This window comes from Hymenobacter citatus (assembly GCF_014333615.1).
GTDB lineage: Bacteria > Bacteroidota > Bacteroidia > Cytophagales > Hymenobacteraceae > Hymenobacter > Hymenobacter citatus.
In genome coordinates this window covers 1-89,926 of record NZ_JACSCY010000019.1, presented here as the reverse complement: position 1 = coordinate 89,926, position 89,926 = coordinate 1, and the positions used below count along the sequence as shown (strand labels likewise).

At 56.9% G+C, this 89,926-nt stretch carries 77 protein-coding genes, 1 tRNA gene and 2 pseudogenes; 57 read left to right on the top strand and 23 right to left on the bottom strand.

Annotation, left to right across the window (positions count from 1 at the left end):
• Positions 1–79 precede the first annotated feature (79 nt).
• Complete coding sequence (locus tag H8B15_RS18600) at positions 80–1,681, bottom strand: hypothetical protein (RefSeq protein WP_187321151.1); 1,602 nt, start codon at positions 1,679–1,681, stop codon at positions 80–82.
• A 154-nt stretch (positions 1,682–1,835) separates the two neighbouring features.
• Between H8B15_RS18600 and H8B15_RS18595 the strand changes: the two genes are divergently transcribed.
• Positions 1,836–3,446, top strand: coding sequence for a hypothetical protein (locus tag H8B15_RS18595; RefSeq protein WP_187321150.1), 1,611 nt, complete (start codon positions 1,836–1,838; stop codon positions 3,444–3,446).
• A gap of 218 nt (positions 3,447–3,664) precedes the next feature.
• On the opposite strand, the gene H8B15_RS18590 is transcribed toward H8B15_RS18595, so the two are convergent.
• From H8B15_RS18590 to H8B15_RS18580, 3 genes are all read right to left on the bottom strand, one after another.
• Entirely contained in the window at positions 3,665–5,134 is a 1,470-nt protein-coding gene (locus tag H8B15_RS18590) for an exonuclease domain-containing protein (RefSeq protein ID WP_187321149.1), read from the bottom strand.
• A 165-nt stretch (positions 5,135–5,299) separates the two neighbouring features.
• On the bottom strand, positions 5,300–5,764 hold the full coding sequence (locus tag H8B15_RS18585) for a PA2169 family four-helix-bundle protein (protein WP_187321148.1): 465 nt from the start codon (positions 5,762–5,764) through the stop codon (positions 5,300–5,302).
• Positions 5,765–5,844: 80 nt separating this feature from the next.
• A complete protein-coding gene (locus H8B15_RS18580; protein WP_246455695.1) occupies positions 5,845–7,023 on the bottom strand; it encodes an AI-2E family transporter in 1,179 nt (392 codons plus the stop codon).
• Between the two features lie 225 nt (positions 7,024–7,248).
• On the opposite strand from H8B15_RS18580, the gene H8B15_RS18575 reads away from it, so the two are divergent.
• The 8 genes and pseudogenes from H8B15_RS18575 to rplT all read left to right on the top strand — a co-directional run bounded on the left by H8B15_RS18575 (position 7,249) and on the right by rplT (position 18,028).
• Complete coding sequence (locus tag H8B15_RS18575; protein WP_187321147.1) at positions 7,249–9,186, top strand: DNA topoisomerase IV subunit B; 1,938 nt, start codon at positions 7,249–7,251, stop codon at positions 9,184–9,186.
• Positions 9,187–9,548: 362 nt separating this feature from the next.
• Positions 9,549–12,287, top strand: a complete 2,739-nt coding sequence (locus H8B15_RS18570; protein WP_425489807.1) for a DNA gyrase/topoisomerase IV subunit A — start codon at positions 9,549–9,551, stop codon at positions 12,285–12,287.
• A 92-nt stretch (positions 12,288–12,379) separates the two neighbouring features.
• Positions 12,380–13,204 carry a tetratricopeptide repeat protein gene (locus H8B15_RS18565; protein WP_187321146.1) on the top strand — a complete coding sequence of 275 codons (825 nt, stop codon included), beginning with the start codon at positions 12,380–12,382 and terminating at the stop codon, positions 13,202–13,204.
• 43 nt (positions 13,205–13,247) lie between these two features.
• Complete coding sequence (locus tag H8B15_RS18560) at positions 13,248–14,396, top strand: tetratricopeptide repeat protein (RefSeq protein ID WP_187321145.1); 1,149 nt, start codon at positions 13,248–13,250, stop codon at positions 14,394–14,396.
• A 128-nt stretch (positions 14,397–14,524) separates the two neighbouring features.
• Positions 14,525–16,462 (top strand): threonine--tRNA ligase, encoded by a 1,938-nt coding sequence (gene thrS, locus H8B15_RS18555; protein WP_187321144.1) that lies wholly within the window; start codon positions 14,525–14,527, stop codon positions 16,460–16,462.
• A 158-nt stretch (positions 16,463–16,620) separates the two neighbouring features.
• Positions 16,621–17,178: pseudogene (gene infC, locus H8B15_RS18550) on the top strand (translation initiation factor IF-3); the annotation flags it as partial.
• A gap of 147 nt (positions 17,179–17,325) precedes the next feature.
• The gene (gene rpmI, locus H8B15_RS18545) at positions 17,326–17,520 is read left to right on the top strand and encodes a 50S ribosomal protein L35 (protein ID WP_187321143.1); all 195 of its coding nucleotides are present in this window, start codon (positions 17,326–17,328) and stop codon (positions 17,518–17,520) included.
• A 163-nt stretch (positions 17,521–17,683) separates the two neighbouring features.
• Complete coding sequence (gene rplT, locus H8B15_RS18540; RefSeq protein ID WP_185283617.1) at positions 17,684–18,028, top strand: 50S ribosomal protein L20; 345 nt, start codon at positions 17,684–17,686, stop codon at positions 18,026–18,028.
• A 159-nt stretch (positions 18,029–18,187) separates the two neighbouring features.
• Here rplT and H8B15_RS18535 read toward each other — a convergent pair.
• Positions 18,188–18,261 (bottom strand) — tRNA-Met (locus H8B15_RS18535).
• A gap of 130 nt (positions 18,262–18,391) precedes the next feature.
• On the opposite strand from H8B15_RS18535, the gene H8B15_RS18530 reads away from it, so the two are divergent.
• From H8B15_RS18530 to H8B15_RS18485, 10 genes are all read left to right on the top strand, one after another.
• Positions 18,392–18,805: an START-like domain-containing protein gene (locus H8B15_RS18530; RefSeq protein ID WP_187321142.1), complete on the top strand. Its 414-nt coding sequence runs from the start codon at positions 18,392–18,394 to the stop codon at positions 18,803–18,805.
• Positions 18,806–18,896: 91 nt separating this feature from the next.
• Positions 18,897–20,360, top strand: coding sequence for an LptF/LptG family permease (locus tag H8B15_RS18525; RefSeq protein WP_187321141.1), 1,464 nt, complete (start codon positions 18,897–18,899; stop codon positions 20,358–20,360).
• A 151-nt stretch (positions 20,361–20,511) separates the two neighbouring features.
• Positions 20,512–20,787, top strand: a complete 276-nt coding sequence (rpsO, locus tag H8B15_RS18520) for a 30S ribosomal protein S15 (protein WP_187321140.1) — start codon at positions 20,512–20,514, stop codon at positions 20,785–20,787.
• A gap of 176 nt (positions 20,788–20,963) precedes the next feature.
• Positions 20,964–23,114, top strand: a complete 2,151-nt coding sequence (gene pnp, locus H8B15_RS18515) for a polyribonucleotide nucleotidyltransferase (protein WP_187321139.1) — start codon at positions 20,964–20,966, stop codon at positions 23,112–23,114.
• Between the two features lie 117 nt (positions 23,115–23,231).
• Positions 23,232–24,095: a sigma-70 family RNA polymerase sigma factor gene (locus H8B15_RS18510; RefSeq protein ID WP_022823752.1), complete on the top strand. Its 864-nt coding sequence runs from the start codon at positions 23,232–23,234 to the stop codon at positions 24,093–24,095.
• Positions 24,096–24,286: 191 nt separating this feature from the next.
• Positions 24,287–25,231 carry a thioredoxin-disulfide reductase gene (gene trxB / locus H8B15_RS18505; protein WP_187321138.1) on the top strand — a complete coding sequence of 315 codons (945 nt, stop codon included), beginning with the start codon at positions 24,287–24,289 and terminating at the stop codon, positions 25,229–25,231.
• 130 nt (positions 25,232–25,361) lie between these two features.
• On the top strand, positions 25,362–26,468 hold the full coding sequence (locus tag H8B15_RS21205; RefSeq protein WP_281383960.1) for a peptidoglycan DD-metalloendopeptidase family protein: 1,107 nt from the start codon (positions 25,362–25,364) through the stop codon (positions 26,466–26,468).
• A gap of 113 nt (positions 26,469–26,581) precedes the next feature.
• Positions 26,582–27,301, top strand: coding sequence for a bacillithiol biosynthesis deacetylase BshB1 (gene bshB1, locus H8B15_RS18495; protein WP_187321137.1), 720 nt, complete (start codon positions 26,582–26,584; stop codon positions 27,299–27,301).
• 74 nt (positions 27,302–27,375) lie between these two features.
• Positions 27,376–27,918, top strand: coding sequence for a BLUF domain-containing protein (locus tag H8B15_RS18490; RefSeq protein WP_187321136.1), 543 nt, complete (start codon positions 27,376–27,378; stop codon positions 27,916–27,918).
• A gap of 548 nt (positions 27,919–28,466) precedes the next feature.
• Positions 28,467–29,168 (top strand): phosphatase PAP2 family protein, encoded by a 702-nt coding sequence (locus tag H8B15_RS18485; RefSeq protein ID WP_187321135.1) that lies wholly within the window; start codon positions 28,467–28,469, stop codon positions 29,166–29,168.
• A gap of 160 nt (positions 29,169–29,328) precedes the next feature.
• Here the strand turns inward: H8B15_RS18485 and H8B15_RS18480 are convergent, their stop codons facing one another.
• Positions 29,329–29,670 (bottom strand): Dabb family protein, encoded by a 342-nt coding sequence (locus H8B15_RS18480; protein ID WP_246455692.1) that lies wholly within the window; start codon positions 29,668–29,670, stop codon positions 29,329–29,331.
• 99 nt (positions 29,671–29,769) lie between these two features.
• A complete protein-coding gene (gene accC, locus H8B15_RS18475; RefSeq protein ID WP_187321133.1) occupies positions 29,770–31,278 on the bottom strand; it encodes an acetyl-CoA carboxylase biotin carboxylase subunit in 1,509 nt (502 codons plus the stop codon).
• A gap of 282 nt (positions 31,279–31,560) precedes the next feature.
• On the opposite strand from accC, the gene H8B15_RS18470 reads away from it, so the two are divergent.
• Both H8B15_RS18470 and H8B15_RS18465 read left to right on the top strand, forming a co-directional pair.
• A complete protein-coding gene (locus H8B15_RS18470; protein WP_187321132.1) occupies positions 31,561–32,802 on the top strand; it encodes an aminotransferase class I/II-fold pyridoxal phosphate-dependent enzyme in 1,242 nt (413 codons plus the stop codon).
• Between the two features lie 249 nt (positions 32,803–33,051).
• A pseudogene (locus H8B15_RS18465) lies at positions 33,052–33,225 on the top strand (histone H1); the annotation flags it as partial.
• A 218-nt stretch (positions 33,226–33,443) separates the two neighbouring features.
• Here H8B15_RS18465 and tyrS read toward each other — a convergent pair.
• The gene (gene tyrS, locus H8B15_RS18460; RefSeq protein WP_246455691.1) at positions 33,444–34,700 is read right to left on the bottom strand and encodes a tyrosine--tRNA ligase; all 1,257 of its coding nucleotides are present in this window, start codon (positions 34,698–34,700) and stop codon (positions 33,444–33,446) included.
• Positions 34,701–34,971: 271 nt separating this feature from the next.
• Here tyrS and holA point away from each other — a divergent pair, with 271 nt between their 5' ends.
• Positions 34,972–36,030, top strand: coding sequence for a DNA polymerase III subunit delta (gene holA, locus H8B15_RS18455; RefSeq protein ID WP_187321129.1), 1,059 nt, complete (start codon positions 34,972–34,974; stop codon positions 36,028–36,030).
• 180 nt (positions 36,031–36,210) lie between these two features.
• On the opposite strand, the gene H8B15_RS18450 is transcribed toward holA, so the two are convergent.
• Complete coding sequence (locus H8B15_RS18450) at positions 36,211–36,768, bottom strand: 2,3-bisphosphoglycerate-dependent phosphoglycerate mutase (protein WP_216859204.1); 558 nt, start codon at positions 36,766–36,768, stop codon at positions 36,211–36,213.
• Between the two features lie 215 nt (positions 36,769–36,983).
• Here H8B15_RS18450 and parS point away from each other — a divergent pair, with 215 nt between their 5' ends.
• Both parS and H8B15_RS18440 read left to right on the top strand, forming a co-directional pair.
• On the top strand, positions 36,984–37,433 hold the full coding sequence (gene parS, locus H8B15_RS18445) for a type II RES/Xre toxin-antitoxin system antitoxin (protein WP_187321128.1): 450 nt from the start codon (positions 36,984–36,986) through the stop codon (positions 37,431–37,433).
• Positions 37,434–37,436: 3 nt separating this feature from the next.
• On the top strand, positions 37,437–37,898 hold the full coding sequence (locus tag H8B15_RS18440) for a type II RES/Xre toxin-antitoxin system toxin (RefSeq protein ID WP_187321127.1): 462 nt from the start codon (positions 37,437–37,439) through the stop codon (positions 37,896–37,898).
• A gap of 18 nt (positions 37,899–37,916) precedes the next feature.
• Here the strand turns inward: H8B15_RS18440 and H8B15_RS18435 are convergent, their stop codons facing one another.
• The 5 genes from H8B15_RS18435 to H8B15_RS18415 all read right to left on the bottom strand — a co-directional run bounded on the left by H8B15_RS18435 (position 37,917) and on the right by H8B15_RS18415 (position 43,678).
• Positions 37,917–38,777: a BLUF domain-containing protein gene (locus H8B15_RS18435; RefSeq protein WP_187321126.1), complete on the bottom strand. Its 861-nt coding sequence runs from the start codon at positions 38,775–38,777 to the stop codon at positions 37,917–37,919.
• Positions 38,778–38,942: 165 nt separating this feature from the next.
• On the bottom strand, positions 38,943–40,421 hold the full coding sequence (locus H8B15_RS18430) for a carotenoid oxygenase family protein (RefSeq protein ID WP_187321125.1): 1,479 nt from the start codon (positions 40,419–40,421) through the stop codon (positions 38,943–38,945).
• Positions 40,422–40,491: 70 nt separating this feature from the next.
• Entirely contained in the window at positions 40,492–40,899 is a 408-nt protein-coding gene (locus tag H8B15_RS18425) for a response regulator (RefSeq protein ID WP_187321124.1), read from the bottom strand.
• Positions 40,886–42,361: a sensor histidine kinase gene (locus tag H8B15_RS18420; RefSeq protein ID WP_187321123.1), complete on the bottom strand. Its 1,476-nt coding sequence runs from the start codon at positions 42,359–42,361 to the stop codon at positions 40,886–40,888. The genes H8B15_RS18425 and H8B15_RS18420 overlap by 14 nt, the downstream gene beginning before the upstream one ends.
• Before the next feature lie 486 nt (positions 42,362–42,847).
• Complete coding sequence (locus tag H8B15_RS18415; protein WP_187321122.1) at positions 42,848–43,678, bottom strand: hypothetical protein; 831 nt, start codon at positions 43,676–43,678, stop codon at positions 42,848–42,850.
• Between the two features lie 176 nt (positions 43,679–43,854).
• Between H8B15_RS18415 and H8B15_RS18410 the strand changes: the two genes are divergently transcribed.
• The 9 genes from H8B15_RS18410 to H8B15_RS18370 all read left to right on the top strand — a co-directional run bounded on the left by H8B15_RS18410 (position 43,855) and on the right by H8B15_RS18370 (position 55,728).
• On the top strand, positions 43,855–47,022 hold the full coding sequence (locus H8B15_RS18410; RefSeq protein WP_187321121.1) for a tetratricopeptide repeat protein: 3,168 nt from the start codon (positions 43,855–43,857) through the stop codon (positions 47,020–47,022).
• A gap of 247 nt (positions 47,023–47,269) precedes the next feature.
• Positions 47,270–48,970, top strand: coding sequence for a TonB-dependent receptor (locus H8B15_RS18405; protein WP_187321120.1), 1,701 nt, complete (start codon positions 47,270–47,272; stop codon positions 48,968–48,970).
• A 172-nt stretch (positions 48,971–49,142) separates the two neighbouring features.
• A complete protein-coding gene (locus H8B15_RS18400) occupies positions 49,143–50,354 on the top strand; it encodes an HU domain-containing protein (RefSeq protein ID WP_187321119.1) in 1,212 nt (403 codons plus the stop codon).
• A gap of 6 nt (positions 50,355–50,360) precedes the next feature.
• Positions 50,361–51,065, top strand: a complete 705-nt coding sequence (locus H8B15_RS18395; RefSeq protein WP_187321118.1) for a MotA/TolQ/ExbB proton channel family protein — start codon at positions 50,361–50,363, stop codon at positions 51,063–51,065.
• Between the two features lie 123 nt (positions 51,066–51,188).
• Entirely contained in the window at positions 51,189–51,587 is a 399-nt protein-coding gene (locus H8B15_RS18390) for an ExbD/TolR family protein (protein ID WP_187321117.1), read from the top strand.
• Positions 51,588–51,708: 121 nt separating this feature from the next.
• Positions 51,709–52,623 carry a hypothetical protein gene (locus H8B15_RS18385; protein WP_187321116.1) on the top strand — a complete coding sequence of 305 codons (915 nt, stop codon included), beginning with the start codon at positions 51,709–51,711 and terminating at the stop codon, positions 52,621–52,623.
• A gap of 115 nt (positions 52,624–52,738) precedes the next feature.
• Positions 52,739–54,043: a bifunctional folylpolyglutamate synthase/dihydrofolate synthase gene (locus tag H8B15_RS18380; protein ID WP_187321115.1), complete on the top strand. Its 1,305-nt coding sequence runs from the start codon at positions 52,739–52,741 to the stop codon at positions 54,041–54,043.
• 170 nt (positions 54,044–54,213) lie between these two features.
• On the top strand, positions 54,214–54,876 hold the full coding sequence (gene trmB / locus H8B15_RS18375; RefSeq protein WP_187321114.1) for a tRNA (guanosine(46)-N7)-methyltransferase TrmB: 663 nt from the start codon (positions 54,214–54,216) through the stop codon (positions 54,874–54,876).
• 12 nt (positions 54,877–54,888) lie between these two features.
• A complete protein-coding gene (locus H8B15_RS18370; RefSeq protein ID WP_187321113.1) occupies positions 54,889–55,728 on the top strand; it encodes a maleylpyruvate isomerase N-terminal domain-containing protein in 840 nt (279 codons plus the stop codon).
• A gap of 3 nt (positions 55,729–55,731) precedes the next feature.
• Here H8B15_RS18370 and trpF read toward each other — a convergent pair whose 3' ends face one another.
• Complete coding sequence (trpF, locus tag H8B15_RS18365; RefSeq protein ID WP_187321112.1) at positions 55,732–56,343, bottom strand: phosphoribosylanthranilate isomerase; 612 nt, start codon at positions 56,341–56,343, stop codon at positions 55,732–55,734.
• A 278-nt stretch (positions 56,344–56,621) separates the two neighbouring features.
• On the opposite strand from trpF, the gene mnmA reads away from it, so the two are divergent.
• The 6 genes from mnmA to H8B15_RS18335 all read left to right on the top strand — a co-directional run bounded on the left by mnmA (position 56,622) and on the right by H8B15_RS18335 (position 64,413).
• Entirely contained in the window at positions 56,622–57,764 is a 1,143-nt protein-coding gene (mnmA, locus tag H8B15_RS18360) for a tRNA 2-thiouridine(34) synthase MnmA (protein ID WP_187321111.1), read from the top strand.
• Between the two features lie 180 nt (positions 57,765–57,944).
• Positions 57,945–58,688 (top strand): hypothetical protein, encoded by a 744-nt coding sequence (locus tag H8B15_RS18355; protein ID WP_187321110.1) that lies wholly within the window; start codon positions 57,945–57,947, stop codon positions 58,686–58,688.
• Between the two features lie 252 nt (positions 58,689–58,940).
• On the top strand, positions 58,941–60,536 hold the full coding sequence (locus H8B15_RS18350; RefSeq protein ID WP_187321109.1) for a S8 family serine peptidase: 1,596 nt from the start codon (positions 58,941–58,943) through the stop codon (positions 60,534–60,536).
• 64 nt (positions 60,537–60,600) lie between these two features.
• Positions 60,601–60,915: a hypothetical protein gene (locus H8B15_RS18345; protein WP_185283651.1), complete on the top strand. Its 315-nt coding sequence runs from the start codon at positions 60,601–60,603 to the stop codon at positions 60,913–60,915.
• Between the two features lie 137 nt (positions 60,916–61,052).
• A complete protein-coding gene (rpe, locus tag H8B15_RS18340; RefSeq protein ID WP_187321108.1) occupies positions 61,053–61,736 on the top strand; it encodes a ribulose-phosphate 3-epimerase in 684 nt (227 codons plus the stop codon).
• Between the two features lie 142 nt (positions 61,737–61,878).
• Positions 61,879–64,413 (top strand): TonB-dependent receptor, encoded by a 2,535-nt coding sequence (locus tag H8B15_RS18335; protein WP_187321107.1) that lies wholly within the window; start codon positions 61,879–61,881, stop codon positions 64,411–64,413.
• Positions 64,414–64,533: 120 nt separating this feature from the next.
• Here H8B15_RS18335 and H8B15_RS18330 read toward each other — a convergent pair whose 3' ends face one another.
• A complete protein-coding gene (locus H8B15_RS18330) occupies positions 64,534–65,496 on the bottom strand; it encodes a DUF2911 domain-containing protein (RefSeq protein ID WP_187321106.1) in 963 nt (320 codons plus the stop codon).
• A gap of 488 nt (positions 65,497–65,984) precedes the next feature.
• Between H8B15_RS18330 and hisG the strand changes: the two genes are divergently transcribed.
• The 12 genes from hisG to H8B15_RS18270 all read left to right on the top strand — a co-directional run bounded on the left by hisG (position 65,985) and on the right by H8B15_RS18270 (position 77,006).
• On the top strand, positions 65,985–66,836 hold the full coding sequence (gene hisG / locus H8B15_RS18325) for an ATP phosphoribosyltransferase (protein WP_216859203.1): 852 nt from the start codon (positions 65,985–65,987) through the stop codon (positions 66,834–66,836).
• 102 nt (positions 66,837–66,938) lie between these two features.
• A complete protein-coding gene (gene hisD, locus H8B15_RS18320; protein WP_187321105.1) occupies positions 66,939–68,228 on the top strand; it encodes a histidinol dehydrogenase in 1,290 nt (429 codons plus the stop codon).
• 144 nt (positions 68,229–68,372) lie between these two features.
• Complete coding sequence (hisC, locus tag H8B15_RS18315; RefSeq protein ID WP_187321104.1) at positions 68,373–69,425, top strand: histidinol-phosphate transaminase; 1,053 nt, start codon at positions 68,373–68,375, stop codon at positions 69,423–69,425.
• A 79-nt stretch (positions 69,426–69,504) separates the two neighbouring features.
• Positions 69,505–69,909: an Imm50 family immunity protein gene (locus tag H8B15_RS18310; protein WP_187321103.1), complete on the top strand. Its 405-nt coding sequence runs from the start codon at positions 69,505–69,507 to the stop codon at positions 69,907–69,909.
• 48 nt (positions 69,910–69,957) lie between these two features.
• The gene (hisB, locus tag H8B15_RS18305) at positions 69,958–71,064 is read left to right on the top strand and encodes a bifunctional histidinol-phosphatase/imidazoleglycerol-phosphate dehydratase HisB (RefSeq protein ID WP_187321102.1); all 1,107 of its coding nucleotides are present in this window, start codon (positions 69,958–69,960) and stop codon (positions 71,062–71,064) included.
• Between the two features lie 212 nt (positions 71,065–71,276).
• Complete coding sequence (gene hisH, locus H8B15_RS18300; RefSeq protein WP_187321101.1) at positions 71,277–71,864, top strand: imidazole glycerol phosphate synthase subunit HisH; 588 nt, start codon at positions 71,277–71,279, stop codon at positions 71,862–71,864.
• Between the two features lie 159 nt (positions 71,865–72,023).
• A complete protein-coding gene (hisA, locus tag H8B15_RS18295) occupies positions 72,024–72,740 on the top strand; it encodes a 1-(5-phosphoribosyl)-5-[(5-phosphoribosylamino)methylideneamino]imidazole-4-carboxamide isomerase (protein ID WP_187321100.1) in 717 nt (238 codons plus the stop codon).
• A gap of 30 nt (positions 72,741–72,770) precedes the next feature.
• Positions 72,771–74,027 carry a M1 family aminopeptidase gene (locus tag H8B15_RS18290; protein WP_187321099.1) on the top strand — a complete coding sequence of 419 codons (1,257 nt, stop codon included), beginning with the start codon at positions 72,771–72,773 and terminating at the stop codon, positions 74,025–74,027.
• Positions 74,028–74,060: 33 nt separating this feature from the next.
• Positions 74,061–74,819: an imidazole glycerol phosphate synthase subunit HisF gene (gene hisF / locus H8B15_RS18285; RefSeq protein WP_187321098.1), complete on the top strand. Its 759-nt coding sequence runs from the start codon at positions 74,061–74,063 to the stop codon at positions 74,817–74,819.
• A gap of 86 nt (positions 74,820–74,905) precedes the next feature.
• On the top strand, positions 74,906–75,778 hold the full coding sequence (locus tag H8B15_RS18280; RefSeq protein ID WP_246455690.1) for a DUF5694 domain-containing protein: 873 nt from the start codon (positions 74,906–74,908) through the stop codon (positions 75,776–75,778).
• A gap of 53 nt (positions 75,779–75,831) precedes the next feature.
• Positions 75,832–76,473, top strand: coding sequence for a bifunctional phosphoribosyl-AMP cyclohydrolase/phosphoribosyl-ATP diphosphatase HisIE (gene hisIE / locus H8B15_RS18275; protein ID WP_187321097.1), 642 nt, complete (start codon positions 75,832–75,834; stop codon positions 76,471–76,473).
• Positions 76,474–76,727: 254 nt separating this feature from the next.
• Positions 76,728–77,006, top strand: a complete 279-nt coding sequence (locus H8B15_RS18270; protein ID WP_187321096.1) for a hypothetical protein — start codon at positions 76,728–76,730, stop codon at positions 77,004–77,006.
• Between the two features lie 93 nt (positions 77,007–77,099).
• Here H8B15_RS18270 and H8B15_RS18265 read toward each other — a convergent pair whose 3' ends face one another.
• Positions 77,100–77,726: a TetR/AcrR family transcriptional regulator gene (locus tag H8B15_RS18265; protein WP_187321095.1), complete on the bottom strand. Its 627-nt coding sequence runs from the start codon at positions 77,724–77,726 to the stop codon at positions 77,100–77,102.
• Between the two features lie 118 nt (positions 77,727–77,844).
• Between H8B15_RS18265 and H8B15_RS18260 the strand changes: the two genes are divergently transcribed.
• Positions 77,845–78,870 carry an SDR family oxidoreductase gene (locus H8B15_RS18260; protein WP_187321094.1) on the top strand — a complete coding sequence of 342 codons (1,026 nt, stop codon included), beginning with the start codon at positions 77,845–77,847 and terminating at the stop codon, positions 78,868–78,870.
• A gap of 81 nt (positions 78,871–78,951) precedes the next feature.
• On the opposite strand, the gene H8B15_RS18255 is transcribed toward H8B15_RS18260, so the two are convergent.
• A complete protein-coding gene (locus H8B15_RS18255) occupies positions 78,952–79,548 on the bottom strand; it encodes a cupin domain-containing protein (protein WP_187321093.1) in 597 nt (198 codons plus the stop codon).
• A 14-nt stretch (positions 79,549–79,562) separates the two neighbouring features.
• A complete protein-coding gene (locus tag H8B15_RS18250) occupies positions 79,563–80,624 on the bottom strand; it encodes a Gfo/Idh/MocA family protein (protein ID WP_187321092.1) in 1,062 nt (353 codons plus the stop codon).
• A gap of 130 nt (positions 80,625–80,754) precedes the next feature.
• Here H8B15_RS18250 and H8B15_RS18245 point away from each other — a divergent pair, with 130 nt between their 5' ends.
• From H8B15_RS18245 to H8B15_RS18235, 3 genes are all read left to right on the top strand, one after another.
• Positions 80,755–81,699, top strand: coding sequence for a sugar phosphate isomerase/epimerase family protein (locus H8B15_RS18245; RefSeq protein WP_187321091.1), 945 nt, complete (start codon positions 80,755–80,757; stop codon positions 81,697–81,699).
• Between the two features lie 85 nt (positions 81,700–81,784).
• Entirely contained in the window at positions 81,785–82,540 is a 756-nt protein-coding gene (locus tag H8B15_RS18240) for a glycosyltransferase (RefSeq protein ID WP_187321090.1), read from the top strand.
• An 18-nt stretch (positions 82,541–82,558) separates the two neighbouring features.
• Entirely contained in the window at positions 82,559–83,260 is a 702-nt protein-coding gene (locus H8B15_RS18235) for a lipid-A-disaccharide synthase N-terminal domain-containing protein (protein ID WP_187321089.1), read from the top strand.
• A 63-nt stretch (positions 83,261–83,323) separates the two neighbouring features.
• Here the strand turns inward: H8B15_RS18235 and H8B15_RS18230 are convergent, their stop codons facing one another.
• Both H8B15_RS18230 and H8B15_RS18225 read right to left on the bottom strand, forming a co-directional pair.
• Positions 83,324–83,953, bottom strand: a complete 630-nt coding sequence (locus tag H8B15_RS18230; protein WP_187321088.1) for a peptidase associated/transthyretin-like domain-containing protein — start codon at positions 83,951–83,953, stop codon at positions 83,324–83,326.
• Positions 83,954–84,139: 186 nt separating this feature from the next.
• The gene (locus H8B15_RS18225; RefSeq protein WP_187321087.1) at positions 84,140–85,111 is read right to left on the bottom strand and encodes a GDP-mannose 4,6-dehydratase; all 972 of its coding nucleotides are present in this window, start codon (positions 85,109–85,111) and stop codon (positions 84,140–84,142) included.
• 150 nt (positions 85,112–85,261) lie between these two features.
• Between H8B15_RS18225 and H8B15_RS18220 the strand changes: the two genes are divergently transcribed.
• Positions 85,262–86,164: a glycerophosphodiester phosphodiesterase gene (locus H8B15_RS18220; RefSeq protein WP_187321086.1), complete on the top strand. Its 903-nt coding sequence runs from the start codon at positions 85,262–85,264 to the stop codon at positions 86,162–86,164.
• A 56-nt stretch (positions 86,165–86,220) separates the two neighbouring features.
• Positions 86,221–87,960 carry an ArnT family glycosyltransferase gene (locus H8B15_RS18215; RefSeq protein WP_187321085.1) on the top strand — a complete coding sequence of 580 codons (1,740 nt, stop codon included), beginning with the start codon at positions 86,221–86,223 and terminating at the stop codon, positions 87,958–87,960.
• Positions 87,961–87,981: 21 nt separating this feature from the next.
• On the opposite strand, the gene H8B15_RS18210 is transcribed toward H8B15_RS18215, so the two are convergent.
• Together H8B15_RS18210 and H8B15_RS20895 are read right to left on the bottom strand one after the other, a co-directional pair.
• A complete protein-coding gene (locus H8B15_RS18210; protein ID WP_187321084.1) occupies positions 87,982–88,977 on the bottom strand; it encodes a hypothetical protein in 996 nt (331 codons plus the stop codon).
• Between the two features lie 362 nt (positions 88,978–89,339).
• A partial coding sequence (locus tag H8B15_RS20895) for a hypothetical protein (RefSeq protein WP_216859202.1) occupies positions 89,340–89,926 on the bottom strand: 587 nt, incomplete at its 5' end.

Sequence of the window (89,926 nt, the reverse complement as noted above, 5' to 3'; positions counted from 1 at the left end):
ACTTGCATAAGGTCCTTCGCAAGCTCAGGATGACACAGCCTTTTGCATTCACAACTTCACAAACTCACAACTTCACCCTTTAATACCCCTCTCGATCATAGGCGTGGGACGCAACGCCTCGACGGCGGCGGTCGACGGTGCTGGGGCCAGGGGTGAGGTTGTTGCCGGTTTTGGTGTCGTAGTAGAACATTCTTCTTTTTCCGCCCGCTACCTGCGACGAATCTACTACGGTATCTTCGTTGGGGCCGCCGTGGATGTTGAGCCGGATTCCGGTGCGTACGTTTCCACGCACCACAAATTCGTCCTCGCCGCGCAGGCCGAAGTAGGTAATGGTCTTGGTGTCCTGGTTGCGGAAGGTGCGTTGATAGTACGGTTTGGGGTCTACGACTTGCTGCTTTTTCCGGGGTAGGCGATATACACTTACGCGAGTAGTAGAGTCGGAGAAGCGCTCTGTTACGAAGCGGTCAGGTTCGTCGGTACCCACTACCTCCACGTGCTCGGCCAGCACGTGGTAGAACTGCCGGGCTGCTTCGGGCAAGGCTGCCCGCCGCTCGCGCAGTGCCCGCGCAATATATTCGCCCTCCAGCTCGTAGATGGGCGGCGGCAGCTGATGCACGGCCACGGCAATAACCGAGTCGGTGAGGCGGCGCTGCAAGTCGGTGGCTAGCTGCTGAAACTGCGCTGCCGTAATTTCGGGTAGAGCGCGGGTATCCAGGAAGTGCGCGTTGTGTACGGTGCCGGAAACGTCTTCGTAGCGCGGCCGAAACGTGCGAAACTTGCGCACTGCCCACTTCCGCGACATCAGCCAGGGAATCAGGCCATCATCAAACCGAAAGTATACCTGGTCGCGGTCTTTGGGTACGGGGCGGTAGATAGTGTGGTCATTCTGCTGATATTCAGCCCACTGCCACTGGCCCTCGTGCCGGTCCCAGTCGCCAATCAGGATATCCAACAGACGGGCGCGGGCAAAGGCTAGCTGATCGATTTGATGGGTAGGAGAGGCGTAGCGCCCGGCCAGTACGTCGTCGGTATCCACTAAGTCCACGGCATTGCCGAAGGCAGGTGTGAGGTTTTCGGCGCCGTCAAACTTCTCTTCCAGCATCACCAGCTTCCCCTGCATGTCGTCCGTGGCCGTACCGAGGTTGGTTTCGCTGGGGGGAACATAGAAAATGCGCGGGTGAGTATGCGGAATGCCCGCAGCCTGCGCCAGTGGCGGCACCGTGAGGGCAGCATAAGGATTAGCAGCTGAGGTAGCATCACGCACTAGCGTTAGCACAAACGTATGCCGTAGCACTTTGGGGAGGGTTTTATACGGGTCCTTATCGAGCGTGCGTAGGGCATACTCGCGCCCCGTAGAGCTTTCCAGGGTAGCACTAACGGTTTGAAAGCCACCACCGCGCTTCTCAAACTTCAGTCCGCCCATCTCCGTGGCAGGGTCAAACACAAGCACCCACACGGGCGTGGCCCACACGTCCCGGTAGTGCTTTCCGAAGAAAAGCGTGTAGAAACCGCTGCGCCGGTAGTGGCGCCCGGCAGTAGCCAGCACCGAGTCGGTGCCGGGGGGTAGGGGGGCGGCAGTAGTGGGCCGCACGCGGGCATCCGGCTGAAAAAAGGTAGTATGATGGGCGCAGCCTGCTATACCTGTCAGCAATGCGCCGCCCAACAAGTAGCGGTAGAACATAGAAAAGAGCAGAAAGAAGAGAATAGGTAGCCCCTTAAACGCAACCAGAACAGAAAAGTCAACCCAAATCGTACAACCGCTGCCGCCCGGTTGGGGTATACGGACGAGTAGCGCTACGCAGGCTACTTTTCATTTGACTATTTCCTTCAGATTTGTGTCTGTTTTTTGTTCCTCACAGCGCTTTCAGGTTCTGACGACGGGGGTGCTGTGTGCTTTTCTGAATAGCTCGTGTGCTTCGCCCGCGCCCAAGACGGCTGTGGTGCCCCCCAACATTGGCCCCGATTCTGTGGTGCAAGTGGCCGCAGGACCGGGCTACGCCCGTAGCCGAACCTACAAGTTTTTCTGGGGCCGTCACTACCGGAAGGAGTGGGCCACACCGGTGCCGGTGCGCGTATTCAACTTAAGTACGGTGGTGCCTGGCGGCCTCACGCCGGTACAGGCCGGCGGGAGCTTTCAAACCAAAAACCTGCGGTTGGTAGACCGCAACGGCGTGGAGTACGTGCTGCGCTCCGTAGACAAAGACGCCACTAAGGCTTTACCCGTACGGTTGCAGGATGGGGTTATTGGTCGATTGATGAAGGACCAAACCAGTGTCATTCATCCCTACGGCGCCTTTATTGTGCCGGTGCTGGCCAATGCGGCGGGCGTGTACCACACCAACCCTATTCTGGGCTACCTGGGCGATGATCCGGTGCTTGGTAAGTTTCGGCAAGACTACGCCAACGCGCTCTACCTACTAGAAGAGCGCCCCGACGGCGACCAGAGCACCGTGCGCAGCTTCGGGCAATCGGCCAAGGTACAAAGCTCGCGCAAGGTGTTTACCAACCTGGTGGCCAGTGCGCGCTACCACGTCGATGCGCGGCAATACCTTCGCTCGCGCTTGTTTGATATGTGGCTAGGCGACTGGAGCCGCCGTGAGGACCAGTGGCGCTGGGCCAGCTTTCCTACCCCCGACAGCAGTACGCGCTACCAGGCCATCCCGCGCGACCGGGACCACGCGTTTTTCAAGTTTGATGATGGGCTGCTGACGCACATCATCGGCTGGGTGAAAACCAATTATCAGAGCTTCCACAAAAATATCCGGCTGGCTGATGTGGAGGGTCTCAACCGCGCTGCCCGCCCCATGGACAAATCCTTGCTGGTGTACCTATCAGCCGAGGATTTCCAACAAGTGGCCGATTCCATGCGCCAGAGCCTCACCAACGACGTGATTCGCCGCTCCCTGCAAGTGTGGCCGCCGGAAGTGTATGCGCTGTCGGGCGAAGAATTTACGGAGAAACTACGCAGCCGCCGCGACCAGCTGCCGGCCGTAGCAGCCAAGTTCTACGAACTGCTCGCCCGCGACGTGGAAATACCCGGCACCGAGGAGCCGGAGCGGTTTGTGATAGAACCGGCCGGGGTAGGGCAAGTGCGTATCAGCGTCTATCGGGCGGTTCAGAAACAGGCGCCTACCCTGATTGGGCAACGCGTATTCAACGCCCACGACACACGCTCCATCAAGCTGTTCGGGCTGGGTGGCAACGACGTATTTGAAATCAACGGCCTACCCGACGCTCGCATTGCCATCGGCCTCTACGATGGTGCCGGGCAGGATACTATTCGTCAGCAAACACCGCCGGCCACAACCTCCAACCGCATCACCCTCTACAACAGCAACGATGGCAATACCGTGGAGGTAGGCAAAGCCATCCAAGTGAAAGACTACCAACCCGCCGCCAACGAGTTTGACGGCACCGGCTGGCTCCTGCGCCACCGGTTGTATTAGGTGAGATGGTGAGATGGTGAGATGGTGAAGTGGTGAGTAGGAAGCAGCAAACCGTCTGTCATCCTGAACGCAGCGAAGCGAAGTGAAGGACCTTATGCCCACGGAACGAGTCGTTGGTACGCTTGTCGTTTTTGCGTGATAAGGTCCTTCACTTCGCTTCGCTGCGTTCAGAATGACAGACGGTTTTTAACTCACCACTTCACCATCTCACCACCTCACTATTTAAACACCTTCACCTTCTCTCCGCGGCGTTTGGTGCGCACGTACTGGCGGATGATCTGCTGCACGTCTTTGTTGTCGTTGTAGCGTGTAATGACCTCCTTGAAATCGTCCAGCCGGCGCGCCGAGAACGTGTCGTCTACGTAGCCGAAGCCTAGGTAGCGGCCGTTTTCCACCACTACAATGGTCTGCTCGAAGGGCGTGCGGCCGGGTCCAATCACCACAAACGAGCCGTGCTCGTACGTAAACGACTCAATGGCCTGCTCCACCCGGAGGTTGTATTCTTCAGGTGGCTCCAGGCCCACGCAGGCGCCCTTGCAGCGGTGCACCTGGTAATCGAAGCAAGACCCTGTAGTTTTGTATAGGTCGCAGAGCTTCTGGCACAAGTTGAACTTGGCTACTTTATGAAATAAGAAGCCCTTCGCCTTGAACTGGTTGCCCAGCGCAATGAGCGGGTGCGACTCGCTATGGTCGTCGGCGCGGCCGTAGTAGAGGTGCTTGTAGCCGTTTTCGTCGGTGCGCAGAAAGATGCCCGCCGGAAACACCGAGCGCCGCTGGGCGCGGTTATACAGCGGTTTCAGGCGCTTAATCTCATGCGACTCGTAGAGCAGCGCTACTAACTCCGAGCCCGTCAGCTCCCACGTGATGTCGGCAATAGAGTTCTTGAACTCCAGGCTCTTGCGCGACTTGTAATCCACCGCAAAGTGCTGCTGAATGCGCTTGTAGATATTGATGCTCTTGCCCACATAAATCACCTCGCCCGCCTCGTTGTGGAAGTAGTAGACCCCGGCTTCCTGGGGTAGGGACGCTACCTTCTCGGGCGTGATGAGCGGCGGCAGTAACGCCGTTTTGATGGCCTCCTGCACGGCCTTCACCTTGCGGGCGCTGGGTTTCTTGCCGGCGGGCGCCACTGCATCTACCGCCGCCAGCGTATCGGCCGCCGACGTGCCGGGCGTTTGCAGGGCCTCATCCTGCTGACTGATTTTCAGGAGCCGATCAAACAGAATAGCCGTGGCGTGGGCGTCGCCGGCGGCGCGGTGCCTACCCTCCAGCGGAATCCCGATGTTCTGGCACAGCTTGCCCAGGCTGTAGCTGGGTTGCCCCGGAATCAGGGAGCGACTCAGGCGCACCGTGCACAGCGTTTTGCGCGAGTAGTTGTAGCCTAAGTCGGCAAACTCTTTTTTCAGAAACGAGTAGTCGAAGCGCACATTGTGGGCTACAAATACGCAGCCTTCCGTCATCTCCACCACCTTGCGCGCCACCTCATGAAAGCGCGGCGCATCCCGCACCATCTCATCGTTGATACCCGTGAGCTGGGTGATAAAAAATGGAATCTGCCGTCCCGGATTCAGCAAGGTGCTGTACTGGTCCACGATTTTCTCGCCGTCGTGGATGAAGATGGCTATTTCCGTGATGCGGTCCTGGGTGGGCTGCCCGCCGGTGGTTTCAAGGTCGATGATGGCGTACAAAAGCGGCTACTGATAAGGTCGGTACAATGCTAACCGGATTGGTAACAAAGATACGACCCCGGAAGGTTGCACGCGAAGAGCAGATGAAAGAGGGTAGGGGCACAAAAAAAGCGACCCGCATCATGCGGGTCGCTTTCACTATAAGCAGTGCTATTGAAGCATTACTTATTTTTTCATTGCCGTGATTTTGTTTTTGGCGGCCAGAATCTGGCTGTGCTGCTGCTGAATCAGGCTTTTGGCGTCCTGGGGTAGGCCTTCGGCGCTCAGAGCGGTTTCGTAGGCTTTCAGGGCCGTAGCATCACCGGTTTCAGCTTCGCCGAGAATGGCGTTGTCGTCTTGGCCGGTAATGGCCGATTTCAGGTTGATCCAGCCGCGGTGTACGGCAGCAGCGGCGTCAGCTACTGCACCTTCAATGGTACCTTCGTTTTGCGTCTGAATGCCATATTGGCTAGCATGCTGCTTCAGGTCGCTGGCGAACTGGGCGCGCTGCTGGCTCAGTTGGCTGAATTCTGATTTCAATTGTGGGTTCGATACACCTTCAGCGGCTTCCTGGTAGCCTTTGGCACCAGTTTCGTTGATTTCTACGAGGTCGTTGTAAGCGCGAGCGGTTTTTTCGGTAATAGCAGCCATGGCTGTAGATGTTTTAGTGGAAGAGTGTAAGGTTCTGCTAATGCAGTTGTGCTCTTTATACTAAACCAGTTTCGGCCGGGTTACGATTTGCCCGAAAGTTGTTGCCACAGGCGGCCAAAGAAGCCGGGTTGATTCTTTGGCTTATCGGGGTCGTCTTCCCCGTCAGCCACGTCGCCCAGCAAAAAGCCCCACGGTTCCGTCGACTTCGAGGCGTCAAAAATCACTTTTAGCACGGCCGTTAGCGGAATGCTCAGAATCATGCCCGGCGTGCCCCACAACTCGCCGCCTAGAATCAGGGCAATGATGGCCGCCATGGGGTTGATGCTCACTTTAGAGCCCGTGATGGTAGGCGTGATGAAGTTGCCCTCTAGGAACTGCACAAACGCAAACACCCCCACAACGCCCAGTGCTTTCAGCGGTGAGCCGGTTTCTACCAGTGTAATCAGGGTAGGCAAGGCTGCCCCAATGAAGATACCGATGAAGGGAATAACGGCCAGTACCGAAGCAAAAATGGCGAAGAAAATGGCGAATTTCACCCCCAGAATCAATAGGCCAATAGCGTTCAAAACAGCCACAATCACAATAACTGTGAGCAGACCAGAAATATAGGCCTGCACTACCGTTTGGATGTTATCCATGGTATTGAGCACCGACGTGCGCTTGTCGGGCGTCACGAAGCGGAACAAAAACTGCCGCATGTGGTCGCGGTAGTACAGCAGGCAGAAAATGTAAATGGGAATTAGTGTAACCACGCTCAACACACTGGTCGTGGTATCCAGGGTGGTGCCCAGCCAGCCGCCCGCTCGGTTCTTCAACGTTTCCAGCGACTGATCAATCACCTGATCTTTGCTAATCGGTTGGAATCCAAAGCGCGAGCTAAGCATCTGCTGGATCTGATCGAAGTACTGCGCTAGCTTCTGTTGGAACAGTGGTATCTCGTTGCGGAATTGCATGAGCTGCGTTCCGAACACATAAAAAAGTCCTACGAGCAGAGTTATTACCAACAGTAGACATACCACAATAGCTAGTATCCGCGAGAGCCCCCATACTTCTAGCCGACGACAGATTGGCAACAACAGAACTGCCAGTAAAGAAGAGAAGGCAATTGGTAAAATAATGCCATCCAGTTTGTGTAATACGTACACCAGCAGCGACATACCGATGAGCACAAAGGTGTAGTGCACCACCGCCGACTGCTTAATTTCCGTTGGTGGCGCTGCATGGCGTGGGCCATTAAAATTATTGGGGTTGGGTAGCATTGGCTAATAAAATTGGGAGAGTTGGAGTGGGAAAAGAGGCCTGAAATGGCTACATTTGGGAGTTCAGTATGAACTATGGCTGACGGAGTAAGGTTTTGCTAACGTCATTCGCTTTTTGTCGACAAAACACGACGTTGCCAACCTGTGCCGGCCTTTACGAACCCTTGCGAAAAAAGGCCGATTTTCTGTGTTATTTTACCTCAAATTTGCTTTTAACTGTTTTCTATGGCCGACGAACAACTCCCCCTCGCACCGCCCGCCCATGCCTACAACGAGGATAGCATCCGCTCCCTCGACTGGCGCGAGCACATCCGCCTGCGGCCGGGTATGTACATTGGCAAGCTCGGCGACGGCTCGGCCGCCGACGATGGCATCTACGTGTTGGTGAAGGAAGTCATCGATAACTGCATCGACGAGCACGTGATGGGCTACGGCCGCACCATCGAAGTGAAGATTACCGACACCCGCGTGCAGGTGCGCGACTACGGCCGCGGCATTCCGCTGGGCAAGGTGGTCGACGTGGTCAGCAAGATCAACACCGGCGGTAAGTACGACAGCAAAGTGTTCCAGAAGTCGGTGGGCCTGAACGGGGTAGGTACCAAAGCCGTGAATGCGCTCAGCAACTACTTCCTGGTGCAAAGCACCCGCGACGGCGAGCAGAAAAGCGCTGAGTTTTCCCGCGGGGAATTGCAGAAAAACCCCAAGCCCACCAAAACTAGTCAGCGCAACGGCACGCTGATGGTCTTCGAGCCCGACGATACTATCTTCAAAAACTACCGCTTCATCCCGGAGTACCTGGAAAGCCAGATCCGGAACTATTGCTACCTGAACGCGGGCCTAGCCATCCATTTCAACGGCCAGAAGTATCTCTCCGAGAATGGCTTGCTGGACCTGTTGCGCCACAAAACCGATGAGGAAAGCCTGCGCTACCCCATCATTCACCTGAAAGGGGAGGATATCGAGCTGGCTCTCACCCACGGCAACGACTACGGCGAGGAGCACTATTCCTTTGTGAACGGGCAGTACACCACCCAGGGCGGCACGCACTTGGCGGCCTTCCGCGAAGCACTGGTGAAAACCGTGCGCGAGCACTATGGTAAAGACTACGATGCGGCCGATATTCGGGCATCTGTGATTGGGGCCATTTCGGTGCGGGTGCAGGAACCTGTATTTGAGAGCCAGACCAAAACCAAGCTGGGTAGCCTCAACATGGGTCCCGATGGCCCCACGGTGCGCGGCTTCATCCTGGATTTCGTGAAGGAGCACCTCGACAACTACCTCCACAAAAACCCCGATACCAAAGAAGCGCTCAAAAAGCGCATCGAGCAAAGCGAGCGGGAGCGTAAAGACATGGCGGGCGTGAAAAAGCTGGCCAACCAACGCGCCAAAAAAGCCAACCTGCACAACCGCAAGCTCCGCGACTGCCGCCTGCACTTCGGCGAAAACAAGCACGACAATGAGCAGCTTACTACCCTGTTCATCACGGAGGGCGACTCGGCCTCGGGCTCCATCACCATGAGCCGCAATGTGGAAACCGAAGCCGTATTCAGTCTGCGCGGTAAGCCGCTGAACTGCTTTGGGTTGAAGAAAAAAGTGGTGTACGAAAACGAGGAGTTCAACCTGTTGCAGCACGCCCTCAACATTGAGGAAGGCATCGAAAACCTGCGTTATAATCGTGTGGTAATTGCCACTGACGCCGACGTAGACGGTATGCACATCCGCCTGCTGCTGCTCACGTTCTTCCTGCAATTCTTTCCCGACTTGGTGCGCAACGGCCACGTGTACATTCTGGAAACGCCGCTGTTCCGCGTACGCAACAAAAAGCAGACGATTTATTGTTACAACGAATCGGAAAAGCAGCAGGCCATCCGGCAACTGGGCCGCAACCCCGAAATCACCCGCTTCAAAGGGCTGGGCGAAATCTCGCCCGACGAGTTCGGTAAGTTCATTGGCGACAATATCCGTCTGGAACCCGTGATTTTGCAGGCCGAGCGCTCAGTGCAGCAAATCCTGACCTACTACATGGGTAAGAATACGCCTGCCCGCCAGGAGTTCATTATTGACAATCTGCGTTTAGAGAAGGATCTGATTACCAGCGATGTGCTGCCCGTGGAGGAAGCACCAGTCGAGCAGCTGGAAGCAGCGGAAATTGAGGTAGTATAGTAATTGTATAGATAGCCTTCTATTAGGACGCCACATGCCGTCTTGCCTTATTTGTACAAATACAAGCAAGGTAAGTCGGCGAAAGGCGAGGTAGGAGAGAGGTACAAGAACAAAAATCGTGGCTCCGGCCACACACAACCGTGTCAGAAGAAAACAACCCCCACGACCTGAATCCGACCGACCCGCAGCCCGACTCCTTCGGCGCGGGCGATACGCTCGACTTTGGCGCCGCTACCCCAGCGGCCCATTTGTACGCCACGGGCGAAGCTGAAGATCTGGCTGCTGCCCACGATGAAACGACCACCGAAACTGATCTGGAAGTCGCAACCGACGCGGCAGAAAGTGAGGAGCTAGACGAACCAGTGGAGCCGGAGGAGGAAGAAGTGGAAGCCAAGTTTGCGCCCGGCGAAACCATCCACGACATCTCGTCGGTGCGCGGCATGTACCAGAACTGGTTTCTGGACTACGCCAGCTACGTGATTCTGGAGCGCGCCGTGCCTGCCCTCGAAGATGGCCTGAAGCCCGTGCAGCGCCGTATCCTGCACGCTATGAAGGAGATGGATGATGGGCGCCTGAACAAGGTAGCCAACATCATTGGCCAGACCATGCAGTACCACCCCCACGGCGACGCCTCCATCGGCGACGCCATCGTGAACCTGGGGCAGAAGGACCTGCTGATCGACCACCAGGGCAACTGGGGCAACATCCGCACCGGTGACTCGGCCGCGGCGCCGCGCTACATTGAAGCCCGCCTGAGCAAGTTTGCGCTGGATGTAGTGTTCAACCCCGATACCACGGAGTGGCAGCTAAGCTACGACGGCCGTAAGCGCGAGCCAGTGACCCTACCCGTGAAGTTTCCCTTGCTGCTGGCGCAGGGGGTAGAGGGCATTGCCGTGGGCCTGAGCACGAAGATCATGCCCCACAACTTCCGCGAGTTGTGTAAGGCCAGCATCGACGTACTGCGGGGCAAGGCCGTAGAACTGTACCCCGATTTCCCGACGGGTGGCCTCTGCGACGTGAGCAACTACCAAAATGGGCAGCGCGGCGGCAAAATCCGGCTGCGCGCTACCATCGAAAAGGTAGACAAAACCACGCTCGTGATTCGTGATATTCCCTACGGCACCACCACTACGGCGCTGATGGAAAGTATCGTGAAAGCTACGGAGGCCAACAAGATTAAAATCAAGAAAATCGTGGATAGCACCACGGCGGAGGTCGAAATTCAGGTGCAATTGCCGCCCGGCGTGTCGCCCGACCTCACCATTGATGCGCTCTACGCTTTCACGGATTGCGAAATCAGCATTTCGCCCAACACCTGCGTCATCATCGACGAGAAACCGCGCTTTATGGCGGTAGAAGACGTGCTGCACATGAGCACGGCCAAAACCCTGCGGCTGCTGGAGCGGGAGCTGGAAATCCGTCAGGATGAGTTGCGGGAGAAGTGGCACTCAGCGTCGTTGGAGAAAATCTTCATCGAAAACCGCATCTACCGCAAAATAGAAGAGGCCGAAACCTGGGAGCAAATCCTGGAAATTATGGATGCCGGCCTGAAGAAGTTTGTGCGTGTGGACGGCGAGAAAGCCCGCGCCAACGACACGCGCATTGTGCTGCGCCGCGCTATCACCGAAGACGACCTCACGCGTCTCACCGAAATCCGCATCAAGCGTATTTCCAAGTACGACGGGTTCAAGGCTGACGAGTATATCCAACGTCTGGAGGCAGAAATGGCCGAGGTGGCTGACCACTTGCTGCACCTCACGCGTTACGCCATCAACTACTTCGAGAACTTGCTGAAGAAGTACGGCGCGGGTAGGGAGCGCAAAACCCAGCTGCGCACGTTCGATGTGGTGACGGCCCAAAAAGTAGCTATTGCCAACCAAAAGCTCTACGTGAACCGCCAGGATGGCTTTGTGGGCTACGGCCTGAAAAAAGACGACAAAGCCGAATTTGTAGTAGACTGCTCTGACCTCGACGACATCATCGCCATCCGCCGCGACGGCTCGTTTATGGTGACCAAAGTGGCCGAAAAAACCTTCGTAGGGAAGGATATTCTGCACGTGGGCATCTACAATAAGAACGACGACCGGCTGGTATACAACATGATGTACCTCGACGGTGCCTCGGGCATCACGTACGCCAAGCGTTTCTTGGTTACAGGCATCACGCGCGACAAAACCTACGACCTCACCAAGGGCTCGAAGGGCTCCAAAGTGCTCTACCTCACGGCCAACCCCAACTCCGAATCGGAGGTGGTAGGCGTGCAGTTGTCCGACAAGGCTCCGGCTCGCGTGAAGCAGTTCGATTTCGATTTTGCTGAGCTGGCCATCAAGGGCAAAGGCTCTATGGGCAACATCGTGACCAAGCAGCCTATCAAGAAAATCACCCAGAAAAGCCTGGGCGACTCTACCCTGGGTGGGCGCGAAATGTTCTTTGATGCAGTGGTAGGCCGCCTGAATACCGCCGGCCACGGCCGCTACCTGGGCACCTTTGATACCGACAACACCATCCTGGTGCTTTACAAAGACGGTAGCTACGAGCTGAAGTCGCCCGATCCGGCCCACCATTTCGACGTGCCCAACATGGTGCTACTGCGCAAGCTGGAACCTGAAACGGTATTGAGCACCGTCTATATGGAAGGCGAAACGAAAACGCACTACGTCAAGCGCTTCCGCATCGAAACCAGCACTCTGGACAAGCGCTTTATTTTCATTTCGGAAAGTAAAGGCTCCAAATTGCTAGCGGCCACTGCCAACCCTGAACCAGCAGTAGAGGTGAAGATGCAACGGGAAAAGAAAGCCGACCGCGAAACCGAGCAACTCCTGCTGCACGAGTTCATTGATGTGAAGGGCTGGAAAGCTCAAGGCAATAAGTTAGCCTACTACAAGATCCACACCCTGACACTGCTCACCGACGAAGGCCCCGAGCCGGAACGTCGCGAAGCCCGCAAAAAGCGCGGCCCGGCTACTATTCCACGTCCGGCCGCCGCATCGGCCACAGACGACTTGCCCGAATTGCAGGAGCCGGTAGACGTGACGGCCGAAGAGGTGGAGCGCGCGCAGGCACTGTTGCGTCGGCCTAAGTCGCAGCTAAAACTTTTTTAAGATGTACGTAGGGTAGGGCCAGCAACTGTTAGCCCTACCCTATATTCATTGGGCACCAAAAGTGCCGCCGTAGCCGTTAGAAGCGCGTGCGTATGAAACGGTATATTCTGGTATTATGGCTGCTGGGGTGCCTCTTGGGGCGTAGTGCCACAGCAGCCACAACGGCGGCTGCCAACGACTCTGTGGTAGTGCAGAAGTTGCTGAAACAGGCACATACCCTACAAGCCGCCTATCAAGAATCGGAGGCCTTAGGTAAATACGAAGAGGTGCTGCACGAAGACCCGAGTTGTTACGAGGCATTGTGGCAAGCCGCCTTGCTGAGCGTCCGTATCGGCGCCCGCTACACCGACGAAACCCGCCGCGGCGCCTACTTCATATCGGCCCGCCAGTTTGCCGACCGGGCGATGGTGGTGCAGCCGTTGGGTGGCGAGGCCAACTATGTGGTAGCCTTAACGTTGGTGAACCGGGCTACGCTGCTCACGGCTCGTGGCCGGCTGCACGCCTACAAAACCATGAAGCCCTACGTTTTTATGGCGGTAGCTCGTTGCCCCGAGTGGGCCGATGCTTGGCAGTTGTTGGGTCGTTGGCACTATCGCGTCGACCATTACAACATCCTGGAGCGCATCTTTACGAAGCTCTTCCTCGGTGGAATGCCCAGCGGGGCCGGTTCGCGTAAAGCGATTGATGCGTTACGGCGTGCGCATCAACTTGATTCTACCCGCATTCAGTTTTGCTACGATTTGGCGCGGGTCTACCGCAACCAAGGCCAGCGGCGCAATGCCCGCCTGATTCTGGAAGAAGCAGTACAATTAGCACCTACCACCAGCGATGAGCTAGAGGTAAGCCGCCGCTGTCGGGCAATGCTGTTGCAAGCTCGCCGTCGGCAGGCGCGCCGTCCGGCCAGCTTCCAGCACTAACCGTGGTGCTAGGATTGTATCTTTGTCAAAATAAGTAAGAAGAGTGATAGCACGTGATAGGCTGCGGAACCAAAGCAAACAACGCCACCGGCTGGTCTGGGTAGCGGCCGCGCTGCTGACCACGAGTTGCAGCGGCCCCACCGAGCGGCCCGACCGGATGGTGCCGTTGGCTACCGTGCAAAGCGGTCCTCATATCCAGGCGCAGGAGTTGGACGGTGCTATTGCCCGGCAGCCTGGTAATGCCTCGCTCTACGCCCGGCGCGCTGCCTTCCGGCTCGATGCGGGACAGGTAGAACCGGCGTTGCAGGACATCAACCAAGCACTGGATCTAGACGACGGCCCCGGCGAGTTTTACTTCACCAAAGCCCGTGCCCTACGCGCTAAGTATCAGCTGACAGCGGCCCTGGCCGCGGCCGACGAGGCCGCCCGCCACGGCTTTGCCTCACCCGAGCTAAACCTGCTGGTAGGAGAGGCTAATCTAGCAACTCGCCATTACCAAGCGGCGCTTGATCAGCTCGACCGGGTGCTACAGCAGGAGCCCGATCATGTGGCCGCCTTATTCTACAAAGGATTAGCATTTGCTGCTACCGGCGATACCACACAAGCCATTGATTATCTGAGAGCTAGTTTGATCCGAGACCCACGCCAGGCCGAAACCCTGCATCAACTGGCTTTCCTACTCAACGCCTACCGTCAACCAGATCAGGGAGCTCGATACGCTGCTCGTGGGCTTAAACTAGACCCCACCTACGCCCCGTTGCTGTACGATTATGCCCGCCAATTTGAGTTGCAGTCCGCGCCCGATAGTGCGCTGCGTTACTACACCCAGGCGTTGCAGCAGGACTCTACCCTCTATCGCGCCGACTATCATTTGGGGCAACTGGCCTACGAGCAGCGACGCTACACTGTGGCTATTCCGGCGCTACAACGAGCACTGCGCCGGGCACCCCGCTTGCCGGAAGCCCGGCAACAGCTAGCCGAAAGTCTGGAAAACACAGGTCGCTATACTGAGGCACAGGCCCAATATCGGCAATTGGTGGCCGAAAACCCCGGCAACCGCCACTGGACCTACAAAGTCTGGAAGACGGGGGAGCGGGCCCGCGGGTTTTCGGGAGATACCACCCGCAGCCGCGTATCGGCGGTAGCACCACTCGCCCCACGTCCGGCCACAGCGAATCATGAAGAAGAGTAGGGGTAGGAGCCGAAATGAAATCCGGTTTAAATCCACCTCAAGCTGCTAACTTGCGCTTTCTACACAGTGGGTAGTAGTACGTATCCTGTCCCAGCTACCCCACAACTAACCCTGACAACGAATTACCGATGATTGACATCACGCTCCCCGATGGCTCCGTCCGCCAGTTTGAGGCCGGCGCCACGGGCTACGATGTAGCCGCCAGCATCAGCGAAGGACTGGCCCGCAATGCATTGGCCGTGCGCGTTGATGGCGAAGTGCGCGACCTGCACCGCCCAATCGACCAGAGCAGCAACCTGGAAATCCTAACCTGGAATGACGCTGGCGGCAAGATGGCCTTCTGGCATTCCTCGGCCCACTTGCTGGCCGAAGCGCTGGAAGACCTCTACCCTGGCGTGAAGCTGGGTATCGGACCTGCCATCGAAAACGGCTTCTATTACGATATCGACCTGGGTGAAGGCCGGACGATTTCAACCGATGACTTTCCGGTCATCGAAAAGAAGATGCTGGAGCTGGCTAAGCAGAAAAGCCGTTTCGAGTGCCGTCCCGTGCCCAAGGCTGAGGCAGTGGCATATTTCACCGAAAAAGATGATCCGTATAAGCTGGATCTGATTGACCGCCTGGAAGACGGCAGCATCACGTTCTACCAGCAAGGCAACTTTGTGGACCTCTGCCGCGGCCCCCACCTGCCCGATACATCGCCCATTAAGGCAGTGAAACTGCTGAACGTAGCCGGTGCATACTGGCGCGGCGATGAGAAGAACAAGCAGCTCACGCGCATCTACGGCATCACTTTTCCTAAAGCCAAGGAACTGACCGAATACCTGGAGAAGCTGGAAGAAGCCAAGCGCCGCGACCACCGCAAGTTGGGCAAAGAGCTGGAGCTATTTGCTTTTTCGGAGAAGGTAGGCGCTGGTCTACCCCTGTGGCTGCCTAAAGGGACGGCCCTGCGCGAACGGCTGGAGCAGTTCATGCGCAAGGCCCAAATTAAGTCGGGCTACCTGCCTGTTGTCACGCCACACATTGGTTCCAAGGAGCTATACGTTACGTCGGGTCACTACGAGAAATACGGAGCCGACTCCTTCCAGCCGATCAAGACGCCTAACCCGGGGGAGGAATTTTTCCTCAAGCCCATGAACTGCCCGCACCACTGCGAGATTTACAAGACCAAGCCACGTTCTTATCGTGACTTGCCTTTACGTCTGGCTGAATTTGGTACTGTATATCGTTACGAGCAGTCGGGAGAGTTGCACGGTCTTACGCGCGTGCGCGGCTTCACGCAGGATGATGCGCATATCTTCTGCCGTCCCGATCAAGTAAAGGATGAGTTCAAGAAGGTTATCGACCTTGTACTCTATGTATTCCGTGCGCTGGGTTTCGAGGATTACACTGCGCAAATCTCTCTGCGTGACCCCGAAAATAAAACTAAATACATCGGCTCCGACGAGAACTGGGCACTAGCGGAAAACGCTATTCAGGAGGCCGCTACTGAGAAAGGCCTACCCACCGTGACGGAGTACGGTGAGGCTGCCTTCTATGGTCCCAAGCTCGACTTCATGGTGCGCGATGCACTGGGCCGCAAGTGGCAGCTGGGGACTATTCAGGTTGACTATAACCTGCCTGAGCGCTTCGAATTGGAATACGTAGCACCCGACAACTCTCGCCAACGTCCTGTGATGCTGCACCGGGCACCATTCGGCTCACTGGAGCGTTTCATAGCTGTACTAATCGAGCATTGCGCCGGTAATTTCCCGCTGTGGCTGGCTCCCGAGCAGTTCGCTATTCTACCTATTTCGGAGAAATACCAGGAGTACGCTCAGCAGGTGTACGACCGTCTCCAAGGAGAAGAACTGCGGGGCTCGATCGATAATCGGGACGAAAAAATCGGCCGTAAAATCCGTGATGCGGAGATTTCTAAAGTGCCCTACATGCTGATTGTGGGCGAGAAAGAACAGGAGAATGGTCAGGTTTCTGTGCGCCGCCACGGCGAGGGAGACTTAGGCTCTTTACCTGTTGATGAATTTATTACGAAGTTTCAATCTGAGGTAGCTGCGCTTATGAAATAAGGATAAGGGAATAGCCCTAATCCCGCAATTTTATATAGCAAAACTTTCAGATTTCAAAAAAAAGACGGATATTTGCCCTCTGAATAGGCCCTAGCGACTTTTCGCCGGGGCCTTTCACTATCCAATTAGACCACCACTTTTAGAAGGAGGACCTACCCATAGCTACCCCAAATCGCCGTTACATCCCCCGCGCTCAAGTGGAGGAGCCGTTCAAGATTAACAATAAAATCACGGCCCGTGAGGTGCGTCTGGTCGGCGACAACGTCGAGCAGGGCATTTATCCTGTTGAGCAAGCCCGCCGTATGGCGCAGGAACAAAACCTCGACCTAGTTGAGATTTCGCCTACTGCTGTACCGCCTGTTTGTCGCGTTATCGACTACTCGAAATTTAAGTACGAGCAGAAGAAGCGCACCCGCGAAATGAAGGCCAAGCAGACGAAAGTCGTGCAGAAGGAAATTCGTTTCGGTCCCAATACGGATGATCACGACTTTGCCTTCAAGCTCAAGCACGCGCAGGAGTTCCTGAAGGAAGGCGCCAAAATAAAAGCTTACGTACACTTCGTGGGCCGCTCTATTGTATTCAAAGAGCGTGGCGAAATTTTGCTGCTCAAGTTTGCGCAAGCGCTTGAAGATCTGGCTAAGGTAGAGCAACTACCCAAGCTAGAAGGTAAGCGAATGTTCTTGTATTTGGCACCTAAAGTAGCTCCCAAGCCAAAGCCTGCTGTGAAAGAGTCAGCTCCTGCGGCGGCCAAACCTGCTAAGGAAGGTGCGCCGAAACCTGCTAAAGAGGCTGCTCCCGGTCAAGAGTAGGTTCATGGTAGGGGCGTACATAATCTGCATTTCCCTTTTTTCAATACATACACAATGCCGAAAGTAAAGACGAAATCCGGTGCTAAGAAGCGTTTTACGCTCACCGGAACGGGCAAGGTGAAGCGGAAGCACGCCTTCAAATCGCACATTCTCACCAAAAAAACCACTAAGCAGAAGCGCGGTCTTACCCACGTAACGCTGGTTAGCTCGGCCGATATGCCGCGCGTGAAGGATATGCTGAATATCTAATTAACAATGAATAATTAAGAATGAATAATAGCGAAGCAAAACCGTTAAAATCAATTCTTAATTAGTCGTTTTTAATTATTTAATTAATTCAAAACCAGGCGTCCGGTAGAAACGCAAGCTGCGGCAGATCGTCCGCCGCCGGCCGCCAAAAACAAAGCAGGTTATGCCCAGAAGTGTCAACCACGTGGCCTCGCGCCTTCGTCGGAAAAAAGTAATGCGCTTGGCCAAAGGTTACTATGGTCGTCGTAAAAATGTATGGACTGTTGCGAAAAATGCCGTTGAGAAAGGTCTTCTCTACGCGTACCGCGACCGGAAAACCAAGAAGCGTGAGTTCCGCGCCCTCTGGATTCAGCGTATCAACGCAGGTGCCCGCGAGCATGGCTTGTCTTACTCGCAGCTAATGGGTGGCTTGAAGAAAGCCGGTATCGAGCTAAACCGTAAGGTGCTGGCTGACCTAGCCCTGAACCACCCCGCTGCCTTCAAAGGCATTGTGGATAAGGTGAAGTAGTCGCCTGCTGACATTATAACGCAAAGAGCGCCTGATCTTGATGGTCAGGCGCTCTTTGCGTTATAGCTTATTCGTCTCTAACGGTAAAATAGTAGGGAGACAGAAAGAGCAGACCATAATAAAAAAGGCCTTCCTATTACAGGAAGGCCTTTTTTATTGTAGCGGGGACGAGAGTTGAACTCGTGACCTCAGGGTTATGAATCCTGTGCTCTAACCAACTGAGCTACCCCGCCCTGTTTGGTGGTGCAAATGTAGAAATGAAATTTGAATTAGCACAACATATGAGGTAAAAAATTATGTGTATATTGGCTGTTTCTGCTAACAGTTGTAGTTAGCAGGGGCTTATTTGTTTTCATTACGTTTATGCCGCTTTCCGCTACACGTTCCAAGCACCGGTTTACATTGGAGTACCCCATTAACGCGTCGCCGAAGATTTTGTACCCTTATCTGGCTTCTGCTTCCGGCTTGGCCCGCTGGTTTTGCCAGGATGTAAAAATCGACCCCGACCACCGGCTTAACTTTATCTGGGATAACCAGAGTCATTACGCCGAAATCAGCTCGCACCGCACGAATAAGTCGGTGCGCTTTGTGTTTCTGAATGATCAGAAACGTTCTGTGCCAGACGCCAGCTACTTGGATTTTTGTATTGAATCGTCGGAGCTAACACAGGAAGTTTTTCTGCGAGTAGTAGACTACTCCGAAGAGACGGATGAAGTGGAGTTACAGGAAATGTGGGATAATCTGATCCTGACATTGCGGGAACAAGTAGGGGGGTAGGCACCGTTGCCACAATAGCGCGCTGTATCTTCGCGTTCCTTTTTGCCTCCTTTGTTGTAGTGCTGCCTCATGACAACAGCACCGGCCGCGTATGAAAAAACTAGATAAGCTCATTCTGAAAGCCTTTGCCGGGCCGTTCTTTCTCACCTTTGCGGTAGTCGAGTTTATCTTTCTAACGCAGTATATGCTGAAGTATCTCGATGATATCATCGGGAAAGATTTGGGCGCAGGAGTTATAGCCCAACTCCTATTCTTCTTCAGCGTGCTGATGGTGCCGATTTCGCTGCCTCTGGCTGTGCTACTTTCCTCATTGATGACGTTTGGAACGTTAGGAGAGCACCATGAGCTAACAGCCATTAAAACTTCAGGAATATCTCTCACCCGCATCCTCCGGCCTGTTTTTATCCTGAGCTTCTTATTAAGCATTGGAGCTTTTTGGTATAACGAGACCATCATTCCTAAGGCCAACTTGAAAGCTTACAGCTTGCTCTGGGATGTGCGTCAGCAGAAGTTGGCACTTGATATCCGGGAAAATATCTTTTACAATGGTATTCCAGGTTACACCATCAAGGTGAATGAAAAGCAGGGCGAGAACGGAGATATTCTGAAAGGCGTAATGATTTACGACCACAGTGGCCGGGCAGGCAATTCAGTCATGATTCTTGCTGACTCGGGCAGAATGACCACACGCTTCGACGGGCAATACTTAAGTCTGGAACTGTTTAGGGGTACTTCGTATATAGAAAAGCCTGACCAGCATAACCGCGCTGGAGCCAGCTTCACCCGGCAGAGCTTTGACCGTAACCAATTGCTGTTCTCCCTATCCTCATTCGGTCTCGACCGCACTAACGAGGAGTACTTTGCGGAAAACAAGATGATGAAGAACATTCCGCAGCTGATTGCGCATAGCGATTCTCTCCACCAACGCTTAAATGTGGAGCGGCGCCTGATGGTCACGCAGCTGAATCCCTACTACTCTTATGCCCGTTTTGACACGACAGGCCAGGCTGCCAACCGGCGGTTAGCAGATTGGAAGGTATCCGATGAGCGCCTGCCTGCCCTGAGCGTAGGCATGGTGGAGCAAGCCAGCAACCGTGCGCGTAATGTGCGCGCCTTTATCAGCAGCAACGCCGACCGCTTGAACAACTTGGCCCGCGACACCAGTATGTTTCGGATCGAGATTTACCGCAAATACACACAGTCGGCGGCTATATTGCTGATGTTTTTGATCGGTGCGCCATTGGGAGCTATTATTAAAAAGGGTGGTTTGGGCGTTCCGTTGCTCATTGCTATTCTGTTTTTTATTATCTACTACGTCGTATCTATTATGGGTGAGAAATATGCCCGTGAGATGATTCTGACAGTACCATTGGGTATGTGGCTGGCCGATTTGGTGCTCTTACCAGTAGGGTTGTTTTTCTTGTATCAGGCTCGTAATGACTCTGGACTACTGGAAGGTGATTTCTGGCGGCGTATTACACGCTGGGTGCCTACAGAACAGTTTCGCAATCTGCTACGCAACCGGGCCTTTCTAGCCCGCCGCGCACAAGCTTAGCCTGCCCCGTATACTCATATTTTGCCTTACTCCGGCAATTTATGTTTTCAGCATCCAGAATAAAGCCGTACCTTTGCGGCCACTCCGAAATGCGGAGTGATTGAAAATTCTTTTTACCTTTTAAATCAAAGACGGGGAGACCTATCTGCCGATGAAACTTACTACCGAAGCTAAACAGGCTATTTTTGAGAAAAATAGCCTACAAAAAAATGCCGCTGATACTGGTTCTGCTGAATCGCAAATCGCGCTATTCACCCACCGCATTACGCACCTGACGGAGCACCTGAAGGTGAACAAGAAGGATTACTCGACCCGTTTGGGCCTGCTGAAGCTGGTGGGTAAGCGTCGCCGCCTGTTGGATTACCTGCAGCACCGCGAAATCAACCGCTACCGTGCTATCATCAAGGAGCTGGGTATCCGTAAGTAAGCCCCGCTGCCGAGAGTAGGGAGCCCTGTCACAAGGGTTCCCTACTCTTTTTTTTGCCTGGCGGGAGATAGTAGCCGGGCACACTAAAAGGTGGGACAAAACCCCGCAGTTTGGTGTTCTACTCCAAATAGAAGGCTTCTATCTCACTTCTACCATCTCATCTCCAACCACACAAGATGCCCAATTACAACGCGGTTACAAAATATATTACCCTGCCGGATGGTCGGCAAATTTCAATTGAAACTGGCAAACTGGCCAAGTTTGCTGACGGGGCAGTTGTTGTTCGCCTCGGGGATGCCATGTTGCTGGCGACGGTGGTGTCGCAACCCTCGCAGCGCGATGGGGTAGACTTCCTCCCTCTGTCGGTTGATTATCAGGAAAAATTCGGTGGTGCCGGTAAAATTCCCGGTTCGTTTCAGCGCCGCGAAGGGCGTTTGTCTGATTACGAAGTATTGGTTTCGCGCCTCGTAGACCGCATTCTGCGGCCGATGTTCCCCAAGGATTATCACTACGAAGTACAGGTGATGATTTCGCTGATTTCAGCTGATAAAGATGTGCAGCCGGATGCGCTGGCGGCTTTGGCGGCTTCGGCGGCTCTGTCGATTTCAGATATTCCGTTTGCTGGTCCGATTTCGGAAGTACGCGTGGCTCGTATCGATGGTAAGCTTCAGATCAACCCGCTGACGGCTGACATTGCCCGTGCCGACATCGACCTTATTGTGGGCGCAACGGCCGACTCGGTGGCGATGGTAGAGGGTGAGATGGATGAAGTGAGCGAGGAAGAAATGGTGGAAGCCATTGCCTATGCCCACGAGGCCATCAAAGAGCAGGTTCGCGTGCAGCAGGAACTGGCTACCGCTGTGGAGAAATCGCACACGAAGCGCGAGTACCCCAAGTACGAAGAAAACGAGGATCTGCGCACCCGCATTACGCAGGGTATATACGACTTGGCTTACAACGTAGCAAAGCTGGGTGACGCCAGCAAATCAGGCCGTAAGAAGGGTTTCGGTGGCGTGCGCGACCAATTCCTGGAGCAACTGGTGGCGGAGCAGCCCGAGCTGGACATGAAGCAATTTGGTCGTTACTACTCTTCCGCGGAGAAGAAGGCCATTCGCGATATGATGATCAAGGAAGGCACGCGTCTGGACGGGCGTAAGCTGACCGAAATCCGTCCAATCTGGTCGGAGGTGAACTACCTGCCCGGTGCACACGGCTCTTCGCTGTTCACGCGTGGCGAAACCCAATCGTTGACGACGGTAGCTCTCGGTACCAAGCTCGACGAGCAGATTATTGACTCGGCGATGCAGTCGGGCTACAGCAAGTTTATGCTGCACTATAACTTCCCGGCTTTCTCGACCGGCGAGGTAAAGCCTAACCGTGGCCCCGGCCGTCGGGAGGTAGGGCACGGCAACTTGGCTATGCGCTCCATCAAGAAAGTGTTGCCACCCGAAGAGGAGAATCCTTACACCATCCGCATTGTGTCGGATATTCTGGAGTCAAATGGCTCGTCGTCGATGGCGACGGTGTGCGCGGCCTCGCTTGCACTTATGGATGCCGGTATCAAGATCCGCTCTGCTGTGTCGGGTATTGCCATGGGTCTTGTACAAGATAAAGAAACCGGCGAATACGCTGTGCTTTCGGATATTTTGGGCGATGAAGACCACCTTGGCGATATGGACTTCAAAGTGACGGGTACGGAGAAGGGCATTGTAGCTTGCCAAATGGATATCAAAATCCAGGGCCTAAGCAATGAAATCCTGACCAAGGCACTGCACCAAGCGCGCGAGGGACGTTTGCACATCCTGCGCGAAATGGCGAAGACTATTTCGGCGCCAGCTTCTGAATTGAAGCCTCACACGCCCCGCTCGCACAAAATGCTCATCGACAAGGAGTTCATTGGTGCGGTTATCGGGCCTGGCGGTAAGGTTATTCAGCAAATTCAGAAGGACACCAACGCCACGGTTATCATCGAGGAAAAAGACGAAAAAGGCCACGTAAGCATTTTCGCCTCTAACCAAGAGGATATGGAAGCGGCTATTTCGCGCATCCGGGCCATTGCGGCCCAGCCCGAGGTAGGCGAGACATACAAAGGCAAAGTGCGCAGCATCCAGCCCTATGGCGCTTTCGTGGAGATTATGCCAGGCAAAGACGGCCTACTGCACATCTCGGAAGTAGCCCACGAGCGTCTGGCGTCGCTGGAAGGCGTGCTGGAGGTAGGGCAGGAGATTGACGTAAAGCTGCTGGACATTGACAAAAAGACCGGTAAGTACCGGTTGTCGCGCAAAGTTTTGCTGCCGAAACCGGAGCAGGCTACCTCGGCCAACTAAGCGCAGCAGACGACGTACGAACTTTCGTGGGGGTTGGACTGTTGCTAACCAATGTCCGGCTCCCACAGAAGGAAGCTGCTATTCAACTTTTAGAAATACAATTCTTTAGCGCCTGCAATGAGACAGCTAAAAATCAGCAAGCAGATTACCAACCGCGAAAGCCAGTCGCTGGATAAATACCTCCAGGAGATTGGCAAGGTAGATCTGCTCACTCCCGACGAGGAGGTGACGCTGGCGCAACGCATCAAGGAAGGCGACCAGCAAGCGCTGGAAAAGCTGACCAAAGCTAACCTGCGCTTCGTGGTGTCGGTGGCCAAGCAATACCAAAACCAAGGGCTTTCGCTGGGCGATTTGATCAATGAGGGCAACCTCGGCCTGATCAAAGCCGCCAAGCGCTTTGATGAAACGCGCGGCTTCAAATTTATTTCCTACGCCGTATGGTGGATTCGCCAGTCCATTCTACAAGCCCTGGCTGAGCAGTCGCGCATCGTGCGTTTGCCTCTGAACCGGGTAGGCTCGTTGAACAAGATCAGCAAGTCGTTCTCGGAGCTGGAGCAGAAGTTCGAGCGGGAGCCTTCGCCGGAGGAAATTGCCGAAGTGTTGGAGCTCACGACTTCTGAGGTAGTGGATACCCTAAAAATTTCGGGTCGCCACGTGTCGGTAGATGCGCCGTTTGTGCAAGGCGAGGAAAACCGTCTGCTAGACGTACTCGAAAACGAAGATGAGGAGTCGCCTGATACGGGTTTGATGAACGACTCACTGCGCAAAGAAGTGCAGCGTGCCCTCTCTACCCTCACCAAGCGCGAAGCTGATGTGATTACACTTTACTTTGGTCTGAACGGTGAGCACTCGCTCACGCTGGAAGAAATTGGCGAGAAATTCAACCTCACCCGTGAGCGGGTACGCCAGATCAAGGAGAAGGCCATTCGCCGTTTGCGTCACACATCTCGCTCTAAAGCGCTGAAGCCCTACCTGGGGTAAGCGTTTTTTATTTCTACCCGAAAAACCCCAGCCCAGTTGTTGGGGTTTTTTATTGCCGTTCTACCTCGGGGCAAAGAACTGAATAAACTTCAGTGCCGGTTTTATCGGTTTTCTCTTGTCAGGTAGACCAGTCGCGGCCGAAATTTTTGGCTACGCTTACCTTTGTCTTTCACACTGCTTTCACCAGCACAATGACTACTACTGCTGAACACATAAAGTGTCTGATTATCGGCTCGGGGCCGGCGGGCTATACAGCCGCTATTTATGCTGCCCGCGCCAACATGCAACCTGTTATGTACCAGGGCTTGCAACCCGGAGGCCAACTCACGATTACCAATGATGTGGAGAATTTTCCCGGATACCCCGATGGGGTGATGGGGCCGTCGATGATGGAGGATTTGAAGAAGCAGGCGGAACGCTTCGGTACAGATATCCGCTATGGCTTGGCAACGGCGGTGGACTTTTCAAGCCATCCGCACAAAATCACCATCGATGAAAATAAAGAACTCACGGCCGATGCGGTGATTATTGCCACGGGTGCCTCGGCTAAGTGGTTGGGGCTGGAGTCGGAGGCTCGTTTGAACGGCTCGGGCGTGTCGGCCTGCGCCGTGTGCGACGGTTTCTTTTACCGCAACATGGACGTAGCTATTGTGGGCGCCGGCGATACGGCGGCCGAAGAAGCTACTTATCTTGCCAACTTGGCCAGCAAGGTATATATGATTGTGCGGAAGAGTGAGATGCGTGCTTCCAAAATTATGCAGCAGCGTGTGCTCGATAATCCCAAGATTGAGGTGCTGTTTGACACCGTAACGGACGAGGTGCTAGGCGAGCATGCCGTGGAAGGCGTACGCGTGAAAAACGTGCTTTCTCACGAGTGCCGGGATATTACAGTGCAGGGCTTTTTCGTTGCAATTGGGCACGAGCCAAACTCCAAGATTTTCCAACCCTACTTGCACCACGACGAGCAGGGCTACTTGAAAACTATTCCGGGCACCAGCAAAACCAACGTAGACGGCGTGTTTGCCTGTGGCGACGTGCAGGACTTCACCTACCGTCAGGCCGTGACAGCCGCTGGTACGGGCTGCATGGCTGCCCTGGATGCAGAGCGCTACTTGGCCGCGCTGGGGCTGCACTAAGTGGTGAGATGGTGAAATGGTGAGATGGTGCGATTGACGTTCTATTTGCTTAGAATCTAGCTGTAAGCTGTCATACGCACCATCTCACTATCTCACCATCTCACTTTTTTCACCATTTTATTGATTTCTCTTGCTTCATCTGATAAAAACCTGGTTATGGCCGGTGCTGTTGGCGGTCTTTCTGCTTGCCTTACCTGAACAGGGGCTGGCACAACGCCGCCGGACAGCCAAACCCAAAACGAGCACAAAGCGTCGTGATTTCTTTCAGATCAAATCGCCAACCATTAAGAAGGTTACCCCAAAGACTAAAGTAACCGTTGAAACGGAAGACCTACCCGACGAAAATTCGGAGGCTGCCAAATCCATTCTCTTCAACCCCGCCAAGAAGCTCTCCATCGTCAACGAGGATACTACCTCCCTGAACGAAGGAGAGCAGCAGATTGTGGAAACGTCGGAGGAAGTGTTGATTGACAGCACCTGGATTAAAGTAGCAGGTTACTACGCCATCTGGGACACGCGTAACATCAACCCCTACCGGGTAGATGGCCGCCGCATCAAGGATACGCTCAACCTGCAACTCACCGACGTGCCTCGGCAACGCTTTGCCCGCATGCCACTGGAAACGACTCCCATTACTTCCGCCTTCAAGTTTCGGAACGGCCGCTGGCACTATGGGGTAGACCTGGACCTAGAAACCGGCGACTCCGTGCGGGCCGCTTTCGACGGAGTAATTCGCATCTCGAAGTGGGACGGCTCGGGCTATGGTAACTACCTACTAGTACGGCACTATAATGGGGTAGAAACCCTGTACGGTCACCTGAGTAAGTCGCTGCTACCCGTAGGCACCTTTGTAAAGGCTGGGGAAGTAATTGGCCTGGGTGGTAGCACCGGGCGGAGCACCGGCTCGCATCTGCACTTTGAGGTGCGCTATGAGGGCAACCCCATCGACCCATCCCGGATGTATGACTTCCCGGAATATAAGCTGTGGAGTGATAATTTTCAGATCACCTCGGCCCTGTTCAACTACTATAGCCGGGCGCTGAGTAGCCGTTCGTCGTCGGGCAGAAGCGGGAGCCGAGGCGCATCCTCGGCGCGGCGCACGGTCACGCACCGTATCCGGTCGGGTGACACAGTTTCGGGAATTGCGCAGAAATATGGCGTATCGCAGGCGCAGATACGTCGCTTGAATGGCAACATAGGTATCCTGCGTCCGGGCCGTACGCTACGGATAAAATAGAGTTTTGGTGACTGCATGTCTTGGTTGATGTTCTGCAAGCCATGAGGGACTGCAATGCATCGTAACTAAAATCAAAGACCCTCAGTCTCCAAAACTCCAAGACCCCATACAAAATGAAGCTCGATATTCTGGCTATTGCGGCCCACCCGGACGATGTGGAAATGTCTTGTGCCGGCACGTTACTGGCGGCTACGGCTCTAGGAAAAAAGATTGGAATCGTGGACCTCACACGCGGGGAGCTAGGTACGCGCGGCACGCCCGAAACACGGGCTGCCGAGGCCGCCGAGGCCAGCCAGCTCCTGGGCGTGTCGGTGCGCGAAAACTTGAGCCTACCCGACGGCTTTTTCCGCAACGACCGGGAACATCAGCTCCCTATCATCGCCGCTCTGCGCCGCCACCAACCCGATGTGGTACTGTGTAACGCTGTAACCGACCGCCACCCCGACCACGGCCGCGCCGCCCAGCTTATTACCGATGCCTGTTTTCTGGCGGGCCTGCGCATGATTGAAACGCTGGACGAGGCTGGTCAGCCCCAAGCGGCATGGCGGCCTAAGCACGTCTACCATTTCATTCAGGACCGCCCTATTATGCCCGACTTTGTGGTGGACATCACCCCACACTGGGAAAAGAAGTGGGCGTCTATACTTGCCTATAAAACGCAATTCTTTAACCCCGACCTAGATGCGCCTAGCACGTACCTCTCGTCGTTGGAGTTTAGCAAGTTTATGGAAGCCCGTGCCCGCGAGTTTGGCCACATGATAGGGGTAGAGTTTGGCGAAGGCTTCACGAAAGAGCGAATTCTGGGGGTGCGGGAGCTAGGAGATTTAATCTAAATAAGCCCTGATACGTACATGGGCAGGTGGAGTCATCGTTAACTACTTCGCAGCGTCACCATGCACTTTTGCGTTTGGCTGCTGCTACAGCTACACTGCCGCTTCCTGAGTTGCCCGACTATCTGGTTGCAACGGCATTATCAACTATCAGCCAGCAACACAAACTGCCTGAAGTACCTATTTTACGACTAGTATATGAGAGCCGGGCACGGCAATCATTTTCAGAGGCAGAGCTAGTTGATTTATTGGAAGAAGCGCGGACCTATAATCAGCAGCACGGTATTACAGGTCTACTTTTCTACCATAATGGTCACTTCATTCAGTTTCTGGAAGGAGGCGAAGACGTTTTAGAGCCTCTTTACGCGCGCATCCAGAAGGACAGACGGCACCAGCAGATTACGATGTTGTACCGCGCTGTGCAGTCACAACGGGTGTTTACCGGGTGGGCCATGGCGTTTGCTGATCCTGAGCCCGAAGAATTTTACTGGCTGTTGGACTATTGGCAAGCGCAACGGTACCGTTTGCTGCTACCCAAAATTCCTATTACCGACCCGACACTGTTGGTTCTGCTGGCAGAGTGGAGACGTGATTATCCAACTACTTACTTGCACACGTAGTCGATACTGTGCAGTGTTAGCCTGCATTGCATGGAAAGATGATTGCTGCCCAAATGTCCATGATCTAGCTATGTACCTTGCCTTGAAAAAGAGTCAGGCAGCAAAGCAAAATTATCGCAGCAGATATTTCTTGCTGGCTTGACCTATACAAGCTCTTGCAGCTACGGCGCAAAAGCAACCTACACACTATTACCCAAACATGGAATAAACAAAGTGTAAGATAACGACGCAAAAACGCCCCGCTAGTAAGGGGCTTTTTTGTGCGTATACATGAGGATTTTCTAGAGAAATTTATATCTAATTCAAGTGCTTGGCAGAGTATCCTGGGGTCGTGTGAATAAGTTAACCTGACACGGAGCAATAAGTATTTGCATCCTTCTCTAAATAATAAAAATAGGAGAAAAAAGGAATCATATAATACTTCGAAAACTTTCTCTAAACCGCAAAAGTTTTTAAGGGGTCAGCAATAATTTAGTTATTTAATTATTATTATTTTGTTATTTTTTTGTCATTTATTGCGTCTTGTAATTCACATATATCCTAATCTTATGCTGCTGAACATAGACACACAGATTTTGGTAGGTTTAAATAAACTTGCTGTTGATTCCCCTTCGTGGAGCTCATTTAGCTTGTTTGTAAGTGGCAACAACTTGGTTAAATGCGGGCTATTTATGATAGCTATTTGGTGGCTTTGGTTCAAAGACGATACCGCAGCGGCGAGCAAGCGGACTCGGCTGATCATCATAGGTATATTGGTTGGAAGCCTGGTAGGTATGTTCACTACCCGTATGCTCACGCACGTGCTACCCTTTCGCAATCGTCCACTCTATACTGCTGAGCTGAATTTGATTGCGCCTATTGAGCAACTGGCAAATTTGGATACCAGAACCTCTTTTCCGAGCGACCATGCAACCATGTTTTTTGCTCTATCTATAGGCTTTTTCTTTCTTTCCCGCTGGCTGGGTACTCTGGCAGTGCTTTATACGCTATCAATGATTTGTTTCCCACGGGTCTTTCTGGGCTATCATTATCCCAGTGATATAGTGGTGGGAGCATTAGTAGGTATTGTTGCTGCGTGTCTAGCTAATCTACCAACTATACGGCGCATTTTCTATACGCCTATTCTTACGTGGCAGCAGCAGCATCCAGGTTTGTTTTATATAGGGCTGTTTCTGATGACCTACCAGATGAATAGTATGTTCAATGATGTCCGCTCCCTACTATCTTATGTCTTAGGCAGCGCCATATAAAACACGGGTAAAGCTTTTGCTAGCGTATCAGTTTTATGAAATTTCTGCCTTTTTAACAAGTCTACTACCTGAAGAGCCGTGCCGTGTGCCAACAGAGTGGCCACGAGCACGGCTCTTGCTATATAGTGCTGCAACTAGCCAGCAGAAAAAATGAATACACTTATGATTTACGCTGCGTTGTTCCTACCGAATCGTAAATCACTACCTTTTCCCAGTAACGGGCATATTGTTCCCGAAACTCATCGTGTAGTGGGTGCTGCTGGTAGTCTGCTTCAGCCTCTGCATTCTCAAAGAAACACAGCCAGGAATAGGTGTAGCTGCGCTCGATAACGGCGCGATTGGTGGCTGCCGGGGTGCCAATGTGCGCTAGTTTGACGGACGAAATTTGCTGGAGCAGGTGGAGGCCTTCCAGTAGTTTCGCCTTGTCAGCGTCGGTAGCGGTTTCAGGCATGTAAAACAGCACGTGGTGCACAAACAGATTGTGCGAAAGTGAGGTCGTCATAAGGGTAGGGTAGAGAATTGTATTGATTTGCTTGTCTGCTGAGTATGGCATGTGCCTCCGCAATGCAACGTGTTGATACAACAACCGGTGCGCCGTAGGCTACCGGCCACCTAATCGGTTTTGCCGCCACGCCGAAGTGCCCGTGCTGCTCGCTTCCGTTGCCGGAGCTACTTGCGGTTTCTTGGTTTCTAGCAGCATAGCGGCCAGCACGGCCGCTACCTTGGCGGTGTCCTCATCGGGGGTAGGGGGCGTGAGAGCGTCGGCAGGGAAATGGTCGCGGATGAAGTTGGTGTCGAAATGCCCCGAAACGAAAGCAGGGTGTTGCAGCACGTAGGTGCCAAACTTTAGGGTGGTTGCGATGCCGGTAATCTGGTATTCGGCAATGGCGCGCAGCATCCGCTCGATGGCCTCCTGGCGGTTGTGGCCATAGGTGATGAGCTTGGCAATCATAGGGTCGTAGTAAATCGGAATGTCCATGCCCTGCTCAAAGCCATCGTCGACGCGCACGCCGGGGCCTTGTGGGCGCACGTAGGTAGTGAGCGTGCCGATGTCGGGTAGGAAGTTGTTCTGCGGATCTTCGGCGTACACGCGCAGCTCCAGCGCGTGGCCGGTAATACGCAGGTCGTCCTGTCCGAAACTCAGCTTCTCACCCCGGGCTACCTTAATTTGCTCTTTCACCAGGTCGAGGCCTGTAATCAGCTCCGTGACGGGATGCTCTACTTGCAAGCGGGTGTTCATTTCCAGGAAGTAGAAGTTGTGCTGCTCGTCGAGCAGAAACTCCACTGTGCCGGCGCCCGTGTACTGGCAGGCGCGGGCTACCTCCACGGCCGTCCTACCCATAGCCGCGCGTAGCTCGGGCGTAAGCACCGAGGAGGGTGCTTCTTCAATCACCTTCTGGTGACGGCGCTGAATGGAGCATTCGCGCTCAAACAGGTGCACAATGTTGCCGTGCTCATCGCCCAGCACCTGAATCTCGATGTGGCGGGGCGCGCCAATGTATTTCTCAATAAAAACTGCCCCATCACCGAAAGCCGAGGTGGCTTCCGATACGGCCAGCTGCATCTGCTCGGCAAACTCAGCGTCGGCGCTGACCACGCGCATACCCTTGCCCCCGCCCCCGGCTGAAGCCTTGATGAGAATAGGGTAGCCTACCTCCGTGGCAATCTGCCGGGCGGCGGCCACGTCCGTAATGGCTTCTTCGGTGCCCGGCACCAGCGGAATGTTATAGGCTTTGGCCGCCTGCTTAGCCGAAAGCTTGTCGCCCATCATCTCCATGGCCTCCGGCGACGGCCCCACGAAAATCAGTCCTGCCTCGCGCACTATGCGGGCGAAACCGGCATTCTCACTCAGAAAGCCATAGCCAGGATGAATGGCATCGACGCCCAGCTCACGGCACACGGCCAGAATCTTGTCGCCGCGCAGGTAGCTTTCGGCGGAGGTAGGCGGGCCCACGCACACGGCCTCGTCGGCGTAGCGCACGTGCAGGGCGTGGCGGTCGGCTTCGGAGTAGATGGCCACGGTTTGCAGGCCCATTTCCTTGGCCGAGCGCAGCACGCGCAGGGCAATTTCGCCGCGGTTGGCTACTAGGAGCTTCTTGATTTCTTTCATATTAGGGTGGGGTAGGAGGAGTAATGAGATGGTGAGTAGTGAAATAGTGAGTGGTAAGAACGTCTGTCATGTATTGCGCATATCTCTACTCACCATTTCACCACTCACCATCTCAAAGAAACAGCTTTTCTGTCTACCCAAAAAAGCGGGTATACCTGACGGAAATCAGTTGGACGCCACCGTGCGGGCACCTACTTTTGCTTTTTAGTTAACTTTGTCTTCTTAGGCGCGTTTTGCACTGGCACTACCCGTCTGTATTTCCCACATTAAACCTGTTCCTTCGTGGATCTTTTCAACAAGATAGCCGCCAACCGCGGCCCGCTGGGCAGCCACTCGCACTACGCGCACGGCTATTTCACATTTCCCAAACTGGAAGGCGAAATCAAGCCCCGCATGATTTTTCGCGGTAAGGAGGTGCTCACCTGGAGCCTGAACAACTATCTGGGCCTAGCCAACCACCCCGAAGTCCGTCAGGCCGACGTGGATGGGGCCGCCCAGTACGGCATGGCTCTGCCTATGGGGGCGCGCATCATGAGCGGCAACTCCAACCTGCATGAGCAGCTGGAGAGCGAGCTGGCCGACTTCATCAAGAAGCCCGACGTGATGTTGCTCAACTTCGGCTACCAGGGTGTGGTGTCGATTATCGACGCCATTGTGAACCGCCACGATGCTATTGTATACGACGCAGAGTCGCACGCCTGTATTATTGATGGCGTGCGCCTGCACCAGGGTAAGCGCTTTGTGTACCCGCACAACAACATCGAAAACCTGGAAAAGCAGCTGGAGCGCGCTAAGCGCCTGACCGACGAAACCGGCGGCGGCATTCTGGTGATTACCGAAGGCGTGTTTGGCATGTCGGGCAACATGGGCAAGCTGAAAGAAATCATTGCCCTGAAGGAAAAATATGAGTTCCGTTTGTTCGTAGATGACGCCCACGGCTTCGGTACGATGGGGGCTACGGGCGCTGGTACGGGCGAAGAACAGGGCGTACAGGACGGCATCGACCTATATTTTTCGACGTTTGCGAAGTCTATGGCCAGCATTGGCGCCTTCGTGGGCGGCGAGGAAACGGTAATTGAATATTTGCGCTACAACATGCGGAGCCAGATTTTCGCCAAATCCCTCCCCATGCCGCTGGTAGTGGGTGCTCTGAAGCGCCTGGAGCTGCTGCGCACCAAGCCCGAGCTGAAAGACAACCTCTGGACCGTAGTACGCGCCCTGCAAAGCGGTTTGCGCGAAAAAGGCTTCAACTTAGGCACTACCCAGTCGCCAGTAACGCCTGTGTTCCTGAATGGTGAAATCTCCGACGCAACGCAGATAACCTTCGATCTACGAGAGAATTACGGCATTTTCTGCTCTATTGTGGTGTATCCAGTGGTACCCAAGGGCGTGATCATGCTGCGCCTGATTCCGACGGCGATGCATACGCTGGCTGACGTAGACGAAACCATCCGTGCATTTGAAGCCATGGCCGAAAAGCTGGATAAAGGCCTTTATTCGAAAGCGCAAGTACCAGCCGAATAGCTCCTGCTACGGTTGTGCTAAGGCAGTCAGGCCCTCGAATCAGTTGATTCGAGGGCCTGTTTTTTTGTACTAATCTAAGTGTATAGAGTTGTCGTAATGTTCTTAAACAGAGCCTAAATTAGAAGAAAAAGCCCTTTTGATGCACGTAATGGCCTTTTGAAAAAAAAAGGAGGTATTGCTTGTATTTGAAATCCCTGTATATTAGGGCCGTTCAATCAATATATTCCACACCCCTAAAACCTCTCTCAAATGAGCAATTTCAGCAAATTGAAGGACCTGGTGATGTCTCTGGAAGGCGACTTCGAAAAGTTCTACGACAAGCAAAACTCGGCCGCTGGTACTCGCGTGCGCAAAGGCATGCAGGAGCTGAAGAACCTGGCCCAGGAAATCCGCACGGAAGTGCAGAATGCTAAAAACTCGGCTTCGGAAACCAAAGCTGCTCCAGCTCCGGCTGCTAAGAAAGCCGCTCCGGCCAAGAAAAAGTAATCACGGATTAAGACGGATTTTTCGGATTCGTCGGATTTTGTGGACGAGTAACAAAAGAGCCCGGCTGAAAAGCCGGGCTCTTTTGCTTGTTGACGGATTTTGTGCAATCGTCCACAAAATCCGACGAATCCGAAAAATCCGTCCTAATCCGTGGTCTAGACGATTTTCAGCAGGTAGTAGTTCTTCTTGCCTTTCTGGGCTACCAGGTATTTATCCAGCAGCAGTGGCACGTCGGTGGCGGGCTGCTCGGGGGTGGCTACCTTCTGGCGGTTCAGGCTCACGCCGCCCTGCTGCATCATCTTGCGAGCCTCGCCTTTAGAAGGAAACACCTGCCCGCCAGTGGCCACGCTCAGCAAATCGGTGGCCGTGAGGGTAGGAAGCAGGGCGCGTTCTACCTCCAGGTGGGGCACACCGGCAAATACGTCAAGTAGGGTAGGCTCGTCGAGAGAGTGCAGGTCGCCGCCGCCGAAGAGCACCTGCGAGGCAGCCAGCGCTGCTTCGTAGGCCGCTTCGCTGTGCACCCGGATGGTGACGTCCTTTGCCAGCGCCTTTTGCAGGGTGCGCAGGTGGGGCGCCTGGGCGTGTTCGGCTTCCAGCGTCTCAATTTCCTCCTGGCTCAGCAGCGTAAACACCCGAATGAGGCGGGGCGCATCGGCATCGGCAGAGTTCAGGAAGAACTGGTAGAACTGGTAGGGCGAGGTCATGGTGGGGTCGAGCCACACGGTGCCGGTTTCGCTCTTGCCGTACTTGGTGCCATCGGCTTTGGTGATGAGCTGGCCGGTGAGGGCGTAAGCCTTGCCCTCGCCGTTGGTGAGGCGACGGATCAGCTCAGTGCCCGTCGTGATGTTGCCCCACTGGTCGGAGGCGCCCATTTGCAGGGTAGTGCCCAGGGTTTCGTAGAGGTGGAAGAAGTCGTAGCCTTGCAGCAGCTGGTAGCTGAACTCAGTGTAGCTGATGCCCTCGGCGCCCGTGTCTTCGTTGCCGCCGATACGGCGCTTCACCGAGTCCTTGGCCATCATGTAGTTCACGGTGAGGTGCTTGCCCACATCGCGCAGAAATTGTAGGAAGCCGATTTCCTTGAACCAGTAGTAGTTATTCACCACGCGGGCACCGGTAGGGCCTTCCGAGAAATCAAGAAACTTCTCCAGTTGCGCTTGGATACCGGCCTGGTTGGCGCGCAAGGTCGTCTCATCCAACAGGTTACGCTCGGCCGATTTGCCCGAGGGGTCGCCAATCATGCCGGTGGCGCCGCCTACCAAGGCCACGGGGCGGTGGCCGGCGCGCTGCAAGTGCACCAGCAGCATAATCGTAGCCAGATTGCCAATGTGCAACGACGGCGCCGTGGGGTCGAACCCAATGTAGCCCGTCACGGGCTGGCCGGTGCTCAGGTGCTCCTCGGTGCCGGGCATCATATCATGAAACATGCCGCGCCAGCGTAGTTCGGTTATTAGGGTCTTGGGGGCTTGGGGGCTTGGGGTCTTGGATAATGGGTCCATCTATTGCCGTTACTTTTACTGCTATGAAAACGCCTGGAATGATTGGCAGCTTTCGAGGAATACAGTCGATGAGTGACAAAGGTAAGAGGAGGGGTAGTAACTTTGAGGTTCGCTTGCCGAAAGGTCATTTTTGATGGAGCCGTGGTTGTTTCAATAGAAGACCAAGACCCCAAGACCCCAAGACCCTATGACCCCAACAATTGACGAAGTGCTGGCACAACTGCGCCAGCGGCAGTTTCAGCCTGTGTACGTGTTGCAGGGCGAGGAACCCTACTACATCGACCATGTGGCCGATATCATCGAGCAGACCGCTTTGGCCGAGCACGAGCGTGGGTTCAACCAAGTGATATTATACGGTAAGGATACCGATGTGGCGGGCATTCTGAACCAGGCACGGCGCTTCCCGATGATGGCTGAGCGCTCGGTGGTCATCGTGAAAGAAGCGCAGGCCGTAGCCGATCTGGAAAGCGAAAAGGCATGGCCGTTTTTAGAAGCCTACCTCAAAAATCCATTAGCCAGCACCGTGCTGGTGCTCTGCTACAAGCATAAAACGCTCGACTCGCGCAAGAAGCTGGGCAAGCTTCTAGCCGCCAAGGATACCCGGGCGGCTGTGCTCACCAGCAACCGTCTTTATGATAACCAAGTGCCCGCCTGGCTCACGGCCTACGTGCGCAGTAAAGGCCAGCAAATTGCGCCCCAAGCCACGGCTATGCTGGCCGAGTACATCGGTACCGACCTAAGCCGGCTGATTAATGAGGTGGACAAGATGCTGTTGAACCTACCTGCCGGTCAGCCCATCGACGAAGACCTGGTGCAGAAAATGGTGGGCATCAGCAAGGAGTACAATATTTTTGAGTTGCAAAGCGCCCTTATCCGCCGCGACGTGCTGAAGGCCAACCGCATCCTACTCTACTTCGAGGCCAACCCCAAGGCCAGCCCGCTGATACCGAACCTCACGCTGCTGTTCAACTACTTCTCGCGTCTGCTGGCCCTGCACCAGCTCCCTAACCCCACCGATGCCGACTGGACCCGTCTGGGGCTGAAAAGCACCTTTGCCCGCAAAGATTACCAAACGGGTCTTAAGGTGTTCACGCCCGAGCGCACCCGCGCCATCATCCACCTCATCCGCCGCGCCGATGGTCAGAGCAAAGGCATCGACTCAGGCTCCATGAGCGACGGCGAGATTCTGCGGGAGCTAGTGTGGCTGATTCTGCACCCCGTGCCCTTACAGGCAGTGGTAGGGTAGGGAGCAGAGACAGAACAAAAAGAACGGTCATGCTGAGCGCAGCGGAGTCGAAGCATCTCGCATGCTGATGTTGTGCAACTAACCCTAATGATGCGAGCGAGATGCTTCGACTCCGCTGCGCTCAGCATGACGTTTTTTTACAAGTCGCACATGTCTTTGATGTGCAACGCGCTGTCCAACTCATAAACGCGGGCGCCGTCGGTCGGGATTTCCAGTCCCTTCACATGCTCGGCCGAAAAATGCTCGAGGTACCAACGCTCGTAGCGAGTTGCCGTGCGCTACTACCAACACATGCTGGCCCTGTTGTAGTAGCGGCACAATGGCCTGCTTGTAATACGCCACTACCCGGTCCTGGGTCTGATGCAGGCTCTCGCCGCCGGGCGGGGCCACTTCGTAGCTGCGGCGCCACTGGTCTACCTGCTCCTCGCCATATTTCTGCACGGTGTCGGCTTTGTTGAGGCCTTGTAAATTACCGTAGTAGCGCTCGTTCAGAGCCGCGTCGTAGTGGGTAGGGATGTTGGCCTGGCCCAGCTGGCGTAGCATAATGTCGAGGGTGCGCCGGGTGCGCAGCATGTCGGAGCAGAACGCTGTATCGAAGTGGAAGCCGCGCAGCTTGGTAGCCGTTTCCTGGGCTTCTTCTTCGCCTTTGGGCGTCAGGGCCACATCGAGGCTGCCTGTGAAGACGTTTTGCAGGTTGGAAACAGACTGGCCGTGGCGCACAAGCACGAGTAAGGACATCACAAGGAAGTTGGGTGATGACGGTTGAAACCGCCGAACTACGGCAGCCAAGGTGCTGCTCTCTTCGTGAATAGCGCGTGAAGTGTTTGGCTGTGTGGCTTTGCCAGCCTGCGCACTACTGTATGTCCGGCAGGATAAGGATAGGAAACCTTTGGAAATATTTCCGCGTTACTGAGAAATATTTCCCATATTCGGGAATTATTTTCCATTGTGCCATGACTGCTACCACCGCCCGTTCATCTAATCAGAAGCCCCGCGCTAGTAAGTGGGCCGCCTGGAAACTCACCAGTCAGGATTCCTTTGCCTTGGTGATGACGGCCCGGAAGGGTATTCCGGCCGCTACGGCCTTCGAGGTAGCCGAGGCCTACCACTGGCCGGCCAGTCAGCTCGAAGCGGTGTATGATTTGTCGACCAAAACGCTGCGCAGCTACTCCCAGGAAAATAAGCCGCTGAGCGCCACGGCCAGCGAGAAAACGCTGAAAATCATTGCGCTCTACCAACTTGGGGTAGAGGTTTTTGGCGAAGCCGCAGCTTTTCTGCGCTGGCTGGATAAGCCCGCCCACGGCCTCGACCAGGAGGTGCCCCTGCGCCTGCTTGAAACCAGCGGCGGTATCGATCTGGTGGAGGAGGAGCTGACGCGCATTGCCTACGGCGACCTGAGCTAAGCCGTGCACGTCTACCGCATCTGCCTCACCAAGTACGCCGACGACCTGTTCGCCTCCGGCCGTCGGGCCCGCTGGAACTACCAAGACCGTTTCGTTATCTACACCGCCGCCAGCCGGGCTTTGGCTTGCCTGGAAAACGTGGTGCACCGCGGCGGCGAGGGCCTCAACGACCAATTCAGCGTGCTTGTGATTGATATTCCCGATGACTTGCTGATCGAAGAAATCACCCTGGCCCAGCTGCCACCCGACTGGGAAAAGGCCAGCCGCTACGCCGTGTGCCAGCCATTGGGCGAGGCGTGGTACGCGGCCCGCCGCGCGGCCGTGTTGCGCGTGCCTTCCTCCATTGTGCCGCAGGAATTCAATTATATCCTCAACGCCCGCCACCCTGAATTCCGGCGGGTGCAGATAGTGGGGCGCGAAGGATTTCGGTTTGATGCGCGGATAAAGGCCGCCGAGAACAGTTGATTTTCCGGGAATAATGCCCTACCCAGCCGCGAAAGTGACCAACAATTCCTGTAAATCGGGGTCGGCGGGGGCCAGGCGCTCGGTGTACTGCGGATTGATGTAGCCCAGCAAGTTGGCAAAGTCGGTGGGCGCAGCGGCGCGAAAGCCCATGGTCCACTGCGCAAACAACCGTTGCCCAACGGGTCCATCTGCCAGCTTAATCACACCGGTATGGCGCGCGTCACACACAATGCGGGAGAAGACCGTACGCACGTTGGTTTCCGGGCCTTCCAGCAACTGTATGATGTTGCCCTGACTATAGAGGAGAATTCCGGTTAGGTCGTGGGCCGCATTGAACGCCCGCGACTGCGTGAGCAACTGCGTAAGCTCGGCATCGCCCATGGGCGCCGTAGCTCGGCTCTGGTACATGAGGTGATGCAGAGGGGCTTCGGTGTTGATGGTAGCGGCGCGCAGGGTAGGCCCGCTGGCGGCCCGGCGCAGGCGTAAGATATGTTCTATTGTGTGCGTATCCAGTGGCTTACTGAAGAAGCCAGCTACGTTTTGGTAGCAAGCTGCTTTGGCTCGATCTTCCGGGTTGATGGAGGAAGTCAGTATCAGAATGCACACTGGCTCGCCCATGGTCAGGCGATTGCACGCATCCAGAAACTCCCAGCCGTCCATTAGCGGCATATTCAAATCCAACAGGATAAGGCTGGGAAGGTAGGCCGTGCCCTCCCGCCGCGCAATAGTTAAATGGTCGAGCGCCTGTTGGCCATTGGCGTAGAGCTGAACCCGGCTCCCAGGTCGCGCTTTCTCCAGTAATATTCTGGTGATGGTAGCAGTGGTGCTATCGTCCTCAATTACGTAGATCAAGCCGGCATCGGGGGTAGAGCTATTCATAAAATACTACTTGTGCTGTAAAATTATATGGCCAGAGCTACAGGGTAAAACTCAGTTATAGTATTCATATAACCAAGCTGAAGCGTAGGAGTAGCATAGTAAGATCGGCAAAGAAATACAATTTCCTTACAGTAAATAAAATGCAATAAGCTAGAGGGTGCAAGCCTATTCTGAGGGAGACAACCATATGCCGTGAAATCCTAAAGGAATATGGTGTGGCAGTTGCAGACGGGCTATCGTAGCCAGAGTAGCGGCATCGGCTACCAACAACTCAGTATGGTTGCTGGTAGCATCAAAACGTAGGTATAACACATAGCCGTCGTCTTCGAGCAGCGGCGCGTGGCCGGGCACTGCCGACCGGGGCACTACCACCGGCTCGCTACACAACGTATCCGGCTGGTAGGCGTGGCGAACTTCGCCGGTTTGCACATCAAGCTTAACCAAGTGGTCGAGTAGGGGAAGCGAATGCTGCGGGGGGCGGCCAATAGACCAGGTGTAGCGGTAGGGCTGGCCCAGCCGGTCGGGATTGATTTCGGGTAGCTCACCTTCGTAGTCCGACAGCGGCTGCCGCGTTACGGTACCGCGCGTGAGGTCGAGACGGAAGCGCACGAACTGGGCCTGTGGTTGGTCGTCGGGTAGGTGACCGGTCAGGTAGGCCTTGATGCTTAGCGTGTCGGGGTAGTCTTGGAGTAACAGCGCATCGGCTACCAGCGTACCATCCGCATCCTGGTAGCCATTCACGAAGTGAAACACGAAGCCAAACTCCGTCGTCAGGTGATGTACTTGGCCATCGGGCGCTACCACCACTACCTGTGTAGGCTGGTCGCGACCTACGCGGATGGAGGCTGCCGGTGAAGCCAGACCCGTAAGCGCCCGCAGCACATCAAAGGCTACCGGCGTCAGGAAAAAAATCTGGTGCCCGCTCTGCGTCAATACAAAATCGTGGGCAAACGTAGCGGCGGGCATAGGAAGCACGTGCGCGATGCGGGCCTGGCCTGCGGGGCTTACCTCATACAGCACCAACCGATGCTGCCGACCGGCTACCGTACCAAAGTTGTGCAGCACGCCAGTGGTAGGGTGCACCTTAGGGTGGGCCGAAAACGGCAGCTCGGGCGTGATTTGCCGGTCGAGCCAGGAAAAGGGATTTCGCAGGACGCCCGCGTAATCGAAGCGGCCCAGTGTGGCCAGCGTGTCGGGGTGGAGGCGATGGGGTAGGCCGCCCTCCCAGAGCGCCAGTAGCTGCCCGCCGTGCGCTACCAGGCTGGTATTGGCGGTGTTCTTGAATTGCGTTTTGCCAAAATTGGCCCGCAAGCCGCCGGGCAGATTGGTACCGAAGCTGCGGTAGAGCATGCGGCCGGCTTTTTCTTCGGCCACCAGCTCGGCGGTTTGCACGTGGCGGTTGCGGTAGCGCACGCGTTGCCCGTCAAACTGAAAGCGCGCCACCATGCCGTCGCCGTCAAACAGATGCTCGTAGGGCACGCCGTGGTGCTCGAAGCGGCCGTTGCCGTTGCGCAGCAGGGTACCTACCAGGTTGGGGGGTAGGGCGCCTTCCACCAACTCCAGCTCCACGTCATCGTACTCGGCCGCGGCGTGGCGGTTAGCCGCCAGGTAATCACCTAAAACAGGGTAGTGGCGAACTGGCATAGCGAGTGGGACAGTGGGAGGGTAGGAAAAAATAGGCAAGCAGAGTGAGGAACGGAAACAGCCGCCGCACTTACTCGCCGCATGTTTGAAATAGCCGCTGCATGCGCTCTACATTGTGGTCGTCCAGGGGCTTCGAGAAATAGCCGTGCACTTCCTTGTAGTGCGCCGCTTTCATAATATCATCGGGATGAATGGAGGAGGTTAGGATAAACACGCACACACTAGTAGGTAGGTGCAGGCAAGAGAAGGCATCCAGAAACTCCCACCCATCCATCAAGGGCATGTTCAAATCCAGCACAATCAGATCGGGTAGATCAGTGCCGTTATGAAGCGCCGCAGATAAATGGTCGAAAGCCCGCTGGCCGTTGGCATACGTTTGCACCTTCTCACAGGCCAGCGACTTCCGCAGAATTAGCTTGGTGATGGAGGAAGTGATAGGGTCATCTTCTACCACGTAGGCCAGCTTAGGCGTTTTCATTGAAATAGACTTTAAAGGTAGACCCAACTCCCACCTCGCTTTCCACCGTAATGCTGCCCTGCATGGCTTCGATCTGGTTTTTGGTGATAAACAAGCCTACCCCGCGCGCGTCTTCGTTGTCGTGGAAGGTCTTATACATGCCAAACAGCTTCGCACGGTTTTTTACCATATCAATCCCCAGACCGTTGTCTTGCACCTCCAATACGGTGAAGCTCGGTTCCTGGTACGTACGTAACCGAATAACGGCGGGCCGTTGCGGCGCCCGATACTTCACGGCGTTGCTGATCAGATTAAGTAAAATACTGTCGAGGTAGGCCGGAACGACGGTAATGGCGAGGTCGGCAGGCACCTGTACGTCCATCGTTATCTTGTGTTGATGAATCAATACGCTCAGTGCTTCCAGCGTTCTGTCGATTTCGGCTTTCAGGAAGCGCCGTTCTTTGGGCTTGTTGACGTTGCTGTTTACAGCAACGATATCGCTCAGGTTGACAATGGTTTCGGCCAGCTTTTGGGTGCTGGTCTGGAGCATCTGCAAAAACATGGCGTGCTGCTCTTCGTCTTCCGCTTCCGTGAGCAGCTGCACCAGCGAGGTAAGGTTGGCCGAGTGCGAGCGGATGTTGTGGGAGATGATGTAGGCGAAGTTTTGCAGTCGAATATTCTGCTGGCTGGTTACATCCAGCAGGTGCTGAGACTTTTGCAGGTTCTCTACCAGCAGTGTCACGTCGTAGCCCACGCACAGAATTTCCTCTACTTGGCCCTGCTCATTCAACGTCCCTTTCAGCTCCCAGTGGTTCGATTTGACGGTGTTGTCGGAAGAGAGCTTGCGCAGAATTACCTGGTGGCCTACCTCGGGCTCCTCGAAGCACCGCATCACCATGGCCAGGCATTTTTGGCGGTCTTCTTCAATAATGCTGAGCAACGAGGAAGTGCCTATAATATCCTGCCCGTACCCAAAACGCTCGTAAAAAATATCATTGGCGTAGGTGTAGTCGCCCCGCGTATCGGTCTTCACAATATACACCGACTGATTGCTCAGAATTAGGCCGTAGTGGTTGGCTATTTCCTCGGCATACGCCTCCGCGTGCTTTTCCTTGGTGATGTTGCGCAGCGCCACCAGCAGGCGTGTGGGCGTGCCTTGTTCATTGTGCAGCAGCAGGCCCTGGCCGCGCAGCCACACCACAGAGCCATCCCGATGGGTGCACCGCAGCAGATGGTCGTAGACGTGTTGTGGGTCTTGCAGGCAGGCTTCCAGATGCAGTTGGGCCAGCGCCAAATCGGCGGGATGCATAGTCGCCCGCCACGGGGTAGGGCCAGCGGGCACCTGATCGGGCTCGTAGCCCAGCGTACGCCAGAAGGTAGGGCTCACCCAATCGTGTTCGTGCGTAGGCGCCTGCACATCCTGGTACCACAACCCGTCGAGTACCTGCGTCTGCAAAAAGTCAAAAATGACGGTATTCGTCATAAGGTGCTGGTACAATTCAGCTTCGGCGCTACCCTGATTCATCTTAGATATAAGTATAAAGTGCTACGACAAGTACGTCGTGCTGGACAGAAACTTCCCAAAAAGCAATGGACAAAGTGTGGTGCACAACCAAATTGGGACAGATGCAAACGCCTGCAATAGTCCGGCCACACTGGTAAATAATTATAATTTTATAAGATGATAAAGCGATATTTTAGCCGGTGCGTAATAATAATTATAACTATAACAATGCCATGATATAAATGACTATACGAGTTGCCAATTTTCGGCTAACGCATATTTCCAATCGGGGAAAGTGGCTGGCGACTCGGTTAAACGTATAAACCAGCCGCCAGCGGTAGGGGGGCAATAGGCTTGCTACAGCGTAGTACAGCTTGTGAAACTAGAGCCTCCAACGCATATGCTTTAGGCAGCGTGAAGGGCTTCGGCTTGATTCGCGGATCGGAAACGAGTAGGAAAGTAACCTTAGTATCGTTTCTCCTTGCGGGCAGAGCTGAGGTTGAGCAGGTACTCGCAGCTGATGCGAAACGCATCTTTTTCACGAGGGCTCTGCCGCAGCACCATGTGGTAACGATTGGCCTGATGGGCTTCGAGCAGCCACTCTGCCCCATCCAAAAGGCCAAGTGGTTGACATGCAGGTAGCTGCCAGAAATCTGCCTTTTGTAGTAGCCGCTCGAAGTGCTGCCATTGCTCAGGCGTGACGGCTACGGTTGTTTCTTCGGCATCTACCAGTACCGATGGGCGTTTTTCTTCTGCTATATACGCTTTGAAAACAGGGTCTTCTAATGCAGCAAGGCGTTGCGCTACTTGCTCTGCTGATATTCCTGGTTCTTCTGGATCGGGGACAGTTAGATGGGCAGAGACTGGGTACTTACTGAGGAACTGAGTGCATAATGTGGTGCCCACTGGTTTTCTCTGCAACGTGACAAGAACAGGACGGTCGAAAGACCTTAACCAGAGAAATCGATAAATATCAGCCTTGAGGTAATAATTGGATAGCACAGGCGCTTGAAAATATACCAAGCAGTTGGATGCTTCTGCCAATTCAAAAGCACAATTCGTTATGGATAAGTAAGATAGTGAACGAGATTTTGACCGCTTATTGTGAGGAATATAGTTCAGTGGAAGAGAATCAACCGCTGGAAAATAAAATACCGCCGAATCTAGCGGCCTACCCTGTTCATCGGACGCAGTTGGGTTATTTGGGTAGGAAGCGATGGTGGAAGGCGCCAACGAACAGCCATCGAGTAGAACAAAGAAGACAAGGCAGACGAAAGAAAACCGAAGCAATAGCATAAACAACTAGATAAAGAGTAGAGAACAGACGAAGTAAAGCTCAAAATGCTATATACCAAAGCACAGGGTAGGGACGTTTCCGCTAGAAAGTAGCACAATTCCTACCCTGGCCCGGCAATTTTCGCTACTTTTGGCCGATTCCGGGCGGATGGCGCCCCTTTCCGTAACGCCTCGTAATGAAGTTTATACCCCGTCTGGCGCTGGCGGCCTCGCTCAGCGCCGCCGTTCCGGCCGCCACCCTGGCCCAGCAAACGCAGGTTTTCACCAACACCGAACGCTACTACCAGGAAGGCCTGGAGCTGTTCGATCGGGCCAAATACGGCGCGGCGCAGCAGGCTTTCCGCCGCTACCTGGCTGCTACGGAGCGCCGCAGCGGCACCCAGCTCACCCAGGACCGCGGCGCCGATGCCGAATACTACGACGCCGTAGCGGGCCTCTACCTGCTGCACCCCGACGCCGAGGGGCAGATGCTGGCTTTTGCGGCCCATAATCCGGCGCACCCCCGCGCAGCTTCGGCGTTTCTGGAGCTGGGCAAGTTCTACTTTGCTAAGAAAGACTACCCTAAGGCCGTCGAGTACCTGCAACGGGTAGAGGCCGACAACCTGGCGCTGGAGCAGCGGGGCGAGGCTGAGTTCAAGCTGGCCTATTCCTACTTCGCCCAAAAGGAGTTCGACAAAGCCAAGCTGCTCTTCGACCGCAGCAAGCAGGGCAACCACCAGTACCGCTACGCCAGCAGCTACTACGCGGGCTACCTGGCCTACCAGGCCGGCGACTACGCCGCCGCCCGCCAGGACCTGGGCGTGGCCGAGCAAAGCGACGCCTACCGTCCCGTGGTGCCGGCCGTGATGAGCCAGATTTATTATAAGGAAGGCGACTACGACGGCCTGATTCGCTACGGCTCGGCGGCCCTCAACCAGACGCCGCCCCCGCAGTCGGCCGATGAAATCCAGTTGTTGGTGGCCGATGCGTACTACCAGAAGCAGGACTTCAAGCAGGCCGCGCCCTATTTTACGCAGTATGCCAACGGCCGCAAGCGCGTTGAGCCGGCGTTGCAGTATAAAATCGGGTACGCCAACTACCAGCTGGGCGACTACAAGAACGCCGCCAACAGCTTTAAAACCGTGGCGGCCCGCAAGGACTCGCTGGGGCAGAACGCGGCTTACCACCTGGGCTTAAGCTACCTGAAGCTCAATCAGAAGCAGCCCGCTCTCAACGCCTTTGACGCGGCCCGCAAGGCCACCTTCGACCAGCAGATTACGGAAAACGCCACCGTGAAGTACGCCCAAATCAACTACGAGCTGGGTAATTCACAGGAGGTAACCACCGTATTGCAGGACTTTGATAAGCAGTACCCGCGCTCCAAAAACGCCGACGTGGTGGACGACCTGCTGAGCACCAGCTTCCTGAACTCGTCGGACTACGCCAAGGCTATTGCCTACCTCGAAAAGCTGAACTCGCTGAGCCCCAAGCTGAAGGCTACCTACCAGCGCGTAACGTACTTGCAGGCAGCCACACTCTATAACAATAGTCAGTTTACGGAGGCGCTGGCCCTGCTGGATAAGTCGCTAAAATACCCACAAGACGAGGCGCTACGTGCGCAGGCGCAGGTGTTGCAAGGTGAGATTTACAGCGTGGGTCAGCGCTACCCCGAGGCCATTACGGCTTACGCCGCGGCGGCCCGCACCACCCGCTCGGGCGGTGGTGCCGACAACGACATTGAGCAGCAGGCCCGCTACGGCCTCGGCTACGCCTATTATAATACCAAGGACTACGCCCGAGCCAAGCCACAATTCACGGCCTGGATCGGGGATAAGTCGGCGCGCCCGGCCAACCCCAACTACTACGACGTGACCCTGCGCCTGGGCGACATTGCCTACGTGGACAAAACCTACCCCCAGGCCCTGAGCTACTACGACAAGGTGATTCAGGCCAACGCCGCCGACAAGGACTACGCCTACTACCAGAAAAGCGTGGTGCTGGGCCTGATGGGCAAGCGCGACGAGGCCGCCGGCACGCTGAGTACCCTGCTGAAAACCAACCCCAACTCGCGCTACGCCGAGCAGGCCGTGTACCAGCAGGCTGAGCTGGACTTCCAGGGGGCCAACTTCCAGGCTGCGGTGGATGGCTTCTCGCGCCTGCTACGCGCCCGGCCCAATAGCCCCTTGGCTCCGCAGGCCCTGCAAAAGCGCGGCGTGGCCTACGCCAACCTGGAGCAGCACGACAAGGCCGTGGCCGATTTTGAGCAGGTGCTCAACCAATACCCCGGCACGCAGGCTGCCAACAGCGCCCTGTATAGCTTGCAGGAAAGCCTCACAGCCCTAGGCCGCACGGAGGAGTTTGATAAATACTTGGCGCAGTTCAAGCAGCAAAACCCGCAGAGCAACGCTGCCGTGAGCGTGGAGTTTGAAGCGGCCAAGTCGCTGTACCTGGCCGAGAAATATGCCCAGGCCATTCCGCGTCTGGAAAGCTACCTGAAGCAGTACCCCAGCAACGCCCTGGCCGCCGATGGCCGCTACTACTTAGCTGATTCTTACCTGCAAACCGGCAAATCGGCCGAGGCGCTGCCCCGCCTGAAAGCCGTGGTAGAGGAAAACAAGAGCGAGTACGTGAACCGCGCCGTGAGCCGCGTGGCCGATCTGGAGTACGCCAACAAGAACTACCCCGAGGCCATCAAATATTTCCAGCGCCTGCGCGAGTCTAGCACCAACAAGCGCGAAGTGGCCAACGCCGGGGTAGGGCTGATGAAGAGCTACTACGAAAGCGGCGACTACGACAACACCCGCCGCGTAGCCCAGGAGCTGATTGCGCAGAGTGGCGCCTCGTTGAGCGCGGCCGGCGCAGCCCCTCTCTACCTGGGCAAGGCCAGCTACAAAGCCGGCAACCTCGATCAGGCCATCACGGAGCTGAACAAAGCCGCCACTGGCACCGATGAAAATGCCGCCGAAGCCCAGTACACCGTGGCCCAGATTCTGTTTGAGCAGAAGAAATATGACGATGCCCTGGACGCCGCCTACAAAACCAACGGCTCGGCTTTCGAGACGTGGCAGGGTAGGGGCTTCCTGCTGATTGCCGATATCTACGCCGCGCAAGGCGACACATTCCAGGCGCGCGCCACCCTCAACTCCATCATCGACAATAACTTCCCCCTGGCCGAAATCATCGAAGGAGCTAAAAAGCGCCTGGCCGCTCTACCGGCCGAGGGCAGCAGCGCTACGCCGGTCAAACCAGCTTCTACACCCGCTCCGACCACAACCAAGAAACCTGCTACCCGTCAGTCGGCACCTGTCCGCAGTAATCTCACGCCCACCACGGCGCCACCCGATTCCACGGCCACGCCGCAGTAGTTTGGTTGGTAGTGAAAATCGACTGTCATCCTGAGTAGCGCGAAGGACCTTTTCACGTTGGCACGAGTCGTTGCTGCGTTAGTCGTTCTCACGTGAGAAGGTCCTTCGCGCTGCTCAGGATGACACACGCTTTTTTACTCGCAACTCACAACCGGTAACTCACAACTCAAAAATCGCCTACCCCGTCGTCTGGCTCCCCCTCTCCCCGAGGAGAGGGGGCCGGGGGGTGAGGTCAGAACACTTCTTCATGAAACGAATTACCTACCATACCTACCTGGCCCTGGCTGCGCTGACTGCTGCGCCGCTTGCTGTCCAGGCTCAGAAAAAGCCCGGCGGCAAGATTGAGGAGGCCGAAGTGGAGATTGTGAAGGAGCGCGTGAACCAGCTACCCGAAGCGGCCCGCAACTACGAAAAGGTGCGCATCGAGCCGCCCGCTAAGCAGGCGGCCGCCACCACGTATAACTATCCCGATTTCCGCCTACCCACCGACCGCCTCAACCCCGCGGTGCGGGTGCTCACCATCCGGCAGGAAGATCTATTGCCGCTCACGGGCAACTATGTGAAAGCCGGTTTGGGTAACTATGGCACCGTCTACGGCAAGGCCTACTTGCATAATACCCGCGACGACCGCGCCAGCTACGGCCTCGATTTTAGCCACCTGTCATCGTCGCGCGGCCCGATTGACAAGCAGAACTCGCGCCAGAGCCAGACCCGCTTGGGGCTGAACGGCGAGATTTACAACGGCCCCGTGGCGCTGGGCGCCAAGTTGGATGTGGGGCGTGAGCGGTACAACTTCTATGGCTACAACCGCAACGTGCCTGACTTGCCCGACGACCCCGACGCACTGAAGCAGGTATTCTACCGCGCCGCGGCCAAAGTGTATGTGCGCAACCGCTCCGCCGATGCTCCTTTTCAATATGATCTGGGGGTAGGGTTCAACTACTGGAAGGACCAGTTTGAAGCCCGCGAAAGCAACTTCAATATCGGCTTCAAATCAGCGTATTCTTTGGCCGAAAAGGGGCGCGTGGTGGTCAATGGCGACTTATCGTTCATCTCGCAGCAAGATTCTATTGGCACTGTGAGCCGGCCGTTTGTGCAAATTGCGCCCAGCTACGAAGTGCTGTTGAACCGCTTAGCCATTTCGGTGGGTGCCAACATAGGCTACACTGGCGACACAATCAACGACCGAAACCAATTCAAGATTTATCCGGCCGTACGTGTGGGCTATACCGTCACGGAAGATAAGTTTCTGGTGTACGCCGGCCTGGGCGGCGCCCTGCAACGCGTGACGCTCTACGACCTGACCACCGAAAACCCCTGGCTGGCCAAAAACCAGCGCGTGGCCGACACCCGCCGCGGCCCTACCCTCTACGTGGGCTTTAGCTCCACGCCCGCCCGCAACCTGGAGCTGAACGCCAAAGTGACGGTTTCTAACGACCAGAACCTCTACTTCTATAACAACAACGCCCGCGACACCACCAAGTTTGATCTGGTGTACGACGACAAATCGACGCAGCTGTTGCAGGTGCATGCTGAGGCGCTGTACAACGCCGCCGAGAAGTTCCGGCTGGGCCTAAAGGCCGACTACAACGGCTACAACACCAAAACCCTGGCCGAAGCCTTCCATCGGCCCAAGTTTCAGACCAGCATCTTTGGTAGCTACAATGCCAGCGAGAAGCTGCGCGTGGGTGCCGAGCTGTATACGTATAGCTCCAGCTACGGCACGGGCTACCGACCAGTACTCACGCCGGCCGGTACCGTGCGCGAGCGGGTGGTGCTGCCTACCAGCTCCGTCATCGACCTGAACCTGAAGGCTGATTACCGATTCTCGGAAAATCTATCAATCTTTGCCATGGGCAATAATTTGCTCAACCGTCAATACCAGTACTTCCTAAACTACCCTGTGAAAGGAATTAACGTTTTGGCGGGTGTTACGTATGATTTTTAACCGCTCACTGTGTTAATGCCTGATTTCGCGTTGCTTTGCTACTTTATTTAGGGCCTTTCCGGTCTTCCTACCCTGCTGTGCTACAGCAGGGTAGGAAGACCGGAAAGGTTTTCGATTTTTAGCGGCTGACCAATATCTTGGCGTTTTCTGTTACTCTCTGACCCTCCTGCCCGTGCAGCTTTCCGACCATATTCGCACCCTGCTTCAACACCACGATTGCGTTATTATTCCCGATTTTGGTGGGCTGATTGCCGATTATGCCCCCGCGCAGATTCATCCGGTTCGCCACACCCTGGCGCCGCCTACCAAGCGCGTGGCCTTCAATCAGTCGTTGACCCGCAATGATGGGCTGCTGGTAGATGCCCTGAGCCGCACCCTGGGCGTAAGCGCCGGGCAGGCCCGCCAACTGGTGCAGGATGCCGTAGCGCGCCTGCGCGCTGAGCTGGACACCCAGCAGCGGACCGAGTTGCCAGGTATCGGTGTATTCCGGCAGGCGGCGGGCCGTGGATTGGATTTCGAGTATACGGGCTCCCAAAACCTGCTCTCTGCCAGCTACGGTCTGCCCGAGCTGGTGTCGCGGCCGGTGCGTGCTACGGATGCGCTGCTGGCCCGCGAGCGGCAGCCTGCCGCGCCACAATTAGCAGTGGGGCGCCGGGCGCGGCGCTTGTGGCAGTCGGCGGCCGTGGCCGTGGTGGTTGGGCTAGCGCTGTCGGCGCAATACCTGTACATCCTCAACCTGGATTTTCTGCCCGACGCGCTACGTTTCACTAGCAGCGCACCGGCGCAAACGGAGCTATCAGCACCAGCTGCGGCGCGGCCTATGCGCCAGCAGGCTACCCTGTCGCCCCGCCCCGATAACGACGATGCTGCGTGGTCGACTACGGTAGCAGAAGCACCCGTAGAAACCGCTTCCCCTGTAGCCGCGGAGGACGAAGCCACGGCGGCAGCGTGGGAAACCAAAGCCACTGCTCCTTCCCCAGCACCTGCGGTAGCCACGCCCGCCGCCAAGAAAGCTGCGCCAGTAGCTAGTACGCCAGTTGCTCCGGCAAAACCAGCCCCAATAGCTGTTGCAAAACCCGCCGCCCCTGCTACTAAAGCTGCGGTGCCCGCCGCCGCACCAACTGCCGCTACCGAAACTACAATTAAAAGCCGTACGGGTCGTTTCTACATTATTGCCGACGTGTTCAACTCCCTGCCCAAAGCCCAGCAGCGCGTGGCGCAGCTCAGCAAGCAAGGACAAATTGCACAAATTATTCTGCCATCGGCAACCAGCCGCTACTACCGCGTGTCGGTAGGAAATTACACCGACAAGCCAAGCGCTACCGCGCACCTGGCACAGTTGAAAAAGTATTCTAGTTCTTCTCCCTGGGTTCTCCCTTACTAGTCTAGCATGAGTGCATTCCTGCTGCAGATTACCACTGCCGCCACCGTAGCCGCCGACTCTGCCGCCGCAGCTACCAACGTTCCCGTTGCCGATACCACCGACCTGTCCCTGCTCGACCTGATTTTGAAAGGTGGCTGGATTATGGTGCCAATCTTTCTGCTTTCGTTCGTCTCGATTTACATCATGATCGAGCGGTACATCACGATTCGGCGGGCGGCTACTATGCCCTCCGGCTTCATGGGTAGCATCAAGAGCCTGATGGTGCGCGGCGACCTGCAAGGGGCCAAAATGCTCTGCGCGCAAACGCCCTCGCCGCTGGCCCGCATGATTGAGAAAGGTATTCGTCGCATTGGCCTACCCTTGCAGGAGATTGAGGCTAGCGTAGAGAACGTAGGAAAGATTGAAGTAGCCCGCCTCGAAAAAGGCATTGGCGTGCTGGGTATTATTGCCGGTATTGCGCCCATGCTCGGTTTCGTGGGTACTATTATTGGGGTTATCAAGATTTTCTACTCCATCTCCACCACCGGCGACTTCGGCATTGCGCAAATTTCGGGAGGTCTATACACCAAGATGGTTACCTCCGCCGCGGGCCTCATCGTGGGTATCATTGCTCACATCGGCTACCACTGGCTCAGCATCATGGTCGAAAACCTGGTGGTGCGCATGGAGAACTCCGCCGTGGAGTTCATGGATATTCTACAGGACAATTAGCAGTGAGATGGTGAGATAGTGAAATAGTGAGTTTGACGTTCTATTGGCATGAACTGCACTATTTGCGCAAATAGAACATGAAGCTCACCATTTCACTATCTCACCATTTCGCCACTCACACACATGAACCTCACCCGTCGCCGCAAGCTTTCTTCGCACGTCGAGACCAGCTCGATGAACGACATCATGTTCTTCCTGATGTTGTTCTTCCTAATTGTGAGTACGATGGTGAATCCGAACGTGATTAAGCTGATGCTGCCCAATGCCCGCTCGGGTAAGGCCGTGATGAAGCAGACCATCAATGTGTCGGTGAATGCCAACGGGGAATATTTCATTGACCGTCAGCCCGTGACGGCCGCTACCCTGGAGCAGGAACTGGGCAACCGCGTGCAGGGCCAGGAAAACACCACCGTGGTGCTGCGCGTCGACTCCGGCTTGAACGTGCAGAAGCTGGTAGACGTACTGGAAATCGGCAACCGCCTGAAAATCAAAATGGTCATGGCCACGCAGGCCCAGAAGTAAATGGTGAGTAGTGAGATGGTGAGTTTGACGTTCTGGCTATGCCAATCGCGCAGACTGCGCCATTAATTTTTTAGAACAGCAAACTCACCATCTCACTACTCACCATCTCACCACTTTCCCTATGGCAACTCACCGCGAAGAGCACCGCCGCGAGGCCCTCCTGGGCGCCGTGATTATTCACGGTCTGCTGGCCGCGGTGTTTGTGTTTACTGTGTTTCGGGAACCAGATCCACCCCTGACGTTTGGTGGCGACGGGGTAGAGCTGAACTATGGTATTGATGAAGCCGGTTCAGGCGACATTCAGAGCCTGGCGACGGCCAACGACTCGCGCAACCGCGAGGATAGCCGCCCGCCCGCCAATAATCCGTCGCCCCAGCCGCGGGCCGCGCCCGTAACGCCCCCGCCTAGCCCGCCCCAGCCAGCGGTGCAGGAGAAGATTGTGACCAGCGAGGCCGAGGAAAGCCCCGTATCGGTGCCGCCCGTCACGCGGGCCACGCCCCGGCCTACCCCTGAGCCTCCCCGCGAGGAAGTACGCGAGGAAGCACCACCCAAACCGGCTCCCAAACCCCGCACGCTCTACACGCCCCGCGGTAGTGCCTCGGGCGGCGGCAACGGCGTGAACGGCACCAGCAACACGCCCACCGGCAACAACAACGGCGACCGGCCCGGCAGTGTGGGCGACCAAGGCGACCCACGCGGCACCCTCGACGCTAAGGCGCTATACGGCCAACCTGGTAGTGGTGGTAGCGGCAGCAGCCCCGGCAGCGGCGGCGCCGGCGGCCTTGAAATGAGCGGTTGGGCTTTTGTAAACCGCCCCACCGCGCCGGCTCTAGACAACAACTCTGGTTTCGTACGCTTCCGCATTAAAGTGAATGCCGATGGCGAGGTAGATGCCATTACGAAAGTGTCCGGTAACGTGTCGGCGGCGCAGGAAAAGGCATGCCGCGACGCCCTGCAAAACGCCGAGTTCCGGCGGACCACTTCGGCTACGGGCGGCGGCTCGGGCTACTACACCTTCCGCTTTACAGTACGGTAGCGGTGAGATGGGGAGTAGCGAAATGGTGAGTTTGACGGTTTGACTGCGCTATTTTTGCAAGCTGCGCGGCCAGAACGTCGAACTCACTATTTCACTACTCCCCATCTCACCATTTATGACCTACCGTGAAACCCTCGACTACCTTTACCAACAGTTGCCCATGTACCAGCGGGTAGGGGCAGCGGGCTTCAAGAAAGGCCTCGGCAACACCGAAGCGTTGGCTGAAGCCATGGGGCATCCTGAGCGAAAGTTCCGGGCCGTGCACGTGGCTGGTACCAATGGCAAGGGGAGCAGTTCTAATATGTTGGCGGCCGTATTGCAGGCGGCCGGCTATCGAGTAGGGCTCTACACGTCGCCGCACCTGCGCGAGTTCACGGAGCGCATTCGCCTCAATGGGCAGGAGCTAGCGCCCGACTATCTAGTGCAGTGGGTAGCGAAATGGCGGCCGTTGTTTGAGCAGATCCAACCGTCATTTTTTGAGATGTGCGTGGCCTTGGCCTATTCGTATTTTGCCGAGGAGCAGGTTGATATTGCCGTGGTGGAGGTAGGGCTGGGCGGCCGGCTGGATTCCACCAACATCATCACGCCGCTCGTCTCGCTCATCACCAACATCAGCTACGACCACCAAGCCATGCTCGGCGATACGCTGCCGCTGATTGCCGCCGAAAAAGCCGGTATTATCAAGCCTGGCGTGCCGGCCATCATCAGCCAAACCCAGCCGGAGGTAGTGGCGGTATTCCAGCAAAAAGCGAATGCAGAAAATGCGCCGTTGCTTTTCGCTGATCAGCAGTACCAGGTGTTACAGCCGGTGGAAACTGTCGTGTCCGATGCGAATACCCAACTCCTAGACGTACAGCACCACGGCACGCCCTACCTGGCCCAATTGGAGCTAGGGCTGCTGGGCGACTACCAGCGGCTAAACCTACCTGGCGTGCTGGCAACCATAGACGAATTGCGGCAGCAGGGTTTCACGATTTCGGAAGATGCCCTGCGCACGGGCTTGCGCGAAGTCACCCGCCTCACCGGCTTTGCCGGCCGTTGGACCATCATTGGCCGTCAGCCACTCACCATCTGCGACACGGCCCACAACGAGGCTGGCTTGCGCCTGACCATGCACCAGCTGGCCCAACTGCCGCATCAGCAACTGCATCTCGTGCTGGGTGTCGTCAACGATAAGGATGTGACGCCCGTGCTGCTCCTGCTGCCTCAGGATGCCACCTATTATTTCTGCCAAGCCAGCATCCCGCGGGCGTTGCCAGCCGAGACCCTGGCGACTCAGGCAGCCGGGGTAGGGCTGCACGGCACGGCCTACCCTACGGTGGCCGCTGCGGTGCAAGCCGCCCGCGCTGCCGCCACGGCCGAAGACGTAGTCTACATCGGTGGTAGTACTTTTGTGGTAGCCGAGGTAGACGACCTTTGATAAAAGGCGAAAGCCGTTATAACTGTCATCCTGAGCTTGCGAAGGACCTTATCACAGCAGAACGAGTCGTTGATACGCCTGTCGTTCTGTTGTAATAAGGTCCTTCGCAAGCTCAGGATGACAGATGGCTTTACACTCACCATTTCACAACTTCACCATTTCACCATTCCGTGAGTCGAATTAAACTCATCCGCTTTGCGGAGAATGCCAACCGTCCGGACATTGTAGAGCCGGGCAAGGACACGTATCAGCAACTGGGCGGGCGTTGGCACGAAGCATTTTTTCAAAATAACCACCCCATCACGCTGGAGGTGGGCTGCGGCAAGGGCGAGTACACGGTAGGACTGGCTGAGCGCTACCCTGAGCGCAACTTCCTGGGCTTGGATATCAAGGGTGACCGAATCTGGCGGGGTAGCACTCGCGCCGAGGCGCTGGGCCTCACGAACGTGGGCTTTGTGCGCACCCGTGCGCATGACCTGCTTACGCACTTCGCACCCGGCGAGCTGGCCGAAATCTGGATTACCTTCCCCGACCCGCGTCCCCGCGACCGGGATATTAAGCGCCGCCTCACCTCGCCGCGCTTCCTGGATCTGTACCAGCAGGCCTTGCAACCCGGCGGCCTCATCCACCTCAAAACCGACAACGAGGGTCTGTTTGACTACACGCTGGAAGTTCTGCACGAGCGCGCTGGCGCCTCCATCCTGGCGCATACCAAGGACCTGTACGCCACGCCCGAACTGCTCCCCCACGCCGAGGACATCCAGACCACTTTCGAACGGAAGTACCGCACGCTGGACGTGCCGATTAAGTACGTGCAGTTTACACTGCGCTAACGCTTGTAGGCTATGCTACATTTGCCAGTACCGACCACCATCCATCTATTTCCAGTGCTAGACGAGCACTTGCTGACGTTGCTCCGCTCGTTGGAACCGGCTGATTGGCACCATCCCACGGTAGCCCCGCAATGGGATGTGCAAGCCATTGCCCTGCATTTGCTGGATGGAAATCTGCGCACGCTTTCTATGCTGCGCGACGGCTATTTTGGAGTGGCGGGCCCGGCAAGCTCAGCCTACAAGGATGTAGTGACGTACCTGAACGAGCTGAATGCCACATGGGTAACGGCTGGTCGGCGGCTGAGCCCACACGTTATTACGTGGTTGCTGGAAATGAGTGGCTCGTATTACAACACGTATTTGGCCAGCCTCGACCAAGACGCGCCGGCAACTTTTGCCGTGGCTTGGGCCGGAGAAGAAACCTCGAGCAATCGGTTTCATATTGCCCGCGACTACACCGAGAAGTGGCATCATCAGCAGCAAATCCGGCTGGCGGTAGGGCAGGCCGACGCGCTCTTGCAACCAGCGTTGTACCAGCCCTTTTTGCTTACCTGTTTGCAAGCGCTGCCCCATCACTACCGCGCGGTAGAAGCGCCCCCCGGCACAGCCATTCAGGTAACCATCATCGAACCGGGGGCAGTAACCTGTTACGTATACCGAGATGAAAATGGGTGGCAGCTACTTGCTGCATATCAGGGGGAAAGTACAACGACTATCACGCTGGAAGGCGAGGTGGCGTGGCGACTGTTCACCAAAAGCTTACCACCCGCGCAAGCCGCTGCGCACGCGCACGTAACGGGCAATGCGCAGCTGGCCGAGCCGTTCTGGCGACTTGTCACCGTGATGGGGTAGGGCTTACTCTTCCAAGGCTTCAAACACGGCTTCCAACTCCGTAAAATCGCGCAGGCCCGGCTTGATTTCGTCACCGCCAGAGAGAATGAAGCCGGCGGGCTGTACGGTATCGAGTAGGGGAAGTACATTGCTAGGAGTGATGGCGCCGCTGAGCCACAGCGGGAAACGGACGGCAGCTTCGGCCAGCTGCTGCTGGGTGGTGAGGTCCAACTCCGGCGAGTCTAGCACAACTACTACCCCAAAACCGGTAGGAAAAATAGTGCTATACTGCTGCGCCATCTCCTCGCGCTGAGCGCCGCTTAGGCTATCAGCGAGATTTACAGTCAGCAACGAAGCCACCGAAAGCGGCGTGGTGGGCAGCTGGTGCAGCAACACTTCCTGAAGGCCACATTCCTCCACCAGCCGGTTGATTTCAGAAACAGGTTGCGCGTCGAACTCGCCCAGCAGCTTCACGCCCGCCACCCAGCCGGCCAGTTCCCCCATGAGGGTTGGCGTTACGGCGCCAGGTAGGGTAGGGTCGAGGGTGAAGATGAGGCCGTCGGCGCCCATGCCGGCGCAGTAGCGGGCGTCGGAAAGATTGTTGATGCCGCGAACGAGAACGGGAATACGGAGCATGTAAGGTAGAGTCTTGGGGTCTTGGGGTCTTGGGGTCTTAGATTTTTAAGCAGACGCCTGATCCGCAAGCACCGGTCAGTTGAAAGTGCAAAGATTGGCAAAAGTACAGTTGTCAGTCCGAGCGGAGCGAGGAATCAGAGGGACCCGTTCACAAAATCCGTGAAATTCGCTTAATCCGAGCGAATCCGTGATTCAGATTAAAGACACGCCAAAACCCAATTCCGTATCTTTGCGGCGCGGCCGGGAACTTTGGACTCCCGGGCGTTTTTCTACTCTCCATGAACACGACGAAAGGACGGGTGCTGGTCGCGATGAGCGGCGGCATCGACAGCTCGGTGGCAGCGGTATTGCTGCACGAGCAAGGCTACGAGGTGGTCGGTATGACCATGAAAACCTGGGACTACGCCTCGGCGGGCGGCTCCAAAAAAGAAACCGGCTGCTGCTCCCTCGACAGCATCAACGACGCCCGGCAGATTGCCGTGGAGCTGGGTTTCCCGCACTACATTATCGACATCCGCGACGAGTTCGGGGATTTCGTCATCAGCAACTTCACCGACGAGTACTTGGCCGGCCGCACGCCCAACCCCTGCGTGCTCTGCAACACCCACATTAAGTGGGATGCCCTGCTGCGCCGCGCCGACCAGCTCGGCTGCGAGTTCATCGCCACCGGCCACTACGCCCAGGTGCGCCACGAAAACGGCCGCTACGTAGTCAGCAAAGGCGTGGATGAGAACAAGGACCAGTCGTACGCTCTGTGGGGCGTATCGCAGGAAAGCCTGTCGCGCACGTTGTTTCCGTTGGGCGCCATGCGCAAAACCGAGATTTACGACGAGGCGCGTCGCCGCGGCTTTACGGAGCTGGTAAACAAGCCCGAGAGCTACGAAATCTGCTTCATCCCCGACAACGACTACCGCGGCTTCCTGCGCCGCCGCGTGCCGGGCCTGGAGGAGCGCGTGGCCGGCGGGCAGTTCGTACTGCGCGATGGTACGGTGGTGGGTACGCACGCGGGCTACCCCTTCTACACCATTGGCCAGCGCAAAGGGCTGGGCGTGGCCCTGGGCTTCCCAGCCTACGTCACGGCCATTCACCCCGAAACCAACCAGGTAGTGCTCGGCAACTACGACGACCTGGCCAGCACGGCCACTGTGGTGGGCAAGCTGAACATGGGCAAATGGTCCTCTCTGGAAGGCCGCGGCCTGGTTCCCAGCACCACCAAAGTGCGCTACAACCACGACGGCGCCCCGGCCTTTCTGGAGCAGGTAGGCGACAAAATCCGCGTGTACTTCGAAGAGCCCGTGCACGCCATCACGCCCGGCCAGGCCGCCGTGTTCTACGACGGCCAGGACGTGCTAGGCGGCGGCTGGATAGAACGGCACGTTATTGGCGAATTGCCGTTACCAGCTGAATTGGCTGCTGTATAAGTTGTATAGTAGGTGTTATTTGATAGATCGTCATTTCGAACGCAGTGAGAAATCTCGCATGCTCCCGGTAATTTCCTGACGATTGGATTGCTGTTGCACGCAAGATTTCTCACTGCGTTCGAAATGACGGTCTGTCAAACAACACCTACTATACAACTGACAGCTAAGACGAACAACTATATGACGCATCACTATCCACGATTATTGAGCCGGGTTTTCGTCGTTAGCTTGCTGGCGCTGGCTGCTGTGGCCTGCACCGAAAACAACGAGGAAACGCCCGCACCCGAAAACGATTATTACCCCGTGAGGGTAGGCACCTACCGCACCTACGCCGTGACCGACAGCCTCTGGCGCGACAACGTGCTGACGGTGCAGCAGTTTCAGTTTCGGGAGCGGGTGGCGGGCAGCTTTACCGATGCCAGCGGGCAGACGGCCTACAACGTGATCCGCTCGCGCCGCGCCACCGCCACCGACGCCTGGCAGGACGACAGCACCCTGGTGCTGCTACCCACCGACCGCACCTTACAGCAGATTCGCAACAACCGCCGTACCGTGGAGCTGGTGTTTCCTACCCGCACCGGCTACAGTTGGAACCGCGACGCCTACAACTCCCTCGATACCGTAACGGCCCAGAACCGGGAGTATCAGCAGGTAGGCGAGGCCTACACTGCAAACGGCCGCACCTACGAGCGCACCGTGACCACCACTGACACCGAGCTAAACACCGCCACCGGCACCACCCTCGACGATGGCCTGTATAACGTGGCCAAGTACCGGCAGGTATATGCCCAGGGCGTGGGTCCGGTGGCGCGCGTACGTCGGCGGTTCGTGTACTGCGGCACCGGCAACTGTGTGCCCACCAAAAATAATGTGTACCGTGGGCAGGTGCGCCGCGAAACGCTGCTGGAATCCGGCAACCTATAGGACATAGAATAACTACTTGTTTTGCTAAAAAAATGAGAAAAGGCTCGCGCAATGCGGGCCTTTTTTTATGCATCAAGCATCGTGTTTATCCAACAAAATCGTTTTGAATATAGGCATAAGCTATGAAAATTCGTATCTTGGAGGCAGGTAAGCAGCGCCATTTTTATGCGGATTCTCATACTATTAGTAATGGTCTGGTGGCCATTCGCAAACCGAGTGATGGCTGCGCTACGGCCCCCAGTGATACCTACCGTGCGCAAGCACCTGATCTACCTGCGCGACAAAGCCAACACGCCCTATAGCCTCACGGCGCCCCAACGGTTTCTGACGGCCCGCGCCCTGGCCCGTCGTACCCGCCAAAACATTGCCCTGCTGCCCCGCGACCTGCCCGTAGACCCCGCCTACGTGGCGCAGGTGCAGGCCGTGGCCGGCACCAAGGTGTGGTACACCTCACGGTGGTTTAATGCCGTGGTAGTAGAGTGTGATTCCGCCGCGCTGGCTCTGGTGCAGGCCTTGCCGTGCGTGCGCAGTGCGCGCACGCTCAACCGGCCGGCGGCTGCTTCATCGCCTTCCGTGGCAGCCCCCGCGCTTACCCCTGCCCGCCCCGCTGGCACCCGCGCCGACTACGGCAAAGCCTACGCCCAAACCCGCCAGATTGGGGCCGACGTGATGCACGACGCTGGTTTTCGGGGCGAAGGCATGCAGATTGCCGTGTTCGATGGTGGCTTTCCGGGAGTGAATACTGGGTTGGTTTTCGCCTCGCTGTACCAGCAGAACCGCTTGGCCAGCGTGTACAACTTCGTAGGGCGCGACCAGAATATATATCAGTACGATGACCACGGTACGTTGGTACTCTCCACGATGGCCGGCAACCAACCCGGCGTATTTGTCGGTACGGCTCCACAGGCAACCTACCATCTGTTTGTGACGGAGGATGTCGCCTCGGAGCACCCACTTGAGGAAGTTAATTGGCTGATTGCTGCCGAACGGGCCGATTCGCTGGGCATCGATATCATCAACTCATCGCTGGGCTACAACACCTTTGATGCGCCCTCCGTCGACTATACCTATGCCGAGTTAGACGGCCGCACCGCGCTTAGCACGCGGGCAGCCACGGTGGCGGCGCGGGTAGGGATGCTGGTAGTCAGCAGCGCCGGCAACGAGGGCAATAACCGCTGGCGCTACCTCACGGCCCCCGCCGACGCTGATTCCATCCTGACGGTAGGCGCCGTAGACTCGCTGGGCCTGCGTGCCCGGTTCAGCTCCATTGGTCCTACGGCCGATAACCGCCTGAAGCCCAACGTGAGCGCCATGGGCCAACAGGCGGCCTTTGTGTATCCCAGTGGAGCGATAGGGCGCGGCAATGGCACCTCCTTTTCCAGTCCCATCACGGCAGGGCTGGCGGCCGGCTTCTGGCAGGCGCACCCCACGCTCACAGCCCAGCAGGTGATTGACTACCTGCAACGTTCAGCCTCGCAAGCCACCACACCAGATAACCTATTGGGCTACGGTATCCCCAACTTCGGGCGGGCGCAGCAAGCGGTGGCAGGCATCCCCCTACCCACGGCGCCCACCGTGGGGGTAGGGCGCTTGGTACAGTTGTATCCGAATCCCGTGCCGCCCGGCGCGGCTGCGTGCACCCTGCAACTCCCCGCCGAGCTGCGCACTCAGCCGCTTGAAGTGCGCCTCTACGATGTGCGGGGCAGCCTGGTAGCAACTCTGGTGCTACCAGCATCCAACGCCGCCAGCGTGCAGTTGCCCACGGCCTCATTGCAGCCGGGCGTATATAGCTGCCGATTGGGTAGGCGCGGTGCGGCGCCCTACACGTTGCGTCTGATTCGGTTGTAGCGCAGCTGCTGGCCCGGTTCACGGCTGGCTTCTTCTTGTTTTTTCAATTCCTTACTTTTCTCAGATGTTACAGTTAATGGTGACCAAGCGCATTGGTCGGCGACAGTTTCACTTCACGGTACAAGGCCCCAACTTCCACGAAGTAGTGGCCGAATACGACCGGCTCAGCTTCCCCGACGTGCCCGCCTGCGGCCTGTGCGGCTCCGACAACCTGGACCTTACCTCCCGCGTGGCCCAAGACAAGTTCAAGTATACCAGCGTAAAATGCCTCGATTGCCGCGGTGACGTAACGTTCGGCAAAACTCAGAAAGACGACCAAACCTACTTCCTGCGCAAGCGCGAAAACGGTGAAATCGACTGGCAAGCCTGGAAGAAATAGTGAGATAGTGAAATGGTGAGATGGTGAGTTTGATGTTCTGATTGCACTACCGGCGCAGTTCGCGCAAGTGGCGCCGTCAGAACATCAAACTCACCATCTCACCATTTCACTATCTCACCACTCACTATCTTCGCCCTATGAATGCTACTCGTCCGAAACCTCAGCTGGCGCCTTCGTTGCTGGCCAGTGACTTTGCCAACCTGCAAGCCGAAGTGGAGCGCTTGGCCGACAGCGCCGCCGACTGGCTGCATTGCGACGTGATGGACGGCCGCTTCGTGCCCAACATTTCCTTCGGCGTGCCCGTGCTGGAGGCCATTGCCCGCTACGCCAAGCAACCCCTCGACGTGCACCTGATGATCGAAAGCCCGCAGGACTACCTACAGGCCATCCGCGACGCGGGTGCCGCCAGTATCACGGTGCACTACGAAGCCTGCCCGCACTTGCACCGGGTGGTGCAGCAAATCAAGAAGCTGGGCTGCAAAGCCTGCGTGGCCCTGAACCCGGCTACCCCCGTAAGCCTGCTTGAAGACATTGCCGCTGACCTGGATATGGTGCTGGTGATGTCCGTGAATCCCGGCTTTGGTGGCCAAACGTTTATCCCCAACACCCTGCGCAAAGTAGCTGCCCTGAAAGAGTTGCTAATCGACTGCGGCTCGTCGGCCCTCATTGAAATCGACGGTGGCGTGAGCAGCGACAATGCCGCCGCTTTGGTGCAAGCCGGCGCCGACGTGCTGGTGGCCGGTAGCTTTGTATTCAGTGGTGGCGACCCAGTGGGCACGTTGGCCCGGCTGCGCCAACAGGTAGATGAGGTAGCGTATTGATATGCTGATGAGTTGATGTGCTGCTAAGTAAGTGGATGAGGTTATATAATAATAGGTGTTGGCAGGATGGTTGTCAGCGAGCTAGTGGGGTTGCGTCGTGTTATCAGCATATTTACCGATCAGCACATCCGATAAATACTCTATGACGCACGCGGACCGTTCTGGCTGTCTTTTTTGGGGAATTGTAACGGCGTTGTTGCTGGTGGGAATGCCTGCCGCCGTGGCCCAGCAAGTAGCTTCGCAACTGGTGAGTGGCACCGTGCGCGATGCGGCTGGTGAGCCGTTGCCCCAGGTAGGGGTAGGCGTGGAAGGCCAACCCGGCGGCACCAGCACCAACGAGCAGGGCTATTTTCGGCTGCGAGTAGCGTTTCCGGCCGGGGAGCCTGCGCCGGTATTGGTGGTGCGCAGTCTGGGCTTTCAGGCCTTACGCGTGCCGCTATCGGCCGCTACGATTCAGCCACTTCAGCTTACCTTGCAGGCCGATTCCCGCGCCATCGGCAACGTGACTGTGCGCGGCCGCCGCGACCAGGCCGATACCCGTGAACAAGTCAGCCTCACGCCGCTCGACCCGCGGGCGGTCAAGGAGCTGCCCTCTACCTTCGGCGACTTCAATAAGATTCTGACCACCCTACCCGGCGTGGTAGCCAACAACGAGCTAACCAGCACCTACTCGGTGCGGGGTGGCAACTACGAGGAAAATCTCGTGTACGTGAACGGCTTTGAAATATACCGGCCGTTTCTGGTGACAGCCGCTCAGCAGGAAGGCCTCAGCTTCATCAACCCGGATTTGGTGGAGAAGGTGGAATTCTCGACCGGGGGCTGGCAGCCGAAGTATGGTGATAAACTGTCGTCGGTGCTGAGCGCGCAGTACAAAACGCCCCGCCGTTTTGCCGCTTCGGGCTCGGCCAGCCTGGTAGGCGGCACGGCCCACGTGGAGGCGACTTCGCCCAACAAGCGCGTGAGCTACCTGGCCGGCGTGCGCTACAAAAACGCCCGCTACGTGTTGCAGTCGCTACGCCAGCAGCAGGGTGGCTACAACCCTACCTTCTACGACGGCCAGCTCTACGTGAATGCCAACCTGGGCCCCGCCGGCGACGAAACCCGCACCTCGCTGGGGATACTGGCCACGGCCGCCCACAACGATTTTCGCTTCACGCCCGAGAGCGGGCAAAGCACCTTCAACGCGGCGGGGAACCAACTCACCCGCCTCACCATCTTCTACGATGGCCGCGAGCGGATGCAGTACGACACCTACCAGGGCGGCCTGAACCTGCGCCACCGCTTCACCGACCGCCTCCAGGGCGAGCTGCTGGCCGGTGCGTTTGTGTCTAGGGAGCTGGAGTACCGCGACGTGGAAGCCAGCTACCGTTTCTCGGAAATCAACCGTGCCCCCGGCCCCGATTTCAACCGCGAAGTGCGCGTGCGCGACGTGGGCTCGCGCTTCGACCACTCCCGCAACACGCTGTTGGCGAAGGTGTTTACGCTGGACGCCCGCGGCCAATGGACGCCCGCGGCCCGGCACCTGGTACGCTTCGGGGTGAAGACGGGTAGGGAGCGGATTGACGATCAGCTCAACGAATACAGTTTCGTAGACTCGGCCGACTACGTGCCCGAGTACCGCCGCACCCGCCTGGTGTCGGACCTGAACCTGGACAGCTACCGCACCCAGGGCTACGTGCAGAATACCTTCGATATTGACTCTTTGAAAACGCTCACGCTGGGCGTGCGGGCGCATTATTGGTCGGTCAATCAGCAGTTGGTAGTTAGTCCGCGGGTGCAGTACGCCCAGGTGTCGCGCCGCCACCCTAATGTGTCGTACAAGGCGGCCGTGGGCCTATATGCGCAACCGCCGTTCTACCGGGAGCTACGCAACCAGGTAGGCACGCAGGCTACCCTGCAAGATGCGCTGCTGATTCAGGCTCAGCTCAATCCTGAACTGCGGGCGCAGAAGTCGCTGCACGCTATTGCCGGCACCGAAATCCGCTTTCAGCAGTTCGACCGGCCGTTTCGGTTTTCGGGTGAAGTCTATTATAAGTACCTCACTGACGTGGTGCCCTACGACGTGGACAACCTGCGCCTGCGCTACTTCGCCAAAAACAACGCCCGCGCCTACGCCGCCGGAATCGATGCGCGCATCAGCGGCGAGTTTGTGCGCGGGGCCGAATCGTGGTTCAGCCTGGGTGTGCTGACAACGCGCGAAAACCTGGATGGCGACTCGATGAACGTCTATAACGGCCAGGGCCAGGTGACGGGTAGGGAGGCCAAGGGCTACATCCGCCGCCCCAGCGACCAGCGCCTGAGCGCGGGCATTTTCTTCCAGGACCACTTGCCCGATAACCCTTCGGTGCGGGGCTACGTGAATTTGGTCTTCGGGACCGGCCTACCCTTCAGCCCCCCCAACGACCCCGATGCCCGCGGCACCAGCACGCTGGTGCGCTCCTACAAGCGGGTAGACCTGGGCTTCTCCAAAGTCCTGACGGTGCGCGCCGGCAATGAGGCTGCCCGCCACCCCGGCCAGCTGCAAAGCCTGTGGCTGGGTCTGGAAATTCTCAACGTGCTGCAAGCCAACAACGTGGCCGGCTATAGCTACGTGCAGGACATCAACGGCCGCACCTATGCCGTGGCCAACTACCTCTCGCAACGGGTAGTAAACCTGCGCCTGATCGGGCGATTTTAGGAAGTAGTGAACTAGTGAGGTGGTGAAATGATGAGTTTGATGTTCTGGCTGCGCCGCTTGTGCAAAATGCGCCATCAGAACATCAAACTCACCATTTCACCACCTCACTAGTTCACTATTTTAGAAAGCCTTGGCCTGCCACTCTGTGAGGGCGACGCGCATGGTAGCCTGCTGATTTTTGAAATCGTCATCATCTTTAGAACCCAGTTTGAGGGCCTTGCGGGTGTAGATGAGGGCCGTAGTGTAGTCCTGCTGGGAGGCCAGCAACCGAGCCTTGATCCAGTTGTTGAGGTAGGCGTCGTTGAGGCGCAGCGACTCGTTGATATAGCGCAGGGCTAGTTCCGGCTGTAAATTGTTTTGTACCAGATAGTCGGCGGCCTGAGCCAGCAACTGCCAGTTGCCGGGATGCTGCGTAAGCGTTTGGGCAATACCGGCTAGCACTTGCGTTTGCACGTCGGTTTCAATGAGCATGCTTAGCGTGCGCCGCTCCCACGTAAGGTTCAGGCGGCCGCTGGCGGGCTTCACCTCCGAAAACCAATAGAGCAAGGTCTCCTGAAAGTTTGCTTTTTCGGGCAGCACGGGTATATGCACCACGTCGTCTTTGGGGTCGTAGTTTTCGGTGCCCCAGTGCGTGGTCACGCGGTTCAGAATAAAGTCCCACTCCGAGTCGGCCCGCGGATATACATATAAGGAGTACTGGCCCGCCGCTACGTCCTTGCCGTTCAGCTTCACGGGGCGCGAAAACGTAATCAGCGTGTTTTCGTTGGCCCCTGCTCGCCACACCTGGTTGTAGGGCACCAGCCCACCCCACACGGCCCGGCTCCGCACGGCGGGCGAGTGGTAGTCCACCGTTACGTCTGTTAGCCCTAGCGTCTGCTCAATCACGGCGTGGGGGCTGGCCTGGGGTAGGGGGAGCTGGGGCTGGCCGGTGGTAGACGAGGCCAGGGCCGGGGTGGCCGCAGGCTTTTGCGTGGTAGTATCGGTGGCTGGCGCCTGCTGGGCGTAGGTAGCGGTACTACCAAAAAAAGCGCCGCTCCATAAACCAAAACAAGCCAGCAACAGGCGACGAGAGCGAAGAGTCATGCAAAAATGAAAAAGTAGTCGAAGCAAGTCAGAAACGAATAATCTCGAAACAATTGTGCCAAAGCGAGAGTTTATTGCACAATTTAGGTGCAAAGATCTGGGGTTGCTGAATTTTTTCGTCGAAAAAATTTTCATCCTACCGCCGGGCGCGTACTTTTGTGCCACTAGTTGCTTTTTCTATGTTCGTTGTTGCCTCCCCGCTTGCTGCCCTTCGCCCCGCCGCCCCTGTGGCCGCCGGCTGGCTGCGCGCGGCGCATCATCATGCACACGAACATCATTCCTCTTTTTAGAGGAATCCACGAATCATATTGCCCCGTTGGGAGGTCTGCACTACCAGCTCCCCGGCCGTCTTCGCAAGACGGCCCTACCCCGTATGGGCGATTTTCGCCGGGGCACTTTCTCGTTTCCTACTTCCTATCGACAGAAGAATTAAGCAGTGCCTTCACCGGTCATTCTTAATTTTTAATGCTTACTTTTTAATTAACCACATGATTCGTCTGGCCATTCAGAAGTCGGGCCGCCTAAGCGAAGATTCTCTGAATCTGATTCGTGAGTGCGGTATCTCCTTCCTCAGCAGCACCTACAAGCTTAAAACCGAAGCCACCAACTTCCCCCTCGAAATCCTGTTTCTGCGCGACGACGACATTCCCGGTTACGTGCAGGATGGCGTGGCCGACCTGGGCATTGTGGGGCAAAACGTGCTGATTGAAGCTGGCTACCCCGCCCTGGAAGTGGAAACGCTGGGCTTCAGCAAGTGCCGCCTGAGCCTGGCCGTGCCCCGCGGTGCCAACTACACCGGGGTAGGCGACCTGGAGGGGAAGAACATTGCCACATCGTATCCCGAAATCCTGGGTCGTTACCTGGCCGGGGAAGGCGTGAAAGCCCAACTGCATACCATCAGTGGCTCGGTGGAAATTGCTCCCAGCATTGGCCTGGCCGACGCCATTTGCGACATCGTGAGCAGCGGCTCTACCTTGCTGGGCAACGGCCTGCGCGAAGTGGAAACCGTGTTTCGCTCCGAGGCAGTGCTAATTGCCAACCAAAATCTGTCGGCCGAAAAGCAGGAGCTGCTCGACCAGTTGCGCTTCCGCATGCAGGCCGTGCGCCGTGCCCGCCGCAACAAGTACATCATCCTGAACGCCCCCATCGCGGCGCTCGACCAAGTGAAGGCGTTGTTGCCCGGTATTAAGTCGCCCACCGTGACCAAGTTAGCCGAGGAAGGCTGGGTGTCGGTGCAGTCCGTGGTGAACGAGGACGACTTCTGGCACGTCACCGACCAGCTGAAAGCCGTGGGGGCCGAGGGCCTGCTCGTGCTGCCCATTGAAAAGATGATAGCCTAGACTTTTTTAGCTGTTAGCCGTTGGCTGATAGCTATTAGCTTCTTTTGTAGAGGAAGTTAACTAGCTAACAGCTAACAGCTAACAGCTATCAGCTAAAAGACAATGCAAACCTTTCAATACCCTGTACCGGCCGAGTGGCCGGCGTTGCAGCAGCGGGCCGCCGCCGCCGAGGCGGCTGACGTAGAGGCCCGTGTGGCGCAGATTTTTGCCGACGTGCGCCAGCGTGGCGACGAAGCCCTGCGCCATTACGCGGCTACCTTCGACGGTGTACAACTCACCGACCTGCGCGTGAGTCCGGCTGAACTGGCTGCTGCTGGCGCGCAAGTGCCGATCGAGTTGCAAGAAGCCATCCGGCAGGCCCGCGCCAACGTGGAGAAGTTTCACGCCACCCAGGTCCACACGGAAGCCCCGGTGGAAACCATGCCGGGCGTGACGTGCTGGCGCAAATCGGTGCCGGTGCAGCGGGTAGGGCTCTACATTCCGGGCGGCACGGCACCACTGTTCAGCACGCTGCTGATGCTGGGCGTACCGGCCCGGCTGGCGGGGTGCCCGGAGGTGGTGCTGTGCACGCCCCCGCAAAAAGATGGCTCGGTAAACCCCGTGATTCTGTTCACGGCCCAGCTGCTGGGTATTACAACGATTATTAAGGCGGGTGGGGCGCAGGCTGTGGCCGCCCTCACCGGCGGTACCGAGAGCGTGCCGGCCGTAGACAAAATCTTCGGCCCTGGCAACCGCTACGTCACGGCCGCCAAGCAGCTGGCTACCCGCTATGGCGTGGCTATTGACATGCCCGCCGGGCCATCGGAGGTGCTGATTATTGCTGACGCTACCGCGAATCCTGCTTTCGTGGCGGCCGATTTGTTGAGCCAAGCCGAGCACGGCCCCGACTCGCAGGTGCTGCTGCTTACCGACTCGGCTGAGTTGCTGCCCCGGGTAACGGCCGAGGTAGCGCGCCAACTGGCCGAGTTGCCCCGCCGCGAGGTGGCCGCCCAGGCCCTCACCGAGAGCCGCGCCATTTTGCTGCGCACGCCGGAGGAAATGCTGTTCTTCTCCAATCAGTACGCCCCCGAGCACCTAATTCTGTCGGTGGAAGATGCAGAGCAGCTGGCCGAAGGCGTTACCAGCGCCGGCTCGGTGTTTCTGGGGCACCTCACGCCCGAAGCCGCCGGCGACTACGCCTCGGGCACCAACCACACCCTACCCACCAACGGCTACGCCCGCAACTACAGCGGTGTGTCGCTGGATTCGTTTCTGAAGAAAATTACCTTCCAGCGCATCACTGCCCAAGGGCTGCAACAGGTAGGGCCCGTCGTGGAGACGATGGCCGAAGCCGAGGGCCTCCGCGCCCACGCCCGCGCCGTGACGCTGCGGCTGGAGTCGTTGGGCAAATAATAACATAGCACTAGGCCGTCATGCTGAGCGGCGCGCAGCGAAGCCGAAGCATCTCTACCGCTTCGTTGCTGACATGAACTATCACTCACGGTAGAGATGCTTCGACTTCGCTGCGCGCCGCTCAGCATGACTAATACTACAACCATGTTTGACCTAGAATCCCTCATCCGCTCCAACATCCGCGCCATGAAGCCCTATTCCTCCGCCCGCGACGAGTTTCAGGGTGAGGCGCAGGTAATGCTCGACGCCAACGAAAACAGCCTGGGCTCGGCTGGTCCGGTCAGCTTCAACCGCTACCCCGACCCCTTGCAGCGCACCGTGAAAGCGGAGCTGGCGAAGCTGAAAGGTGTAGAGCCCGCGCAAATCTTCCTCGGCAACGGCTCCGACGAGGCCATCGATCTGCTGGTGCGCCTCACCTGCATCCCCGGCCAGGATAGTATCCTCATCCTGCCGCCTACCTACGGCATGTACGAGGTGGCCGCCCACCTTAACGACGTGCGCCTGGAACGCCACCCCCTCACGCCCGACTTCCAGCTCTCGCCCGAGGTAGTCAAAGGCATTGTGGCCTCCGACGCTAAAATCACTTTTCTCTGCTCGCCCAACAATCCTACCGGTAACCTGCTTCGCGTCGAAGACATCGAGCAGGTGCTGCGCGGCTTCCGCGGTTTGGTGGTGGTAGACGAAGCCTACGCCGACTTTGCCGGTGCTCCTAGCTGGACCACGCGGCTGGCGGAGTTCCCGAATTTGGTGGTGCTGCAAACCTTCTCCAAAGCCTGGGGCTTAGCGGGCTTACGTCTGGGTATGGCCTTCGCTTCGCCGGAAATCATTGGCTACCTTAATAAGATCAAGCCTCCTTATAATATATCGGAAGCCACGCAGCTGCATGCGCTGGAGGCCTTGCAGGATGCGCCGCACTTCGAAGCCATGAAGCAGGAGCTGCTGATTGGCCGTGACTGGCTGGCCGCGCAACTCCCTACCCTGGATATTGTAGAAGAAGTATTTCCCTCCGACGCCAACTTTCTGCTGGCGCGCTTCCGCCCCGATGCGACGGCTGTGTATGAGTATCTGCTCGGTAAAGGTATTGTGGTGCGCAACCGCACCACCCAACCCGGCTGCGCCGGCACGTTGCGCCTCACGGTAGGCACGCCCGAGGAAAACGAGGCGTTGGTGGCGGCGCTACGGGGGTATTCGGCATAACAAAACGTCCTGCTGAGCGTAGCGGGAGGCGAAGTCGAAGCATCTATACTGCTTTATTGCTCTATTTTAACTCTGCTGCATGAATGAAAATTCTGTGATTCATAAAATAGCCAGTTCGGAGGTAGTTATACAGCATTTTGGGTACTGGCCTACCTTTCATGACACAGAAATCAGAAAAGTGGTATTTGAAGCCAACCCCGGCTTTTACCCTTCAGTTACATTTCTGCTAAAGGCCTTTGCAACACTTAACGAAAAGGATGAGCGAGGCTATTACCGAAAGGTGAAGCAGTGTGAAATTGAACTTCAATTCACAGGAATTAAAGAAATCGAATTTGAGGGATTTGGTCACCAGAACGTCATTCTAAGTCTAGAATTTGGCAAGCAGGAAGGTGACCTGACCTGCACACTTGATGCATCAACTGGCTTAGCAGCATATATAGTAGCACAGGCTGCAAAAGTGGTAAGTCTTAATCCAATTACTTAAACCTCGGCATGCGTTGTGGTTAAGTAAGACTCCTACCTAAAACACCTCATGAAAAAAGTACTCTTCATCGACCGCGACGGCACCATTCTCATCGAGCCGCAGCCGAGCCAGCAGATTGATGCCCTCACGCCCGACAAGTTTCAGTTTGTGCCCGGCGCCATTTCCGGACTGACCCGCATTGCCCGCGAGCTGGACTACGAGCTGGTGCTAGTGAGCAACCAGGATGGCCTGGGCACCGACAGCTTCCCAGAAGAAACCTTCTGGCCGGCGCACACGCTCATGCTCGACATTCTGCGCGCAGAGGGCGTGGAGTTTGTGCGCGAGCACATCGACCGTAGCTTCCCCCACCAGAACCTCGACACGCGCAAACCCGGCATCGGCATGCTGGCGCGCTACCTCGAGCCCGCCAACGACTACGACCTGCCGAACTCCTACGTCATCGGCGACCGGCCGACCGACGTACAGCTGGCCGAGAACCTGGGGTGCCAAGCCATCCTGATAGGGGAGGAGCCCGACGAGCGCGCCGCCCTGACGACTACCAGTTGGGAGGAAATTTACCAGCGTCTGCGCCTACCCGCCCGCACGGCCGTGGTGCAGCGCGACACCAACGAAACTAAAATCCGGGTGGAGCTGAACCTCGACGGCGCCGGCCGCCCCGAGATGCACACCGGCTTAGGCTTCTTCGACCACATGCTCGATCAGCTCAGCAAGCATTCAGGTGTCGACATGAAAATCGAAGTACAAGGCGACCTGCACATCGACGAGCATCATACTATTGAGGACGCCGCTATTGCCTTAGGCGAAGCATTCACGCAAGCCCTCGGCGACAAGCGCGGCCTGGCTCGCTACGGTTTTTTACTACCCATGGACGACGTGCTGGCCCAAGCCGCCATCGACTTTTCGGGCCGGCCGTGGATAGTATGGGACGCAGAGTTTAAGCGCGAAAAAATCGGTGATATGCCTACCGAAATGTTTTACCATTTCTTTAAAAGCTTCTCCGACGCGGCCCGCTGCAACCTCAACATCAAAGCAGAAGGGCAGAACGAACACCACAAGATTGAAGCTATTTTCAAGGCTGTTGCGAAGTCAATGAAGATGGCCTTGGTGCGCGATGCCGGCAAGATGGAAATACCCAGCACGAAGGGTGTTCTATAGTTTATTCAAATGTTTTAACAAATGAGTAAATATATCTTTGCCCTTGTTCGCCAGTGATTTAGAGTTTCAGTGTAGAAGTTTTACTTCACCGTAGGTAGACTGACAAAGTGTGGCGGCGGTACGGTAAATTGGAAAGAGGATAGAGCAGCTAATAGCTTTACTCAAATGTTTTAACAATTGTGTAAGTGTAAGTTTTACTTGTACATATTCAAATGAACATAGCAGTAATCGATTACAAAGGCGGCAATGTGCAGTCGGTGTTGTTTGCATTGGAGCGGCTGGGCGTACAGGCCACACTGACAGCTAACCCTGAGCAAATTCGTAGCGCCGACAAGATTCTGTTTCCGGGCGAAGGCGAGGCATCTACGGCGATGCAGGAACTGCGCAGTAAAGGCCTCGACCAGGTGCTGCCTACCTGCCGGCAACCCTTCCTGGGTATTTGCTTGGGCATGCAGTTGTTGGGCACGCACAGCGAGGAAAACGACGCCGACATGCTGGGTATTCTACCCTTCGAGGTAAAGCGCTTTGCGGCCGATGCCCAGCACAAAGTCCCGCATATGGGTTGGAATAATCTGCACCGGCTCCGCTCGCCTTTGTTCGATGGGGTACGCGAGCAGGACTACGTGTATTTCGTGCACAGCTACTACGCGCCGGTAGGCAGCTACACCATTGCCGAGGGCGAGTACCCAGCGCCGTTCAGCGCCGCCGTGCAGCACGAAAACTTCTACGCCGTGCAGTTTCACACCGAAAAAAGCGGCCCGGTAGGTACGCGTATTCTGGAGAATTTTTTAAAAATGTAAGTAGGGTCTTGGGGTCTTCGGGACTTAGGGTCTTGGTTGTCGTTCTGATGGAACAGAGGCCACCCAGAGTTCACAAGGTTTTGGTTGATGAACGCCAGTATCAGACTGGCAGAACGTCAACCAAGACCCCAAGACCCCAAGACCCCAAGACCCTAATCCATGGACCTTATTCCCGCCATCGACCTCATCAACGGCCAGTGCGTGCGCCTGACGGAGGGCGACTTTTCCCAACAAACCACCTACGATTCGGACCCGCTGGCCGTGGCCCAACGCTTCGAGCAGGCCGGGGTGCGCCGCCTGCACCTGGTTGATCTGGATGGTGCCCGCGCCAAGCAGCCGGTGAATCTGCCGGTACTGGAGCGCATTGCCCGCCACACCAACCTGACCATCGATTTTGGGGGCGGCTTGCAGAGCGAGGCGGCCGTGCGCCAGGCGTTCGACGCCGGGGCCCGGCAGATTACGGCCGGCAGCATTGCCGTGCGCGAGCCAGCGCTGGTGGGAGAGTGGCTGCGCACCTTCGGGGCCGAGCGCATCATTATTGGCGCTGATTTCCGCGACAATCACATTTCCATCAATGCCTGGGCCGAGCAGAGCGAACGGACACTCGCGGAGTTTATTGAAGGCTACCTGGCGGCCGGGGCCACTACCTTTATCTGCACCGATGTGAGCAAAGACGGCAAGCTGCAAGGCCCCGCCCTGGCTACCTACCAGCAGCTGCGTGAGCAGCTCCCGGAGGCGCAGCTCGTGGCCTCGGGCGGCGTTACCACACTGGCCGATGTGGAGGCGCTGGTGGCCATCGGCATGCACGGAGCCATTATCGGCAAGGCCATTTACGAGGGCACGATTACGCTGGACGAACTGCGGCCGCTGTTGTAGGCCCAAGCTTTGTGCGCTAGACTTCGTCACATGAACGCTTCGTTGGTATCGGTTGGGGTATTGCTGACGCTGACAAGCGCCCGACTCTGTATGGGGCAAGCTACGCCGGTCGTGCAGATACAGCTTCAGGTGGAGCCCAAAACGCATGCCTTTACGTGTCGGTATAGCTGGCAGATACCGCCGGCGGATACAACGACGAGCATCGGGTTTAATCTGGACCGACAGCATCAGCTCCTGCGAGTACAAGCGCCCGGCGCCGACCAGCAGCGCGTGCTGCCGCGTTACTACCCCTACTTTGCCGATACGTTGCAACGGGTAGAAGTGCACTACCCCAAGGCGCGGATCGGCAAAGCCCGGCGGATTACGCTGACCTACTCCGGCACATTGGCAAAGCCGACGTACACGGAGCAGGTAAACGTCTTTAGCGCGCATTCGGGCTGGCTGCCGATGTGGCCGTACCACGAATACGATGAGGTAGCCTATACCTTGCGGGTGCAAGCACCTGCCTCGTATGCAGTGCGCAGCACTACCCCAGCACTACGGCAGCAGCGCGGGCAGTGGCGTTTTCGCGGCGCGACCAGTGCCATTGAAATAACGGCGCTGGTAGCCCCGCACTTCGAGCAGTTGGCGTCACCTGCGATACAGGTAGTGAAAGCCGGCGGGGCGCTGGCACAACCCGATTCGCTGCTGCTGCAACGGGCTGAGGCTATTCGGGCGTTCTACAACCAAACGCTGGGTAGGCAGGATCCCATCACGCACTTCACCATCTTCTTGCCCGGTACCAACGCCGATGCCTTTGGGTTGTTGGACAATGCCACCGTCATTACGTACACGGATTTTGATGTGCGTAAGCCGGAAGACCTGCTCATCCTGGCCCACGAAATCAGCCATAGATGGTGGAGTAGGGGGGCGGTGCACAACGAAAACGATTGGCTGAACGAGGCCTTCGCTACCTACTCCAGCCTGCTGTATGTGCAGGCTAGCGGCGATACGGCCACGTACCGGACGCGACTTGCGGCGCTGGCGCAGTCGGCCGCGGGGGCGCCCGCCATTCTGGGATTCAACCGGTATCAGTATGAACCGGCCATGTACCGGCGGGTTATTTACAACAAGGGCACGGTGGTGCTGGCCGCGCTGCATGCCCGTTTGGGCACCGAACCATTCATGAACCTGCTGGCGGCAGTGGCTGGGAAACAGGTAGGCACCACAGAGGCGTTGTTGGCGGTAGTGGAACAGGTAGCTGGTGCAGGCACCCGCGCCTGGCTGCTGGCAGAATTACGTCGCTAAGACCAAGTAGAATCAATACAACCAACCATACAAATGCTAACCAAACGCATCATTCCCTGCCTCGACGTGAAGGACGGTCGCACCGTGAAAGGTGTGCGCTTTGAGGGCCTGCGCGACGCCGGCGACCCGGTGGCACTGGCCGCCCAGTACGCCCGGCAGGGCGCCGACGAGCTGGTGTTTCTCGACATCACGGCTACCAACCAGAAGCGCCAGACGCTGGTGCAGCTGGTGCGCGATGTGGCCGCTACCCTGGATATTCCCTTTACGGTGGGCGGGGGCATTGGCTCGGTGGCCGACGTGGAAATGCTCCTGCTCAACGGCACCGACAAGGCCAGCATCAACTCGGCCGCCCTGCACCGACCGGAGCTGATTGACGAGCTAGCTCGCCGTTTCGGCTCCCAGTGCATTGTGGTGGCCGTGGATGCACGCTACACCCCCGAGAATGGCTGGCAGGTGTATACCCGCGCCGGCACCCACAACACCGGCCGCGACGCCGTGCAGTGGTGCCGCGAAGTAGCCGACCGCGGCTGCGGCGAAATCCTACTCACCAGCATGAGCAACGACGGCACCAAAGACGGCTTTGCGCTGGACCTCACTGGCGACGTGAGCCGCGCTGTATCCGTACCAGTAGTGGCTTCGGGCGGGGCGGGCAGTATCCAGCACTTCACCGACGTATTCCAGCAAGCGCAGGCCGACGCCGGGCTGGCCGCCAGCATTTTTCACTTCGGCGAAATCAGTATTCAGGAGTTGAAGCAGACATTGCGGGCCGAAGGCATTCCCGTAAGATTGTAGGTAGGTTGTACCTTGCCGCGGCTATGCGATTTTCTGCAACGACCTCTCGCTTTTTCTGTTTTTTCTGCTGGGTGTTATTCGGGCTGATGAGCCCATTAGCCAGCCAGGCACAAGGTGCCCAGCCCGCCAAGGTGCAGGTGATGATGGTCGGTTCTGACCATCTGGCCCAGCTGTATAACAAGCAGCCAGAGTCTGACGTCTTTAGCCCTAAGAAACAGGCAGAGCTGGCGCAGGTACGGGCGCAGCTCGCCCGGTTTCGGCCCACCATTATCCTGGTGGAAGCCGAACCCCGGGAGCAGCCGCAACTCGACAGCCTGTACGCGCTGTACCAACAAGGGCGGTTGCCGCTGGAAAGCCTACCCACTGGGCGCAGCGAGCGGTATCAGGTGGGCTTCGCGTTGGCTAAGCAGCTACAGCTACCGAGTCCGAAGGGGGTAGACTACTACGCCGCCACGTCGCAGTCGTTGCTGAGTACCGGCACGAACATCGACGCCTACACGCGGGAGCTGAAGCAGCTGCAGATGACGGCCCGCCCCCTCAAGCGGCTCGTGCAGCACGACAGCCTTTCGCTCTATAATTACCTGGCGCTGGTGAACCAACCGGAAATGATTGCCCTGGTGCACCGCATGCAGTTCAACACGCCCGCCCAGGTGATGAATGGCACCTTTGCGGCGGAGGGTACGAACACGGTGGACTTGGGCACAGTAGATACCCAGTACATCGGGGCGCACTTCATCACCCTGTTTTACAACCGCAATCTGAAAATCTACTCCAATATCCTGCGGGCGCAGCAGCAAAGCCAAGCCCCGCGGGTACTGGTTTTGTTTGGCGTGGCGCACGTAGGCGTGCTACAGGAGCTGTTGGCCGCTAATCCGGCGTATGAGGTAGTACCCGCCACGCGGTATTTGAAGCTATCCAAACCAAAGCTCCACTACCTGCAGAAGCAAGCGGGGCACTAGCTGGCAGCTTGACCGCAGGAGGCGTAGCAACCAGAACACACTCTAAAAACAACATGACGTTAGATTTCGACAAAATGGGCGGCTTGCTGCCCGCCGTAGTGCAAGATGCCGATACGGGCCAGGTGCTGATGCTGGGCTACGTGAACGAGGAAGCCTGGCAGAAAACCCGGCAGGAGGGACGCGTAACATTCTTTTCCCGCTCCAAAAACCGTCTCTGGACCAAGGGCGAAACCAGCGGCAACTACCTCACCGTGGTGAGCCTGCACGAAGACTGCGACGGCGACGCCCTGCTCATCCGCGCCCGCCCCGACGGCCCTACCTGCCACCGCGGCACTGTCAGCTGCTTCGAGCAGCCCCAGCAAACGGCCCTGCCCACTGCCCCGGTGGGCTTCCTGGCCGAGCTGGAGCGCCTGGTGCAGCGCCGCCGCGACTTCCCCGACGAGGACCCCAAGTCGTACACCGCCTCGCTGTTCCGCAAAGGCATGCCCAAAATCGCCCAGAAAGTAGGCGAGGAGGCCGTCGAAACGGTAATTGATGCGGTAGGCGGTAACACGGAAGGCCTCAAGGGCGAAGCAGCCGATTTGCTCTACCACCTGCTGGTGCTGCTGGCCGGGTCGGGCTTAAGCTTAGAAGATATTATAGCCGTGTTGCGGGAGCGGCACAGCACCATTTCGGCGGGTGTGCGACGAGAATAAGTAAGGGTAGCCTTTTCCCAAGAAGGTATATAGTTAAAACAGCATCTATTATTTTGCTAATAAAATAATAGATGCTGTTTATTTTTATAAGTATTGCATGATGTTTGGCAATAAATGTGTAAAGTGTGTAATGAATTGCTTGGTTTTCGGGAAATTATACAAGGTAATTGTAGGCAAAAGCATTTGTAATTATATTGCCTTTCCTGAACCGTAGCGACCCGTTTCTTTCTCTTCATTTCGCTTATACACGCTGTATGATTCCTTCTCCTATTGCACACGCAACACGGTTTTGGCAAGATATGCTGGGGCAGCAGCACGAAACTCCCCGGTCTTTTCTGTGGCAGAATGTAGAGGACATGGAGCCAGATGAGGCCGGCCCAATTGCCTGGAAAAATGAGCAAGCCAAAACGCGCATTTATTTAAAAGGCGACAAAGTAATCTGCGTATTAGGCACCTATGGCTACTGGCGTCGGCAGTGGCAGACTTATGCCAGCTGGAACTCCGTATCCCTGAATCAGATCGGGATGAACTAAGTGTGGGGAGGGGATGAGCCCAGGCTAAAAGGTTAGTCCGAAAGTCGCATTCGGACTAACCTTTTATCTGCATCTGAAAAGATATAGCTGCGTTCAGGGTTGCTGAGATGACGACTGGAGAAGTCCGCCCTGAATTAAGGAGGAAAACGCGGTGGCCGCCTCTTGCTCGCTGCACTGCCCGCTTAATAGCAGCACGGAGAGGGCCTCCCCGGCGCCAACCAGCCCAACGCAGCACCGATGGAGCGCGGCTGGGGAAAGTGAACTGTGGGGGGCCAGGGTAGCACAAAACAACTGCACGTAGCCAGCCAGCAACTCCTGCTGCACCACGCCCATTTCTTCGCTGCCTGACAAGGCTGCCCTAACGGCGTGCGATTCTCCGCCCGTGTCCACAGAACAATGGATATAGGCTATGGCGAGTACGTCCGCGGTGTCCTTTGCATGCTGCTGCACGCTTCGCAACGCTTTTTGCAGTATCTGTAGCTGCTGCGCATCCAGTACTTTATAAAGCGCAGTCAAGAGGCCTACACGAGTGGCAAAGTGTTCGTACGTGATGGGCTTCGATACGCCAGCGCGTGTGGCTAAGTGGCCCAGTGTGAGTCGGTCGGCACCTTCTTCGCGAATGATAACGAGGGCCGTATCAAGGAGTTGTTGCCGGCGTTCGGCCTTTGAGAGTCTACCAACCGTGCGTTTCGGTGCTTGTGCGTCCAAAGGGTGCGTCATCGTCAGAGAAGTCAGGTTCGATACAAGAATAATAAGCTACTATTCGTAACCTACTTTTGGTAAGTTACGAATAGTAGCTTATGTTTGTCAAACATACTCATTCTCACATCGCATCCACATGACACACCTTCCTATTCTTTTAGTTGGCGGCTCGGGCACGGTTGGCCGCTGGGTGGCTCGCCTCCTGCACGACGCGCATCCTGAGGTGCCCCTGCTGCTGGGCGGCCGAGACCTCGCTAAAGCACAGGAAGCGGCGGCCGAGATACCCAGCGCCGAAGGCATTGCGCTTGATCTGGCAGCCCAAGACCTGGGCTTGGGGCAACGCCTTGTGCGTGCCGTGGTGGTTTTGTTTACAGACCCCCGACTTGCCACGGTTCGGTTTGCCCAAGCCCGGGGCATCCCACACCTGAGCATTTCAGCGGGCATCTTTGAGATGGGGCCCGAGGTAGCGGCCTACATGCACCAGCCGCAGGCGGCCCCCGTTGTCCTGGGTACGGAATGGCTGGTCGGCGCTACCACTGTTCCCACGCTGACATTCGCCCAGGCCTTTGCCCAGGTCCACGATATCACAATCGGGGCGCTGCTGGATGAACAAGACGTGACGGGGCCAGCCGGCTACGCTGACTTTGAGCGCCAAACCACCATCATGCCCGCGGCGCTTGTTCGGCGCGATGGGGCCTTTGTCTGGCAAGCGGCCGATGAAGCCAACGCCACCATCCGCGCCGTGGATGGCACCGAGCAAAAAGCCACTACGTTCTCCTTTTACGACGTGCTTGGCCTGGCCACGGCGACGGGCGCGCCAAATGTGCAGTTTAGGCTGGGGTTTGGCGTCAGCTCTACCCGCCGCCAGGGCGAGCCGATGTCCACGGAAATTCTCATCGACCTTGCCGGGGAAGACCACGCAGGGCAACCGCTACGCACCCGGCACGCGGTGGTACACCCGCAGGGGCAAATGCCGCTGACGGGTCTCGGCGTTGTCTTACTACTGGAGCGGGTGCTTGGCCTGGATGGCCAGCCCGCAGTTCCGGCGGGCCTTTACTTCCCCTACCAGCTCCTGGAGCCCACTACGTATCTGGCCCGCCTTCAGCAGATTGGCGGGCGGGTGCTGAGTCTGGAGGTAGCGCCGGAGCAGGAGTCGGCTTAGCTCCCTACCTCCAGCAGATTCGAAAGTAGTGACACAACATCTTGTGTCTCATCGTTGCCGACGTTTTGTGGGCAGAGCGGTTTACTTGCCCTTCCACAGGGTAGGCAGCCCTTGAGCGGAGCCTAATAGCGGATCAGTAAGAGGAATAGGTAAAGCGGCGATGTTCTGATCGGTTTGGGGCCGCTCGCCGGGTAGGCCGCGGTTCACGTCCCAATGGCGGCCGTCGGGGTAGGCACCTACAATGCCTAGTTGTTTGCTGCCCAGGTTTTTGTGCCCCACGCCGGCGGGTAGTACCAGAATATCGCCGGCCTGCACTTCTACGGGGCGTCCCTGCTCCCCGCCGAGTTGCAGTCGAGCGCTGCCGGCATACACGCCCAGCACCTCGTGTGAGGTGCTGTGGTAGTGATGGTAGGCATACACGCCGTTGCGCCAGGAGTTGGTCCAGTTCTGCTCAGCGAATCGTTGTTCCAGCCAGGCGGCACCCGCAGCGCCGCGGGCAGGGAAAGCGTTGCGGTAGACGAGGACAGGAAAACGGCTGTTAGGAATTTTGCCGTCGTCTTGGAAAAAGAGCTGTTCGGGTTGCATCAGACGAGAGGAGGGGTAGGAAGCGGCTGTTGTCTGGCGAAGCGGGGTAGTGGCCGCGGCGCCGAGCAGGCGCAGAAAAGCGTGACGATTCATGCAACAGGGGCACGTTACAGAAAAATCGTGTGGCCCGTGCGCACGGCCTCGTCGGCAGCCAGCACGATGCGTAGGCTGGTGACGGCGCCTGCTAGGTGTTCGGTTAGATCAAGATCCGTGGTAATGGCCTCTAGTAGAAACTGCTGTTCGAGCAGGCACAGCGCATCGTGGTCGGGTTCGGTGGGGGTAGGCAGCACTTCATCCGGGTGCACGAACTGACCGTTGGCATCCAGGGCCGCGTGGTGAATACGCAAGCCGCCGGTGTGCGTGTGGCCCTCAATATCCTGCGAGCCGTTTTGCACGTCGTCTATAATAGAAACAGCGCCCTTGGGACCGATAACATCTTTGATGAACACGGCCGTTTCGCTCATCATGGGTCCCCATCCCGCCTCGTACCAGCCCACGGAGCCATCCTGAAAGCGCACCTGCAACTGTCCGTAGGTGTACATCGCGGGGTCGACTTCCGCCGACAGATTGACCCCAATGGCGCTGATGCTGACGGGCGTAGCCCCCGTCATGGCGCACATTACATCCACGTAGTGCACCCCGCAATCGACGAGCGGGGAGGCCGAGCGCAACAGCTGCTGGTGGGTGTGCCAATGCTGGCCGGTGCTCTGTTGGTTGAGGTTCATGCGCATCACCAGCGGTTTGCCCAGGCCCTGGGCCAGGTGCACAAACCGTTGCCAGGTAGGGTGCACGCGCAGAATGTAGCCCACCACCAGCTTGCGTTGCTGTTGCCGGGCCAGGGCTACCAGCTCCTCAGCCTCGGCTACGGTGGTGGCCAGGGGCTTCTCCACAAACACGTGGGCACCGGCCAGCAGGCTCTGCCGCACCAGCGCAACATGCGTATCGGGGTAGGTGTTGATGGACACCACGTCGGGGGCGGTGGCGCGTAGGGCCTGCTCGGCGCTGGCGTAGGTAGGCACGCCGCCCAGCTCCTGCGACAGTCTCTCCCGGCTTTCCGGGCCGCGGCTGACCAGCCCCACCAGCTCGAAGGCGGGCAGCTGGTGGTAGGCGCGGGCGTGCGAAGCACCCATGTTGCCACACCCAATCACCAGGACTTTATACGTTTTCATATCTGTTACGATTCGAGGGGTAGGCGCCGGGCGCCGAGAACGTTTAGGATTCCGCCAGCGCACGACTACGTATTCGATATACAAAAAAAGGTGGTATCTAGGAGTGTTTTCCTACCTATCCCCGCCGTCTATGTCCACTTCCCGCCGCGAATTCTTGCAGAAAACGTCTGCCTTGGTTACCGCCGCGCTGGCTGCACCGCCGCTGCTGGCCGCCCATAAATCAGCCCCCGCGTTCGGGGAAATTTCCCTGGCGCAATGGTCCTTGCACAAGGCGCTGTTCAAGCAAGAGCTAACCAACCTGGATTTTCCCGGCGTGGCCCGGCAGAAATTTGGCATCACGACGGTGGAGTACGTGAACCAGTTTTTCAAGGATAAAGCGAAAGACCAGACCTATTTGCGGGCGTTGCAGCAACGCTGCCGCGACAATGGCATTACCAACCACCTGATTATGGTGGATGGGGAAGGCGACTTGGGCTCACCCGATGAGCGGGAGCGGCAGCAGGCCGTAGAAAACCACCGTCCCTGGCTGGAGGCGGCCGCCTTCCTGGGGTGCCGGAGCGTGCGCGTGAATGCCTTTGGCAAGGGCACCGCCGAGCAAGTGCAGCGGGCGGCCGTGGCGGGATTGGGGCAACTGAGCGCCTATGCCCAGCCGCTGGGTCTGAACGTGGTGGTGGAAAACCACGGTAGCTACACCTCCAACGGGCAGTGGCTCCTGCGCACCATTCAGGGGGTAGGCAAACCCAACGTGGGCGTCCTCCCGGACTTCGGCAACTTTTGCGTGCGCCGGGAGTCGGGTGAGCTCTACAAGGGCCAGTGCGTGGAGGAGTACGACCGGTACAAAGCCGTGACCGAATGGCTGCCCGTTATCAAAACCGGCGTCAGCGCCAAAACGCTGGACTTCGACGCGGCCGGCAACTGCGTGGAAACGGATTATTACAAGATGCTGGGCCTACTGAAAAAAGCGAAGTTTCAGGGCTATCTGGGCATTGAGTACGAGGGCGAGAAACTAAGTGAGGAAGCCGGTATTCGCCGCACCAAAGAGCTGATCGAAAAAGTGGTGCGCTCCATGGGGTAGGAGCAGGCCGCGGGGCGCAGCACGCCCCGCGTGGCAGGATTGCCGGGTTTCTGCCTACCTTGCATCCCTAATGCTGTTTTAGCCAATGCCCGCTGAACCCACCGCTGCCTACCTGGCCACCCAAACCCTGACGGTGCTCGTGCCCGTCTACGACGAAGAAGAAAGCCTGCCGCAGTTTGTGGTGGAGATGAATACGTTTCTGGAACAAACGCCGGTGCGCACCACTGTGCTGTTCATCAACGACGGCTCGCGCGACGGTTCTTTGGCCCTGCTGCGCGACATCTGCGCAAAAGACAACCGCTACGAGTTCATCAGCCTCAGCCAGAACCGTGGCCTGAGCACGGCCATCAAAGCGGGCGTCGACCACTGCCGCACCACGCTGGTAGGCTATATCGATTCGGATATTCAAACCACGCCGCTGGATTTCCTCACGTTCTTCGAGTTCTTCCCGCAGTTTGATATGGTGAACGGCATCCGGGCCAAGCGCCAGGACACGCTCACCAAGAAGCTGTCGTCGAAGATTGCCAACACCGTGCGCCGCACCCTCATCAACGACGGCATTCAGGACACAGGTTGCCCGCTCAAGATTATGAAAATTGACTACGCCCGGCGCCTACCCCTGTTCCACGGCATGCACCGTTTCCTGGGGGCCTTGGTGCAGCTGCAAGGCGGCAAGGTGAAGCAAATTCCCGTGCGCCACTTCCCGCGCTTTGCCGGCACGGCCAAGTACAACCTCTGGAATCGTGCCTGGAAGCCCCTGGTGGATACATTCGGTTTCCGCTGGATTCGCTCGCGCTGGAAAAACTACGAGATTGGCGAGCAGCAGCGCGGTACCGTCTAACGCGGCAGTACGGTGAGTATGAGTACAACCCTGCTGGCGACGCTCGAACGGTGGTTTACGGTGCAGAACGTGGCCCTGGTGATTGGCCTGGTATCGCAGCTGCTGTTTTCGAGCCGTATTGTATTACAGTGGATTCAGAGCGAGCGGGCGCGGCGGGTGCTGGTGCCGGCGCTGTTCTGGCAGATCAGCCTGATATCATCGTTTCTGATGATTATCTACGGCATCCTGCGCCACGACCCGGTGATTCTGGGTGCCCAGCTCATTAGCTACGTCATTTACATCCGCAACCTGCAACTGCTGGGACAGTGGCAGAAGCTGAACAGCTGGTTTCGGGTGGCAGCCTACGTGTTTCCGCTGGCCACGCTGGTGCGCTTTATCGTCGGCGAGGCGCACTTCAGCTTGCAAGCCATGCTCAGCAGCCGTATTCCGCGCGGGGTGCTGGTGCTGGGCGCGGTGGGCCAAACCATTTTCCTGCTGCGCTTTGTGTATCAGTGGCTCTACTCCGAGCGCAAAGGCGAGTCGGTACTACCCTTGGGCTTTTGGGTGGTGAGCCTGGTGGGCTCCGTGCTGATTCTGGTGTACGCCGTGCTGCGCTGGGACGTGGTGCTGCTGCTGGGCAACGTGTCGGGCACGGTGGTGTACGCCCGCAACATCGTGCTGCTACGCCGGGAAATCAAAGCCCTGAAAATCGTGGAAGTGAAGGTGCCGGTCGAAGAGTGAGTGGAAGTAGGTGTGGTTCGACCGTCCAATCCATGCTTCGTTTTCAGGAATTCTGACAACGAATTAGTAGTGAATCTCGATGCGCGCAGTGTCCGCTCCCGCCACGATGTAGGGGATGCGCGTTTCAACATTCGAGACGGTTGTGCTCCCGTTCAGGCTCCATACCACTACGTTATTCCCCGCTGACACGGGCCGGTAGAAGATCGTATCCTGTGGCAGAAGAATTGTCACAGGGTCAATGAAGCCCCATAGTCGGATGTTCAATGCATCGGCGCGTGGTGGTACGTCGCGTAAGTGCACCTGGAGCCAGGATATAGATGTCAGGGGAACGCGCACATCCTTGTTCTTGCGGCCAGCTTTGATCTTGGGCGCCGACAGGTACTGCGTGCTCCCGCGGGGCGCATCGGCGCGTAGCACGTAGTCGGTCGCGTCGTTGGCTTCAAAGGCAAACGAAAACCGCCCTTGTGCATCGGTGGGGTGCCAGTCGCCCACTTGCGAGAAGGCGGAGGAGGAGCTGCTGCGCTTATTGGCTAGTACGGCCACGTCAGCCAAGGCGATGGGCTGCCCGGTCACGTCGTCCACGACGACGCCCTCGACGGTGGTTTGTCCGCTTTGCTCAAATAAGGAACATCCCGACAAGGCCAGCCCGATGCTCAGCAGGCCAACGGATTTGACTACATAAGGGGGTAGCATGTTAAAATATATATAATTAGAAAGTGGATTGCGGTTCTATCTTTTTACTAGTTCTCGAATTGCTCTAATCTTACTGGCTAAGTTATATAAATTTATTGCCACTCAGGTGTAGGGGCAGTGATGCCTACAAATGCTTGCGGTAGCGTTTGCAGCTGGAAAGGCTGATGCCGGAATAAAACTATTCCCTTATTCCGTCTGCGCCTGCTGCCAGATCACAAACTGCCGCAGGCCGTCGGGCAGGCTGGTGCGAGGCTGATAGCCCAGGAGCCGTTGCGCTTTGCTGATGTCGGCGTAGGTCACGTCCACATCGCCGGCCTGCATGGGGTGAAACTCCAGGCGGGGCGCTACACCCACGGCATCCCCAACGGCCTGAATCAGCTCCAGCAGCGGCACCGGGCGGTTGTTGCCCAGATTGATGGTTTCGTAGACGTCGGTGTGGCCGAGCAGATAGTCCACGCCCCGGGCAATGCCGTCGACGGTATCCAGCACAAACGTATAGTCGCGGGCCGTGCTACCATTGCCAAACACCGGAATGGCGTGGCCGGCGCGCAGCAGGCGCACAAACTTATGAATGGCCAGGTCGGGCCGCTGGCGGGGGCCATACACGGTAAAAAACCGGGCATTGAGCACGTCCAGCTGGTAGAGGTGGTGGTAGGTGTAGGTGAGCTGCTCGCCGGCCAGCTTGGAGGCCGCGTAGGGAGAAATCACCGAGCTAAGCAGGTTCATGTCCTCGCGGAAGGGGCGCTCGGGCGTGTTGCCGTACACTGAGGACGAGGAAGCAAAGAAGAGTTTGCTGATTTCCCGGCCGCGCATCCACTCCAGCAGGTGGGTGGTGGCCACCACGTTGTTTTCGAGGTAGGCGATAGGCTCGCGCACCGAGGGTCCCACGCCGGCTTTGGCAGCCAGGTGTACCACCACGTCGATGGGGTCGGCGGGAAAGGCATCGGTTAGGGCCTCGCTACCGCGGCGCAGCTCCACCTCGTGGAAGCTGAAGCGGGGATGAGCGAGCAACGCGGTCAGGTTGGCCCGCTTCAGGGACCGATCATAGAAAGGGTCGAAGTTATCTAGTCCCAGCACCCGGTAGCCATCGGCCAGCAGCCGCTCGCAGAGGTGGGAGCCAATAAAGCCGGCGCACCCGGTAACGAGAACAGAAGGCATACGCTGAGGGAAACGCTAAACAAACCATACCCCGCGCGGGCGGAGAGGGGGGCAAAGGTAGCGTGATTTATGAAATAGGACCGCGGGGAGCGTAAGAATCCGGGTTTTTCGTTTTTTGCGAAATAACTTTAGCACGTGTTTAGGAAAATAATGAAACGAAGCTGGAGCCTGGGGGTGCTGGTCGTCCTCAGTCTGGTGGTGGCCTGGCGGTGGCTGGCAGTAGGAGAGAAGGTACCACCAGCGCAGCGGCAGGTGTTGGTGATTGGCCACGCCGGGTCGGGCTTTTTTACGCCCATCAACCCCTTCAACCCGCTACCCCCGAGTAGTCTGCGGGGCATCGAGCACGCCCTGGACCAGGGCGTCGATGGGGTGGAAATTGACGTGCAGCTCAGTCAGGACAGCGTGCCCATGCTCTACCACGACCCCCGGTTTGATACCATGACCGACGGGCACGGGTGCGTAAGCGAGCAGCCCGCGGCGGCCATCACGGCCCTGCACTACCGCGGCGGCTGGCCCTACGACTGGTTTCAGCAGGAGCAGCCCGCCACCGTCGAAACCCTGTTGCGCCAGCTGCAACGCCGGGCCCGGCGCACGGGCCGCTACCCAGTGCTGCACCTGGACTTGCACGAGTACGACGCGTGCGCGCCGGAAGGGCAGCAGTACCGCCGCTCGCCGGTGCTGGCGCGGGCGCTGGGGCGCGTGCTGCGTCGCTACCGTGTGCCCCCCGAGCGCCTACTGCTGCTCACCGACCATCCGCAAACCCTCTCCTTACTGCGTGCTGCCGTGCCGGGTGCGCCGCTGGCCGTAGAAATTGCCAAGGATGATGATTTCACGGCCGGGCTGCAGGCCGCCCGGCAGGAGCAAACCCAGGCGGTGGTGCTGCATAAAGACGTTATCACACCAGCCCGCTCGGCGGAGGCCCGGGCCGCGGGGCTGGAAGTGGTGGTGTTCGGGGGGCGGTCCTCGGCTTCCATCCGCCGGATTCTGGCCTGCCACCCCGATGCCATGGAAGTGGATAATGTTCCCCAACTGCTGACGTTACTAGGTCGGTAGGGTACCTTACCCATTGCCGCTACTGTATTCATCCGCCCGGCAACTTTTCTCTGCTTATGCTGTCTTCCTCTTTTCTGCGTGCTGGCTGGTTTCGTTGCCTGACGGTGCTGCTCGTTTGCTGCTTCAGCTTTTTTCCCTACCTGGGCGCGCCCAATGTGAGCCTAATGGAGGCGCGCAACTTTGTGGCTGCCCGCGAAATGGCGCAGGGAGGTTCCTGGCTGATTCCGACCATGAACCTGGAGCTGCGTCTGGCCAAGCCTCCGCTGCCTACCTGGGCCGTGGCCACGGCCATGAAGCTATTCGGCACCACCTCCGATTTGTTTGTGCTGCGCCTGCCGGCGGCGCTGATGGCGACGCTGCTGGTCTTTTTTTTCTGGGGGCTGGCGCGCGAGCTGACCCGGCGCCTACCCGCCGACGCCGACGAGCCGGGGCGCACCGCCTGGCTGAGTGCGTTGGTGCTGGCGAGTAGTCTGCTCATTATCACCAGCGGGCGGGAGGGGCAGTGGGACATCTTCTCCAACGGGTGTATGGTAGGGGCACTCTGGTTGCTTACCCGTGGCTGGAACAGTGCCGGGCGGGGGTATGGGTGGTTTACAGCGGCGGGTGTTGCCCTCGGCGCCTGTATTCTCAGCAAAGGACCGGTGGCCCCTTATGCCATGTTGCTGCCGTACGTGGGGTGCTATGTGTCCGGGCTGAACCCGTGGCGGGCCACCGTACGGGCGCACTGGCGGGGCACGCTGTTGGCGGCGGTGTTGGGGTTGGGCATTGGTCTGTCGTGGCCGTTGTATGTCTATAGCCACGTACCGGCAGCGGTGCTGGCGGTGGCGCGGGTCGAAACTACTTCCTGGGGGGAGCGGCACGTGCAGCCCTTTTGGTACTACCTCAATTTTCCGGTGTTTTCGGGTATCTGGGCGCTGATAGCACTGGCTGCCCTGTGGGTGCCGTATGCCCGGCGTCGGGCAGGCGCCTACGTGCCGTATCTGCTGTTGCTGGGGTGGCTGGTGGCCAGCCTGGTACTGTTGAGTCTGGTGCCCGAAAAGAAAGAGCGCTACATGCTGCCATTGTTGCCGCCCATGGCGCTGCTCATCGCTGGTATGCTGCGTTACCTGGAAACTGTGTTCCGGGCGGCTGCCGCGCCAGCCGCCGCGCGTCGCCTAGTGCGGGGGTGGTCCCTCTTGCTGATCGTGGTGTGCCTGCTGGCGCCCCTGGCCATGGTGCTGGCCCAGCTGCCCGGCTTTGGACCCGTTACGCTACGCTTTGGTGCGGTGGTAGTGGTACTAGGGGGGCTTGCCCTTGTCGTCTTTCGCGAAGGCTGGCAGCGCCTGCGACCAGTACCCCTAATGGCGGCTTCGCTGACGGGTATGGCAGCGCTGCTGGCGCTGCTGCTGCCCGCCTACCCGCTGTGGGAGGGGCGGCGCGATGAGCAGGGCTTACGGCGTCTGGCCGACGTGCGTCGGCAGCCCAGCTTACACAGGCTGCCGTGGTGTAGTATGGGCGAAGTACCTGTGAAGCAAGTGTGGATGAATGGTGAGCCCATGCCCGATATATCGGACGATACCCTGCGTACGCCCACACGCCTGCCGGTGGTGATACTTTCCGAGCACCCCTATGAAGACGACGATTTACCGGATGCGTGGCAGGATTCCGTCGACGCCATGCCGTCTGATAGTTTCTACCTGGGTAGGGACCGTGGGGCCGGTGCCTGGTATTACACAGTACTGCGGCGCAAATACACCCAATTTTCACGGGAACAGCGCAGAGGCACGCTGTTCCCGTGGAATCGGGTAGCTCATTAAAGGTAGGAAGTCAGGGTGCTCTTAAGGGGAGAGCTGCTTCCGGATCTTCTCCAAAAGGATAGATACAATAGCAAGGTCTTGTGCATCTTGAAGCAGCAACTGCGTCTCAATCCCCGGCCCGCTAATGTGAATGGAATAGGATAGACTGCTGCCGTTGGTGGCCGTGGGCTGGGGAGCAGCAGCCGCCGGCGCGGGCGTTGGGAGAGTTACTGCGGTCGGTGGTCCGGTGGTAGGGCTGTGGGTTGGTACTGGTATACTCACCTCTGATGCGGGCGTTGTGGAGTCCGTATCAAGGTCGTCCTCTAGATCATCCGTATCCAAGCCAAATAACGCCGATACAGCATCACTACCCCGAAGCGGTGGGAGAGGTGGTACAAGAGAGGGAGCGGGGGATATGCTATTGGTATAAGAAGTGGTGGTAGGAATAGACTCTGGTTTAGGGGAAGTAGTGGGGCCTGTATTGGATGTGCTAGTGCCAGCAAATAAATTGGTGGGCATCTCGGTACTGGCCAGCTGCTTGCGTGGTGTTTGTTGATTGGCTAGCTGGTCAACGTCGACAATAACATTCCGCTCATCTAGGATGTCCACCATGCGTGCGCCCTCCACAAATGCCTTGGCTACATTTTGTGCATTGATTTCTTCAACGCCAAACTCCCGGATCAGCATAACATCAAACATATGCACCGGCAGCTCACGGTTCCGAAACTTGCGGCATATCTGCATGAATAACGGAGGATGAAGGAAAGCTTCCCGGTGGTAAATCTTTTCTTCCTGCTTGTCATACGCATGCTTGATGCGCCGATATAAGTTGGTTGTAGTAAGAATCTCCCGCTTACTGGTCAGCAGGCCAAACTTAACGGCAGATCCAATGATGGCTTTATAAGAGCCACTAACCTTGCGGTCTAGCTTCTTAGCGCTGGTTTCTATAGCGCATTTGCCGCCAGTGTCATCTACTACTTCTGCTACCTCCCAAGCGCTGGCATATGTGGTACGAGGGTAGTCTATGGTTTTAGGCATAAAAGAGAAGGAAACGATGAAGAAACAAGTATATACGTTATAAGTATAAAAAAGCAGTATAAAGTATAAAAAAGTAAAACTATTATTTATTATTTTATACTTTTTATTACTTATTGAGTCTAACTTTATTATTTATTCTACTACCTATTGATATCATACTACCTAATTCATTCTATATTTAATTACTACCTACCATAGGCGGGGCCGGGGCCACAGGGTAGGGTAGGAGGCACTTCTTTTGACCTTATCGTTTGTCTTTACACAATATCACACCTTTTAAGGGCCAGAGACCATTTCACAATAACCCTCTCCATATCTAAAAAAACGAGGATTTTCGACCCTTACTCAGCAACCAATTTGTTTTACTCTTTCTGTATACATGCTTGCAGCCAACGGATACAATTGGGAGCGTCGACAATGGTCCATGAGTGAGGAAAAGGGCGTTTACCTACATAACCTTTTCCCTTGGTTTCTATGTACTCAGCTCGGTTATTTCCCTGATGACGTAGATTTAGTATCATCGTTTTGAGCATTGCCGCGTTCAAATCTTCCCATTCTATCGTAGGACAATACTGCTGACGCCAAAAGTTTAGATCAGGCTCACAATACACGCGCACTGGCGTGTGCTTGAGTAGGGCAATGTTACCACCCGTCGGGGCATTGCTCGAAAAAGACGAAAACTGGCGGTACACTGCTGGCACTTGTGTTGGTGAGCCGCCAAAAGCCTGCGTAAGGGTAGTTACCATTGACCGGCCTTCTTGTTTGAACACCGGGCTACATTTTTGCGCCATCCGTCGTTGTCCGATCTGCCAAAAATTGGCTAGATCCACAGGTGAGTCGACGCTAAACACCGCTTTAACGCGTAGTGGGCGTGTAGGCTTCCCCGTGAAGTAGGCCAGTGAAAAGTAGAGAAAGGGGGTATCTTTTCCCATTCTTTCCCTACTGCCCC

Bases quoted from the DNA above. Each gene is read 5' to 3' on its own strand.
- H8B15_RS18600 (WP_187321151.1), bottom strand. From the start codon at position 1,681: ATGTTCTACCGCTACTTGTTGGGCGGCGCATTGCTGACAGGTATAGCA.
- H8B15_RS18585 (WP_187321148.1), bottom strand. From the start codon at position 5,764: ATGGCTGCTATTACCGAAAAAACCGCTCGCGCTTACAACGACCTCGTA.
- H8B15_RS18580 (WP_246455695.1), bottom strand. From the start codon at position 7,023: ATGCTACCCAACCCCAATAATTTTAATGGCCCACGCCATGCAGCGCCA.
- H8B15_RS18575 (WP_187321147.1), top strand. From the start codon at position 7,249: ATGGCCGACGAACAACTCCCCCTCGCACCGCCCGCCCATGCCTACAAC.
- H8B15_RS18565 (WP_187321146.1), top strand. From the start codon at position 12,380: ATGAAACGGTATATTCTGGTATTATGGCTGCTGGGGTGCCTCTTGGGG.
- thrS (WP_187321144.1), top strand. From the start codon at position 14,525: ATGATTGACATCACGCTCCCCGATGGCTCCGTCCGCCAGTTTGAGGCC.
- rpmI (WP_187321143.1), top strand. From the start codon at position 17,326: ATGCCGAAAGTAAAGACGAAATCCGGTGCTAAGAAGCGTTTTACGCTC.
- rplT (WP_185283617.1), top strand. From the start codon at position 17,684: ATGCCCAGAAGTGTCAACCACGTGGCCTCGCGCCTTCGTCGGAAAAAA.
- H8B15_RS18530 (WP_187321142.1), top strand. From the start codon at position 18,392: ATGCCGCTTTCCGCTACACGTTCCAAGCACCGGTTTACATTGGAGTAC.
- H8B15_RS18525 (WP_187321141.1), top strand. From the start codon at position 18,897: ATGAAAAAACTAGATAAGCTCATTCTGAAAGCCTTTGCCGGGCCGTTC.
- rpsO (WP_187321140.1), top strand. From the start codon at position 20,512: ATGAAACTTACTACCGAAGCTAAACAGGCTATTTTTGAGAAAAATAGC.
- pnp (WP_187321139.1), top strand. From the start codon at position 20,964: ATGCCCAATTACAACGCGGTTACAAAATATATTACCCTGCCGGATGGT.
- H8B15_RS18510 (WP_022823752.1), top strand. From the start codon at position 23,232: ATGAGACAGCTAAAAATCAGCAAGCAGATTACCAACCGCGAAAGCCAG.
- trxB (WP_187321138.1), top strand. From the start codon at position 24,287: ATGACTACTACTGCTGAACACATAAAGTGTCTGATTATCGGCTCGGGG.
- bshB1 (WP_187321137.1), top strand. From the start codon at position 26,582: ATGAAGCTCGATATTCTGGCTATTGCGGCCCACCCGGACGATGTGGAA.
- H8B15_RS18485 (WP_187321135.1), top strand. From the start codon at position 28,467: ATGCTGCTGAACATAGACACACAGATTTTGGTAGGTTTAAATAAACTT.
- H8B15_RS18480 (WP_246455692.1), bottom strand. From the start codon at position 29,670: ATGACGACCTCACTTTCGCACAATCTGTTTGTGCACCACGTGCTGTTT.
- accC (WP_187321133.1), bottom strand. From the start codon at position 31,278: ATGAAAGAAATCAAGAAGCTCCTAGTAGCCAACCGCGGCGAAATTGCC.
- tyrS (WP_246455691.1), bottom strand. From the start codon at position 34,700: ATGATGCCCGGCACCGAGGAGCACCTGAGCACCGGCCAGCCCGTGACG.
- holA (WP_187321129.1), top strand. From the start codon at position 34,972: ATGACCCCAACAATTGACGAAGTGCTGGCACAACTGCGCCAGCGGCAG.
- H8B15_RS18450 (WP_216859204.1), bottom strand. From the start codon at position 36,768: ATGTCCTTACTCGTGCTTGTGCGCCACGGCCAGTCTGTTTCCAACCTG.
- parS (WP_187321128.1), top strand. From the start codon at position 36,984: ATGACTGCTACCACCGCCCGTTCATCTAATCAGAAGCCCCGCGCTAGT.
- H8B15_RS18435 (WP_187321126.1), bottom strand. From the start codon at position 38,777: ATGAATAGCTCTACCCCCGATGCCGGCTTGATCTACGTAATTGAGGAC.
- H8B15_RS18430 (WP_187321125.1), bottom strand. From the start codon at position 40,421: ATGCCAGTTCGCCACTACCCTGTTTTAGGTGATTACCTGGCGGCTAAC.
- H8B15_RS18425 (WP_187321124.1), bottom strand. From the start codon at position 40,899: ATGAAAACGCCTAAGCTGGCCTACGTGGTAGAAGATGACCCTATCACT.
- H8B15_RS18420 (WP_187321123.1), bottom strand. From the start codon at position 42,361: ATGACGAATACCGTCATTTTTGACTTTTTGCAGACGCAGGTACTCGAC.
- H8B15_RS18415 (WP_187321122.1), bottom strand. From the start codon at position 43,678: ATGCTATTGCTTCGGTTTTCTTTCGTCTGCCTTGTCTTCTTTGTTCTA.
- H8B15_RS18410 (WP_187321121.1), top strand. From the start codon at position 43,855: ATGAAGTTTATACCCCGTCTGGCGCTGGCGGCCTCGCTCAGCGCCGCC.
- H8B15_RS18405 (WP_187321120.1), top strand. From the start codon at position 47,270: ATGAAACGAATTACCTACCATACCTACCTGGCCCTGGCTGCGCTGACT.
- H8B15_RS18395 (WP_187321118.1), top strand. From the start codon at position 50,361: ATGAGTGCATTCCTGCTGCAGATTACCACTGCCGCCACCGTAGCCGCC.
- H8B15_RS18390 (WP_187321117.1), top strand. From the start codon at position 51,189: ATGAACCTCACCCGTCGCCGCAAGCTTTCTTCGCACGTCGAGACCAGC.
- H8B15_RS18385 (WP_187321116.1), top strand. From the start codon at position 51,709: ATGGCAACTCACCGCGAAGAGCACCGCCGCGAGGCCCTCCTGGGCGCC.
- H8B15_RS18380 (WP_187321115.1), top strand. From the start codon at position 52,739: ATGACCTACCGTGAAACCCTCGACTACCTTTACCAACAGTTGCCCATG.
- H8B15_RS18370 (WP_187321113.1), top strand. From the start codon at position 54,889: ATGCTACATTTGCCAGTACCGACCACCATCCATCTATTTCCAGTGCTA.
- trpF (WP_187321112.1), bottom strand. From the start codon at position 56,343: ATGCTCCGTATTCCCGTTCTCGTTCGCGGCATCAACAATCTTTCCGAC.
- mnmA (WP_187321111.1), top strand. From the start codon at position 56,622: ATGAACACGACGAAAGGACGGGTGCTGGTCGCGATGAGCGGCGGCATC.
- H8B15_RS18355 (WP_187321110.1), top strand. From the start codon at position 57,945: ATGACGCATCACTATCCACGATTATTGAGCCGGGTTTTCGTCGTTAGC.
- H8B15_RS18345 (WP_185283651.1), top strand. From the start codon at position 60,601: ATGTTACAGTTAATGGTGACCAAGCGCATTGGTCGGCGACAGTTTCAC.
- rpe (WP_187321108.1), top strand. From the start codon at position 61,053: ATGAATGCTACTCGTCCGAAACCTCAGCTGGCGCCTTCGTTGCTGGCC.
- H8B15_RS18335 (WP_187321107.1), top strand. From the start codon at position 61,879: ATGACGCACGCGGACCGTTCTGGCTGTCTTTTTTGGGGAATTGTAACG.
- H8B15_RS18330 (WP_187321106.1), bottom strand. From the start codon at position 65,496: ATGACTCTTCGCTCTCGTCGCCTGTTGCTGGCTTGTTTTGGTTTATGG.
- hisG (WP_216859203.1), top strand. From the start codon at position 65,985: ATGATTCGTCTGGCCATTCAGAAGTCGGGCCGCCTAAGCGAAGATTCT.
- hisD (WP_187321105.1), top strand. From the start codon at position 66,939: ATGCAAACCTTTCAATACCCTGTACCGGCCGAGTGGCCGGCGTTGCAG.
- hisC (WP_187321104.1), top strand. From the start codon at position 68,373: ATGTTTGACCTAGAATCCCTCATCCGCTCCAACATCCGCGCCATGAAG.
- H8B15_RS18310 (WP_187321103.1), top strand. From the start codon at position 69,505: ATGAATGAAAATTCTGTGATTCATAAAATAGCCAGTTCGGAGGTAGTT.
- hisB (WP_187321102.1), top strand. From the start codon at position 69,958: ATGAAAAAAGTACTCTTCATCGACCGCGACGGCACCATTCTCATCGAG.
- hisH (WP_187321101.1), top strand. From the start codon at position 71,277: ATGAACATAGCAGTAATCGATTACAAAGGCGGCAATGTGCAGTCGGTG.
- hisA (WP_187321100.1), top strand. From the start codon at position 72,024: ATGGACCTTATTCCCGCCATCGACCTCATCAACGGCCAGTGCGTGCGC.
- H8B15_RS18290 (WP_187321099.1), top strand. From the start codon at position 72,771: ATGAACGCTTCGTTGGTATCGGTTGGGGTATTGCTGACGCTGACAAGC.
- hisF (WP_187321098.1), top strand. From the start codon at position 74,061: ATGCTAACCAAACGCATCATTCCCTGCCTCGACGTGAAGGACGGTCGC.
- H8B15_RS18280 (WP_246455690.1), top strand. From the start codon at position 74,906: ATGAGCCCATTAGCCAGCCAGGCACAAGGTGCCCAGCCCGCCAAGGTG.
- hisIE (WP_187321097.1), top strand. From the start codon at position 75,832: ATGACGTTAGATTTCGACAAAATGGGCGGCTTGCTGCCCGCCGTAGTG.
- H8B15_RS18270 (WP_187321096.1), top strand. From the start codon at position 76,728: ATGATTCCTTCTCCTATTGCACACGCAACACGGTTTTGGCAAGATATG.
- H8B15_RS18265 (WP_187321095.1), bottom strand. From the start codon at position 77,726: ATGACGCACCCTTTGGACGCACAAGCACCGAAACGCACGGTTGGTAGA.
- H8B15_RS18260 (WP_187321094.1), top strand. From the start codon at position 77,845: ATGACACACCTTCCTATTCTTTTAGTTGGCGGCTCGGGCACGGTTGGC.
- H8B15_RS18255 (WP_187321093.1), bottom strand. From the start codon at position 79,548: ATGAATCGTCACGCTTTTCTGCGCCTGCTCGGCGCCGCGGCCACTACC.
- H8B15_RS18250 (WP_187321092.1), bottom strand. From the start codon at position 80,624: ATGAAAACGTATAAAGTCCTGGTGATTGGGTGTGGCAACATGGGTGCT.
- H8B15_RS18245 (WP_187321091.1), top strand. From the start codon at position 80,755: ATGTCCACTTCCCGCCGCGAATTCTTGCAGAAAACGTCTGCCTTGGTT.
- H8B15_RS18240 (WP_187321090.1), top strand. From the start codon at position 81,785: ATGCCCGCTGAACCCACCGCTGCCTACCTGGCCACCCAAACCCTGACG.
- H8B15_RS18235 (WP_187321089.1), top strand. From the start codon at position 82,559: ATGAGTACAACCCTGCTGGCGACGCTCGAACGGTGGTTTACGGTGCAG.
- H8B15_RS18230 (WP_187321088.1), bottom strand. From the start codon at position 83,953: ATGCTACCCCCTTATGTAGTCAAATCCGTTGGCCTGCTGAGCATCGGG.
- H8B15_RS18225 (WP_187321087.1), bottom strand. From the start codon at position 85,111: ATGCCTTCTGTTCTCGTTACCGGGTGCGCCGGCTTTATTGGCTCCCAC.
- H8B15_RS18220 (WP_187321086.1), top strand. From the start codon at position 85,262: ATGAAACGAAGCTGGAGCCTGGGGGTGCTGGTCGTCCTCAGTCTGGTG.
- H8B15_RS18215 (WP_187321085.1), top strand. From the start codon at position 86,221: ATGCTGTCTTCCTCTTTTCTGCGTGCTGGCTGGTTTCGTTGCCTGACG.
- H8B15_RS18210 (WP_187321084.1), bottom strand. From the start codon at position 88,977: ATGCCTAAAACCATAGACTACCCTCGTACCACATATGCCAGCGCTTGG.